This window comes from Pseudomonas sp. BF-B-26, assembly GCF_019956495.1.
Taxonomy (GTDB): domain Bacteria; phylum Pseudomonadota; class Gammaproteobacteria; order Pseudomonadales; family Pseudomonadaceae; genus Aquipseudomonas.
The window spans coordinates 1-91,008 of the sequence record NZ_JAHBDP010000061.1 but is presented as its reverse complement, the minus strand read 5'-3'; the positions used below and the strand labels follow the sequence as shown (position 1 = coordinate 91,008).

Genomic DNA, 91,008 nt, shown 5'->3' with positions numbered 1-91,008 from the left:
GGATAAATCCCCTCGCCACATGGCTCGCTCCCACAGGGATAACTTTTTACCTTTTAGATCCCCTGCGGGGTCTCTTCGCCGCCCAGCGCTTCAACCAGCGCCGGCAGGAAGTCGCCGAAGGTCAGCATCATCAGGGTGAAGCTGGCGTCCAGTTGGCCGAGGGCTTCTTCGCCACCGTCCTGTTCCGCCTGGTCTTGCAGCAGGTCTTCGAACTTCAGGCGCTTGACCACCATCTTGTCGTCAAGAACGAAAGACAGTTTGTCTTGCCAGGCCAGCGACAGCTGAGTGACCACTTTGCCGGTGCTCAGGTGCAGCTGTATTTCTTCGCTGGTCAGGTCTTGGCGCTTGCAACGCACGATGCCGCCGTCTTCGTGGGTGTCGCGCAGCTCGCACTCGTCCAGCACGAAGAAATCGTCCGCGGCTTTCTGGGTGGTGACCCATTCAGTCATGGTCGCGGTAGGGGACATCTTCACGGTCAGCGGACGTACCGGCAGCGTGCCGATGACTTCACGCAGGGTGGACAACAGGTCTTCGGCACGTTTCGGGCTGGCCGAGTTGACCAGGATCAGGCCCTGTTTCGGCGCGATGGCAGCGAAAGTCGACGAACGACGAATAAAGGCGCGCGGCAGGAAGGCCTGGATGATTTCATCCTTGATCTGATCGCGTTCCTTTTTGTAGACCTTGCGCATTTGTTCGGCTTCGATCTCTTCGACCTTTTCCTTCACCGCGTCGCGCACGACGCTGCCCGGCAGAATGCGTTCTTCTTTACGGGCGGCGATCAGCAGGAAGTCGCCACTGACGTGCGCCAGCGGAGCATCTTCGCCCTTGCCGAATGGCGCGACGAAACCGTAGGTGGTCAACTCCTGGCTTGCACATGGACGCGCCAGTTTGGTGGCCAGTGCAGTTTCCAACGCCTCGGCATCAAAAGGCAGATCTTGGGTCAGGCGATAGATAAGCAGGTTTTTGAACCACATGGGGCGAGTCTCTCCTTTATACAAAGGGGGGCATTATTCTCTTCGCAGCGCCATAGGCCAACCCTTCTCTAAGCCTTTGGAAGGCCTGAAAAAATTAATTAAAAAAGTGCTTGCCAGAGGTGTGGTCGCTACGTAGAATGCGCGCCACACCGAAAGTGAAGGGTGATTAGCTCAGCTGGGAGAGCGTCTGCCTTACAAGCAGAATGTCGGCGGTTCGATCCCGTCATCACCCACCATTCGCTTCCAGTGTTACGCGCAGCGGTAGTTCAGTCGGTTAGAATACCGGCCTGTCACGCCGGGGGTCGCGGGTTCGAGTCCCGTCCGCTGCGCCATATTCGGTTATCTGGAACGCTGAACGCCAGGTCACCACGGAAAAGCCCGCTTAACGCGGGTTTTTTTCTGTCCAAAGTTTGCAAGTTGTTCCTGCAGGTCGCGTCGTTTTATGGGTTTTCAGATTTTTTTGAAAAATTATTCAATTAAATCAACACTTTATGAAAATCTGTGGCACAATGCGCCCCGCAACGAAGGTAAAGGGTGATTAGCTCAGCTGGGAGAGCGTCTGCCTTACAAGCAGAATGTCGGCGGTTCGATCCCGTCATCACCCACCATTTACTTTCAACGCTACGCGCAGCGGTAGTTCAGTCGGTTAGAATACCGGCCTGTCACGCCGGGGGTCGCGGGTTCGAGTCCCGTCCGCTGCGCCATATTCGGTAACCTGGAACGCTGAACGCCAGGTCTCCACAGAAAGCCCGCTTAATGCGGGCTTTTTGCTGTCTGGGGTTTGGCTTTTGCCGAGGCTCCACCGAGAAAGCGACCTTTGGGTCGCTTTCTTTCGTTATGCCTTCTTATCGTTCGGCGTTGCGGCTGTGTCGGTAGTCGCTCACGGCTTCGTACACGGCTTTGCGCAACCGGTTGATGCCGCCAATGGGGCGATGGGCCTCAAGGCCAAACCACGGGTTGAACGACTGGTTATCGCATTGCACGTTCAGAGCAGGCGTATCGAAGTCCTGGGCGGGTACTTTGATCCGCGCCACGGTCTCGAACGGAGCATCGTTTTGCTGCCACTCAATGCTCGTGTCTTCGATCGGCATGTACCTGGCCGGGTTCTGGCGCTGAATCTGCAGGACGAAGCAGGCCGGCATCCGGTCGGTCGACAGTTGCTGGTGCAGCGCATTGCGCAGGAAGTTCGGCAACTTCTGGTTTTGCGCAGGCAGGGTGTAAGTCGGGCAGCTTGCCGGATCGGGCATGACGCGGAACTTGGCATTGGCTTCGCCGAATTTGTAGGGCGAAACTGAAAAGTAAGTCGTCTGGGTCGGGCTTTGCGGGGCGGGTGACAGTGTCGCCAGCGCGATAAACAGATGGCGAACCTGCCAGGTCCGCGGGTCCCAACCCGGAAAGAACGCCATCAGCTTCTTGCCGTCAGCCTGTGCGGCTACATTCTGACGGTACTCGGCGACATCGCTGACGAAGAAATTCGGATGGCTGAACATCACGAAGTCCTGTTCACCACGACTCTTTTGGTCATGCAGCAGTTGTTTGCCGGGCACATCGAGCAACTTGATTGCCATGCCCCGTGCGTCGCGGATGCTGTCGAACTGCGGGTAGGCATTGCCGTTGGACAGCCGCATCGTCGCTTGCCAGGTTTTGCCGGGTTCGTTGAACACACCCTGACGCAGTTCGCCCGCCAGATCCGGCAGCACCTGAACCTCGGCCTTCACGCAGCCATGGGCCTTGGCATGAGCGTCGCGCAGATAGCGGGTGCTTTCACGGTGCTGATCGACAATGCGCACGGCCGTCTGGATGATGTCTTGGGTCATCGCTGATTCGCCATCCGGAATCAGTTCTTCAGCCGAAACCGGGCCGCTGTGCTGCCAGGCGAACCACGCCGTGGCCAACGCCCAGGCGAGCAATCCAAGGCCTAGCGACCACATTAGGGTTTTGCCGAGAAAGGCGCCTAAACGCATCCAGAGTCTGCTCATGGCAATTGTGCCTCTAACGGACCGCCCAACACTTTCAGATACTCCAGCAGCGCCCAGCGCTCTTCTGGTTGCAGCAGGCGACCGATGACGCCGTTGCCACGCGTGCCTGCCCGGAACTCGTGGCCGCTGTTGTGATTGCCGGTGATGCGCGTGTCGAACATGAAGCCATTGGCGAAGGCCTCGGTGCGATAGCCGAGGTGCCTCGGGTCGTACTCGAAAGTGCCTTTGTAGAAGGTGGTTGCGCGTTCATCCTGGGGCGAGAGCAACTGATAAATGCTCGGCACCGAACCGTTATGCAGAAACGGTGCAGTGGCCCAGACTCCCGCCAATGGTCGCGCCTTGTAGGCGCGCAATTCGCGCACGCCAATCGGCAGGCCGAAGCCATCCATGTCCGGTCGTTCGGCCGTAGGAATGTTTGCATCACGGTAGGCCCGGTTTCCGACGAAAGCGGTGACGTAGGCCAACCCTTTAGCCGATGAGAGCTTGCTCAAATCCAGCGAATCCGCAGGCGTCGGCTGCAACTGAACATCCAGTTGCGCCAGCTCTGCCGGGTCCCATTGCAGGGCGGTGAGGTCGAAGCGATGGTCGGCGATGTTATCGGCCGCGCCCGGGTCTGTGCCAATGAACTCCACGGGCAGCATTTTCAGATGTTGCACCCAGCGCCCTTCGCTTTGGACCGATCGAGGTACATGGCAGCCAGCGCAGTTCTCGGTGAATAATTCGCGACCTTTTGCGGCTTGGGTTTTGTCGATGGCGCCCAGCAATTCTTCCGGCCAGGCTGGCGGTTTGAGCCGTTGCAGGGTTTGTTCGATCAGGTGCAGATCGCGCAAGCGGACACTGGACGGATAGCGGGCGTCTCCTTTAAGCGGTTGGCCGTTAGCGTCGAAAAAATTCAGCGTGGCGCCCACGCCCAGCGCCTCGCCGATGTTGCGGGCCATCGGTTGCTGCGCTGAACCGTTCCACTGCACCCAATCGAAGGTCCACATGTCCCACAGTTGCGGATAGTCGACCGGGGCGTTGGCCACACGGTAGTTGGCGGGGGAAATCGCATCGCCGAAACTGGCGTTGGCAATGCGCCCGAAAGCGTCGGTGCGGCCGGGGCCTTCTTCAGTGGGATAGAGCCCGCGATGGGTGTCGTTCCAGGCCACCTTCAAGAAAGTGTCGAGAGAGACTTTGAAGTCTTTGCGCAGTTGTTGATGCCGGGCATCGTAGTCCTGGCCCAATACGTTGCGTGCGAAACGTTCGAATTTCCACGGGTTGTAGTAAGTCGACGTCAGACTTGCTACCAGCGCTTGTCCGAAACTGCCTCCGCGCAACGTAGGAACGCTGGAGGGCAGAACGTGCTGTGCCGAACCGCCATCGATGCGCACGGCCTGGCCATTAAAGCGCAGTTCGCCGGTGTGGCAGGCGGCGCAGGTAATGTCCAGAAACTCGTCCTGGCTTCCAGGGTTCTGATGACGGGCAAAACCCACGGGCAGATTGCCGGGGTTGTTCGGGGTGGCTCGCTGGTTGGGGTCGATCAGAAAACCGAAGCGGGCGAGGTATTCGGGCGCGGCGAATCGCTGTTGCGAGAACGGTAATTCGAGGGCTTTGAACCAGTCATAGTGCAAACCTTTGACCTGGGTACCCTGAGGTGTGAAGTAGTAAGTCTCGCGGTCGGCGGTGCTCCATTGCTCCAGGTAATGCACTTGTTGCACGGGTGACCAGGCCGGCAATTTCGGGTTGGCGACGTAATACAGAGCCACGGCGAGGCCCAGCCCCAGCAGGACTGCGAACAGAACCAGCAAGCGAAAGAAGAGGCGCAAGATAAACATCCTTGTCGATTTGAACCTCTCTTATGCCTCAGCACCTGAGGTGCGGCAAGTGGCCATTACGCCATTTGCTGGGGGTTCTGCTATCCGTTTCTGTGAGCGCAAGATGACAGAAGCTTCATCCGCCCATTCCCGAAATGCGTTGAATCCCCTGAACTTATCAGAAGTTTCCTGCTCTCATGCCGGTAGCCATTGGTCGTGGCCGCCTGATAAGCTCGCGGCTTTACTCGATTGCCCTTTAGGCGCATGAACAAGGAAATAGCATGAAACAGCATCGGTTGGCGGCGGCGGTGGCCCTGGTTAGCCTGGTACTTGCGGGTTGTGATTCGCAGACCAGCGTAGAGCTGAAAACCCCGGCGCAAAAAGCTTCCTACGGGATTGGCCTGAACATGGGCAAGAGCCTGGCTCAGGAAGGCATGGATGATCTGGACTCCAAAGCCGTAGCCCAAGGCATCGAAGATGCCGTCGGCAAGAAAGAACAGAAGCTGAAGGATGACGAACTGGTCGAAGCCTTCGCAGCACTGCAAAAGCGTGCTGAAGAGCGTATGGCCAAAATGAGCGAAGAGTCGGCAGCTGCCGGCAAGAAATTCCTCGAAGAAAACGCCAAGAAAGCCGGTGTAACCACTACCGCTTCGGGCCTGCAGTATGAAGTAGTCAAGAAAGCCGATGGCGCACAGCCTAAGCCGACCGACGTAGTGACCGTTCACTACACCGGCACCCTGACCAATGGCACCGTTTTCGACAGTTCCGTCGAGCGTGGCAGCCCGATCGATCTGCCGGTCAGCGGTGTGATTCCGGGTTGGGTCGAAGGCCTGCAACTGATGCACGTTGGCGAGAAGTACAAACTGTACATCCCTAGCGAACTGGCTTACGGCGCCCAAAGCCCAAGCCCGGCGATTCCAGCCAACTCGGTGCTGGTATTCGACCTGGAACTGCTGGCGATCAAGGATCCGGCAAAACAAGACGCTACTGCCAAGTAATCAGCGTCTGCTTTAAAAACAACGCCTCGCTTATGCGGGGCGTTGTTGCATCTGGCGTTTAGCGAAGGTAAACAAAGCGAACGGATGCTGTAGGCTGGAGTCATAGCCATTGAGGACGCCCGCGCTAGCCGCGCCAGAGCGCCAAGTCAATGAATTCTTGGGTTTTTTTATGTGAGTAAAAAACGCCCGATCTGAGTTGGGCCCTTATGAAACGGGGCTTTCAGCCATGAAAAGCAGCTCTGTTCACAAGGTTATCCACAATTTGTGTGGATAACATTTCAGTGGGAGGAAATGATGAAAACACCCTGGAATTTCGCTCGTTTCCTGCCTCTGGCCGGACGCCTGCTCGCGCGTGGACGTTTGCCGACCTTGCTCTTCGCGGTAGCCAGCAAAGGTGCCAGCCAGGGTAATCGGCTGGGCAAGCTCAAGGATGATCTACGCCTGTTGCAGGCACTCTGCCTGGCTTACTGGCGCGGTGAGTATCGGGCTATCAGCCCCACAGCGTTGATATCGGTGGTGGCAGGCCTGATGTATTTCCTCAGTCCCATTGATGCCATTCCGGACTTCATTCCAGTGTTCGGCATGCTCGATGACATCGCAGTGCTGGCCTGGCTGATGAAAGTTCTCGACGATGAACTCAACGCCTTCCGCGCCTGGCGCAAGCGTCAGTTGCCGGAAAAGCTTGCAGTGGTTGAACGCCTGCCCGATACCCCGGAGCAACTTCAACTTCAGGGTCCGAAAAAAAACTGAACTGATTCAATCTCATCCATAGATTGATACCCCCGCGACCTTAGCCGCTGTTAGGATTACACTTCTAGGGAAAAGTGCCGACTCGCTAAGTGTTGTTGTCCTACGGGGTAGTCATGGATATTCAGATAATTACACGCGAAGGAGAGCCCGAGTATGCGGTTCTTCCATGGGCTCAATATCAGGCTCTACTAAAAGCAGCAGGCATCAATGAACAACCGCCGCGGGTCGCCCCAGAGCGTCAGGCGGCAACACCAGACCAGATTCTTCCGGGTCTGGATCAACTACGCAGTTTGCGCGAAGGGAAGGGCATCGCCATCGAGGCGTTGGCCCGCACGGTAGGCATCAGCCCGTCTTATCTGGCCTTGATCGAAAGTGGCGAGCGTCTACCCGACGCTGCGATTCGCCGCAGCCTGGCCTGGGAGTTGACGGTGCCAGGGTGGAGGGATGAATCGTGAGCGTACGCATCAGTCGTCAACACTGGGACGGGTTGCTGGGCGAACTGGATCAGGCACGCCGCCAGCGTCATCTTCTGACATACCGGGCGTTGCTTGAACGTTTGCAACTGCCCACACCGGCCATGCAAACCTTGACCGCCGCCCTTGAACATCTGGCCGCGCTGGACGCCAAGGCCGAGCAGCCATTGCGCAGTTCCCTGGTGATCAGCCAGGGCGCCAGCCGCCTGCCGCGCACAGGATTCTTTGAATGTGTCGAGCGTCTGGGGCGTTTCTCCGGGCCGTCCGATGGGGTCGCCGCAGCGTCCTGGCATGCCTCGGAAGTGGTGCGGGTGTTCGAATATGAGTACCCGGAATCGGCGGAGGCCTGAGTGTTTTTAAAACTCAAGGCGCGGGCCAGCTACTGGCTGGCTCGCCGCTTGTTTCATTGGTCATGGTTTGTGCGTCAGCCGCGTGGCTGGAGCTGGCTCGAAGGCCAGTTCGCACGCATGGCGAACCTGGGTGATGTTGGCGCCCAGAGCTTCTATGGCCACATCCTGACCTTTCGCGGTGTTGGCCTTGGGGCTCGCGAAGAGGGCGTGCGCTTGCTGCGCCTGGCGGCGTTGGCGGGGGATGGCAAAGCGGCGTATCAGGTGGGCGTGATCAGTCTGGCGGGGACGCCGAGCAAGGCGCCAGACGCGGTTGAAGCTGCGCGGTTTTGGGAGATGGCCGCCAAAGCAGGACATCCGTTGGCCGAGATCAAACTGAAAGAGTTGGCGGCTCGCGGTTCCGAGACACCGCCCTCAATCTGAGTTGGCAGAACTGGCGTCTTCGCGAGCAAGCCCGCTCCCACAATTCAACCGAGTTAGTCCAGAAGAAATGGGATTGAATTGTGGGAGCGGGCTTGCTCGCGAAGGCGTCAGATCAATCACCGCTGTCCTACGAGCAAATCCTCACCCGGCACCGCCAGACTATCAATCACATGCACGCTATACCCCGGCACATTCTTCGCGTGATGTTTGGCCTGCGATGCCATCTCCGCCAACTGGCTTGCATCGAGTTGTCCACAGGCCTGTGGATGTAAATGCACCACGCCGATCGACAGTGACAGCAACGCGAACTCCTGACGCACACCCTGACGGTTTGGGGCGATGAAGCAGCCGGCTTCCAGATGTTCGCTGCGATAAAAGCGTCGGCATTGGCTCTGGAAGTCGTCCAGCAACTGGTTCAAGCGCTTGCGCCAGTCTTCCGGGCCGAGCACCAGCAGGAAGTCATCACCGCCGATATGGCCGACAAAGTCGCGGGAAGGGTCGACGCGATCATTCAGGCATTGCGCCAGGCACAGCAGGACTTCGTCCCCACGGCCGTAGCCGTAGATGTCGTTGAAGGGTTTGAAACTGTCGATATCGACGTAGCAGATCACCGACTCCCGTTGCTGTTGCAGCAGTCGCGACAGGCATTGCTGAATCGGCACGTTGCCCGGCAGCAGGGTCAGTGGGTTGGCGTAACGGGCTTGCTGGATCTTCAGTTCGGTAATCAGTTTAAGTACGTCGATCACTCGGCCCAGCCCCAGGTAACCGCCGTTGAGGGTAATGATGAAGTCCTCTTCGATGCGCTGCCGCGCGCGGCTGGTGATCAGGCGACTCACTTGTTGCAACGACTGGCTCATCTCAACGGCGAGGAAGTCATCACTCATTAAACGGCTTATCGGCTTGCGGGCGAACAGGTCGGTAGCAAAAGGCTTGAGCAGTGCATCGGAGAGCGAATGCCGGTGGACGATGCCGCAGGGCTGGCCTTGCTCGTCGAGCACCGCCAGGGAGTTCAGGTTGGCCTGGCGGCGAAAGGCTTCCAGGACGGTGGCGGTCGGGGTATCGCGACCCACTGCCGGTTGGTCGTTGAGCAAAGCGCTAAGGTCGCTGACTTCATCATTCAACGCCACCGCTGTGCTTTCCCGTTTGGGCATCAAGGCTCGGGCATCACGAGGTGGATGTTCCTGGGGGCGGCAGAGCAGATAACCCTGAACCAGATCCACGCCCATCTCGGTCAACACTGCGAGTTCTTCTGGTAGCTCGATACCTTCCGCGATCACTAGCGCCCGTGAGGCCTTGGCAATTTGCAGGATCGAGCCGACGAATTCGCGCTTGAGGGCGTCCTGGTGAATGCCGTCGATGAAGTGTCGATCAATCTTCACGTAGTCGGGACGCAATTCAGACCACAGCCGCAAACTCGAATAGCCTGCGCCCAGATCATCCAGGGCAATGGAAAACCCCATCGCTCGATAGTGATGCAGGGCGGTTTGCAGCAGCTCGAAATCGTCGGTGGGTGTTTGTTCAGTCAGTTCGATCACCACCTGGTTCGGCGGTATACCGAAATCCTGCAGCAGTTGCAGGGTGCGCCCGGGTTGGTGGGCGGCCTCGAGCAGGGATTCAGGGGAAACGTTGAGGAATAGTTTGCCGGGCAGTTGCTGATCATTGAAGCGTCGGCAGGCGCTTTGACGGCAAGCGATTTCCAGCTCGCTCAGGCGGCCGGCCTGACGGGCAACGGCGAACAGTGCGAGGGGGGAGTGCAGCGGACTGTTGGAGGGGCCGCGACTGAGGGCTTCGTAACCGACAATACGTCGTTCAGAGAGGGAAATGATCGGCTGGAACAAGCTGTGCAAACCGCTTTGAGTCAGTATGGAACTCAAGGCACTCAGCTGTTCTGTGGTGGTCATGGCTTTCTCTGGCGATAAAAAAAGGACTGGGAGCACTCTCTTGGGTAAAGAGGAGCTCCCAGTCCTTTATTTCACGACAGAATGATGACTGTATGATGACGCTCCGGAGAGCGTCAGCATTAAATTGCCATCATCTTGCTTGTTACAACTTAGTGCTTGGCTACCGCGGTATTGAGTTTCAGGTAGTCCAATAGAATCCGCCCGGTCTCGCTCAGGTAGGCATCGTCTTCTGGTTTGGTCTTGTCTGGCTCGGCCGCGATCGCGTCTTCGTCTTCTTTCTTCAGCTCTTTGAGCGGCTCTTCACCCTTGGCCTTGCGACGGATGTTTTCCATGGCAAGTTGCTTGGCTTCGATATCGGCGTGTTGTGCACGACGATCGGCTTCATTGAGGCTGACGGTTTTTTCCGTCATCAGTTTCTGCGCCAGGGCCAGTTTGTCGCGGATGAACACGAACTCCGCGTCTTTGGCCGAGCGTACGTCATGCTCGGATTTGAGCTGCGAAATGTACGGTTTGAACGGATCGACCGCAGGCTTGATGGCCGCGCGGATGGTGTCCCACGGCATGGCTTCAGGCAGTGCGCTTTCGCCGATTTCCTTGGTGTCGATGATCGACGGGTAATCGATGTCCGGCAGTACGCCCTGATGCTGGGTGCTCTGGCCGGAAACCCGGTAGAACTTGGCCAGCGTCAGTTTCAGTTCGCCATGGTTCAGCGGCTGAATGGTCTGCACGGTGCCTTTACCGAAGGTCTGGCCACCGATGATCAATGCGCGGTGATAGTCCTGCATGGCGCCGGCAAAAATTTCCGAAGCCGAGGCAGACAAGCGGTTGACCAGCAACGCCATCGGCCCTTTGTAGAAGGCCCCCGGGTTTTCATCTTCCAGTACATCGACCCGACCATCGGCATTACGCACGAGAACGGTCGGACCTTTGTCGATGAACAGACTGGTCAGCTCGGTGGCTTCCTGCAGGGAACCGCCGCCGTTGTTGCGCAGATCGATGACCACGCCGTCGACCTTGTCTTTCTGCAACTCGGTCAGCAGTTTCTTGACGTCGCGAGTGGTGCTCTTGTAATCCGGATCGCCAGCACGGAAAGCCTTGAAGTCCAGGTAGAAGGCGGGGATCTCGATGACGCCGAGCTTGTAGTCCTTGCCGTCCTGTTTCAGGTTGAGGACCGACTTCTTCACCGCCTGGTCTTCAAGCTTCACCGCTTCGCGGGTGATCGGGACGATCTTGCTGGTCTGGTCGTTCGGCGCATTGCTGGCCGGGATCACTTCCAGGCGCACCACGGTGCCTTTGGGCCCACGGATCAACTTGACCACTTCGTCCAGGCGCCAGCCGACCACGTCGACCATTTCCTTGTTGCCCTGGGCAACACCGATGATCTTGTCGGCCGGTGCAACCATTTTGGTCTTGTCGGCCGGGCCGGCAGGTACCAGACGTACGACTTTCACCTGGTCGTTGTCGCTCTGCAACACGGCGCCAATGCCTTCGAGGGACAGGCTCATGTTGATGTCGAAGTTTTCCGCGTTATCCGGCGACAGATAGTTGGTATGCGGGTCGTAGGACATGGCGAAGGTATTGATGTACGCCTGGAAGATATCTTCCGCACGGGTCTGGTCCAGGCGCGTCAACTGATTCTTGTAACGCTTGGTCAGGGTTTCCTGAATCTGCTTGGAGTCCTTGCCCGCGATCTTCTGCCGCAAGACTTCGTCCTTGACGCGTTTGCGCCACAGGTCGTCGAGTTCTGCGGTGGACTTGAGCCAAGGGGCGTCCTTGCGATCGACCAGCAAGGTTTCCTTGGTGGTGAAGTCGATCTTGTCGACGCCTTTGTTCAACTCGGCAAGGGCGAAGTCCAGACGCGCTTTGACGCGGTCCAGGTAGCGCTTGTAGATGGTGAACCCGGCATTCAGGTCGCCGCTTTTGAGGAAATCGTCAAACTGGGTTTTCCACTTGTCGAATTCGGCAATGTCGCTGGCCATGAAGTAGCTGCGCGACGGGTCCAGCAGTTTGAGGTAGCTGTCATAGATGATCGCGGAGCGCGCGTCATCGAGCGGCGGCTTGCTGTAGTGATGGCGCTTCAGCAATTCGACGACGTTCAGGCTGGCGATCACTTCGTCACGATCAGGCTGAAGCTTGTCCCAGCTATTGGCTGCAAACGAACTGGTCGACATCGGCAACAGACCGATACCAATGAATAGGGCTAGGGCGGTGCTGGGGAAAAAATGCTTCATGCTGATTCGACGCGGGGACAATTGATCACGCATATTAGGCCGTCTTTGAAGTCGCCGGTACCACTAGTCTCTGTATGGAAACTGCCTGTTAGCTTTCGTACAGACCCAAGGGCCGGTCGCATAATGCAAGAAAGCCCGGCGCTACAGCTACGGGCTCAGTCCAGACTCACTATGGAGGCACTGTGAAAGCATTGCAAGGCGTTGAAGGTCGAGTGGAGTGGGTTGAAGAGCCCAGTCCTACATGCGATGTAGGACAAGTTCGGATTCGAGTGGCGGCTGCGGGTCTCAATCGCGCCGATTTGTTACAGAAAGCGGGTCTTTATCCGCCACCGCCGGGAGCCAGTCAGGTACTGGGTCTTGAGTGTTCGGGGGTGATCAGCGAGGTGGGCCCGGGCTCGTCCTGGCAGGTCGGGGATCGGGTTTGCGCCTTGCTGGCCGGGGGCGGGATGGCCGAGGAGGTAGTTGTCGACGGACGGCATGTGTTGCCGGTTCCCGAAGGTTTGTCCCTGGCTGAGGCGGCAGCGCTGCCAGAAGTGTATGCGACCGTTTGGCTGAATTTGTTTCAACTGGCTGCGCTCAAGCCGGGTGAGAAAGTTCTGCTGCACGCTGGAGCAAGTGGAATCGGTTCAGCTGCCATTCAGCTGTGCAAGGCGTTTGGTAACCCGTGCTGGGTCAGCGTCGGTTCCGCCGAGCGTTTGGCTTACTGCGAAGCGCTGGGCGCCCAAGGTGGGGTCGTGCGCAACGGGGATCTGGACAGCTTGAGTGACCTGGGGCCGTTCGATGTGATTCTCGACCCGGTGGGCGGCAACTATGCCGCGCTGAATCTGAAACTGATGGCGCTCGATGGTCGTTGGGTGCTGATCGGCCTGATGGGCGGTCGTGAGGCGCAGCTGGATCTGGCGCAGGTATTGGCCAAGCGCGTGCAACTGCTGGGTTCGACCTTGCGCAGTCGCGACGAACAGTTCAAGGCGGATCTGTTCAGCGATCTCAGCCAACATGTCTGGCCGCTGTTTGCCGAAGGGCGTTTGAGCCCGCAATTGGCCAAGACCTTCCCGATCAAGGACGCCGAAGCGGCGTTTGCGGAGTTGGCGACTAATAAGGTGTCGGGAAAGTTGGTGTTGGTGATCGACGAAAGCCTGGTGTAATCACTGTGGGAGCGGGCCCTGTGGTTACTTCCAGGTATGGATCGGCCAGCCGGCTTTTTCAGCGTGCTCAAGCAGTACCGGATCCGGGTTTACCACGTGTGGGAAATCTACTTTCAGCAGCAACGGCAAATCATTGCGTGAGTCGGAATAGAAACTGGCGCCTTCCAGGTTTTCCTCTTCCGCATCCAGCCACTCCAGCAAACGCGTGATCTTGCCTTCGCGGTAGGTCAGCGTGCCAACGGTGTTGCCGCTATACACCCCATGTGCCACTTCCAGCTCGATGCCGAGAATCTCGTCAATGCCCAAACGATCGGCTATCGGCCTGACCAAGTGCGTGCCCGACGCCGAAATCACCAAAATCCGGTCGCCGGCCTTGCGATGGGCCGCAATGGCTTTGGTGGCGTCACTGAAAATGATCGGCTCGATGAAGTCTTCCACCCAAGGCCCTACCAAATGGTCGACCTCTTCGGGGGTGCGCCCGATCATCGGCTCCAGGCTGAAGGTCATGTACTCCTCCATCCGCAGTTTGCCGTGGCTGTAGGCGTCCATCAGTTCATTGTTCTGACGCATGAACGACTCGGGATCGACCCAACCCAGGCGACCCATTTGTTCGCTCCAGAGGGTGGCGCAGTCGCCGTGGATCAGGGTTTCGTCCAAATCAAAAATTGCCAGGGCCATCAGTGCGGTTCTCTCTTCAACATCAGCAAAGTCATCAGGCTACCTCACACAGGGCCGTCGGATCGATGGAAAGCGCCAGACGCTGACCATCGGGATGCAAATCGGCCGCCGAGCGGTTCAGCACATCTACCACCAATTCCACGCCCCTGGCTTCGACCCGGTAGCGAATCACGTTGCCCAACAGGCTGTGGCTGCGGATTTGTGCGTCGAGTTCGCCGTTGAGGCTCAGTTCGATGGCTTCCGGGCGAATCGCGATGCGGTGGGTAATCGGTCGCTGCAGCAGTTTTGTGGCGCTGTCGGCGTCCAGCAGGTTGTAGTTGCCGATGAAACCAGCGGCAAAGATATCGATGGGTGCGGTGTAAAGGGTCTGGGCGTCGCCGCTCTGTACGATCTTTCCCTGATTCATCAAGAAAATCCGGTCGGACATGGTCAGGGCTTCTTCCTGATCGTGAGTGACGAAGATCGTGGTCAAGCCGAGTTCACGCTGGATCTGACGGATCTGTTCACGCAGGTGCTTGCGAATTCGCGCATCGAGGGCCGACAGCGGTTCATCCAGCAACAACAGGCGAGGCCGGGTCACCAACGAGCGGGCGAGGGCGACTCGCTGGCATTGGCCGCCGGACAGTTGATGCGGATAACGCGCGGCGAAGTCATTGAGTTCCACCAGTTTCAGTACTTCGGCAACACGCTTGTGGCTGTCGTCGGCGTTGACCTTCTGCATGCGCAAACCAAAGGCGACGTTCTGCTCGACGGTCATGTTCGGAAACAGCGCATAGCTCTGGAACACCATGCCGATCCCGCGTTTCTGTGGGCTCAACGGAACGAGGTCCTGGCCATCGAGCAGGATTTTGCCGCCGTCCACCGAGGTCAGCCCGGCGATGCAGCGAAGCAGTGTGGACTTGCCGCAACCGGACGGGCCGAGGAGGGTAACGAACTCACCCTTCTGGATTTCACAGTTGATATCGCTGAACACCGTGGTGCCTGCGTAGCTTTTCAGTAGGTGTTGGACGCTGACGAAGCTCATTGGCTTTTGTCCTTGTTCAAAATATTGGCAGCCCAGGTCAGAACCAGCACAAAGAAGAAATAGGAAATCACCAGCGCACTGGTGAAGTGGCCGCTGCTGTTGCGCATGTTGTTGAGGTAGACCTGCAGGGTTTCGTAGCGGGTCCCGACGAGGATGTTGGCGAACACGAACTCACCGAACAGGAACGAGAACGACAGCAGCAACGCCACCATCAAACCTTTGCGCAAGTTTGGCAGCACCACCAGGAACGCCGCTTGCCAGGTGCTGGCACCGAGCAGTTGGGCGGAGTCCATCAGGTCTCGCAGGTTGATCGCCTGCAAGTTGTTGGTGATCGCCCGGTACATGAACGGCAGCGCCACGGTGAAGTAGCAGCCGATCAGAATCCACGGCGTCCCGACCATCGCGAACGGCCCCGAACCGTAGAGCTGCAACAGACCCACCGACGACACCACCGGCGGCACCGCGAAGGGCAGCAGGATCAGGATGTTCATCAGCGCATCGAGTTTCGGAAAATGGTAATGCACCACAAACAGCAACGGCAGAATCAGCACCACGGACAGAATCAGCGAGCCGACGCAGACCAGCAGCGATTGGCCGAACGAATGAAGAAACCGCGGATCGCTCCACAGCTCCACGTACCATTTAACGGTGAAGCCACTGGGCAGAATGGTCGCCGACCAACTGCTGGCGATCGAGTAGATCAGCGTTCCGAGCAACGGTAGCAACAGGATGGCAAACAGCAAATACACCACCACCCGGTGATAGACCCCGACGGGGCTCAGTTCAGCGCGAGACATGGTAGCTCCTCTTCAACAGCAACTGATGCACGATGGTCACCAGGGTCATCAACGCCACCAGCACCACGGCCAGGGCACTGGCCAGGTTCGGGTCCAGGGAAATGTCGCCGGAAACCATCGCTGCGATGCGGATCGGCAGCACGTTGAAGTTGCCGGTGGTCAGGGCGTACACCGTGGCGTAGGCGCCCAGGGCGTTGGCCAGCAGGATGACAAACGTACCGAGCAGCGCCGGGGTCAGCACGGGCAAACCGATGTGCCGCCAGAACTGCCAGCCATTGGCGCCGAGCAGCGCGGCGGATTCACGCCAGTCTTCGCGCAGGGCATCAAAGGCCGGGTAGAGCAGCAGCACGCCCAGCGGAATCTGGAAGTAGGTGTAGAGAATGATCAGCCCGGTTTTCGAATACAGGTTGAAGTCCTGAATGATCCCGGCCTGCTTGAGCATGATGGTGAAGCTACCGTTGAAGCCCAGCAGAATGATGAACGCGAAGGCCAAAGGCACGCCGGCAAAGTTGCTGGTCATGTTGGCGAAGGCGTTGACGAAGTTGCGCAGTTTCGAGTCGACCCGGCGCAGGGAGTAGGCGCCGAGCACCGCGATGATGATCCCGAACACGCTGGACCAGAAACTGATCTCGAGGCTGAACTGGATCGCCTGCAGATAGAACTTCGAATTGAAGATCCTGGTGAAGTTGGCGATGCCCCAGCCGAACTCTTCCGATTGCAGGCTGTTGATCATCACCCAGGACAGCGGCGCGATCTGGAACACGATAAAGAACAGTGCAAAAGGCACCAGGCACAAGGCTGCCAGCCATTTTCCGCGCTTCATGGTGTTCACTTGAGCAGCTCCCGGCATACAGGTTTGTCGTGGGGCACACCCAGCAGTTCACAGACGGTGCCGCAGATTTCAGTCTGTTTCGGTGCGGCGTTGGCATTGAAGCTGAAAGCGTCGCCGAGGACGAACAGCGGTACTTCGCGTTCTTCCGGCAGCAAGCCGTTGTGGGAGCGGTCGTTGTTCATGCCATGGTCGGCGGTCACCAGCACCTGATACCCGGCGTCGAGCCAGGTTTGCAGATAGTCGGCCAGAATAATGTCGGCCGAGCGGGCGCTGTTACGGTACTGCGAGGTGTCGAGACCGTGCTTGTGCCCGGCGTCGTCGATGTTCATGGGGTGGACCAGTAAAAAGTTCGGCGCATGACGCAGGCGCAGGTTTTCGGCGTCGGCGAACAGGTGCGAGTCCGGGTAGTGATCGTTCCAGTAGAAATGTCCGTGCTGGATCGGCAGGTCCGGGTCGTCGGTGTGACGATCCCGCGGCGCACTAAACGGCGAACGGTTATACAGCTCACTGACCCAGTGATAGGCCGCGGCGGCGGTGACAAGGCCGGCATCGCTGGCGTAGTGATAGATGCTGCGCTGGTTGGACAAGCGTGAGACGTTGTTGTGAACGATGCCACTGTCGATCGGCGTGACGCCGGTCAGGATGCACTCGTAAAGCGGTCGGGACAGTGCCGGCAATTCGCACTCCAGTTTGTAGAGCGCCGCGCGTCCTGCGCCGACATAAGCCTGCAGGTGCCCCATGGCGTGACGGGCGACCTCGTAATTAAGGCCGTCGAGCACGACAAGGATGACGTTGTGCTTCATAGGGGCTGGAACTCCGCTAAACAGATATTCAAAACACCTGTAGGAGCAAAGCTTGCTCGCGATGCAGGCACCCCGGTCTGTCTGGTGACCGAGGTGAAGCCATCGCGGGCAAGCCTTGCTCCTACGAGGGTTGCATCATTGCTTCATATTGACGATGACTTCTTCCTGCCACTTCTGCGGAAGGGCTTTGGAGGTCTTTTCCCATGCGTCGGCGTCTTTGATCGGCGTGACCTTTTTGTACTGCTCGTTAGGCAGCAACTGGGCCTGAACCTCGGCCGGCAGCGTCAGATGCTCGGCGCGGATCGGACGGGCGTTACCGCGTGCCAGGTTGATCTGGCCGGCGTCGCTGAAGATGTATTCGCGGGCCAGTTTGGCGGCATTCGGGTGCTTGGCGTATTTGTTGATGATGGTGGTGTAACCGGAGATCACCGAGCCATCGGATGGAATCAGCACGGTGTAGTCATTCGGGTTGACCATTTTGGCCTTGTAGCTCAGACCGTTGAAGTCCCAGACCACGCCGACTTCGATTTCACCCTTTTCCATGGTGGCAATGGTCGGGTTAGCCATCGACAGGCGGCCTTGTTTGGCGATCTCGGAAAACAGATCCAGCGCCGGCTGGAGGTTTTTCTCATTGCCACCATTGGCGAGCGCGGCAGCCAGAACACCGTTGGCGGCTTGGGCTGCGGTGCTCACATCACCGATGGAAACTTTGTATTTGCCGTTCTTGAGGTCAGCCCATTTGGTCGGAGCGTCGGAGCCGTGCAGCAACTTTTTGTTGACGATGAACGCGATGGTGCCGGTGTAGGCGAGCGCCCAGTTGCCGTCCTTATCCTTTGCCCAGCTCGGGATCTGATCCCAGGTGCTTGGCTTGTAAGGTTGAACAACGCCTTGTTTCACCGCGATCGGACCGAACGCTGCACCGACATCACCGATATCGGCAGTGGCGTTGTCTTTTTCAGCGGCGAACTTGGCGATTTCCTGGGCCGAGCTCATGTCGGTGTCGATATGTTTCAGGCCGTAGTTCTTGGCCAGGTCATCCCAGGTGCCTTTCCAGTTGGCCCAGTTGTCGGGCATGCCGACGCTGTTGACCTCTCCTTCCGCTTTCGCCGCGGCTTCCAGGGTTTTCAAATCGCTATCAGCCGCCATCGCGGCGGTACACATGGCAATGGTCGAGCCTAACAGTGAGGCCAGGAAAAGCTGTTTCATCCGAAGCTCCTTTGGGCGTTTTCAACGCTGCGATTGCGGTTATGTTGGTCTAGGTCAGCAATACCTGAGCCAATTTAGGCGTCTCTGATGACATTTTGATGTCGACGACCGGTCGGCCTATATTTCTTGAGCGGCAATGGTCAGGCTTCGGAGTAAGCGTAGACCATGGCTAATAGGCTGATATAAAAGGACTTGGCCGTGAATTTGCAGGTGTCTGGATCAACCGTTCGGCGGCTTTGTCATCTGTCAGTCATGTGCAGTGCCTAGGCTTGTCGGGAGTTGAGGGAACCGATTTGAATCGCGGTTCCGCCCCGAAACAGTGCTGGTCTAGTCCAGATAGGTAACGTTGATGCGCATCGAGACAACCAAAGCGGTGACAGCCATCGGGCAGGTTCTGCAGGAACAGCTCGACCATGGCCTGTTGGCGCCCGGGAGCAAACTGCCGGCCGAGCGCAAGCTCAGTGAGTTGTTCGGGACCACGCGGATTACCGTGCGTGAAGCGTTGTTGCAACTGGAAGCCCAGGGGCAGATTTATCGGGAGGAGCGCCGTGGCTGGTTCGTATCGCCACCGCGCCTGGCCTATAACCTGATGCAGCGCAGTCACTTTCACGCGATGGTCAGTGCACAGGGGCGGGTGCCGTCTACCGAGGTGATTTCCGCGCGGTTGCAACCGGCGTCGGCGGCGGTCTGTGCCTGGTTGCAGTTGCCGGCGTTGTCCAGCGTGATTCAGATTTGCCGGGCACGGCGGATTGATGAGCGGCTGGTGTTGTATGTAGAGCACTATTTGAATCCGCAGTTTTTTCCGGGGATTCTGGATTTCGATCTGAATCAGTCGATTACAGAGCTGTATGCGCGGCATTACGACTTGCACTATGGGCGGGTGCGTTTCGAGATTGTGCCGACGGCGTTGTCGGTGGATGCGGCGGCGGCTTTACGGGTGTCGGTGGGGAGTCCGGGGTTGCGCATCGCTCGGGTCAATTACGATCAACATGAGCGGTTGATCGATTGTGATCTGGAGTTTTGGCGGCACGATGCGATTCACGTCGGGGTTGATGTGGTCTGAGCCTGGCCGCCACAGGCCTCGGTTCTGTCATTACCCGAATCGGTAAATGTCCATGCCCAGGGCGCCCATGGTGAATCCCTTGTGGGTCACGCTGAATGTCCCTCCCGCGCCGCGCGCAAAGTACAACGGCAACAGGTGTTCATCACTGGGATGGTTGCGCACTGCATTCGGTGCTTGCTGGCGGTAATCGTGTAACGCGGTTTCGTCGTTGGCAGCGAGTTTTTCGATCATCCAGTCACGAAAGGCCTGGGCCCAGGGTTCGACGCTTTCTGTGCCGGCGTGCCAGTCCAGTTCGCGCAGGTTGTGGGTGATGCTCCCGGAGCCGATCAACAGCACGCCGTGTTCGCGCAGACTGGCCAGGGCATGACCGACGCGGGTCTGCAAGGCCGGACCGCCGCGGGTGGGTAGCGAGACTTGCACCACGGGGATGTCGGCTTGTGGATACATCAATGACAAGGGCACCCAGACACCATGGTCGAATGGCCGTTCGGCGTCGATGCGTGCGGGCAGGCCATCGCTTTTCAGCAGTTCGACAACCTCTGCGGCCAATTGTGGATTGCCGGGCGCCGGGTATTGCACGTCGAACAATGCCTGCGGAAAGCCGCCGAAGTCATGCCAGGTTTCAGGCTGGGGGTTGCCGCTGACCAGCAATTCATTGCTTTCCCAATGCGCAGAAACAATTACGATGGCTTTGGGTTTCGGCAATTCTGCGGCCAGGCGAGCGAGGGCGGGCCCGCTGGCACCTGGTTCCAGTGCCAACATGGGCGAGCCATGGGATATGTAGAGGCTGGGGAACATGAAAGAGCTCCTGAGGGGTAAGATGGCATCATCTTCAGTCAGATCATTGATCTAAATCTAATATAAGTTTTAGGGTCTTTTGATCGAATTTTCGGGATTAATTATGCAGCCGGAGTTTTGGCACAAGCGGTGGACGTCGAATCAGATCGGCTTTCACCTGCCGGAAGTGAATCCATATCTGCAACGGTACTGGCCGCAGCTGGGCCTGGAAGAGGGCGCGCGCGTACTGGTGCCGTTATGTGGGAAAAGCCTGGATTTGCTGTGGCTGGCGAAATGCGGTCACGAGGTGCTGGGCGTCGAGTTGTCGGAAAAAGCGGTGGAAGACTTTTTCCACGAGCATCAATTTGACCCGGACGTCAGCGATCAAGGCCCCTTCACGGTCTATCGGGCGGGCTCGATCGAGATCTGGTGTGGTGATTTCTTCGCGTTGACGGCCGGCGATGTCGCCGATTGCAGTGCGCTGTACGACCGCGCTGCGTTGATCGCCTTGCCACCGAAGATGCGCGAGCAATACGCTGAGCATCTGAAGCGGATTGTGCCGAAGGATTCGCTGGGGCTGCTGATTACCCTGGATTACGACCAGGCACAAATGGAAGGGCCGCCCTTTGCCGTGCTGGATGACGAAGTGCAGCGGTTGTTCGGTACTTCGTGGGAGCTGAAGATTCTGGAGGACCAGGACGTTCTGGGCGAAAGCTGGAAGTTCCTGGAAAGCGGCGTTACGCGGCTTGAAGAGCGGGTTTATCGGGTTTCCAGCCGGTAATTGATGTTGTTTGTGCTGGCCTCTTCGCGAGCAAGCCCGCTCCCACACTCGATCTCTGTGCACCGAAGATCCAATGTGGGAGCGGGCTTGCTCGCGAAGAGGCCCTGAAGCACACTGCAAAAATCAGCAGACAAAAAAAGGCCCGCATTCACTGCGGGCCTTTTCTTTTAGTGCGGAACCTCTCAGCCCCGACGACGCAACGCGTCGATACGCTCTTCCAGCGGCGGGTGGCTCATGAACATGCGGGCGAACCCCTGTTTGATGCCACCGTTGATGCCGAAAGCCGTCAGGGTGTCCGGCATGTGCACCGGCAGCCCCTGTTCGGCACGCAGGCGTTGCAGGGCGCCGATCATTGCGGCGGTGCCGGCCAGACGTGCACCGGCTTCGTCTGCACGGAATTCGCGTTTACGCGAGAACCACATGACGATGGCGCTGGCCAGAATGCCCAGGACCAGTTCGGCGAAGATGGTCGCCACGTAGTAGGCGATGCCCTGGCCTTCTTCGTTCTTGAAGATCACCTTGTCGACAAAGTTGCCGATGATCCGTGCGAAGAACATCACGAAGGTGTTCACCACGCCCTGGACCAATGCCAGGGTGACCATGTCGCCATTGGCGACGTGGCCGATTTCGTGGGCCAGAACGGCCTTCACTTCATCAGGCGAGAAACGCTCGAGCAGCCCTTGGCTGACCGCGACCAACGCGTCGTTCTTGTTCCAGCCGGTGGCAAAGGCGTTCGCCTCGTAGGCCGGAAAAATACCGACTTCGGGCATCTTGATCCCGGCTTCCCGGGACAATTGCTCGACGGTTTGCAGCAGCCATTGCTCGTGACGTGTGCGCGGCTGGCTGATGATTTGGGTGCTGGTGCTCATCTTCGCCATCCACTTGGAGATGAACAGCGAGAACAGCGAGCCGGCGAAACCAAAGACCGCACAGAAAATCAGCAGCTGATTGAGGTTGAGATCAACCCCGTTGGCCGCCATGAACCCGTTGAAGCCGAAAAGGCTCAGGGTGATGCTGGCAATCAGCACGACCGCCAGGTTAGTGGCCAAAAACAGCAGGATGCGCATCATGGTTGTAGAAATCTCCTCATGCTAAAGATGTAGCGTACTGCGGGGTATATAAGGTGCTGACTCGGGCTATTCAACCGGGTGACTATTTCAAACTGTGTCCTACGGCAACAGTCTAGCTGTTTGAAGGGCATTTCCGACGTCGATGCAGGAAGTGTTTGTCAGCCAATTTACGTCGTAAACCCCGCCGTTGTTAGACGCGAGCACACAACGAGTCATCAGTCAGCGATTGAAGAAGCGATGTTCGGCAGGGTGCAAAGAAATGTTGCTGAATCAATCACCGTGCGACTTGCGCAAGCGTCGCACGGTGACAGGCAGGTTATTGGCGATAGGACTTGAGGAAGTTGCCGATACGTCCGATGGCCATGTCCAGGTCGTCCACGCGCGGCAGGGTCACCACACGGAAGTGGTCCGGCCATGGCCAGTTGAAGGCGGTGCCTTGAACCACCAGCAGCTTTTCCGACAGCAGCAGGTCGAGCACGAATTTCTCGTCGTTATGGATCGGGCAGACTTTCGGGTCGATCCGTGGGAATGCATATAGCGCGCCCATTGGCTTGACGCAGCTCACGCCGGGAATGTCGTTGAGCAGTTCCCAGGTACGGTTGCGCTGTTCCAACAGGCGTCCGTTGGGCAATATCAGATCATTGATGCTCTGGTAGCCGCCGAGGGCGGTCTGGATCGCATGCTGGCTCGGCACGTTGGCACACAGGCGCATGTTCGCCAGCATGTCGATGCCTTCGATGTAGCTCTGGGCGTGGTGTTTCGGGCCGGAAATGGCGATCCAGCCGGAACGGAAGCCGGCTACGCGATAGGACTTGGACAAACCGTTGAACGTCAGGCACAGCAGGTCTGGCGCCAGGGAAGCCGTGCAAATGTGCACGGCATCGTCGTACAGAATCTTGTCGTAGATCTCGTCGGAAAAAACCACCAGGTTGTGCTGACGGGCCAGTTCCAGCATGCCCAGCAGGACTTCTTTCGAATACACCGCGCCCGTCGGGTTGTTCGGGTTGATGATCACCAGTGCTTTGGTGTTCGGGGTGATCTTGGCCTTGATGTCGGCCAGATCCGGCCACCAGTTGGCCTGCTCGTCGCACAGGTAATGCACCGGGTTGCCGCCCGACAGGCTCACCGCGGCAGTCCACAGCGGGTAGTCCGGGGCCGGCACCAGCACTTCGTCGCCGTTGTTGAGCAGGGCCTGCATCGACATCACGATCAGCTCGGAAACGCCGTTGCCCAAATAGATGTCTTCAATGCCGACGCCTTCTACCTGCTTTTGCTGGTAGTACTGCATCACGGCCTTGCGGGCGCTGAACAGACCTTTGGAATCGCTGTAGCCCTGAGCAGTCGGCAGGTTGCGGATGACGTCCTGGAGGATTTCATCCGGCGCTTCGAAACCAAAAGGCGCCGGGTTGCCGATGTTCAGCTTGAGGATGCGATGGCCTTCCTCTTCCAGGCGTTTGGCGTGCTTGAGCACTGGGCCGCGAATGTCGTAGCAGACGTTGGCGAGCTTGTTCGATTTGCTGACCTGCATGGCGATGTGTTCCCGAAAATGAACGATCCAGGCGGCGTATGAACAACCGTACTGGGAATCCTGCGTATTCACACAGGCCTGACGCCTTGAGAAGCAGCACCCATAAATCCGTTTGAATGCGCGTGGTCTGGCTGCCAGACTGGCGTTTGACGAGGCGCAATCATACGTGCCGCCCGATCCGTGGAAAAGGTACAGATCGGGCTTTTTCAGCTGCTGAGGTGTGACGATGGAAAAGTTGGAAAAAACCCAGGAAGAATGGAAGGCGATGCTCGACCCGGAGCAGTACAACGTTTGCCGCCTCAAGGGCACCGAGCGACCGTTCTCCGGCAAGTACAACGACACCAAAACTGACGGTGTCTACCACTGCATCTGCTGCAACGAGCCGCTGTTCGACTCCAAAACCAAATTCGACTCCGGCTGCGGCTGGCCGAGCTTTTATGCGCCGATTGGCGACAGCGCCATGGTCGAGATCCGTGACGTCAGCCACGGCATGATCCGCACCGAAGTGGTCTGCGCCAAATGCGATGCGCACCTGGGGCACGTGTTCCCGGACGGTCCGCCGCCGACCGGCCTGCGTTATTGCATCAACTCGGTGTGCCTGGACCTGGTACCGCGCTCGTAATGCGAGCCCTGTAGGAGCCGAGCTTGCTCCGGGCGGCGATCCGACGATGGCGATCTCAAGAACGCCATCGCCGGCAAGCCATGCTCCTACGGTTGTTCTGCAATCGATTTATTAAATTGCACACAATTCAATTGCTCGCTATGTTCGTCTCATCTTCCCTCATTTAGAGTCCGAGCCATGAGCGACAACCTGCTGAGCATCCCTTGCACCACCATCAAGGGTGAGCAAAAGACCCTGGCCGATTTCGCCGGCAAGGCCGTGCTGGTGGTCAACACCGCGAGCAAATGCGGCTTCACCCCGCAGTACAAAGGCCTTGAAGAGTTGTGGCAGACCTACAAGGATCAAGGTTTGGTGGTGCTGGGTTTTCCGTGTAACCAGTTCGGCAAGCAAGAGCCAGGCAACGAAGGGGCGATTTCCGAGTTCTGCGAGTTGAACTTCGGCGTCAGTTTTCCGCTGTTCAAAAAGATTGAAGTCAATGGCGCAGGTGCCCATCCGCTGTTCGTTCAATTGAAAAAGCGCGCGCCGGGTGTGCTGGGTTCCCAAGGCATCAAGTGGAACTTCACCAAGTTTCTGATTGGCAAGGACGGCCAATTGGTCAAGCGCTTCGCCCCCGCGACCAAGCCGCAGGACCTGACCCGCGAGATCGAAGCCCTGCTCAAATGAACACCTTGTCAGTCGATTCCCTGAAGCTTGACAGTCAACTGTGCTTCAAGCTGTACGCCGCTTCCCGGGCGGTGATCCGCGCCTACAAGCCGATGCTCGATCAGCTTGGCCTGACCTACCCGCAATACCTGGCGATGCTGGTGTTGTGGGAATGGCAGGAGGCGGCCCCTGAGCAACCGACGGTCAAGGCGTTGGGCGAACGCCTGGCGCTGGATTCCGGCACGCTGACGCCGTTGCTCAAGCGTCTTGAGCAACTGCAACTGGTTCAGCGTCAGCGCTCGGCGCGGGACGAGCGGGAAGTGCACTTGAGCCTGTCGCCAACCGGCAAGGCTTTGCGCGATCAGGTCGGGCCGCTCAAGGCCCGTCTGTTATGCGACAGCGGTGTGGATCTGGATCGCCTGAATGATCTGCGCGATGGCCTTGATCACCTTTTGGGGCAAATCAAAGCGCTGTCGTAGTAGGAACCCACAAGTCCAGCAGGGCCGCCAACTCTTCCCGGCGGAAGGGTTTTGCCAGGTAATCGCTCATGCCTGCCGCACGGCAGCGTTCGCGCTCTTCGGACATGGCGTTGGCGGTCAGGGCGACAATGGGCAGCTGTGGCCAGCGTCCGCTGCGACGGATTTGCCGACTGGCCTCGTAGCCGTCCATCACCGGCATGTTGCAGTCCATCAGCACCAGATCGAATTCGCTCTGCTCCAGCTGATCCAGCGCCTCCCCACCGTGACCGGCGACAATCACCTCGCAACCGAGTTTTCCGAGCATCCCCTTGGCCACCAGTTGGTTGACCGGATTGTCCTCCACCAGCAGCACGCGTCCGCGTCGTTGTGGGGAAAGGGCGTCAAGCCGGGCACCGTTGATCGTGTTGAGTTCCGGCTGCAGGGTTCGCCGCAGCGTCTGGTACAGCGCGTTGCGTGCCAGAGGCCGCGCCTGTTGCTGTAAGGGAGCGAGGGCGAGGGCTTGTTCGCTGGGCATGAAATTGCCGTAAGCGGTGACCAGCAAAATGGGGGCTGTACACGAAGGACGCAGGCCAAACAGGCATTCGGGGCAATCGGTAATCAGTACGTCGGGATTCAGGCCCAGTAACGAGTCATCGATGGAACGCTGCTCATAGTCGAGCCCCCAGCCGGGTAATACACTTTTCAACAGTTCTGCCAGACCGCTGCTGGCGGCGGTGATGGCGATGACCTTGCCCTGTAAAGAGGCCGGGGGAAGGGCGCGGGTGTGGCTGGGCAGCGGCAGGTCTGCACAGAACTGGCTGCCGAAGCCTGCTTCCGAGCTGATGGTGAGACGCCCTTGCATGGCTTCGCAGAGGTTGTAGGTCAATGCCAGGCCCAACCCGGTTCCGCCGAATTGCCGGGTAATGCCGGCACCCGCCTGTGTGAAGGGTTGGAAGATCTTGACCTGGGCATCCTGGGCGATACCGATGCCGGTGTCGCAGACTTCGATTCTGACGCCGTCCCCGAACGTCGACAGGCGCACATCGACGCGACCGAAACGGGTGAACTTGAGGGCGTTGGACAAGAGGTTGCTGACGATCTGTCGGACCCGGGTCGGATCCCCAAGCACCAGGGCCGGGAACTGTGGGTCGATCAGGCAGCTCAGCTCGACACTCGGCGCGGCGTTTTGCGATAGCAGGTTGGCGGTGTCTTCAATCAGCGAACCGAGGTCGAACGGAATATGTTCGAGCTCCAGTTGGCCGGCATCGAACTTCGACAAATCGAGAATATCGTTGAGCAGTTCCACCAGTACTTTGCCCGAGTCATGGGCGATGGACAGCTGTTGCTGTTGCTCGGCATTGAGCGGGCCGTCCAGGGAAAGCGCGATCATCCCCAGCAGGCCATTGAGCGGCGTGCGGATCTCGTGGCTCATGTTGGCCAGGAACACCGAGCGCGCTTCGGCCATGTCCAGGGCGGTCCTGCGGGCGACTTCCAGCTCCTCGTTGGATTGGCTGAGCCGCGAGTTGATCGCCTTGAGTTCCGCGGTGCGGGCCGAGACGATGTTCTCCAGTTGCCCGAGGTAGTCGGTCAGGCGGTTTTCGGCGTTGCGCCGCTGCTGGATTTCGGTGGCGATGTTTTCGAATTGTTGATTGGCAACTTTGACCAGTACACCGATTTCATCATTTTCATGGTCCGTCGGACACTCCAGCGACGTCGACTCCGTACTGCGCGGGTCGCGACTGCTGAGTTCACGGATGACCCGCACCAAAGGCTTGGTCAGCATCACGTAGAACAACGCCAGCAGGATGCCGGTCAGCAGCAGGCTGCGAGCGAAGCCATTGAGCAGGGTCACCTCGGCCCGACGCAGGAACCGGTTACCGAATGAATAGGTGTCGACGTCCAGACGCAGGGTGCCGAGGGATTCGGTCGGCAAGTGATCCAGGTAGAGACGGTCTTCGAACTGCCGGTTGGCGCCGAACAGGAAGTCGCTGATCACTCGATAGCTGCTTTGCACGCCTGGGCGTTTGACGTTGGCCAGCACGTTATTGTTGTTGTCGATCAATTGCGCGCCGATGATCGCCGGCGAGTGCAACAGGCCCAGGGTCAGTTCCTGAGCGAGTTCGGCGTCGATGTTGTAGGCGATGCGGGACGCGGGGTTATGGCTGATTTCCAGCAAAGACAGGATTTCGCGGTTGATGGAGGCGTCTTCACTGGCATAATCGATGCCTATTTGCAGCAGGCTGAGCAGCGTGCCCAGAATGAAACCGACCAGCACAGTAAGCCTGGCTTGCTTGTAGGACAGCCGGTTGGTGAACTTGATATCCATGGGGTGTTGAACCACTTCCGTTTCCCTTCGCTGCTCAAGCATAGCCGATGATGCATGGATACCGATGTTCTCGCGAGCCCTTGTGCAAAGGGCTGAACCTGACACCGAACGCTGTGTTTCGTCGCTGTATCGCCATCATTACTGTGAACGAGCCCGAGGAGAAGACGTGGATTCCCGATTAAATGCTTTTCTTGAACGCGCCGATGCCGTTTTGGCCCGTATCGAACCGCTGCTGCCCGCCCCTCGGCAAGCGATCGACTGGAATCATTGCCTTGCCGCGCGCTGGCAGCGCGAGGGTCGCAGCGGATTTCTATTGCCGCTGGAAGTCAGCCTCGACATGCGTTTGTCCGACCTGATCGGTGTCGACCGGCAACGGGAGCAACTGGGGCGAAATACTCAGCAGTTCCTCGATGGCATGCCGGCCAACCACGCGTTGCTCTGGGGCTCGCGCGGCACCGGTAAATCATCGCTGATTCGCGCCTTGCTGGCCGAACACGCGAAGGCCGGTCTGCGGCTGATCGAGATCGAGCGCGATCACCTGGCGGACTTGCCGCGAGTGGTCGAACAGATCGCCAAGCTGCCCCAGCGTTTTGTGCTGTTCTGCGATGACCTGTCGTTCGAGTCGGGCGAGGGCGATTATCGCGTGCTCAAAAGCGTGCTCGACGGCTCTCTCGAACAGGCACCGGATAACGTCTTGCTGTACGCCACGTCCAACCGTCGCCATCTGGTGCCGGAAAAGGAAAGCGATAACGAAAACTGGAAACGCGTTGACGGCGAACTCCATCCCAGCGAGGCGGTGGAAGACAAGATTGCGCTGTCGGATCGTTTTGGATTGTGGCTGTCGTTCTATCCGTTTACCCAGGAGCACTTCCTTAACGTCGTCGAACACTGGATCGGTCAACTGGCCGACAAGGCGGGCCTCAAGTGGCAGCGAGACGAAGAACTGGACATCCTCGCAGTTCGCTGGGCCACGGGCCGCGGTAATCGCAACGGACGTTGCGCGTATCAATTTGCCCGCTATTGGGTCGGGCTGAAGCTGTTGGAGCACAAGGCATGATCGATTTACAAAAGAGCGGCCAGGGCCTCGAAGGCTACGGCATGCTGTGGGCGCAATTGGAGTCATTGCTGGCGCACGAGCGGGATTTCATTGCCAACGCCGCGCAGTTTTCTGCGTTCCTGTTCAACCAGCTCGATGACCTGAACTGGGCCGGGTTCTACCTCAATCGCAACGAAGAACTGGTACTTGGCCCGTTTCAGGGACAAATCGCCTGCGTACGGATTCCGTTCGGCCGAGGCGTGTGCGGAGCGGCGGCGGCCACCTTGCAGACCCAGTTGGTCGAGGACGTGCACGCGTTCCCCGGGCACATCGCTTGCGACAGCGCATCGAACAGCGAACTGGTGGTGCCACTGGTCAAGGACGGTCGATTGATTGGCGTGCTGGACCTCGACAGCCCGAAACTGGCGCGTTTCAGCGCTGAAGATCAGGCCGGTATTGAGCAATTGGCGGCGATTTTCCTGCGCCTGACCGACTGCTGATCATGTCAGGCCTGCCTTGACCAGCAGGCTTGTCGGATCAACCGCATCGATCTGTTGGGGATCGAGGAATCGATTGGCGTACTGTAAGTAGATTTGCGCGTTGACGAACAGCCCGAACAACTCGGGATCGATGTGAGCATCCCGGCACATCGTGGCCATGATGCCCAGCGCTTCGCTCAAGGACTTGGCTTTTTTGTAGGGTCGATCGGCGGCGGTCAGGGCTTCGAAAATATCGGCAATCGCCATCATCCGCGCCGGCAGACTCATTTCTTCGCGCTTCAACTGTTTGGGATACCCGGTGCCGTCCATTTTCTCGTGGTGGCCGCCGGCGATCTCCGCGACGTTGGCGAGGTGGCCGGGGAAGGGCAGGTGGCTGAGCATCAGAATCGTCTGCACCATGTGGTGATTGATGATGTAACGCTCCTCGCGGGTCAGGGTGCCTCGGGCAATGCTCAGGTTGTACAGCTCGCCCCGGTTGTACTTGTAGCGCGGCACATCGAGCTTGAACCCCCAGGGATTGTCCTGCGGAATCAGTTCGGCTTCGGGCCGTTCGACCAGGTGCTCGGGTTTGTCCGCCAGCAATGGCTCGCTGACCGGCAGTGTCGGTGCCGGGGTCCGCGCCTGACGCCGGTTCTCTTCCCAGGAAACGCCCAGCCGGTCATCCAGGGTTCGGGTCCAGGTGCGTTGGGCGATGCTGCGCAGGCGTTGCTGGTCTGATTCGGCCATCGCCTCGCCACCCAGGTTGCAGCGGGCAACGAACGCGAAATCATCGTCCAGCCCCGCCAGCGTGGTGTTACGCAGTTCGGCCAGGTGCTGCTCGTTACCGCCCAGGGCCATTGCTTGCCAATAGTTGATCCAGGCATCGCGCTTGAGTACTTCGAAGCGGGTGCGGATTTCATGAATACGGTCGTTAAGGGTTTCCAGCTTCGTGGCTTTATCGACTACATATTCCGGCGTGGTGACCTTGCCGCAGTCGTGCAGCCAGGCGGCGATGTGCAGCGCTTCCCATTCATCTTCGTTGGGTTGATAGCCACTGAAGGCCGGGTCCTGGCTGGCAGCGGCGGCTTGGGCGAGCATCAGGGTCAGCGCCGGTACTCGCTGGCAGTGACCGCCGGTGTAGGGGCTTTTGGCGTCAATCGCACCCGCCAGCAGTTGAATGAAGGAATCCAGCAGTTGTTTTTGTTTGGCTTGCAGACGCTGACTTTCAATACTCACGGCGGCCGCGCCGGACACGGCCTGGAGGAACGCGATGCGGTCCGGACGAAGTTTCTCCAGATCGCTCTGCTGGCCGGTATCGGCCAACAGCAGGACCAGCAGGCCCACGGTTTCGTTATGACGATTGTGTAACCGAATACCGATCAGATGGACGCGGGGACACTCCAGTGCAAGCAATACCTTTTGCAAATCCCCGGCCTGTTCAAAACCAAACGTGGTGACGACGTTGTCGGCATTCGACAGCTGTTGTAGCCATGCAGGGCTTTGCGGAGCCTGGAGTTCATGTCCTTGAAGATCAAATGACGACAATGCCCGTGACGTGCCGTTGAGGACCAGACCATGGGGTTCCATGCGATCGCCATCACTTTCACGCAGGTAGATCAGACCGGCCTGGGCCTGGCCGATTTTCACGGTTTCAAACAAAACGCGTTCCAGCAAGGGGGCGAAGCGAGTCTCGGCGCTCAGGCTGTCGGTGATCTGGAAAAAACTCGCCAGGGTGTCTTTCATGCGCGTCATCGACACGCTCAGTTGGTCGACTTCGAGCACGGGAGAGCGACGCGAGGCCGGGAAGTTGAAGTCGAAACTGCGAACCGCATCGGCCTCCCGCACCAGCGCGCGCAGGGGTTTGACCAGAACCCGCGAGGTCAGCCAGCCCACCGGCAGGCACAGCAACAGCGTGGCCAGGGTAATCAGCGCGCCTTGCCAGCGCATGCGGTAGGCATCGACGAGTAACTCATCTTCCGGCACCAGCAGCGCCAGTTGCAGCCCTTGGGGGCCGCCTTCCTGCATGCTGCTGCGGGCAACGATCCATTGACGACCGGCGACATTCAGGCGATTGCCTGCGAGGGGGTTGTTGAGCAATGCGCCAAGACTGGGGCTCAGGTCGGCGGCTTTGATCAGGCGGGCAGTCTGATCGTCGATGATCAGTTTGCGGCTGTCGGGATACGCGATGGCATCCCCTTCAGCATCGAACAGCACTATTTCGGTATTGGGGGTCACGACATGTTTGGCCAGGGTCGCGGAGAGTTCCGCCAGGGTCAGATCGGCACCCATGACAGCCTGTTCGCCACTGCGCCGGGCCAGGGTAGTGCCGACATTGTGGGTGGAGAAAAAGATGTAGGGTTCGGTAGTGATCTGATCGCTGTCGCTATGGGCGTTGGCATACCAGGCGCGGGTTCGCGGATCGTAGGTTTCGTCGGGGTTGTCCTGGTGGCTGATGAGGGCCAGATCCTGATCGAAAAACAATGATTGGGAGTGGACCTGACCGCTGTTGCCTGTTCGCTCAATGCTCCACACCTGATAAGCCGCAGTATCCGGTGCCTTGAGGAGCGTTTTCAGCTCGGGGGTTCGCAAGGGCCGAACCATGAAGAAATCACCGTTGCCATAGCCCAGATACAACGAAGCCAGGTCGGGGTTGTCCTTGAGCGACTGGCTGAAGGGTTTGAGCAGCGCCAGGCGTTGCGCCAGGTCAGGTGCCTGGGTCGCCGGGTATTCCGCCAGCAGGGTCAGCAGATGGCGAATCGGTTCATAAGTGGCGTGCAGGTCGAGACGGACGTCCTGCTCGATGCGGTTGAAGAGCTTTTCACTGCTGGAAAGAATGATCTGCGTGGTTTGCTGGTAGTTGAAAAGGCCCAGCACCACGCCTGTCAGCAACAGCAGGAAAGTGAACATCACGCTGATATGGACGTGCAGGGGAAACCGACGTTGATCCGGGCGCAGTGGGCTGGGCATTGCAGGTCTCTCCATGATGGTTAACGCACTGCTCAGCGTCCAAGCATAGTTAAGGCTCGGTCATTCTGCTTTTGTCGTTTTGACCGATCTGTTGCTGTAATGCTTGCTCCAGTTCGAGCAGGGCGCGCTCTATAGCCTTGCTGCAATCGGCCACTTCGTCGTGACGGAACACTTCATGGCAGGCCTTTTCCATCGCCTCGCAGCTGTCGATCACCCGGGACGCCTGGACGATTCGGGCGGCGCCCTTGATTTTGTGGGCGACGTCGAGAAATGGCTGAGGTTCTTTGGAGGGAGACAGCGCCAGCAGTTCTTGTCGGTCCAGACGGTTGCTGTTCAACAGTTCGGTCAACAATCGCTGGTCCAATACCGGATCTCCGCCGGTCAAAAGACGCAATCCTTGCAGGCTGAACGCGGGGTCGCGGACGGTTGGCCTGATACCTTCAAACCACTGACTCAAGGCTGTCAGGGTCAGGGGCTTGAACAGGCAGTCGTCCATCCCGGCTTGTTTGCAGCGTTGTATTTCTTCCGGTTGTGCGTTGGCGGTAAAACCCAGCACGGTACAGGGCGGGCGGTGTGTTTTTTGTTCATGTCGGCGAATGGCGCGGGCCAGTTCGTATCCGTTCATGATCGGCATGTTGCAATCGGCAATCACCAGGTCGAACGGCTCGGCTTCCCATGCCTGAAATCCCGCCTGGCCATCTGGCGCGACGCTGAATCGGTGGCCCAGAAACTCCAGTTGCTGGCACATGAGCAAGCGATTGGCAGGGTGATCGTCGACCACCAGAACATTCAAGGGGATCGTCGTGGTGCGGATTTGCGCTTCAGCCGTCTCCGGCCTCCGTACGAATGGCAGCGTGGCCAGGTGCAATGACACCTCGACGTGAGTGCCGACACCCGGCTGGCTGCTCAATTGCAGGCTGCCGCCCATCATTTCGCACAGGCTGCGGCTGATCACCAGCCCAAGCCCCGCACCACCTCTGGCTGACTGCCCGGCGTGATCGGCCTGAGCAAAAGGTTCGAACAACCGCCGCTGATCCTGTTCACTGATCCCTATGCCGCTGTCGTGAACCTGCAACAGCATCCGGACCCGTTCAGGCTCGGCGGTCGGCTGCAGGTCGACGATGATCCTGATTTGGCCGTGCTCGGTAAACTTGATGGCGTTGCTCACCAGGTTGGACAGCACCTGTTTGAAGCGCATCGGGTCCAACAGGACATCAAACCCCGGATTGGCAGGGTGAAATTCCAGCAGCAGCCGCAGACTTTTCTGGCGCGCCAGTCCATCGAAGACCCGCACCACCGAGGCCACGATTTCACTTGGATTGACCCGTTCCGGGCTCAGGCTCAGCTGTCCGGATTCAATCCGTGCAATGTCGAGAATGTCTCCGATCAGCTCCAGCAGGTCCTTCGCCGAGTTGTACGCCACATCGATGGCCGGGCGATCCGGGTGCTTATGATCAATGCGCTTGAGCGTGAGTTCGAGCATGCCGATGACCGCATTCATCGGGGTGCGGATCTCATGGCTCATGGTCGCCAGAAATGTGGTTTTGGCACGGTTGGCTTCATCGGCGCGCTCTTTGGCATAACGCAGATCATCGAACAGTTGCCGCCGTTCGCTGATGTCGATCCAGCCGCCAATGATGCCTTGTACTTCACCGCTCGAATCACGGTAGGGAAGTATCCAGTGGTAAATCGTCAGCCTGCGGTCGCCGATGTGCAGTGGGCGATCGAGAATCAGCGGTTTGCCCTCGGCCATGACGCGCTGGTAATCGGCCTGATATTCCCGGGCTTCGAATGCATTGCTCATGTTGGCTTGCATGACGCCTTTGCCGATCACGTCTTCACGTCTGGCGCAGAAGGCTTCCAGATAACTGTCGTTGCAGCTTTGCAGCAGTCCCTGGCGATCGCGGACGTAGATGGGATGAGGCGTCCCGTTGACCAGTGACCGCATGAATTCGAGTTGATCGTTCAATGCACGCTCGGCTGCCTGACGCTGCTTTATCTGGCGACGCATGTAAGCGTTCCAGGCAACGGAAATCAGCAGCAGCACCCCGGCACCGATAACGATTTGGTAGAACAGCCGGTGATAATTGCGCCAAGTACTTTGCGAAGACGCCGAATAGCCGCGCCAGCGGCTGTTGATGATGCCCAGTTCTTCCGGGGCAATGCTCAGCAGCGCCTTGTCGAGGATGGTGTTCAGTTCTTTGGCTTCCCGGCCTGTGGCCAGGGAAAACGCGGCCTGCCGGGTGCCGATGGTGGTACTGATTTGTAGGGTCTGCTCAAAGAGCTGCGATGAGATGAAGTAGTTGGCAATCACCAGTGAGTTCACCGCACCTTCTGCCTTGCCCTCGGCCAGCAACTCCACGGCACTGAACGTGTCCGGGGTTTCAATCAGCTTTATCCGCGGGAACTCGCTGCGCAGGTAATCCACCAGGGGATTGCCTTGGGCGATTGCCAGGCGTTTGTCCTGCAACTGCGCAAGGCTTGCCGGGCTGTCGGCGGCTTTGCGAGTCAGCAGGACAAAGGAGTTTTGCAGATAGGGGCGGGTGAAGTTCAACGTCGTTTCACGTTGGGCACTGGGGAGCAGGGCGGCGATCACGTCGGCCTTGTTGTCCCTGATCTGCTCGATCATCTCCTCGTCACTGCGGCTGCGACGGACGTCGAAGCGCAAGCCGGTGCGCAATCTGATCAGCTCTAGCAAGTCCGCGGTAACCCCACGAAAGTTGCCATCACTGTCGAAAAACGTCAGCGGTGCAAAAGCCTCATTGACCACCACACGTACTGCCGGGTTTTGCGCCAGCCAGCGTTCCTCGTTGTGGGTGAGCTGCAGTTTTTGATCGGTGAGCAGCATGTCACTGCCGGCACTCCAGCGTTTGGCAATGTTGTCTCGTTCGCTGGTGGGGATGGCCATGAGCATTGCGTTGATGATCGCGAGCAGCTGCGGGTTGTCCTTGTGCACCGCAAAGCTGAAGCCGTGGGCTTCGTGTTTGCCGAAGTTGGCCATGCGGATATTGTTCAGATACCCCTTGTTGATCATGTAATGGGTGGAAATGGTGTCACCCAGAAAAACGTCAGCCTGGTCGAAGGCAACGGCATTGATCGCATTCTGGTAGGACGGAAAGGACGTGATGATCGCCCCCGGATACATCGCCTTGACCTCCTCCAGCGGCAAATAGTGATACACCATGCTCAGCCGTAGACCGGCCAGGCCATCGGTCAAGGATCTGGTTTCACCTTCGCGTGTCACCAGAACCGGCTGGTCTACGGCGTAGGGGTTGGAAAGTACGATGTCAGCATTGTGAGCTTCGAATCCATTGGCGGTCCCCAGCAAATCGATCTTGCCGTTTTCGAGTGCCTCGATCGCGGCCTCCCGGGACGCAAAGCGCAGAACCTTGATGGGCAAACCGGTTGTTTTACCAAGGATACCTGCGTAATCGGCGGTAAAACCTTCGTAGTCGTGCCCACTGATGGTCAGGTCGAAAGGGGGGTAGTCCGGGGCTGACGTGCCAAGGATCAGTTCCCGTTTATGCTCAATCCATTGTCGTTGTGATGGATCCAGTTGGAGTTCCTGGTGCCCGGCCATCGAGCGACTCATCAGGGTGTAGTTCTCGCTGACGGTCTGCGCAGCGGCCACTGCGGTGTTCAGGCATAAACCTGCCGCCATGAGTGTCAGATAATCCTTTATACGACTGGGCATCCTGTCTCTCACACTAACGCGTTACGTTTTGCCATATCGATGAGTTCAACCAGGGATTTGGCTTTGAGTTTTTGCATGAGGCGTTTTTTATAAGTGCTGACAGTCTTGTTGCTCAGAAACATGCCTTTGGCAATTTCCTTGTTGGTGCGTCCTTGGGCAAAGAGTTGCAAGACCATCAGTTCCCGGTCATTGACTGACTTGAACAGTTCCAGGTCGGCGAAACGTGCGTCATCGCTGCGAACTGGATTCAAGGCCTGGCTTGGAAAATAGTTGTAACCTGACAATACTGCCTTTATAGCACTGACCAGTTCACTCAGGTCTTCCTGTTTGCACACATATCCCGATGCACCGGACTGCATGCAGCGAATACCGAAAAGTGTGGGGCACTGTGCTGTTAATACCAATGTTTTCAGGCGGGTACTCATTGCGTTGAAACGGGCGAGAACTTCCAACCCGTCCAGTTTGGGAATGCTGATGTCGAGAATGACCAGATCAGGCATGCATTCGCGAACCATCTGCATGGCGTCGACCCCATTATCAGTTTCGCCGACGACTTTGTAACCTTCATGTTCAAGCAACATTCTGACGGCTAGGCGGATGACAGGGTGATCGTCGACAATAAAAACGGAGTTCATAATCAAATCCCATACGAGCTCTAATAAAGCGCGCACCTTAGCTCAGATAGTTGAGACGACGCATGAGCTGACGGACCTGCAGCGGCAATATAGGAACAATCCTACAACTGAAGAAGAATAGGACTACGTATCAACTAGGTTTTTTATGAAGAAGGGTAAAGGTTGTTGATAGTTAGTCGAGAGGTTGGAAGTCTTTAAATGTAAGTTTTGAGTTGTGTTTTGGCTGGATTTTTAGTGTGTTTGTTATGCGATTTTTTACAATGAGGCCAAGGTCAACAGATTTCTAAATTCGGATTGTTTCAGCGGTTTTATCAAGTATCCCAATAATGGCAGTCCGTGTTCGTTGGCCTTTTTTTCAAGTTCATCCAGTTCGGCGGATGTCAGGCTACTTAACAGTATGGCCTGTCTAATCATCCCCCGGTGGCTGGCGAATTCGACCAGATCAAGCCCGCAGAGATCGGGCAGACATTGATCGCACAAAAGAATATCAAACGGTTGCACAGCCTTGAGCATTTGTTTCAAGGCACCATCGGCACTGTCGGTGGTGGTCAGTTGGGTGAAACCATAACTCTCAAGCAGGTATTGAGTTGCCCGGAGTTGGAAGGGGTGATCTTCTACCAGCAAGATGCGTAGATCGTCTTTGAACATAGGAGTATTCACGCTTCTTCTGTCGAACTGAAAGAAGCGAGATTATTTCGCGAAGTTACCGAATAATCGATCAGTTAGCTCAGCGTATGTTGTAGGGGGATTCGGCGAACGTTGAGTGCACTAGGGGGTTGAGAGGCAAATCAACCATTGCAGGCGGCGTAATGGCTGATCACCCGGGTCTCTTCAGCGGCTCGAACGACCGGTCATCTCCAGCGCCATTTCGCTGGCATAGCTGTCGGTCATGCCGGCGATGAAGTCAATCATCCGTAGAAACGAGGCGTGCAATGGGCCGTGAGGATCGGGCGCATTGTTACCCAACAAGTCGAGGACTCGGCGACTCTTGAAGGAGGGCGTTCGACCGTTATGCTGTTCCAGTGCCGCGCCGCAGAAGGCATTGAGCAGGATTTCCAGCGTGGTGTAGGCGCCGATTTCATGCAGGGTCTTGCGCTTGTCCTGGAAGATTTTTTTCCGCGCCATGTCCTTCGCATTCAAGACGCAACGCTTGGCAGGGCCGTGCATGTGCTCCACCAGATCACCGGGCAACGTGCCGGCCAGCAACGCGTCCTGTTGCTCGACAAAGGCCCGTGCTGCAGCGTTGGTCAGGTGTTCAATGGCTTTGCCTCGCAGGATCGCCAGTTTGCGCCGACGCGAATCCTGTGGACCAAGCTGGCGATAGGTTTCCGGCAGATCGTCACCCACAAGGTCCAGCAACAGGGACTCGACTTCGGCGTATTCCAGCAACTCCATTTCCAGACCGTCTTCCAGATCGATCAGCGCGTAGCAGATGTCATCGGCAGCCTCCATCAGATACACGAGCGGATGGCGCGCCCAACGCTGTTCCTCGAGTTGCGGCAGGCCGAGTTTATGGGCGATTTGTTCCAGAAGCGGAAGTTCGCTCTGATAGCAGCCGAACTTGTGCTTCTTGTAGCCCAGTGAGTCCGCGTGTTTTGCCGTCCATGGGTACTTCAGATAAGTGCCCAGTGTGGCGTAGGTCAGCCGGGTGCCGCCGTCGAACTGGTGATATTCCAGCTGGGTGAGTACCCGGAAGCCTTGGGCATTGCCTTCGAAATTGAGGAAGTCATTGCGTTCGACTTCGCTCATCGCATCCAGCCAGCCACGGCCGGCGGCTTGCTGGAACCAGTGGCGAATCGCGTCTTCGCCGGAGTGGCCGAAGGGCGGATTGCCGATGTCATGGGCCAGACAGGCCGATTGCACCACCATGCCCAGGTCGCTGGGCTCGCACCAGTCGGGCAGGGCGCTGCGGATGGTTTCGCCAACGCGCATGCCCAGCGAACGACCGACGCAGCTGACTTCCAGCGAGTGGGTCAGGCGCGTGTGGATATGATCGTTGCTGCTGACCGGGTGGACCTGGGTCTTGCGCCCGAGGCGGCGAAACGCGCCCGAGAAAATGATCCGGTCGTGGTCTTTATGGAAAGGGCTGCGGCCGAGTTCTTCCGGGCTGTGCAGAGGCTTTCCGAGGCGTTCGCGAGTAAGCAGGGTTTGCCAATCCAAGGCGGGTTCTCTCCGTCAGGTGTTTGATTGCTTAAGCTTCCGGGTTCGCGTCCGGACCTGCAAGCGAAAAACAAGCACACACCTGTAGGAGCACGGCTTGCCGGCGCTGGCGGTGTATCAGGCGCTGCAATATTGAGTGAACTGCCGTCATCGCGAGCAAGCTCGGCTCCTACAGCCCGGCGGCGTCGATATCGATGAGCAGCAGTCGTTCGCCGTGGTCGAAAAATTGCCCGGCGGTGAGGCAATACTGATTGCTGGTGGCATCGCGGTAAGTATTGGAGAGCGTCAGTCTTCGCTCATCCCAACCCTCTGCCAGCAGGTGATAGAAGTAGGGGCGCCATGACCAGTTGTGGCCCACGTAGCGATTGTCGGCCTCCCAGCCGTTGTTGCGCCATTCAAGGTTGGGCGTCAGCTGCGTGCCGTGGCGGTCGCATTGGTAGAAGCGCAGCAGCCAGGGAAATGCATCCAGTTGTGGCAAGGCGCTGAGCGGCGCCTCGGCCTGAGCCCATGCTTGCAGGATAGTCATCAGCTCGCTGAGTTGCTGGCGCATGATCATCAGGCGACCGCGCTCAGCCAGCTTCTGCTGAACATAGCGCAGACGCAGTTGCGCGAAGCGCTCGACAAAGGCGTGCGTGGCAAAGAAACCAGCTTGCGCCCGGGCAAACAGAAAACCCTGGACGTAGCGCGAACCGCACTCCAGGGCAAAACTCAGTTGAGCCTCGGTTTCCACCCCTTCGGCGATGATCCAGCAACCGGTTTTCTCCGCCATTTGCGCCAGAGCCTTGACCACGTCGCTGCTCGGTCCACCCAACGCAGCAGCCTGGAACAGGCGCATGTCGAGTTTGAGAATGTCCGGTTGCAGCGCGAGTACGCGATCAAGCTGAGAGTAGCCGGCACCAAAATCATCGATGGCGATCCGCGCGCCGGCCTGTCGGTAGCGTGCCACGACGTCGGCCAGGCGCTGAATATCGCCCCCCAGTTCGGTGATCTCGAAGACAATGCGTTGCGGGTCGACGTTGTGCCTGCTCAGTTGCGTGAGGCTCGGTAGCGCCTGGTCCTGTCGCAAGCGGTTGATCCAGCGTGGCGATATGTTCAGGCTCAGAAACCAGTCCGAGGGCGCTTCATGCAGACGGCTCAGCGCGTTATCGCGGATCTGGCGATCCAGACGACGCAGCGCGATGGCGGGCGTTCGCGGGTCGGCGAACAGCGGCCCCACCGAGGCCAGTTGACCGTCAGCCTGGCGCAATCGACCCAGGGCCTCGACGCCAGCGATACGGCCGGTGGCGGTATCGATGAAGGGTTGAAAGCAGGCGAGCGGTTGCCCGTCGATCACGAGGCCTCCTTGGTCAGGTCTTGTTATTGGATAAAACCTGTTCACCGGGTAGGCACGCAGGATTGAACCCCTCGATAAAGAGGTTCAATCCCAGTGTTGCAAGAATGCAGCCAGATAGTGGCCTAGTGGTGACGCGAAGAGCCTTGCATGACCAGCTTGATCAATGGCCCCAGCGTGGCGCCCAGACGAACCAGTCGAGTGAGGCTGCTGACGCCACCGCCCTTGGCGCCCTTGCCCGTCAGAAAGCCCAGCAAGGTGACGGCTGCCACGCCCCAGAGTGGAGCGTGCTTGATGCCGAAGCCATCCTGCAGGTTTTGCGTTATCCCGCGCACGCGCTGCAAGGGTTGCAGCAGTTGCGCGGATTCATGGCGGATTTCCTGACGATGCATTTCCATGCGCAGGCGAATCAGCGCCTTGCGCATTTCGGTGCGCGAGCTGTTGTGAGGCAGTTCAGGCAGGCTCATGGCAGCAGACGCTCCCGATCGTTGGCCAACTCTTCCAGGGTGCCGTGGAAGGGCGAGGACTCATCGAAAATCGCCGCTCTCAAGCGCATCGCACAGAAAATCGCCGCAAGGGTATAGAAAACGCAAAGCCCGATGATGGCCGCCAGGCGATAGGTGTCCCAAAACAGGATCAACACCAGCGTCGACAAGCCCACCAGCAACAACAAGGCAAAAACCAGCGCCAGGCCTGCGAACAGCAACAGGCTTACCGTGCGGGCTTTTTGTTCCTGCAATTCGATGCCGAACAGTTCGACATGGCTGTGCAGTAGTCCAAGAAACGCAGCACCCAGGCGCCGCGGTGAGGAGCTTGGGCCCGTCGCGGACGAGCCGGATTCGCCGATCGCCATATCAGCGCCGAGTGGCCAGCAAGCCAAGCAGGAAACCAACCCCGGCCGCGATCCCGACCGATTGCCATGGGTTGGCCTGGACATAGTCTTCGGTGGCGGTAACGGCGGCCTTGCTGCGTTCGCGCAGGGAGTCTTCGGTCAATTTCAAGGTTTCGCGGGCACGCAGCAGACTGTCGTGGATTTGCTCTCGCAGCTCATCAGCCTGATCACCGGCCAAGGTTGCGGTGTGTTCCAGCAACCGTTCGGTGTCGCTGACCAGAGTCTGAAAATCATTCATCAGGATTTCTTGAGCAGTCTTTGCCTTGATGCTGGCCATGGGTGGATCTCCGTAAGTGGCTTCTGAAACGTTCGAGTATGAGCCTTGGGCGAAGGTTCAGTACAAATGACTGGTACAACTTTTGCTACGTCGTGGTGCGTGTGCCTGCGCCGTTGCGCTGTTGCTGGGCAGGATTCGAGCAAAACCTTATCTCAAATAATCAAAACTCGCGCAAAGGTTCCAACCTTGTGCGCCAAAGTGGCTCGTCGGGATCAATCTGCTGATCCCGACAAGGTGCAACTTGGTGCATGAATTGTCTGCGCGAACTGCTTTGGTGCTTTTTTAGCCTTCAGGTCTGCCAACCCTATGGAAAATCTGCAAAGCGCTGTGGACAGTCTGGTCCATAGCTCCAATACGTTGTTCATTCTGATCGGCGCGGTCATGGTGCTGGCGATGCACGCCGGTTTCGCCTTTCTTGAAGTCGGCACGGTTCGACAAAAGAACCAGGTCAATGCCTTGTCGAAGATCCTCAGCGATTTCGCCATTTCGACCCTGGCCTACTTCTTTATAGGCTATTGGATTTCTTATGGGGTGACCTTCATGCAACCGGCGGCGGTGATCAATGCGGATCATGGCTATGGGCTGGTGAAGTTTTTCTTCCTGCTGACCTTTGCTGCGGCGATACCCGCGATCATTTCCGGGGGCATCGCCGAGCGTGCCCGGTTTGTCCCGCAGTTGTGCGCGACGGCACTGATCGTGGCGTTCATCTATCCGTTCTTCGAGGGCATGATCTGGAACGGCAACTTTGGCCTGCAAGCCTGGTTGCTGGAGCACTTTGGCGCCAGCTTCCATGATTTCGCGGGCTCGGTGGTGGTCCATGCCATGGGCGGTTGGCTGGCGCTGGCGGCGGTGCTGTTGCTCGGGCCACGCAATGGTCGTTATCGCGAAGGGCGACTGGTGGCGTTCGCGCCCTCGAGCATTCCCTTTTTGGCGCTGGGGTCGTGGATCCTGATCGTTGGCTGGTTCGGTTTCAACGTGATGAGCGCGCAAACCTTGCAAGGTGTCAGCGGACTGGTGGCGGTGAACTCGCTGATGGCCATGGTCGGCGGTACCGTGGCGGCGCTGATCGTCGGGCGCAATGACCCGGGCTTTCTGCATAACGGCCCGCTGGCCGGGCTGGTGGCGATTTGTGCCGGTTCCGATCTGATGCACCCGGTGGGCGCGCTGATCACGGGTGTTATCGCCGGCGCATTGTTTGTCTGGTGCTTCACTGCGGCTCAAGTCAAATGGCGCATCGACGATGTGCTGGGGGTTTGGCCGTTGCATGGTTTGTGTGGCGTCTGGGGCGGAATCGCTTGCGGCATTTTCGGCCAGAGCGCGTTGGGTGGGCTGGGCGGCGTGAGTCTGATCAGCCAGTTGATCGGCACTGCGTTGGGGGTGGTTGTGGCGCTGGCGGGTGGCTTTGCCGTGTATGGCACGATCAAGGCGTTCCATGGTCTGCGTCTGAGTCAGGAAGAAGAGTATTACGGCGCTGACTTGTCGGTGCACAAGATTGGCGCTGTGAGCCAGGACTAGGTCTCTTCGTCGTCAGAGCCAGGATAGAAACCGTGCAGCAGACGATAGCGGTCGTGCCGTATCTGGTCGGCCCGCTCCTGTACCTGATGCGCGGGTAATCCCAGCATGATCAGCGCGTGGGAGGCGAGCATCAGGCTCGACTCCAGCAGTTCAGGCACGACTTCGCTGGCGCCGGCTGCTTTCAACTCGGCCAGTTGGCTGTCGTCGCGCGTGCGCACCAGAATCGGCACGGTCGTGTTGAGTCGCCGCGCTTCCTTGAGGATCAGCAACGCAATGTCGGCCTGATCCACGGCGATCACCAACAGCCTGGCGCGCTCCAGCCCTATCGCGACCAGCAGTTCACCGCGACGTGAGTCGCCATAATGCACGCAGGTTTCACCCACGGCGGCTTCGTGGACACGCACTGGATCACTATCCAGTGCGATGTAGCGTTGTTGCGCGTTGCGTAGTGCGCGTCCGATTGACTGACCTACACGACCATAGCCGCATATAACGACATGGTTGTGTAACCCGGCATTGAGCGCGTTGATTTCTTCAAGTTTTGCTTCTTCGTTGGGTTTGCGGTGCAGGCGTGTGGCGATGTGGGGGGCGGCGCGCAGCAACAACGGCGTGACGAGCATCGAACAAAAGGTCGCCGCCAGCAGCAGGCCGCCAAAATCCGCGGGCATCAGTTTGTTCTGCTGCATCTGTGCCATCAGCGCAAAGCAGAACTCGCCGCCCTGGGCCAATGCCAGGCCGCTGCGCCAGGCGGTTTCGCCATCGCTGCCACGCCATTTGACCAGCAGCGCAACGACGCAGCCCTTGAGCAGCAACAGCCCGAGGGTCAGGCCGAGAATAAGCAGGCCGTGGCTGGCGAACAACTGCAAGTCGATAAGCATGCCGATACTGACGAAGAAGAGCCCGAGCAGGATGTCGCGGAACGGGCGGATGTCGGCCTCGATCTGGTGCCGGTAATGGCTTTCCCCCAGTAGCATGCCGGCGAGAAACGCACCCAGGGCAGGGGAGAGACCGAGCAGGTGCGTCAACCACGCCGTCAGCAGAACAATGACTAGCGCCAGTAGTACGAACAGTTCCGGGGAACGGGCAGCTGCCACTTCATGGAACAGCCGCGGCAGCAACCAGCGACTGACCAGGAGCAGGCCAACGAATAGTACGATGGTTTTACCCAGCGTCAGTGGCAGCGCCCAATACCAGGCCTGGTCGCTGCTGCCAGCGAACACCGGCACCAGGGTCAGCAGCAATACCGCGACGACGTCCTGGAACAACAATACGGCGATGGCATTCTGGCCGTGACTGCTGAAAATCTCGCCGAGACTGCTCAGCTCTTTACTGACAATGGCCGTGGAAGACAGCGACAGGCCGGCGCCGAGTAACAGCGCAGGTGTGATCGGCATGCCGAGCAGCATCAACAACCCCCCTAACAGCATCCCGGAGCACAGCACCTGCAGACTGCCAAGCCCGAATACCACTCGGCGTAACGCGAGCATTTTCGACAGGGAAAACTCCAGCCCAAGGGAGAACAGCAGAAACACCACGCCCAACTCGGCGAGGTCCGGCAGCTCTTCGCTTTCATTCACCCAGTTGAATGCGCTCGGCCCGATCATCAGTCCCACGCACAGGTAACCCAGCACCGGTGGTAATCGCAGGCGCTGGAACAGTGCAATCACCACCAGAGAGGAGGCGAGGATGATCAACAGGTTGGCGAACACAAAAAAACTCCGGTGACGGGACGCTGGCCATTCAAGCGTAGAGGCAATTAATCCGAGAGCATCGCGCAAAGGATATTGAAGACGACTGATGTGCGTCAGCGTATTGCCGCGATCCGTTGTCGTTATGGCTCAAGGGTAGAGCATTCAATGGCTCGACGGCTTTTCGGGGCCGGCCTAGAATGATGACTTAAATTTTTCGGTTGAGCGCTCATGCTTCCTGAATGTCAGCTGTTCGGCACCCTTGGGTGTCATCTCTGTGAAGTCGCCGAAGCCATGCTGATGGAATTTGTCGAGCGCGGTCTGCTGGTGGAACTGGTGGATATCGCCGACGACGAAACATGGTTCGAAGCTTACAGTCTGCGTATTCCGGTATTACGACGGGTCGATACGGGCGCGGAGCTGGGCTGGCCGTTCAGTGCCGATCAGGTGGTGGCGTTCCTGCGTTAAGCGGTTGTTGCGGTGGTGGTGTTCCCGTCTGTCGAACTTTGCGATGGATCCCTTGGCTTTACCGGTACTGATCGGATACTGTATGCGCATACAGTAATTCGTAAAGCCTGCCTTGCCGTTTTTGGTGTTCGGGTTTAAGCAGGCGGTCCGGGCGTGAGAGGGATGAATCGTGGTCAATGTCGAACAATTGAAGAACAGCGTGAACCGGATGTCGGCGGACGTGGTGCGCGAGGCTGTCCTAGAATTGCGTCTGGATGGCCTGGTCACAGAAGGAAAAACGCCCTTCAATAAACTGCATTTCAATACCTGTTTCGCCGAAATCGAAGCCTTGTTCCAGCGCGCGGGCTATCACCGGCAGCTGGATGTCGTGGGTTATCAGGGCTTGTTGTATGCGCTTTATGACCCTGGTCGCTGGGAGGCAGTCGATGTGCTGCGCTGGCTCAAGGAGTTCACCGAAGCGGCAGCGCGCACGCAGATACCGGCATGAGGATTCTCTTCTAGGTTCGTTCCGGCCGCTGTTGGATAATGCCGCCCTGTATTGAGGGTTAGAACTTTCGTATGTCCACTTCATCTTTTTCTGCTGCACACAATCAGGCCAGCACGCTCTACTTGCCGCCTGGTCCGTGGCAGACCGTACTCGATTGTCTGTGCGAACATTTCAGCGCCATCGGTCGTGAACAATGGCTGGACAGAATCGCTCGCGGTCGTGTCCTCGACGGTCACGGCATGCCGATCGCCCTTGATCTGCCTTACAAGGAAGGCTTGCGGATTCATTATTTTCGTGAGGTGCCGGACGAAAAGCCGATCCCGGTGGTTGAGTCGATTCTGTACGCGGATGAGCATCTGGTCGTGGCGGACAAGCCGCATTTTCTGCCGGTGACTCCGGCGGGTGAATACGTGGAACAGACCCTGTTGCGACGGCTGATCCGTCGACTCGACAACCCGCATCTGGTGCCTTTGCATCGCATTGACCGGCACACCGCGGGGCTGGTGCTGTTTTCCGCCAACCCTCAGAGCCGTTCTGTCTATCAGTCGTTGTTTCCTGCGCGGCAGATCGAAAAGCGCTACGAGGCCATTGCCCGAGCGTTGCCTGAACTCTCTTTTCCATTGGTCCATAAGAGTCGCCTCATCGATGGCGAGCCTTTCTTCCGCATGCAGGAAGGTCCGGGCGTCAGCAATACCGAAACGGCTGTCGACGTCAGGGAGAAGAACGGTGACCTCTGGCGTTATGCGCTTTACCCGGTGACGGGCAAGAAGCATCAGTTGCGGGTGCACATGACAGCCTTGGGCGCCAGCATCTGCAACGACCCGTTTTATCCGCAAGTACTCAAGGATGTTGAGGATGACTATGCCAATCCTTTGAAACTGCTCGCTCAGGGATTACGGTTTGTGGACCCGGTCACCGGCCAGGAAAGAGCATTCGAAAGCACCATCACCCTGCAGTGGTGATCACTGAAGTTCAGTGAGTCTGCCGATCTTCAGCCACGAAAAAGCCCGCATATAGCGGGCTTTTCCATATCCGGTTGTCACCGCAAAAATTACAGCTCTTTAACGGTACGAACCTGATCCTTGTTGATGCGGGTATGCTTGCCATCCAGTTGTTCGAATTCGTAGAAACCCGAATCCTTATCGAACTTTGGCGCGTCGACAGCCTGGATTTCTCGACCGTCATTCAAGGTGATCACTGTAGGCGATGCGCAACCGGCAAGGGTAGCGAGGCCCAGTGCGAGCATGAAAGTGGCGAGGGTCCGTTGAGTCATGGGTGTGTCTCCGAATATGAATTCTTTTGGTTGCTGAGCTTGAGACGTGTACAACGCGCGCAAGTTCCTTCTCCTGTCAGTCTGACACAGTGTAGTTGGCACTTAACAGTTCTGGTGTGTTGAGGTTGGCCAGGCGTGGATCATTGTCGGGGCATTGCAGGGCGGTGGCGCCCAGTTTGCGCATGAGGCGACCCGGGCTGCGTTCGCCGTCGTTCCAGGCACTGTCGAAATCGGTCGAGAGTGCCACGGGGATAATGCACAGCAGAGGTTCCCAATGTTCGCCATGGCGCAGCATCAGCGGTTGGTTCGGGTGCTGACTGGCGGAGTCGCGCATGCTATTGAGCAGCGCGGCATCGATGCGTGGTACGTCACACGGCAGCACCAGCAAATGCGCATGGCGGGCGGCCTTCAGGCCTGCGCGAATACCGGCCAGGGGGCCAGGAAAGTCGCCTTCATCGTCATGAACCAGTTGGTCGGCGTAGGGCGCGTACTTTTCCAGGTTTCTGTTGCAGGAGATGATCAGGTCATCGCTCAGTGAACGGGTCTTGCGGTGCAAGTGGGCAATCAATGGCTCGCCGTGCCATTCCAGCAGCCCTTTGTCCTGACCGCCCATGCGTTGGCCACGACCACCTGCCAGGAGCAGAATGGAGCAGGGCAGCAAATGTGTATTCGAGGTCATGGCAGGTCTCCATGGGGGCGGCGAAAAAATGAGGCGCTGTGATATAACACCGGGCTGTTTCTCCTACAACTGGATGAGCCTATGAAAGCCAAGGCTGATGTACCTTTCGCACCGCTCAACATCGCGGTGCTGACGGTCAGCGATACCCGCACCCTGGAAACCGATACTTCTGGCCAGCTCTTCGTCGATCGTTTGAGCGCTGCCGGCCATAACCTGGCGGCCCGGGTTCTACTCAAAGATGATCTCTACAAAATTCGCGCGCAAGTCGCCAACTGGATTGCCGACGATGTCGTGCAGGTGGTGCTGATCACTGGCGGTACCGGTTTCACGGGACGCGACAGCACTCCGGAAGCGGTGAGTTGCCTGCTGGATAAACAGGTCGACGGTTTTGGTGAGCTGTTCAGGCAGATATCGGTGGCGGATATTGGCACCTCTACTGTTCAGTCCCGTGCCCTGGCTGGCTTGGCCAATAGCACGCTGGTCTGCTGTTTGCCGGGTTCGACCAATGCCGTGCGCACCGGTTGGGATGGCATTCTTGCCGAGCAGCTGGATTCGCGGCACCGCCCGTGCAACTTCGTCGCTCATCTCAAACAGGCGGCACCCTGTGAATCCCGCGGGTAAGCCAGGCAAGACTGGCAGTCTGATGGCTGTCGAGGTGGCACTGGCACGCTTGCTGGCAATGGCCGAGGCCTCACCGATTCGTGAGCGTGAACGCTTGCCATTGGCGCAGGTCGAGGGTCGGGTGCTGGCCGATGACCTGGTCTCGACGCTGGATCTGCCACCGTGGCCCAACAGTGCCATGGACGGCTATGCCTTGCGCGTGGCCGACTGGGCCGGAGAGCCACTGGTGGTCAGCCAGAAGATTTTTGCCGGTCAGGCTCCGGAGCCCTTGAAGCCTGGCACCTGTGCACGAATCTTCACCGGTGCGCCAGTGCCCGCGGGTGCAGATTGCGTCGAGATGCAGGAAAACACCGAGGTTCAGGTGGATGAGCGAGTACGTTTCACCGAAACCATGGCCCCAGGACAAAACATTCGTCCTCAAGGCCAGGAAGCTACTGTTGGTGAATTGATTCTGCCAGCCGGCACGCGCCTCGGGTCGATCGAACAGGGGTTGGCTGCATCGCTGGGATGCGCAGAGCTGGATGTGATTCGCAAGGTTCGCGTTGCCGTTCTATCCACCGGCGATGAACTGATTGAACCGGGCCAGGCTCTAGGGCCGGGGCAGATCTACAACAGCAATCGAGTGTTGCTGTGCAGTTGGTTGCAGCGCCTGGGCTGTGAGGTGATCGATGCCGGAATTCTTCCGGATGATTTAGCGACCACCCGCACTCGCCTCGGTGAATTGAAAGATGTCGATCTGATCCTTTCCACCGGTGGTGTTTCGGTGGGAGAGGCTGACTTTCTGGGCATTGCCTTGCGTGAAGAGGGCGAGTTGACATTGTGGAAACTCGCCATCAAACCCGGCAAACCGCTGACATTCGGGCATTTTCGCGGCGTACCTGTGATTGGTTTGCCTGGCAATCCGGCTTCAACGCTGGTGACCTTTGCTTTGTTGGCAAGGCCCTATCTCTTGCGCCGACAGGGTGTAAAAGAGGTTGAGCCCCTGAAGTTTCAGGTGTCTGCAGGGTTTGCATGGCCAAAAGCAGGCAATCGACGCGAGTACTTGCGCGGACGTCTGGAGAATGGCCGGGCGATTATCTACAGAAATCAGAGTTCTGGTGTACTGCGTAGTGCTGCCTGGGCTGATGGTCTGGTCGAGGTGCTGGAGGATCGCACGCTGATCGAGGGTGACTATGTGAGCTTCATCCCGCTGAGCGAAGTCCTGAGCTGACTCCTGTCGCTGGCTTACTGCGCAAACCCGGTTGATCGAACCGGGTTTTGCGTTCATGGCTTACCCTTGGTGAGCCAGGAGTGTCACGAGCTGGTCGAAACGGCTATTGGCGATCCAGGCCAGAACCCCGATGACGACGGCTGTTCCAATAGCCGAGTAGGCAAGCCTGTGTTTTATGGATTTGACGTCACTACGGACTTCATCCATGTCTCGTCGGATGTATTTGAGGTGGGTCTCCAATTCAACGACGCGAGATTCCATAGCAGCTTCTCCAATGGGCTTTGCGCTGTTTTTGAATTCAGCTTGATGATTGGCGCGTTTTTCTGCGAACGGTGCAACCGGAATAACCGGTGACCTGATCTCTTGGCTTTGCATGGCACGTCCCTGTGTAGTTCCTGCTGATGTTTGATAACGGCAGGCGCCAAGGTGTACCAATCGCTTGGGGCGGTCAATTGAGCCAATTCCTCACGTCTTGTAAGAAAAAGTACCGCCTTGTAGGACGCCATACGGCTCGACTTCAAATAATTCAAATTCTTGCGACTTTTATGTGGCGAGATGAGGTCAACATCTCCCATACGGAATTCAATCATGGGAGTGACAACTGATGAGCGAACGCAAGGCGCTGTTGATTCTGCATGGCAAGCAAGCACTCAACGAGGCGGTTCGTTCTGCCGTTGCGGACAAGCGCGAGCAGGGTTGGGAGCTGGCCGTTCGAGTGACCTGGGAAGCGGGCGACGCGCAGCGCCTGGTAGATGAAGCACTGGCGGCAGGCTACACGCAAATCATTGCCGGCGGCGGTGACGGTACCTTGCGTGATATTGCCGAAGCCTTGGCGGCGCATTCGACAAAGGCCAGTCTGGTCCTGATGCCGTTGGGGACCGCCAATGATTTCGCGCGTGCCGCCGGGGTGCCTCTGGAGCCCGTGCAGGCACTGGAACTTCTCGACATCGCACCGAGTGCCATTGATCTGGGGGAGGTCGGCGGGCAGGTGTTCCTGAATATGGCCACGGGCGGTTTTGGCAGCCAGGTCACGGCAAACACCTCGGAGGACTTGAAAAAAATCCTCGGGGGCGCGGCTTACCTGTTCACCGGTTTATCGCGCTTCAGTGAGTTGCACGCAGCCTATGGCGAGTTGCAGGGGCCTGATTTTCAGTGGAGTGGCGAGCTGTTGGCATTGGGCATCGGCAATGGCCGGCAGGCCGGCGGTGGGCATGTGTTGTGTCCGGAAGCGCTGGCCGACGACGGTCTGCTGGACATCAGTATTCTGCCTGCGCCGCAAGAAGTCGTCGGCACTTTGAAAACCCTGCTCGCCGATGGCTTCGGCATCGACAACATGTTTGTGCGAGTCCGGTTGCCATGGGTGGAAATCAAGGTCTCGGAAGGCCTCTACATCAACCTCGATGGCGAACCTCTGGAAGGTGACAACTTGCGTTTCTCGACGCGTCCAGCGGCACTGCGCGTGCATTTACCTGAAAACTCGCCGCTGCTGGGGTCATCGCAATTGATCAATCATCCAGGCTGATGATCTGCTCGCGCACGGCGAACAGCACCAGTCCCGCCACATCGTAGATCTGCAAACGCTTCATGATCTGCGAGCGGTGGGTTTCAACGGTCTTGATGCTGAGGCCCAGGCCATTGGCAATTTCCCGGGTGGATTTTCCGCGAACGATCAGCCGAAGGATTTCCAGCTGACGCGCCGTCAGGTTGTGCGAGTCGGCAGGTTCCGGCTGGTTTTTCTGAGTTCGAGTCAGCGCCTGGTTGATGACGGTGTGGGCGATGGCCGGGCTCAGGTAGCGTTCGTTGTTCCGCAAGGCATCCAGGGCATGTTCGAGCTCGTTAGCCGTGGTGTCCTTGAGCAGGTAGCCATGTGCACCGGATTCCAGTGCCTGCATGATGATTGCGGGATCGGTGTGCATCGACAGGATCAGCACCTTGCTCTGCGGGCGTACTCGCTTGAGTCGCTGCAATGCGTCAAGGCCACTGGTTTCCTTCATGGAAATATCCAGCAGGATAATGTCGGGGGACAACTGCTCGACCATCTCGAGCAACTGCGAGCCGTCATTGGCCTCACCGATTACCGCGTAGCCGGGAATATCCAGCACCAGAGCGCGCACGCCTGCCCTGATAAGCGAGTGGTCATCCACCAGAAGTAAGTTACAAGTCAACGCATAACCTTATTCGTACTGGCCCGTTCGAGCGCACGAGGCGCCCAGGGAAAGAGGGCTTCGATTTGAGTGCCTTTGCCCGGCTCGCTGGTCACGCTCAGTGTGCCTCCCAGCTGATTGATCCGTTCCGACATCCCTGCCATTCCACGTTGCCCCTCACGACCTGGATCGGTCGCGGGTGCGAATCCCAGGCCATCGTCACTGATCAACAGTGTCAGGCCCTGAGGCAGACGTTGCAGGCGGACCAACAGGTTTTTCGCTTCGGCATGGCGCAATATATTGGTCACCGCTTCCTGGGTGATTCGAAAGGCGGCCAGCGTCATTTCCTCCGGTATGCCGGCCAAACGCTGATGGCATTCCAGGCTCCAGTGCACCGGCGTGTTGGCCAGCGTCTTGAGTAAATGCGCCCGCAGACTGGCTTCCAGCCCGAGACTGGTCAGCTGCCTCGGATTGAGAATGGCCGATACGTCTCGCACTTTGGCCAGGGTTTCTTCCAGCGTGTCGCAGAGCACCGAACACTGGCCCTGAAGTTCTTCGGGCATTCGGCGTTTGAGCCAGTCGCTTTGAAGTTTTGCCGCGGTCAGCAATTGGCCGATGTCGTCATGCAGTTCCCGACTGAGCCTGTGACGTTCGTTTTCCTGAACCTCCAACAGCCGGTCAGCCAACTCCTGGGGTTGAAACTTTATCGACTTGCGCGAAAGACAATGCTGTACCCAGACGCAGGCCAATGCGGCGATATTGAGTACCAGCAGACTCAGCGGCAGGCGAGTGGACAGGCTATAAATCAGCAGGCAGCCAAGCGCCGAACAGGTACACAACACAAGCGTGACCAGGCGCGCGTTTTTTGGGGTGGGTAGCCTTAGGGTGATCGACTTGAGGCTGGCGTACATAGCGGATGGAGCCAATGGATGTTCGCTGCGGGAAGACCGGGCATCGTGGATGACGGGTCTCTGTCTGGAGTCACTCTGCCATTAATTGACGTCAACTAATGGGCGGCATAATACCACTTAAGATACCGTTGGTCGCGTTTGGTATATATGTCCGCAGAGTCAGGAAACAAGCATTTATGGACAGCAGTTCCATAATGGAAAAAGTTGGCTGGCAAGAGTGGTTTATTTGTTTCGAGTTGTCGTAAGCAGGTAGGGAATATTCAAATGCGACATGATCCCGCCAAAGTTGGAAGGGCAGTCATGGCAATAAAAATTCACAACACGGCATAGGGCCCGATAATTCAGGCTTGCCGACCTGCAAAGGAAACGAGTGTGAACGGCTTGGAATTAGCGGGGGGCTGAAACTGACTGTGTCCGACCTGAAAGGCGAAGGCTTCGATCAGGGAGGTCTGTTCGCTGTCATCAAGGCTGAGTTGGCCGGTCTTCTGATCGATTAGCTCGAGTTGCCAGGCGATCAACGTCAGGCAGTCTTTCAGCGCACTCAGGGCCTGGTCGTGTAAATCCATGTGATTCTGGGCATGGCTCAGCAAACCATGAATGTGCAGCGAAAACTCCGAAACGGCTGCCAGAGCGAGGGCATCAGCCTTGTTGGCCAATTTGAGCAGGGTGCTCAGCATGCAGTCGATGGCGTCCTTGTCATTACTGATCAGTTGCAAATGACTCAGGCATTCCTCGGTTTTAACCAGCAGTGTCTCAGCTTCGACGAGAAACTCAGGGAGCCGGTGAGCCCATTCTTTACGATCGTTCGGCATGTTTATCTCCACAACGTCATGTCAAATGCGGGAATGTCGTGTGTGTCGACGGGGACGATCAGCGTCCCCGTATTACCATGCCGTCGTGAGATCGCGCGCCAGCCTGTCTGGCTGCAGGCTGGGGAACTCGATAGGGTGGATGGCCACTTACCTGCGATCGCACACAAAAGCCTGACTCCATTCATGCAATGAGAATGGCGTCACATTAATGGCTATTGGATATTGCGAATATCAGGTTGGGCCTGATTGTTACTAGGGGAATCCCTTACACAGGGGAACCAACCGAACGAAACGAGGTCTCGCGGCAGGCAGTGGGGCAGATGAAATTGCCTGGCCAGTAAAGCATGATGTTAATGTGATATCAATGTTTGGTCGTGGCATTTTACACGGGGGTCAAGGTCTAGCAAAAACAGCCGATAACCCCCTTTAGTGAATTCATCAGAACAAGCCCAGGAGTCATTGATGGCCGGCATTCTCGACACGGTAGACCAACGCACGCAACTGGTGGGTGAGAATCGCCTGGAAATTCTCATGTTCCGGCTGGCCGGACGTCAATTGTTCGCGATCAACGTCTTCAAAGTGCAGGAAGTGCTGCAGCTGCCGAAACTGACCCTGATGCCCCAGCGTCATCCGTTTGTCTGCGGCGTGGTTAATCTGCGTGGCCAGACCCTGCCAGTGATCGACCTGTCCCAGGCCATCGGTATGCGTCCGCTGGTGCCAAGCCCGACCAGTACGATCATCGTTACCGAGTACAACCGTTCAGTGCAGGCGTTCCTGGTCGGTGGTGTGGACCGTATCGTCAACATGAACTGGGAAGCCATTCTGCCGCCGCCGGCCAGCGCCGGCCGTCAGCATTATTTGACCGCTATCAGCAAGGTCGACGATCAGTTGGTGGAAATCATCGACGTCGAAAAAGTCCTCGCGGAAATCGTCCCGTACAACGCCAAGGTATCGCGCGACAAACTCGACGATCCGGTTCTGGAACGTGCCCGTGGCCGTGAAGTGCTGCTGGTGGACGACTCGAACGTGGCCCTGTCGCAATTGCGCGACACCCTGGGTCAATTGGGCGTGAAGATGCACATCGCCAGCGATGGCCTGAAGGCTCTGAACATGCTCAAGGCCTGGGCCGATACCGGTGTGAACATGACCGACAAACTGCTGATGGTCTTCACCGACGCGGAAATGCCGGAAATGGACGGTTATCGCCTGACCACGGAAATCCGCAACGACCCGCGCCTGCGTGGCCTTTATGTGGTTCTGCATACCTCATTGTCCGGCAGCTTCAACGACTCGATGGTGAAGAAGGTCGGCTGCGACAACTTCCTCTCCAAATTCCAGCCGGACAAACTCGTCGATGTGGTGCGCCAGCGTCTGATGCTCGACGAAGTGCCTGCCTGACCAAAACACGGTCCATGTGGGAGCGGGCTTGGTCCGGGCGGCGTTCCGACGAAGGCGGTGTAACAGTCAACGAAGATGTTGAATGTTATGGCCCCTTCGCGAGCAAGCCCGCTCCCACAGTTTTTGGCCTTTGATTCGGCGATCAAGCTCGTATAGGGTGGCGTTTTTATCCACCAGGGAGCTGGCCATGTTGCGTCTGAGCGCGCTGTATCGTTATCCGTTGAAATCCGGCAAGGGCGAGATCCTGCAGCAGGTCAGCCTCGACAAGCTGGGCCTGGACGGTGATCGACGCTGGATGCTGGTGGACGAGGCCAGCGGGCGCTTTCTGACTCAACGTGCAGTGGCGCAGATGAGTCAGTTGTCGGCGTTGTGGAATGCCGATGGTGGCTTGACCCTCAGCGCGCCGGGCCGCTCTCCGATCGATATCGCCTTGCCTGCCAGCGAAGCGCAACTGCGTGGCGTAACCATTTGGCGCGATACGTTGCGTGTACCGGATGCCGGTGACGATGCAGGTGCCTGGGTCAGTGAATTCATTGGCAAACCGACTCGCCTGGTACAAGTCCCTCTTGATCGCGCACGGACCACCCAGGCCGGCTACGGCAAGGACGATGATCAGGTGGCCTTCGCCGATGGCTTTCCGCTGTTGCTGATCGGACAGGCCTCACTGGAGGACTTGTCGCAAAAAGTCGGCCGCCCGCTGGAAATGCTGCGCTTTCGGCCCAACCTGGTAATCGAGGGCAGTGAGGCGCATGCCGAAGATCGCTGGAAGCGCATTCGCATCGGCGACGTCGAGTTCCGCGTGGTCAAGTCGTGTTCACGCTGCATTCTGACCACCATCGATCCGCAAACCGGCGAGCGCAGCGAAGATCGTGAACCGCTGGCGACGTTGCAGAAATACCGTGCCGAAGCCGACGGCGCGATGTTCGGACAGAACCTGGTCAACGACAGCAATGGCCAACTTGAAGTCGGTATGCCGGTGACAGTTCTGGAATAAGACAAGCTGAATAAAAAAATGCCCAAGTCCAAGGACGCGGGCATTTTTTTTGTCGCTGTGAAACCCAGGGTTTTAGCCGCGGTATTCGCACAGGTAAGCGGTGTCGACGGCCACTTTCAGTTGGAACTTGCTGTTGGCGGGCACGTTGAACTGGCTGCCAGCGGCGAAGGTTTCCCAGTCGCTGCTGTCCGGCAGTTTGACGGTCAGGGCGCCGGACACCACGTGCATGATTTCACGCTGGCTGGTGCCGAATTCGTATTCGCCCGGTGCCATGACGCCGATGGTCGCAGGACCTTCAGCGGTGCCAAAGGCGATCGACTTGACGGTGCCGTCGAAGTACTCGTTGACTTTAAACATGGGCGATTCCTCGAAAAGGGCTGAAAAGGGCCGGCCAGTATGCACAAGGCCCATGCCGGCGTCACCTCTCTAAGACGGAAGAACCAGCGGCAATAAGCGTGCGGTATTGCGCGCATCTTCCAGCGCCCGATGTTGTTGGCCATTGAACTGCATGCCCGCCAGTTGCAGCGCACCGTTAAGTCCCAGCGGGCGCTCCAGCCGACGAGCCTTGGCAAAGCGCTGTTTGAGGTTCATGTGCGGCACCCGGCTCAGGGCGCTGTCGAGTTGCAGGCGCTCCCACTCCTGAACCAACTGTTTGCGATCGTAATCGCCCCAACTGACCCAGCCTTCGAGGCGCGAGTGATGCTGGCCGAGCCAGTGTTCGAACGACGCCCAAACCTCGCTCAGAGGCTGCGCGGCGTCGATATTGGCCTGGGTGATGTGGGTCAGTTGCCGGCAAAACGGCGTCAGCAAAGGCCGACGTGTCGGGCGCACGAAACACTGAAAACTATCCAGTTCTCGGCCTTTTCGGTCCACCAGGGTGGCGCCGATTTCGATGATTTCCATTTCTGTTACTGGCCAACCACCCTCATCGGTGGTGGCTTCCAGATCAATGACCAGCCAGTGAGGCATCGCAGGGTTCCTGGTATCCGCGTCCTGATAGGGCTTGAGCGTAGCCAAACCCGGCGGATCCGCCTAGCGGCTTATTCGACCTCCAACAAAATCTGACGATTTTTCACCTGGTCACCGACCCTGACCTGCAAGCGTTTGAGCACGCCGTCGATGCCCGACTTGAGCGGATGCTCCATTTTCATGGCCTCCAGCACTACCAATAACTGGCCTTTACTGACCGGGCTGCCCTCAGCCACCAGCACGTCGACGATCGCCCCATCCATCGGGGCCTTGAGGGTGCCGGAGCTGACGCTGGCCTGGCTGCTGACCAAGGCCTGCGTCCGGTCCACCAGTCGCACACTGCCGGGGCGGGTGAACAGCCAGAGTTGCCCGGCCTCAAGACGGTAGGCATGGCGTTGCCGGATACCGTTGATGTCCAGGCTGGCCCAGCGTCCGTCGCACTGGATGATCTTTAATTCAAAAGGCGTTGTGGCGACTTGAAGCCGATACGGTTCACCCGGCACAGCGTTCAATTCCACCGGCCAATCCTGATCCTCAAGGCCGATTCGATAGAGCAACGGCACGCTGGCATTGTTGCGCCAACCGGCCGGTGGCGCGTGATGAGCCTGCGCCGAGGCCTGATAGAACAATGCAGCAGCGATGGCCAGTTCTTCGGCGCTCGGCACATGCGCATGCAGGTAAGGATGCTCGGCAAAGTGAGTCTGGATGAACCCGGTACTGAATTCGCCACTGATGAACTGCGGGTGTTCGAGCAGGCCGGCAAGCAAGCGCTGATTGCTCTGCACGCCGAGCAGCACGCTGTCCTGCACCGCCCGCAGTAATTTGCGCCGGGCTTCTTCGCGGGTGGCGCCGTGGGCGATGATCTTGCCCAGCATCGGGTCATAAAACGGGCTGACTGTCTGGCCTTCAATCAAGCCATGATCGATCCGCACGCCGCTCTGCAACGCTGGCTCCCAAGCGGTGATGCGACCGGTCTGTGGCAGAAAACCGTGTGCTGGATCTTCGGCGTACAAACGGACTTCCATGGCATGGCCGCTGAGCTGGACCTGCTCCTGTCGCAAGGGCAGCGGCAGTCCTTCGGCGACGTGCAACTGCCAGGCCACCAGATCGAGGCCGGTGATCAATTCGGTCACCGGGTGCTCCACCTGGAGTCGGGTGTTCATCTCCAGAAAGTAAAACTGCCCGCGCGCATCCAGCAGGAACTCGACGGTGCCAGCGCCGACGTAATTCACTGCGCGACCTGCCTTGAGCGCCGCTTCGCCCATGGCCTGACGCAACTCGGCGGTCATCACCGGGCAGGGCGCTTCTTCGATGACTTTTTGATGGCGACGCTGGATCGAGCAGTCGCGCTCGCCAAGGTAGATCAGGTTACCGTGCTGGTCGCCGAACAGTTGAACTTCGACGTGACGCGGGTCGATCAGCGCTTGCTCGAGAATCAGTTCCTCACTGCCAAACCCATGCAGCGCTTCGGAGCGGGCGGTGCGCAGTTGTTCGAGCAAATCATTGGCCTTGTGCACCAGGCGCATGCCACGTCCGCCACCGCCGGCACTGGCCTTGATCATCAGCGGATAGCCGATGCGTGCGGCTTCGCGGCTCAGGGTGGCGTCGTCCTGTTCTTCGCCCTGATAACCCTTGATGCACGGCACACCGGCCTCGAGCATGGCGAGTTTCGACAGGCGTTTGCTACCCATCAGTTCGATGGCGTCGGGACTGGGGCCGATGAAGGTGATGCCGGCATCCTGGCAGGCGCGGGCGAACCCGGCGTTTTCCGAGAGGAAGCCGTAGCCTGGATGGATGGCGTCAGCGCCCGTGCGCCGGGCGGCGTCGAGAATGGCCGGGATATTCAGATAGGACTGCTGCACCGGGGCCGGGCCGATGTTCACGGCTTCGTCGGCCAGTTGCACGTGCAGGGCATCGGCGTCGGCATCGCTGAACACCGCGACCGTGCGATAGCCCAGGGCCTGGGCGGTGCGCTGGATGCGGCAGGCGATTTCACCGCGGTTGGCGATCAGGATTTTTCTGAGTCCGGGCATGGGGTATTCCATTGGGGTTTGCGGTGGATGTGATGGCCTCTTCGCGAGCAAGCCCGCTCCCACATTTGAAATGCATTTCCCTGTGGGAGCGGGCTTGCTCCGGGCGGCGTTCCGACGATGCTCTTAAGGCGCCCAGCCCGGCTTACGCTTTTGCACGAAGGCCATGGTCCCCTCAATACCTTCAGCCCCGGTCACCGCCTCGCTGAACCAGTCGGCCGCTTCATCCAGCAACGCATTCGATGGCTGTCCGGCACTCGCGAGCAACAGCTTTTTGGTCGTCGCATTGGCCTCCGGCGCACAGCACAACACATGGGCCAGAATTTCATCGAGACGCTCGGCCAACGCTTGCGCGTCATGCTCGACAAAATGCACCAAGCCCATGCGCCGTGCGTGTGTGCCATCGAAACGTGCCGCGGTCAGCGCCAGTCGGCGAGTCTGGGTCAGGCCGATGCGCTGTACTACGAACGGCGCGATTTGCGCGGGTAGCAGACCGAGGCTGGTTTCCGGCAGACCAAATTGCGCCTGGTGATCGGCCAAGGCGACGTCGCTGACGCAGACCAGACCCAAACCACCGCCGAGCACCGCGCCTTGCAGCACCGTGATCACCACTTGCGGCGCGTGTTGCACCTCTTGCAGCAGCGCACCGAACGCGCGATTCAAATCGCGATAGGCACTCGGGCCTTGAGCGCGTGCGTTGGCCATGTCCTTGATGTCGCCACCGGCGCAAAAATGCCCGCCCGCGCCACCGATCACCAAGGCCCGAATCTCACGGTCATCGCGCACGGCCAACAGCACGGCACGCAGTTCCGCGACCATCAACAGGCTCATGGCATTGCGGCTTTCGGGGCGGTTGAGGGTGATGTGCAGGACGCCGTTGTGCGACTCCAGCAACAAGGTTTGGCAAACCGGCAGGGCGCTCATTTGTTTTTCCCCGGCAGGATGCCCATCAGTTTGCAGATGATCCCCAGCATGATTTCGTCGGCACCGCCGCCGATTGACACCAGCCGCACGTCACGGTAAGCGCGGGCCACCGGGTTATCCCACATGAAGCCCATGCCGCCCCAATATTGCAGGCAGCTGTCGCTGACTTCCCGGCCCAGACGCCCGGCCTTGAGTTTGGCCATCGACGCCAGACGGGTAACGTCCTGGCCTTTGATGTACTGCTCGGTGGCCTGATAGACCAATGCCCGCAGGCATTCGATTTCGGTTTGCAGTTCGGCCAGGCGGAAATGGATGACCTGATTGTCGATCAGCGCACTGCCGAAGGTTTTACGTTCCTTGCAGTACTCGATGGTGCTGTCGACGCAGTACTCCAGGCCCTTGATCATGTTTGCCGCGCCGAACAGCCGTTCCTCCTGGAACTGCAGCATCTGCATCATGAACCCCGCGCCTTCATGGCCGATGCGGTTGCGTTGCGGCACGCGCACGTTGTCGAAAAACACCTGAGCGGTTTCCGAACTGCGCATGCCGAGCTTGTCCAGGTGCGAACTGAGGCTGATGCCGGGGGTGTTCATCGGCACCATGATCAGCGACTTGTTGATGTGCGGTTTGTCGTCTGAGGTGTTGGCCAGCAGGCAGATGAAGTCCGCGCTCGGCGAGTTGGTAATCCACATCTTGCTGCCGTTGATCACATAGTCGTCGCCGTCTTTACGGGCGGTGGTTTTCAAACCGGCCACGTCGGAACCGGCGCCGACTTCGGAAACACCGATGCAGCCGACCTGCTCGCCAGTGATCGCCGGCCGCAGGAACTCTTCACGCAGTTCATCGGAGCCGAAGCGGGCGAGGGCCGGGGTGCACATGTCGGTCTGCACGCCGATGGACATCGGAATGCCGCCGCAGTGGATGGTGCCGAACTCTTCAGCCGCGACAATCGAATAGCTGTAATCGAGCCCCATGCCGCCAAACTTTTCCGGTTTGGAAATCCCCAGCAGGCCGAGGTCGCCGGCCTTGCGGAAGACCTCGTGGATCGGAAAGCGCCCGGCCTTTTCCCATGCCTCGACGTGAGGATTGATCTCGTGATCGACGAATTGGCGGACAGTGCGGCGCAGTGCTTCGTGTTCCTGGGTGAAGATCATTCTTATTGTTCTCCTGAATAACGGATCGTTGCCGTGTCTTCCCGATCGTTCCCACGCTCTGCGTGGGAATGCCTCAATGGACGCTCTGCGTCCGCTCTTGGGACGCGGAGCGTCCCTGGCTGCATTCCCACGCAGAGCGTGGGAACGATCTAATCAAAAGCGGGCTACACCAAAACTGTTGGATTGCAGCGGCCGCACTTCAGCCTCATGACAGATATCCAGCAAGTACCCGAGCAAGGTCCGAGTATCGCGAGGATCGATCAACCCGTCGTCCCACAGGCTGGCGCTGCCGTACAGTGCGGTGGACTGGCTGTCGAGTTTCTGCGCGGTGACCTGTTCCAGCATGTCGAGCATTTTCGGGTCGGGCACCAGACCGTCCTTGGCCTGCTTGGCCTCGGTGACGATCCTCAGCACTTTGCCGGCCTGGGCGCCGCCCATCACCGCTGTGCGGCTGTTGGGCCAGGCGAAGATGAAGCGTGGGTCGAGGCCGCGGCCGCACATCGCGTAGTTGCCGGCGCCGTAGGAACCACCGACGACGATGGTCAGTTTAGGCACCCGGGCGTTGGCCACCGCTTGAATCATTTTCGCGCCGTGTTTGATCACGCCTTGCTGCTCCGACTCGGTGCCGACCATGAACCCGGTGGTGTTGTGGAAGAACAACAACGGGGTCCTGCTCTGGTCGCAGAGCTGAATGAACTGCGCGGCCTTGCTCGCACCCTTGGGCGTGATCGGCCCATTGTTGCCAATGAACCCGCAGGAGCGGCCTTGAATCTGCAAATGGCCGCAGACGGTTTGCTGATCGAACTCGCCCTTGAATTCGAGAAAGTTCGAGCCGTCGGCTATCCGCGCGATGATTTCGCGCACGTCGTAAGGTTTTTTCGCATCGTCGGGAATCAGCCCGAGCAACTCATCGATGGGGTAGAGCGGTTCTTCCCAGTGACGTTCGGGTAGCCATTGCAGCTGATCGTTCCACCGCAGCAGGCCGACAATCTCGCGCACCAAGCGCACACCATCGGCATCGTTCTCGGCCAGGTATTCCGCGGTGCCGGCGATTTGCGCATGCATCTCGGCGCCCCCCAGTGCTTCATCGGTGGCGACTTCGCCGGTGGCAGCCTTGAGCAGCGGCGGGCCGGCCAGAAACAGCTTGGCCTTGCCACGCACCACCACCACATAATCCGACAACCCTGGCTGATAGGCGCCACCCGCCGTGGCCGAGCCATGGACCACGGTGATTTGCGGCAGGCCCATGGCCGACATCCGCGCTTGATTGGCAAAGCTGCGGGCGCCTTCGACGAAAATCTCCGCCGCGTAATTGAGGTTGGCGCCACCGCTTTCGGCCAGGGTAATGACCGGCAGTTTGTTCTCCATGGCGATCTGTTGCAGGCGCAGGGATTTTTTCAAACCGCTGGGGGAAATGGTCCCGCCCTTGATTGCGCTGTTGTTTGCCACCACCAACACGCGCACGCCGGACACGTAGCCGATCCCGGCGATCAACCCGCCGCCAGCCGAACTGCCGTCCTTGTCGTCATGCAGCTTGTAGCCCGCCAGGCTCGCCAGTTCGAGGAACGGTGCGCCAGGGTCCAGCAGCAGATTGAGGCGTTCGCGGGGCAATAATTGGCCGCGTTTGTCGAACCTGGGTTTGGCTTCGGCCGCCTTGTTCAGCAAGTTCTGTTCGAGCTGGCGGACGTGCTCGATGCCGACCAGCATCGCCGCGCGATTGCGGGCGAACTGTTCGCTGAACGGGTCCACTTGCGACTGAATCACCGGCATGAATTATTCCTTGTCCTTGAGCACGTCAGGCAGGTAGGCACGGTGGAAACCGTTATACGACTCGCTGATCTGCGCCTTGTGTATCGGCCAGGCGCGCCCGCCCAGGCTGGCGGCGCCGTCGATGCGCAAGGTGCTGCCGCTGATAAACGCCGCGGCCGGGCTGAGCAGGAAAACGATCGCCGCGCTGACTTCCGATTCGGTGCCGATGCGTTTCAATGGAACGTGCTCGCGCAAGGTCGGGATCACCGCTTTGAACGCGCCTTCGTAGGTGTCCATGCCACTGGACGCGATCCAGCCCGGCGCCACGGCGTTGACCCGCACCCCGGCATAACCCCATTCGAACGCGGCAGTCTTGGTGAGGTTGTCCATGCCTGAACGCGCCGCGCCCGAGTGGCCCATGCCGGGCATGCCGCCCCACATGTCGGCGAGCATGTTGACGATGGCGCCGCCATGTTTGCTCATGGACTGGTTGAACACTTCCCGGGCCATCAGGAAGCCGCCCATCAGGTTGGTGCGCAACACCGTATCGAAGCCTTTTTGATTGATCGACGCCAGCGGCGACGGGTACTGCCCGCCGGCATTGTTGACCAGGCCGTGAATCGGTCCGTGCTTGCGGATCAACTCGCTGATCATATGCTTGACTGTTTCTTCCTCACGAATATCGCAGACCATCCAGTCAGCCTTGCCGCCATCTTCGGTAATCTCGGCCGTGACGTTTTTCAGCTTGTCAGCCTTGCGCCCGAGCAGCAGCACATGGGCGCCGAGGGCCGCCAGTTCGTGAGCGGTGCAACGGCCGATGCCGCTGCCGCCACCGGTGACGATGATGTTTTGGCCTGCAAACAAACCGGCTTTGAAAATCGAATCGTAAGCCATGGCGACAGTCCTCTAGTTGACCTGGTCGGCGATGCGCTGAGGCACCGGGATCTGGATTTCCAGCAGTTGCTGGGCGAAGGCTTTGCCTTGCGGATCGATCCGCAGGCTGGCCACGCCACCGCCTCCCAGGGCGTTTTCCAGCAGAAAATTAAGGCTGTGGGTGCCCGGCAGGTACCAGCGTTCGACACGTCCGTGGATCGGGTCGAGGACATGACTCATCCAGTCGACGATCACTGCCGGCGTCAAGGCTTCGGCAATCCACGGCAGGTACTCCGGCTCGCGGGCCATGACGCCGATGTTGCTGTGGTTACCCTTGTCACCGGAGCGCGCCACGGCGAGTTTGACCAGGGCCACGCTGGCATCGGCCCGGCCAGAGGGTTTCGGTGGGGCGCACGCCACGGGCAGGTCGGCGGTGTCGAGCACATCAACGGCGGGCAAGGCGCAGGGGTGGCGCTGGCCCTTGATATCAATGTCCAGCGTGCAGGCGGTTTTGTCGATAAGGAACGAGAACAGCCGGATCAGCGGATACACCGTCGGCCGTCCACCGACAATCCCGGTCAGCCCTGGCGCCATGCCGGTGGCGGCCTGGGCGATCTCCCGGGAGAACACAATCAACGCCTGTTTCCCCGGATGGCGCACCGCGAGTTTGATCACCACTTCACGGCTGTCCTGACGCTGACCGTGGGGGCCGTAAGTGGCCTCGCTGCCGAGCAGTTCGATGTTCACTTCGCTGTAGGGTGGCCAACCGCGCTGACTGAAGATTTCCGAGGTCTTGTTGATGATGGCTTCGCTGACTCGACGCGCCTTGTCGACCGCATCGATCCCGGCGATCAGGCAACTGGCGGTGCAGCGGAAACCGTCCGGGTACGTCGCGCTGACCTTGTACTGATCGGTCGGTGGCAAGCCTTTTGCGCCGTGCACCTGGACCGCGTTTTTGCCTTGTTGCACGAGTTTGACTTCAGTGAAATCGCAGACCACGTCCGGCAGCAGATACGCCTGCGGGTTACCGATTTCATACAGCATCTGCTCGCCGACCGTCAGGGGTGTGACCAGTCCGCCGGAGCCTTCGGGTTTGCTGACGATGAACTGGCTGTCGGCGTTGACTTCGACGATGGGGAAGCCGATGTGTTCGTAGTCGGGCACCTCGCGCCAATCGGTAAAGTTGCCGCCGGTGCACTGGGCGCCGCATTCGATCAGGTGCCCGGCCAATGCGGCCTGGGCGAGTTTGTCGTAGTCGTGCCAGGACCAGCCGAATTCATGCACCAGCGCGGCGCTGACCACGGCGCTGTCGACCACGCGTCCGGTGATGACGATGTCGGCGCCCAGCCGCAGGGCTTCGACGATGCCCGGTGCGCCGAGGTAGGCGTTGGTCGAGACACACATCGGCGGCAGAGGGGCGCCGCTGAACATTTCATGGATACCGCGGCGGCTCAGCTGTTTGAGTTGCGGCTGCAAGTCATCGCCCAGCAGCACGGCGATTTTCAGCGCCACTCCGGCCTTGTCGCAGGCCGCTTGGAGGGCGGCGGCGCAGGCTTGCGGATTGACCCCGCCGGCGTTGCTGATGACGCGGATTTTCTGTTCGGCCAGTTGAGCCAACAGCGGGCTGAGGACTTCGATGAAGTCGCTGGCGTAACCGGCCAGAGGGTCTTTCATCCGCGCACCGGCCATGATCGACATCGTAACCTCGGCCAGATAATCGAAGACCAGATAATCCAGACGCCCACCTTCTACCAATTGCGCGGCGGCGGTCGAGGTGTCGCCCCAAAAGGCGCTGGCGCAACCGATGCGGATTGTTTTGGGCACAGTCAACTCCATACTCACCTGCGATAGAAGTGCATCGAGACTACCAAGCAAGCGCTTGGTTTGTAAACGGCATAAATATCTTCTGCCCGAGCGCTTGCTTGGTCGCGCCGGCCAGCTTAAATTGCCCGCGCAACCCCGCAGGTTTAGCGGCGAGCGGCGTACTTGATTGATCGACTGTAGGAGAGAACGGGTGGACGAGCAAAAAGCCCTGAGGGTGATGCGCGAATTGGTCGACAGCGGCCAATTGACCGACCCGGACAGCGCCCGCGGCAAACTGCTGCAAGTGGCGGCTCACCTGTTCCGCAACAAAGGTTACGAACGCACCACCGTGCGCGATCTGGCCGGCGCCGTGGGGATTCAGTCCGGCAGCATTTTTCATCACTTCAAGAGCAAGGACGAGATCCTGCGGGCGGTGATGGAAGAAACCATTCGCTATAACACTGCGTTGATGCGTGCAGCCCTGGCCGAAGCCGGCAGCGTGCGCGAGCGGGTACTGGCGCTGATTCGTTGTGAATTGCAGTCGATCATGGGCGGCAGCGGCGAGGCCATGGCGGTGTTGGTGTATGAATGGCGTTCGCTGTCCGCAGACGGGCAGGCGCAGGTGTTGGCGCTGCGCGACATTTATGAAGAACTCTGGCTTCAGGTGCTGGGTGAGGCCAAAGAGGCCGGTTTTATCCGCGGGGATGTGTTCATCACCCGCCGTTTTCTGACCGGTGCATTGTCCTGGACCACCACCTGGTTTCGCGCAGGCGGCAGCATGAGCCTCGATCAATTGGCCGATGAGGCGTTGATTCTGGTGCTGGAAGAGAAGCAATAGTTTGTTCAGGTCAAAGGAAACTGGCTAAGTCGCGGAAACCGCCTAGCTTGAATGCATTGAAGCGTATTTTTTTGGGGAGTGGATTGTTTTGATGTCTTCGCCAATTCGGACGGCTTCGCGGCTTTTGCTGGCGACGCTTGCGGTGTGCTTCGTGTTGCCGTCTCAGGCTGCACAACAGGTGCGGGTCGGTGCCGCGCATTTTCCACCCTATACCGTGCGCCCGGAGTCCGGTGCCGACACCGGTCTGTTGCCGCAACTGGTGGAAGCGCTGAATCAGTTGCAAACCGATTATCAGTTTGTATTGGTGCCCACCTCCATTCCTCGACGTTTCAACGACTTCAAGGAAGGCCGGGTCGATATGGCGATTTTCGAGAACCCGGACTGGGGCTGGAAGGATATTCCGCATACCGACGTCGACATGGGCCTGGAAGATGCAGAAATCTTTGTCGCGCAGAAGAAACCCGATCGCGACGAGAATTACTTCAAGGACCTGGCGGGCAAGCGCTTGGCGCTGTACAGCGGCTATCACTACGAGTTTGCCAATTTCAATGCCGATCCCAAGTATCTGGCCGACTCCTACAACGCCACGCTGACCTATTCCCACGACAGCAACTTGCTGATGGTGCTGCGTGGACGAGCGGATATTGCCTTGGTGACTCGCTCCTATCTGAGCGATTATCTGCTGCGTAACGAGAAAGTCGGCGAGCAGTTGCTGGTGTCGCAACGCATCGATCAGGTCTATCACCACTACGCCATCCTCCGCCCGATGGCACCGATCAGCGGCGAGACGTTTGCCAAATTGCTGCAGGGGTTGAGGGATAACGGCCAAATGCTGAAGATTTTCGATCCCTACAAAATTGCCCTGGTACCGGTGGGTAAGCCCTGATTCGAGGGTGAGGAAAATCACCGCAACGCAAATTTCAGATATTAACGACGAGCAAAAGCATCCACACGACTCCCCGACACCTTGCGGCAATGAACCAGCGCATCGCGAATCATGAAGTTCACCAGGGTCGGCGAGACGCCAAGCTCCTTGGCGATGTCCTTTTGCGGCACGCCGTGCAGGCGATACATCTCGAAAGCGTAGCGGGTGCGGCTGGGCAGCTCGGTCAGCGCGTCGGCGATGTGTTGCAGCGTCGAGAAGTTGATGTGCGAGGTTTCCGGCGAAGCACCTTGAATCACCACGTTCAGGCCTTCCTCTTCAGGGCCCGAGTACTTCTGCTCCAGCGCCTGTTTGCGGTAGTGATCGATCGCCAGATTGCGCACGATCTGAAACAGGTAGCTGAGCTGAGCCTTGAACGAGGACGTGATCTGCGGCGCTGATTGCAGCCGGAAGAACGCATCCTGCACCACGTCTTCTGCACGCGACCGGCAGCCGGTAATGCGGGCTGCGATCGTGACCAGAATCAGTCGATTGTCGACGAATGCCTGAAGTAGCGGTGAATCGCACGTGCTTGTGGACACTTGTTCCGTCATTGGAAATCACCTTGCTGCAAATAGGTTGGCAGGACGGCAAGCGGGGGCTGGGCCGTCCAACACATCGAGCGACAAATTATTATTAATGATAATTATTGTCAAATGAGAAATTGAACTAATACGACGCTGTTCGTGGCCGGCAGCCCTCGCGGTCAGAGCATTGGCCACCTGTGCGTGGACGATCAAGCCCTGGCACAAACGCCACAAGGTTGACTGTAGAGCCACCGCAGCCCAGTCTGCCTGCTCCATTTTTGGTGAGGAGACAGCTGATGCCCTTCGCAACAATAGACGGACAACCCCTTCACTACATTGATCAAGGCACCGGCCCTGCAGTTCTGCTGGCCGGCAGTTATCTGTGGGACCAGGCCATGTGGGCGCCGCAGATCGCCGCTCTGTCGCAGCATTACCGGGTAATTGCTCTGGACCTCTGGGGCCACGGTGAATCCGGGCCGCTACCCCAAGGTACGCACTCGCTGGATGACATTGCGCGCCAGGCACTGGCGTTGCTCGATCACCTGGACATCGACCGTGTCACGCTGGTCGGTCTTTCAGTCGGTGGCATGTGGGGCGTGCGTCTGGCGCTGTCGGCGCCGCAGCGCATCAACGGTCTGGTGCTGATGGACACCTACGTCGGCGTCGAGCCGGAACCGACTCGCCAATACTATTTCTCGCTGTTCAAACAGATCGAAGACACCGGCGTGATCGCGCCACAGTTACTCGATATCGTCGTGCCGATCTTCTTCCGCCCGGGCATCGATCCGCAGTCGGCGCTGTATCAGGACTTCCGCGCCAAACTGGCCGCGCTGCCGCCAGAGCGTCTGCGTGAGAGCATCGTGCCGATGGGGCGAATTACGTTTGGGCGCGATGATCTGTTGCCGCGACTGGGCGAGTTGAATCCTGACACCACGCTGCTGATGTGCGGTGATCAGGACAAACCGCGACCGCCATCGGAGACAAGGGAGATGGCCGGGTTGATCGGTTGCCCATTTTTGCTGGTGCCGGAAGCGGGGCATATCTCCAATCTGGAGAATCCGCAGTTTGTCACCGAGACGCTGCTTGAGTTTCTAGCGCAGAGAAATTAGTTGGTCACATAGACGCAATCGCGAGCAGGCTCGCTCCCACATGGGAATGCATTCCAATGTGGGAGCGAGCCTGCTCGCGATGGGGCCGGTGGGGTCACTTAGGCCCGAGAATTTGCACCAACTTGTCCGGCGACGGCGCGCCTTGCTGTTGTTGCAGCTCGCCCTTGCCGTCCATGTAGAAAATTGCCGGGGTGGCCTGCAGCTCCAGGTCTTCCATCAACTGCATGTTGGCCGCCAGCTTCGCCTGAATCGCCGGGGGCACGTTTTTCAGGGCTTTTAGCGAGCTGTCCTTGCCTGATTTCTCATGGTCTTCCAGCGCTTTCTGCGGATCCTTGGCGGCCAGCAGTGCAGCCGATTTCCCCGGACTGTCTTCGCGGATGATGCCGACCATGATGTGCCGCAACTGCACCTTGCCCGCGTTGACCCATGGCCGCGCCTGTTCCCAGAACATGTTGCAATAAGGGCAGTTCGGATCGCTGAACAGGTACACGATCCGCGGGGCATCTTTCTTCCCGTCGCCGATCCAGTTGCTGGCTTCCATCTTGCCCCAGATTTCCTTGGCCAGCGGCGCGTAAACCAGCTTCTGCAACGGCGCGCTGCTCAGGTCGTTGCCGTCGGCGTCGTACAGATTGCCGAGCAGCACGTGCTTGCCATCCGGTGTCAGGTACAACGCCATGCCCCGGTTCTGGTACTGCGCTGCATAGCCGCGCAAGCCGTCGGGTGCGTCGAATTGGCCGACGATTTTCGCGCCCTTGGCTTCGATTTTCTTGATCGCTTCGGGCAATTCTTCGGCGGCCTGCACTGACGGTAAATGCAGCAGGGCGGCGCCCAGGGTCAACGTCAGCAGGTGGCGGAGGCGGGGCATGGCAGTTTCCTTGAAGAGGTGGCCGGTACGGCAGGATTCGGGGTGTCGAAGTTTTCCAGGGCGCGGGCCAGGCTGGCTTCCGACAGCTCGCCCAGATGGCTGCCCAGCAGGCGACCGTCGGGGCTATAGAACAGCGTAGTCGGCAACGCCATGGAGCCGACGGCCTGGCCCAATCGGCCACTGCCGTCGAACAGCACGTTGGACAGGCTCAGGCCCTGGGTTTCCAGAAACGTACTGACGCTTTGCATGCTTTCAGCCTGATTGACGAACAGGAACGTCAGGTCCGGGCGGTGTTGCTGGGCGTTTTCCAGCACCGGCATTTCCCGACGGCACGGCGGACACCAGGTAGCCCAGAGATTGATCACCAACGGGCCGCCCTTGTAGTCCGCCAGTTGCACGGTTTCACCGGCGGCATTGCGCAGGGTGATTTCCGGCAGGCGCGTGCCTTGTTCGTAAATAGTCAGGGAGAAGGTCGCCAGCAACCAGAACGCCAGGCCACTGGCCACGCCAAAGCCCAACGGCCGGCGCAAGCCCGGGCGACGCCAGCCTCGATACAACGCGGCCAGCAGCAGCACGATCACACCGGGCCAGGCGAGGAAACCGCCGTCGCGCAGGTCGATAATCTGCCACGGATCATCACGATAATGGGCCCAGTAAACGGCCACGAAACCGACCCGGGCAGCCAGCAAGCCCAGCAGGAACAGGCTGAACAGCACCGACTCCGGATTCTCGCCGCCGCGCTTGGCCACCCGCCAGCCGACGAAGGTCGCCAGCGCCAGGGCACTGATCAGCAGCAGGTGATTAAGCGCGATGGCAAAAGTGCCGAGGGTAAAGGTCAGCATTAACGGGCGTCTCGGGTAGTGGTCCAGCGTTGCAGAAAGGTGCCGGCATCGACCTCACCGGTGATGCGCTGGCTGCGACGCTCGATGCCGTCGGCGCCGATCCACAGCAGGCTCGGTGGCCCCGGCACTTTATAACGGCCGAGCAGTTCGCGGCTGGCGGCATTGTCGGCGGTGACGTCCAGCCGTAGCAAGCGCACTTCGCTCAAGGCCTCCAGTACGTGGGCTTTGCCGAACACCTGTTTTTCCATGACCTTGCACGACACGCACCAGTCGGCGTAGTAGTCCAGCAGTACCCACTGGCCTTGAGCCTGTGCCGCATCGAGCTCCCGTTGCAGAGCTGCCGGATCCTTGATCGTGGTGAATGCGTCGTGGCCGACCGGGTTGACGGCGCTGCTGGAATTTGCAGCGCTGTAGACCTGCAATGGCTTCACCAAGTCATCGCTGCCGCCGGCGGCGCCGATCATCAGCAGGCTGCCCCACATACCCAGCAAGAGTGAGCTGGCGCCGAACACATGGGCGACGCGACCGAAACCTTCCGACTGCTTCCAGGCGCTGTACGCGGCAATCAACAGCAACGCACCGCACAGACCAATCCACAGTGATTCGTCCAGCACGGGGCGCAGCATCAGCAACGCGGTGGCGAGGAACAGGAAACCAAATACGCCCTTGAGCAGGTTCATCCACGCGCCGGGTTTGGGCAGGAAGCGATTGCCGACGGTGACCAACAACAGCAGCGGTACACCGATACCGATGCCCATGGTGAACAGAATCAGCCCGCCATGCAGCGCATTGCCGCTTTGCGCGATGTAGAGCAAGGCGCCCGCCAGCGGGGCGGTCATGCACGGACCCACCAGCAAACCGGACAAAGCGCCCAACACACCGGCACCGAACAGGCTGCCGCCGCGTTGATTGCGCGAGACATTTTCCAATCGATCACGCACGGCCACCGGCAGTTGCAACTCGAAGAAGCCGAACATCGGCAACGCCAGCAACACAAATACAGTCGCGAAACTGCCCAGCAACCAAGGGTTTTGCAACAACGCCTGCAAATTTGCCCCGAGCATTGCGGCCAGCACGCCCATCACCGCATACACCAGCGCCATGCTCACGACGTAGCTGGTGGCCAAGGCGAAACCGCGCTTGGGTGTGGCGCCACTGCCGACGATCAAACCGGCCAGAATCGGCAGCATCGGCAACGAGCAAGGCGTGAAGGCCAGCAACAGTCCCAGACCGAAGAACACCAGCAAACTCCAGCCCAGCGCCCGTTGTTGCAGGCCGCTGGCCAGGGCTTGGTCCGGTGCTTCGTTTGTTGCAGCGATAGCGGATGTGCCGCCCAGATCCACGACCTGAGTGTGCGGCGGATAACACAAACCGGCGTCGGCACAGCCCTGGAAGCCCACTTTGACTTGCCCGGCGGCACCGGCCGGAATCTTCAGTTCCAGACCCTGACGATAGACCTGCTGTTCGCCGAAGAACTCATCGCTGTGCGCTTCGCCTTCAGGTAATGCGGGATGGTGCTCAGCGGGCAAGCCATCGAATTTCAGGCGTTTCTGATACAGGTAATAGCCGTCGGCGATCTGCCAATAGAGCTGGGTTTCGCCCGACTCAAGTCGCTCGGACGTGAAGACGAACGCTTTTTCCACCGGCAAAAATTCAGGTTTGGTCTCGAACGGTTTGGTCCCTGCCTGGGCCACACCCGAGATCAAGAGAACAAAAAACAAAAACAGTCGACGCATGGGTAAGCCTTATCCCTGTGCAAGTGAGGTGCACAATGGGAGGCGGCGATTAACCGATGATTAACCACAGTGGCCTTGTGGCAATGGCGCTTGCGGCATAATGTCCGCTTAATCGGCCCCCGGCCTAATCACCTTTTTTTCAACAGGTCTCACCATGCACGTACTGGTTTGCGAAGACGACGAGTTGATCGCCAGCGGCATTGTCGCCGGCCTCACCGCTCAAGGCCTGACGGTAGAGCATGTCGCCACCGCATCGTCTGCCCGGGCGATGCTCAAGGTCGCCGAGTTCGATGTGATGGTGCTCGACCTCGGTCTGCCCGATGAAGACGGTTTGAAGCTGTTGCAGCAATTGCGTCACAGCGGTCTGGAAATCCCGGTGCTGATCCTCACCGCCCGGGATTCAGTCACCGACCGCGTTGACGGCTTGCAAGCCGGTGCCGACGATTACTTGCTCAAGCCTTTCGACCTGCGCGAACTCGCCGCGCGCCTGCACACCCTGCTGCGACGGGTGGCGGGGCGTAGCGTCAACCTGATCGAGCACGGTCGTCTGACCTACGACCCAAGCAGCCGCGAAACCATGCTTGGCGGCCAGCCGGTGGACCTTTCCCGTCGTGAGCAGTCGCTGTTGCAGGCTTTGTTGCATAACCGGGGCCGCGTGCTGTCGACCGAGCAACTGAAAGACAGCGTTTATGGTTTTAACGATGAGCTGGAAAGCAACGCTCTCAATGTGCATATCCATCACCTGCGGCGCAAACTCGGCAATGGCATTGTCGAGACGGTGCGCGGCCTGGGCTATCGCCTGGGGCCGGCCGATGGCGCAGAGGAATTGAAAAAGTGATGAGCCTGCGTTTGCGCCTGAGCCTGACACTCGGCGCCGCTTTTGCCCTGATCTGGGCGTTGGCGGCGGCCTGGATGCTCAGCGACCTGCGCAATCAGATGATGTTTTCCCTCGACCAGCGGCTGGTGGCTTCGGCGCGGATGGTCGCCGGCCTGATGGAGCAATTGCCGCCATTGCCGAGCAAGGGCGAAGGCACCCACTTCAGCGCTGAACAGCTGAATATCCCCGGTGGCATGGCCTGTCAGGTCAGTTCGCTACGTGGCGAAATCCTCGCTCGCAGTCACACCGATCCGCAACAAACCCTGGAAGCCGAGAAGATGGGCTTCCACGACCAGATGATCGACGGTGCGCCGTGGCGCAGTTTCACCCTGGCCCGCGGCGACGTGCGCATCACCACCGCCGACCGGCAGATCGAGCGTGAGGCGCTGAACATGTCGATCCTGCTGGCCGCTTCGGTACCGGTGGGCGTGGCCTTGCTCGGCTGCCTGTGCCTGCTCTGGCTGGGGATCGGCCAGGGGCTGGCGCCGCTGAATCGCATGCGTGATGCCTTGATGCGCCGCAGCGCCGATTCTCTCGAACCCTTGCAAATCCAGCCGCTGCCCAGCGAACTGCAACCGTTGCTGGACACCCAGAATCAGCTGTTCCAGCGCATCGGCAAGACCATCGAACGGGAACGCCGTCTGACCGGTGACGCCGCCCATGAATTGCGCAGCCCGCTGACGGCGATCAAGACCCACCTGCAAGTGGCGCGCATGACCGATGGCGCGGCCCGGGATCAATCCCTGGCCCGGGCCGAAGAGGGCGCCGATCGCCTGCACCGGACCCTGGAGCAATTGCTGTTGCTGGCGCGGGTCGAGGGCAGTCTGTCGTTCGATGATGGTGTGCAATGCAGCGCCGAGCAGGTGGCAAAACTGGCGATTCAGGACGCCGCCAGCGGTGATCGTCAGCGGATCAAATTTCAGCTGCCGCCGAAAATCTCCCACGCCCCGGTGCAAATGCCCGCCGTGCTGTCGATTGCCGCACTGCGCAACCTGCTGGACAACGCGCTGCGGCATACCCCGGGTGACGGCGCGGTGGAGCTGAGCCTGGAAACCACCGGCAACCGTGTACAGTTTGTGGTTCGCGACCACGGCCCCGGCATTGCCGAAGACGATCTGCAGCATTTGACCCAACGCTTCTGGCGCAACGGCCAGAGCACCGGCTGCGGTCTGGGCCTGGCGATTGTTCAGGCGATTGTCCAGCGCTGCGGTTGTACGCTGCATTTCGACAGCCGGCCGGACGGATTGCGAGTCGAACTGACCATGCCGTTGCAACCGGTTTGAGCGATCCCTGTAGGAGCTGAGCTTGCTCGCGATGGCGTCCGTACAGTCAACATCAACGTTGAATGTGAGGACGCCATCGCGAGCAAGCTCGGCTCCTACAAGGATCGGCGATGCACATCAAATGTAACTTCTCTCCATTAGTCGGGCGGTTCGAACGGCGCTATCGTCCCCGGCAGCAGCTTTGACTCAATGGATTGAGGTAACAGCGCCATGGATGCTCCCCTACACATTTGCAAGGCAACCCCCGCCGACGCCGGCATCATCAGCCGGATCGTCGAGCGATCCATCCGCGTGGGTTGCGCGCTCGACCATCGCAACGATCCGCTCACCGTCGCCACCTGGACCCACAACAAGACCATCGAACACGTGCAGCCTTGGCTGGCCGACGAGCGGTTGTACCTGAACATCGCCCTGTTGCAGGACAAACCGGTCGGCGTCGCGATGGCTGCGATCAGCGGCAAAGTGGCGTTTTGTTACGTGCAACCGGAATGGTTTCGTCGCGGGGCCGGACAAGCGCTGGTGTACGACCTCGAAGGCTGGTTGACCGATCAGGGTTTGCGCCAGGCACGACTCAACAGCACCCGCACCAGTGAAGCGTTTTACCGTCATCTGGGTTACCAGCCTTGCGCTGAAACCTTCGCCGTAGCCGGGCTCCACGCCATTCCCATGCACAAAGCGCTGACACCACCTTCATAGAAAGCTGATCGAGGGTCTAAATCCTCGGCGTCCTGCTCACTGAGTCACCGCGCAAAAAGAAACCCGCTGAACCAAGAAGGTCAGCGGGCTTTTTCATATCTGGAATGTGTGTTGTTTGTGAGACCGCCTTCGCGAGCAAGCCCGTTCCCACAGTGGATCGGTGTTGAACGTTAATTCTGTGTACACAGCCAATCCCCTGTGGAAACTATCATTGGATCAACCCTGGCTGAACATCTCCTTCGCCCGCTGCTCGATCTGTTGCTGAGTCAGATCCTCCTTGCGCGTGGCCAGAAACCACAGATGCCCATAGGGATCCTTCAAAGTCCCCGAGCGGTCGCCATAAAACTGATCCTTGACCTCGGACACCACGGTGCCGCCAGCCGCAATCGCCTGTTTATAAGACTTGTCCACATCGTTCACATACAGATGCAGACCTACGGACGGCGACTTGTCCGGATTGCTCAGCGGACCCTGATCGCATGGCGTGCCAAGCATGATCGGGCAATCGCCGATACGCAGTTCGGCGTGGCCGATGCCGCCATCGGGCATGGACAGGCGCATGACTTCGGTGGCGCCAAAGGCTTTCTTGTAGAACTCGATGGCTTCGGCCGCTTTTTGAATGCCCAGATACGGGGTGATGCTGTGATAACCCTCTGGAATAGGTTTGACGCTCATGATCGTTCTCCCTGATTTTTTTGTAGATGGAAGATTTCACTTCGCCGCTTTTCAGCAGGACCAATAAGTGTAGGTGCTGCCAAAAATGGCGATGTCTTGATTTTGATCCTCGGCATTCACCAAGTTCACAAAAAAAGATCACCGCCCGCGGCTGCATTCCCACCAGAGCGTGGGAACGATCATTACAACAGCTGCGGCCCCGGTCCCTGTTCCCCAAGCACATCGCCAAAGTTGCGCAACGGACACGCCTCCATCGACAGACACCCACAGCCAATGCAGCCATTGAGCTTGTCCCGCAGCAAGGTCAGCTGATTGATCCGCTCATCCAGATCCCGACTCCACTGCGCCGACAACACCTTCCAGTCCGCCGCCGTCGGGGCGCGGTTATCCGGCAGGGACTTGAGTGCCTCGCCAATCTCCGACAACGGAATGCCCAATCGCTGAGCCACTTTGATCAACGCCACCCGTCGCAACACCTCCCGTGGATAACGCCGCTGGTTGCCCAGGTTGCGATTACTTTTGATCAAACCCTTGGATTCGTAAAAGTGCAGCGCCGTGACCGCGACACCGCTGCGCGCAGCCACTTGGCCGACGGTGAGTTCCTTGTGCAGATTTTCCGAGGTGATCATTTAAAAAATGCCCCTTGACCTCAAGTTAACTCGAGGTTTTACCCTGCAGGCCTTCGGATCGCAAGATCCGGCTTACACGTCAGTGGGGACTTTTCATGCAAGCGTCAGAGAAAAATCGCAGCTTCACCCAATTGATCGAATTCGAGATCGAACCCCATCAACAGCCCGCACTGGTGTCGGCTCTGTCGAAGCAGACCGAGCGTCTCGCCCAGGGTTACAGCGGTTTTCTGAGTGCCAGCATCCAGGCCAGCGACGATGGCCGGCGGGTGCTCAACTACCTGCAATGGCAAACACGCGAGGCGGGAGAGGCCGCGTTTCAAAGCTTTGAAAGCGGCGAGCAGGATTTCTGGCAGCTGATCCGTGCCCATCAGGCGAAAACCGTGACCTTCGGCTCGTTTCAGGTGCTGCATAGCCTGGAACGCAGCCACGACAACGCGCTGCACTGCAATCTGGTGGGTTAGATCGACAGCTGCATAACACGCTCGCCCTGAAGGTTTTCCGTGGGCCGGCGCTTGTTCACTGCCAGTTCGCCGATCTTGATCAGTCGCGTGCGCGTTACGTTGCGGCTCAAGCCCAGCAGTGCGGCGGTGTGCACCTGGTTGTAATGGCTGAAGCGATAGGCGGCTCGCAGCAACGCGTCTTCGACTTTCTCGTGCAGCGCTCCGGCCTGTTCTTCGAAGAGCTTTTGAAAGGCCCGATTGAGCAGGGCTTCCGGTGAATCGTCGACGGTGCTGTGGTAATCGTCCTGACGCTCGATGCGCATGTTCGACAGGCGCAGGTCGTCGCGTTCGATCACGCCGTTTCGGCAGATCAACAGGGTGTGGTGAATGACGTTTTCCAGTTCGCGAATATTGCCCGGCCAGCTGTAGCCGCGCAGTTTCAATTCGGCCTCTTTGCTGATGCTGATGGTGCCGTAGCCGAGGCGCTGACTGTAGGCTTCGACGAAATGTCGGGTCAGCGGCAGGATGTCGCCGGGGCGGTCGCGCAGCGGGCTCAATTCCAGGCTGACCACGTCGAGGCGGTAGTACAAATCCTCGCGGAAATGCCCGGCGTTGATGGCTTTCTCCAATTGCACGTTGGTCGCCGCCAGCACACGGACATTGATGGGAATGCTCTTGCGCGAACCCAGTCGCACCACTTCGCGCTCCTGCAATACCCGCAACAACTTGACCTGAATCGCCATCGGCAAATCGCCGATTTCATCGAGGAACAAGGTGCCGCCATCGGCCTCCTCGAACCAGCCGGCCTTGGCGCTCAACGCACCGGTGAAGGCACCTTTTTCATGGCCGAACAACTCGGCTTCCACCAAAGATTCGGAGAACGCGCCGCAGTTCACTGCCACGAAAGGCCGGTTACGGCGGGCGCTGAGGTTGTGGATATGCCGCGCCACCAGCTCCTTGCCGGTGCCGGTTTCGCCGATGATCAGCACACTGGCTTCACTCGGTGCGACTTGTTGAATGTGGGCGAGCAAGGCCTGGGATTTCGGGTCTTCGAACACCTGCGCCGTGGCGCGGATCGAGGTGGCCAGAGCGGGCGAGGGCGGTAAAGTCAGCAGTTGCATGGGCAGGCTCCATGAAGAGAAGGCTATGAATAGAAAGTCGGGATCGGCAGGGACTGGTTCAGCGCCCAGTCACCCAGCTCATGGAGTTTGTAATCCACCGGGTCGTGCAGGGTTTGCGTGCGCAGGTTGCGCCAGTGGCGATCCAGTCGCAGTGAGGCATGAGTTGAACGGGCGCCGGTCACTTCGAACAACCGGCTACAGAGTTCCAGACCGTTGCGAGTGGCAGCGACCTTGGCCGTGGCGATGGCGGTAGCGAGATGCCCACGTTCTTCGGCACTGAGGTTCGGGCCTTTGGCCCACGCCTTGTCGAGCAATCCGGCAGCGCGCTCCACCAGCAGTCGAACACTTTCGAGGGCGACCCAGAATTCGCCGTAGTGGCCGAGGACATAAGGGTCCTGACGCACATCCTGAGCACTGGATTTGTGCCACGGACGGCTTTCGGTGAGGGTGTATTGCCGCGCTTCTTCGAAGGCCCCTTCGGCAATGCCGAGGAACATGTGGGTGAAGGTCAACTGGGCAATCAACGGCCGCAGGCAGGCGAATGGCGTACTCAGCGGACCCGGATCGAGCAGCAATTCCGACTCTTCGACCCGCACCCGTTCGAATGTTGCGCTGCCGCTGTCGGTCTGGCGCTGGCCCATGTTGTTCCAGTCGTTATGCAAGGTGATGCCGCTGCGACCGCTGGGAATCGCGGCGATCAACAGCTTGCCGCCAGCGTTTTCGTCGACGGCCGAGGCGATCAGCATTTGCGAATCGCTGGCGCCGGAGCAGAAGCTTTTCTTGCCGGAAAACTCACGCCAGCCGCCGAGATTTTTCACCACAGTACGGGTGTCCAGCGGGTTGAGGGCGTTGCCCCAGAACCAGTTTTTGCGCGCGGTCTGTTCGAACCATGGCTGCCACTGCTCGGGCCGGGCGAACAGGCGCACGGTGGCGAGCATCAAGTGATGGAAGCCGAAGACATGGGCAATCGAACTGTCGACCTTGGCGAACTCGCGCACGATGGTCAGGGTGTCACTCCAGCTGGCGCCGAGGCCGCCGTACTGCACAGGAATGCTTAACGCGAGCAGACCGCTGTGGCGCAAGGCGTCGCGTTCGGCTTTGGGCGTACCGCCTCGTTCATCGCGCTCGACAGCGGTCAGGGCAAACTCGGCCGCCAACAGACGGGCGGTTTGCAAGGGGGATATCAGGGCGCTGTGTGGTTTGGCCGTCACACGGGGGTTCCTTTTTAAAATCGAAGCAGTTCCCTGTGGGAGCGAGCCTGCTCGCGATGAGGCCGGAACAGTCAACATCAGTGTCGACTGTACGGACGCCTTCGCGAGCAGGCTCGCTCCCACAGGGGGGCTGAGTCAGGCCGTGGCTTTGGTGGGCAGCACATCATTGGCGATCATTTCGCCAAACGGCCCGGTCAGATTAGTGACGCCGCGCCCCGCAAGGCTGGCGTACGGCTCAGGCAACAGCGGGAACACCAACTCGGCAAAACGATAAGCCTCTTCGAGGTGCGGATAGCCGGAGAAGATAAAACTCTCGATCCCCAGGTCCGCGTACTCCTTGATTCGCGCCGCCACTTGCTGCGGATCGCCCACCAACGCCGTCCCGGCACCGCCACGCACCAGACCGACACCCGCCCAAAGGTTGGGGGATATTTCCAGGTTGTCACGACGCCCGTCATGCAACGCCGCCATGCGCCGCTGACCTTCGGAATCGAAACGCGAGAACGACTTCTGCGCGGCCGCGATGGTCTCGTCGCTGATGTGCTCGATCAGTTTGTCTGCGGCTTTCCAGGCCTCTTCGGCGGTCTCGCGAACGATCACGTGCAAGCGAATCCCGAACTTCACCGTGCGACCGTTTCGCGCGGCACGCTCACGCACATCGGCCAGTTTTTCTGCCACGGCGGCCGGTGGTTCACCCCAGGTCAGGTAGACATCAACCTGCTCGGCGGCCAGTTCATGGGCGGCTTCGGAAGAACCGCCGAAGTACAGCGGCGGATAAGGTTTTTGCACCGGCGGATACAGCGCCTTGGCGTTCTGCACTTGCAGGTGTTTGCCTTCGAAATCCACCGATTCGCCTTGCAGCACACGGCGCCAGATTTTCAGGAATTCGTCGGTCACTTCGTAGCGTTCGCTGTGATCGAGGAAGATGCCGTCGCCACGGTTTTCATCCGGGTCACCGCCCGTGACCACGTTGATCAGCAAGCGGCCATTGGACAGTCGATCCAGTGTCGCGGCCATGCGCGCCGAGACCGTCGGCGAGATGATCCCCGGCCGGATCGCTACCAGATAACGCAGGCGTTCGGTCAGCGGCACCAGCGCCGAAGCAATCACCCACGAATCCTCGCAGGAGCGCCCGGTGGGAATCAGTACACCGTGGTAGCCGAGGCTGTCGGCCGCCTGGGCCACTTGTTTCAGGTAGTTGAGTGTCACCGGGCGAGCGCCGTGAGTGGTGCCCAAGTAATGGCCGTCGCCGTGAGTCGGCAGAAACCAGAAAACATCCATGAAGAAATCCTTAAGCGATTTTCAGCAGATTTTTGGGGTGCACGCCAAACAACGGCGCGGCGCGTTCTGCAGCAAGACGTATGCGGGCCTTCAAGGGCTCACTGGTTATTTGGTAATGGGAGAAATCGGCTTCGGTGGCGTAGACGCCAATCGGCAAGGTCAAGGCCTGGAAGAAACTGAACAGCGGGCGCAACTGGTGATCGAGAACCAGGGCATGGCGTTCGCTGCCACCGGTGGCGGCCAGCAATACCGGCGTGTCGATCAATGCATTGAGGTCGATCAGGTCGAATAGATGCTTGAGCAGTCCAGGGTAGGAACCGCGATAAACCGGCGCGGCGACGATCAGCAGGTCGGCATTCTCGATCGCTTGCAGCTCGGCTTCGATCTCGGCGCTCAACTCCTGACGGGACAGCGCGGCACCCAACGGTCGGGCGATGTCACCCAGTTCAATCAGCTTGCTTTCAATCGGCAATTGTTCGGCCAGTTGCGCCAACAGCGCCTGGGTCAGCACCAACGTGCGGGATGGACGCCAGGTACCGCCGGAGAGGGCAACGACTTTCAATGGACGCGACATGATCAGTTCCTTTTTAAACAGTTGCTCAGGGAGCAGTGAGTAGTCACTGACAGAGAGCAAGAGCTGTACCAATCCCTCGGAGCCCCTGTTTACGGGGCTTTCAACGCGTTGGCCGGTAGACACTGTGCGAATGGCAGAGCTGTTTGTTGAATGACTGTTGCCTGGCAAACAGTTGCTTGAGCAACAGTGCGTGAAGCGATGACCGTTGTTATAAAGGTTCGGTGTTATTCCGTAAAAGACATTAAATTAATATTTATAGATCGTTTGGAGATATAAGGCGTTCTGCCTGAGCGGCATTAGTCAAAGTCGATAGCCACTATCGAGAGCGTTGATTTCTGCAGATCGGATACCCGGCGTAGCCTGTGTTCATTGCCTCGAACCAGATGTCAGGACGCTCACAATGAAACCTCTAATCGCTACTTTCTTACTGCTTGCGGTCTCCGTTCTCGCCGGGTGTGCCAGCCATGTTTCCCCGGAATTACGGCCGTACACCGCAGAAGAAACCAGAGAATTGGCGCTGGAGGCGTTGAATCGTCGCGGTTTGTCCTTCGACGAATACCACGCGAAAAAAGCCGAATTGCTCGGCCAACCGCAAAAATCGTTCAGCTTCGACAAACAAGGCGAGATGAACGCCGAACGTGCTGTACAGCTTCACGGTCGTCCTAGCTGATCGAAAACTGTACCGCTTGAAGTTTCGCGCAACTGTCCATGGGTTTCCCTGAAGGCCTGCGATAGGGTCAACACCTGACTGATCCAATGGACTGCCACCCATGACGCTCTCGCTCGATTTGCTGCTGGGCTTCGCCCTGTTTGCCCTTGTCACTTCGATTACGCCCGGCCCCAACAACACGATGTTGCTGGCATCAGGTGTGAACTTCGGCTTTAACCGCACCATTCCCCACATGCTTGGCATTACCTGCGGCTTCTTCGTGCTTGTGGTGGCGGTAGGTTTTGGCTTGGGCGCGGTGTTTCAAACCTATCCTTTGCTCTACAGCGTGCTGCGTTACATCGGCGCGGCGTATTTGCTGTACCTGGCGTGGAAAATCGCCCATTCGGGACCAGTTTCCGAGCGTGAAAAGGGCGAGAGCAAGCCGATCAGCTATTTGGGCGCCGCCGCATTTCAGTGGGTCAATCCCAAGGCGTGGATCATGGCCATCGGTGCCATCAGCACCTACACGCCAATGCAGGGTTATTTCACCAACGTGATCGTGATTGCGGCGGTGTTCGCCTTGATCAACCTGCCGAGCGTCAGTGTCTGGGCAGGCTGCGGCACGTTGTTGCGCAATGTGCTGAAGGATCGCCGCTGGTTGCGGCTGTTCAACTGGGGCATGGCCTTGCTGCTGGTGGCTTCGCTGTATCCGTTGTTGCTCGAAAGCTTTAAGTGACGCATTGCTTCAACCGGTTGCCTGATGCCTGTTAAGCTCGACTTCAGGAGCGTTCCTACGCACTTTTAAATGAAGTTGTTCTTCTTTAACGGCCTCCGATCAGGTATTTCTAACGCTCTGAACGATCGGCGCAGCTCACGAGGCTGCGCTTTGACGTTTCAGTGACGAGCCTCCTGATCCCGGAACATGCTCTGCGAGTCTTCTATGAATAAACGTCCTCTGTATTTCGACTACGCCGCCACCACGCCGGTGGATGAGCGGGTCATCAAGGTCATGGTCGAGTGTCTGGGTTTTACCGGCAACTTCGGCAATCCGGCGTCCAGCTCCCATGCGTTCGGTCAACAGGCCCGGCAATCGGTCGAGCAGGCGCGGCGCCAGGTCGCCGATCTGGTCGGCGCTCAGGCGGACCAGATCGTCTGGACCTCCGGCGCCACCGAATCGAATAACCTTGCCCTCAAGGGCGTGGCCCAGGCTCGCGGCATTTCTGGCGGCCACATCATCACCAGCCAGATCGAACACAAAGCGATTCTCGACACGGCAAAGCAGTTGCAGGATGCCGGCGTCGCGGTGACTTATCTGGTGCCTGACGCCGAAGGGCTGATTACCCCGCAAGCGGTCAGCGAAGCAATGCGCGAAGACACCTTTCTGGTGTCGCTGATGCTGGTCAACAACGAACTGGGCACGGTCAACGACATCGCGGCCATCGGCGAAGTCGTGCGTGCTCGCGACGCGTTGTTCCATGTCGACGCGGCTCAAGGTGCAGGCAAAGTGGTGATCGACCTGGCCCGGTTGCCAGTGGATCTGATGTCATTTTCCGCCCACAAGATTTATGGCCCCAAAGGCATCGGCGCGCTGTACGTCGGGCCGCGCGCGCAGCAGCGTTTGCAGGCGCAGATCCATGGCGGTGGTCACGAGGGCGGTTTGCGTTCCGGCACCCTGGCGACTCACCAGATCGCTGGCATGGGTGTGGCGTTCGCCTTGGCGGCCTCTTCATTCGATGAAGAGAAAGCCACGATCGTCCGGTTGCGTGAACGCTTGCTTGAGCAATTGCTGAGTATTCCCGGCGTTCGCCTCAATGGCAGTCCGAACCAGCGCATCCCTCATACCTTGAGCCTGACCTTCAACGAAGGCGAGTTCAATTCAGCGGCGTTGAGCACCTCGATCGCGTTTTCCGCGACCTCGGCCTGCAATTCCGCGAGCAATGCGCCCTCCCATGTGCTGCTGGCCCTGGGGCATGACGCCCGTTCGGCGAGTCGCACCATTCGCTTGAGTCTCGGCCGGTTCACCACCGAGCAGGACATCGACCAAGCGGTACACCTGATCAAAGCGGCCTGTGCCAGTGCTCCGGCATTTTGGCAATAGGTCTGAAAGTGCCGGCGTTGATCGACACTCAACAATAATGATGAAGTGATTAGCAGGAGACACGATGAGTACGCAGCCTTCGATCAATGGATCGGTGCCCCAACGCCTGGCGCAAACCCGCGAACTGATGAGCCGGGAGGGTATTCACGCTCTGCTGGTGCCGTCGGCCGATCCGCATCTTTCGGAATACCTGCCGGGTTACTGGCAAGGGCGGCAATGGTTGTCGGGGTTCCATGGCTCGGTTGGCACGCTGATCGTTACGCCGGATTTTGCCGGCGTCTGGGCCGACAGCCGTTATTGGGAACAAGCGACCAAGGAACTCAAGGGCAGCGGCATCGAACTGGTCAAGCTGCAACCGGGTCAACCCGGCCCGCTGGACTGGCTGGCCGAGCAAACCCCTGAAGGCGGCGTCGTCGCGGTAGATGGTGCGGTAATGGCCGTGGCTTCGGCGCGTACGTTGGGTGGCAAGCTCGAAGAGCGCGGCGCACGTCTGCGCACCGACATCGATGTGTTGAGCGAAGTCTGGAGCGACCGTCCGACGCTGCCCAATGAACCGATCTATCAACACCTGCCGCCTCAGGCGACGGTCAGCCGTGGCGAGAAACTGGCCAGGCTGCGTGAGGTTTTGAAAGATCGCGGTGCCGACTGGCATTTCATCGCCACCCTTGATGACATCGCCTGGCTATTCAACTTGCGCGGCGGTGACGTGTCGTTCAACCCGGTGTTTGTTTCCTTTGCCTTGATCAGCCAGCAGCAGGCCACCCTGTTCGTGGCGCTGAGCAAGGTCGACACCAAGTTGCGCGCGATTCTCGAACAGGACGGCGTGACCCTGCGCGATTACAGCGAAGTGGCCGCCGCCTTACGCGCCGTTCCGAGCGGGGCGAGCCTGCAAGTCGATCCGGCGCGCGTCACCGCCGGCTTGCTGGATAACCTGGATAGCGGCGTGAAGCTGATCGAAGGCCTGAACCCGACGACGTTGGCCAAGTCGCAGAAAAGCCTGGCCGATGCCGAGCACATTCGTCAGGCCATGGAGCAGGACGGCGCGGCGCTGTGCGAATTCTTCACCTGGCTGGACACTGCGTTGGGTCGTGAGCGCATTACCGAACTAACCATCGACGAACACCTGACGGCGGCGCGTACCCGGCGCCCGGGCTATGTATCGCTGAGCTTCAACACCATTGCCGCGTTCAACGCCAATGGCGCAATGCCGCACTACCACGCCACCGAAGAAGAACACGCGGTGATCGAAGGCGACGGTCTGTTGTTGATCGACTCCGGTGGCCAGTACCTGGGCGGTACTACTGACATCACGCGGATGGTGCCGGTCGGTACACCAACCGATGAGCAGAAGCGCGATTGCACGCGGGTGCTCAAAGGCGTGATTGCGTTGTCCCGCGCGCAATTTCCTCGTGGCATTCTCTCGCCGTTGCTCGATTCGATTGCCCGCGCGCCGATCTGGGCTGAAAGCGTTGATTACGGTCACGGCACCGGTCACGGCGTCGGCTACTTCCTCAACGTGCACGAAGGCCCGCAGGTCATCGCCTATCAGGCCGCCGCGGCACCGCAAACCGCGATGCAGCCGGGCATGATCACGTCCATCGAACCGGGCACTTACCGTCCGGGCCGCTGGGGTGTGCGGATCGAGAACCTGGTGTTGAACCGCGAGGCGGGCAAAAGCGAATTCGGTGAATTCCTGAAATTCGAAACCCTGACCTTGTGCCCGATCGACACTCGCTGCCTGGAACCGTCGCTGCTGACTGACGACGAAAAGCAGTGGTTCAACGCCTACCACGCCGAGGTGCGCCAGCGCTTGAGCCCGTTGCTCGATGGCGCAGCCCTTGAGTGGTTGAACACCCGGACGGCGGCTATTTGATCGGTTGGAGTTCAGGCGCTTCTTCGAGCGCCTGGCTCATGTAGTCGACAAAGGCTTTGACCCTGGCGGATTGGCGACGATTCGCCGGGGACACGGCATGAATCGGCAGTGACTGGGCGCTGTATTCCAGCAAAATCGCGGTCACGCGTCCCGCCTTCAAGTCCTCGCTGAACAGCCAGACCGGTGACAGCGAAATCCCCAATCCCCCCAGTACCATCTCGCGGATGGCCTCGGAGTTGTTGCTTTGTGCGTTGCCCTTGATTCGCACTGCGTGACGTTGCGCCTCTCTCTCGTAAACCCATAGGTTCTGACTGTTCAGCAGGTTGAACTGCAGGCAGTTGTGTCCGCTCAATTCTTCGGGCGTTTGCGGGTGGCCGTGTTGCGCAAGGTAGTTGGGGGCTGCGACGGTCACTCGGTGGGTGGTGCCGATGCGGCGGGCAATCAAACCGCTGTCGTTCAACTCGCCGATCCTGAAGGTGACGTCCAGTCCTTCACTGACCAGGTCCTGATTTTGATCGCTCAGTTGCAGATCAATCTGTACGTGAGGATATTTTTTGAGGAATGCCGGCAGTCGCGGAGCAATCTGCAAGCGCCCGAAACTCACGGACGATCCGATTTTCAGGTTTCCGGCAACAGCTTCGCGGCCGGAGTGAAAACTGTGTTCTGCGGCGTCTACGGCCGCCAAAATTTGTCGACATTCGCTGTAGTACCGCTGACCTTCGTCAGTCAGGGACAGTTGTCGGGTGCTGCGGGAAATCAGCTTTCCACCCAGTTCAGTTTCCAGTGCTCGCAGCACTTTGCTGATGGTCGGCTGGCTGGTCTGCAATTCCCGGGCGACGGCAGAAAAGCTGCCACGTTCGACAACGCGAACGAAGATCGCCATTGCATTGAGTTTGTCCATGGGGTTTCTCATTGATGCCAAATGGGCATGGTCACTATAGCTATATAGCGCCTTATCGGCATGAGTGAGGGGGAGGAAGATTAATCCCACAGCCACCTCTGACGGGAAATTGCGAAATGACTGACTCACTTGAAATGCGCGCTCTGATTGTTGATTCGGCCAACGGGCCTTTACGCTTGGCTTCCGTTCAACGGCCCGTACCTGAGACCGGTCAGGTATTGGTCAGGATCAAGGCCAGTGGGGTGAACCCTCTGGATGGAAAGATTCGCTCGGGTCAGGCTGCTCATGCGCGCCAGCCATTGCCGGCGGTATTGGGTATTGATCTCGCGGGAACAGTGGAGGCGTTGGGGGAGGGTGTCAGCGGATGGCTGCCGGGTGATGAGGTCTATGCAATGGCCACCGGCATTGGCGGTGCGCAGGGCTCACTGGCTGAATACGCCGCCGTCGATGCACGACTGCTGGCGCGCAAGCCAGGCAATCTAAGCATGCGCGAGGCGGCAGGGTTGCCGTTGATACTGATCACGGCGTGGGAAGGATTGGTGGATCGTGCGCGGGTGCGGGCGGGACAGAAAGTGCTGATTCATGGCGGTGCGGGTGGTGTCGGGCATGTGGCTGTGCAAATTGCCCGGGCTTTCGGTGCTGACGTGTTTGCCACCGGATCGGCCGGGAAGCAGGCGATCATCGAAGGGTTCGGTGCGACGTTTATTGATTATCGTAAATCTTCGGTTGAGGAGTACGTGGTTGAGCACACGGCGGGGGAGGGCTTCGACATTGTCTACGATACGGTGGGTGGTGAGACGCTGGACGCTTCATTCAAGGCTGCTCGGGTTTACGAGGGGCATGTCGTGAGTTGTCTCGGATGGGGGCAGCACAGTCTTGCGCCGCTCTCGTTTCGTGGGGCGACTTATTCTGGAGTGTTTACTTTGTTGCCGTTGCTGACTGGCAAGGGGCGCGAGCACCATGGGGAGATACTTCGGGAGGCTGCGCGGTTGATCGAGGCGGGGCAGTTGAAACCGCTGCTCGACCCTCGGCAGTTCACGCTACAAACCGCCGAGGCCGCCCATGAGCTGCTCGTCTCGGGAGCTGCGCAGGGGCGGTTGGTTATCGAGATCTAACTCAGGGCTTCAAGGACGAAGTCCAGGCGATCCTGGCCGAAGAACAGCTGATGATCGACAAACATGCTTGGAGCACCGAATACACCCCGTTGCACTGCTTTCTCTGTGTTGTCCTTGAGAGTGGCTTTGACTTCCTCGTCGGCGGTCAAGGCCAGCACCTCATTTGGATCGAAACCGTTCTGTGTCAGTACTGACGCGACGGTCGCCAGGTCATCAAGGCTGCGGCCTTCAACCCAGAGGGCGTGGAACAGGCAATCGATGAACGCCTGAACGCGTTCGGGATGGCGCAACTGCATGCCGGTGACGGCGCGCATCAGCATCAGGGTGTTGATAGGGAAGTGGGGATTGAACTTCAGTGGCACGCCATAGCGTTTGGCATAGCGGTCCAGATCTTGAAACATGTAGCGGCCCTTGGCGGGGATAGCTGCGGGGGAGGCGTTACCTGTGGCTTTGAAGACGCCACCCAGCAAGATGGGTATGAAGATCAACTGGCTGTCGGTCTGCTCGCAGATCTTCGGTAGTTGGGTATAGGCCAGGTAGGTGGCGGGGCTGCCGAGGTCGAAGTAGAACTCCACGGTTTTGCTCATGGTCGATGCGCTCTGTTTTTTATTGTGGGGGAGGGCTTACCAGCGTTCGCTCCAGGGGCGAAGGTCCAGCTCGAAGGTCCATGCATCACGGGGCTGGCTGTGGAGGTACCAATAGTTCTCGGCAATGTGCTCTGGATTGAGAATGCCGTCCTGATCCTTGGTCGCATACTTTTCGGGGAAACTCTCGCGGATGAAATCGGTATCGATGGCACCGTCGACTACCACATGGGCGACGTGAATATTCATCGGCCCCAGTTCACGCGCCATGCTTTGCGCCAGGGCACGAATCCCGTGCTTGGCGCCGGCGAACGCCGCAAATCCTGAGGCTCCACGCAGGCCAGCGGTAGCACCGGTGAACAGGATAGTCCCGCGTTGACGCTTGGCCATGCGCTTGGCCACTTCACGAGCGTTGAGAAATCCTGAGAAGCAGGCCATTTCCCAGATCTTGAAATATTTGCGCGCGGTTTCTTCGAGAATGCTGCAAGGCACATTGGCGCCGATGTTGAAGACGAACGCTTCGATTGGGCCAATCTGGCTTTCGATCTGCTCAACTAACGCAATCACGTCCTCTTCCTTACGCGCATCGCAGGCAAATCCGTGGGCTTCACCGCCATCGGCCTTGATGGCATCCACCAGCGGCTGGAGTTTGTCCGCGCTGCGGCGGGTGACACACGCCACAAATCCTTCCTGCGCAAAGCGTTTTGCAATTGCGCCGCCGGTGGCATCCCCAGCACCTACAACCAGTACGACCTTCTTGTTCTTCATGGGTAGATCCCTTTGCTAAACGATCGTTAACTAAACGAACGTTATGCTACGATTCGGAAAGCGTCAAGGCGATCAATCCTGAGGGCAAGGCAATGCGTTACTCGGCCAATCACAAACTGGAAACCAAAGAGAAACTACTTGAAAGCAGTGCGGTGTCGGCCAAGAAGTCTGGTTTTTCAACGGTGGGTGTCGACGGGTTGATGAAGGCAATCGGCTTGAGTGGCGGGGCTTTCTACAGTCATTTTTCATCGAAGGATGAGCTGTTCGCTTCAATCGTCGAGCGTGAGTTGTCTCAAAGTCTGGAGCGTTTAGAGGCGGACCGGAGTCGCGAGAAGCTCCAGCGCTGCCTGAAACACTACCTGAGCATGGCTCATGTCGAGCACCCGGAATCCGGCTGTGCTTTGCCAGCATTGGGGGCTGAGATTGCACGTTCAGACGTGATGATTCGTCAGCAGGCGGAGAACTGGATTTGTCGGCTTCAGAAGAGTTGGGCGCAAGTTCTGGACAGCGACAGCCTGGCCTGGGCGATTCTGTCGCAATGTATCGGTGCGTTGGTCATTGCGCGAATGCTGGCCACGCCGGACATTCAGCGCGCGGTACTGAAGTCCAGTTACGATGAGATTGGCCGCCAGATCGCAGGTTCACGAACCTGACAAGGCGGCATCAATCTACTTGCAGATGACGATCATGCTGCGGCTGGTATAGCCGGCAGGGTTGAGGCCGAACGGGTAATCGCCTGGTTCTTCTACGGCGTCCCCTGACTTGGCGATGACCTTGTAACCTTTGGGAGCGCACGAGTTGGCAGCGCTGGTGTAGCACTTGTCCCAGGATGACGAGAGCCCGGAACAGTTGATATGCAGCCCTCTCTTGCCGTGTTTTACCTGGGTTTTCGATGTCGCCGCGCAGCCCGCAACCGCAAGTACGGCGATCATTATCAAAATTCGTTTCATTACTGTCCTTATAGCGTCCCCGGATCTTTGCGCCCGGGTCTGGCTGCATTCGCTTTTGCTTGAAGCGTTCTGATATCCCTATCTGAAAAATCCATGTCTGACACTGGGTTGCGGGCCTAAACATGGCCTAATTGCGCGGCAAATACCAGACCCTTGTCAAATCCTGTTTCAATCTGCAGCGACAGCAGGCTTGGCCGCGCTCCCCATCGTCATGGTCGCGCCTATGGAAGCCAGAATGATGCACATGATGGCCATCCATTGAGACAGTGAAAGGTACTCATGGAGAAACAACAGGCCTGACAGTGCGCCGATCGCAGGTTCAATGCTCATCAACGTGCCGAATGTCCGGGTCGGGATTCGGGTGAGGGCGACCATCTCCAGCGTGTAGGGCACGGCGGTGGACAGAATGGCGACAGCGATGGCCACGGGGATCAGTGAGGGAGTGAGCAGCGCGGTACCAGCATGGACGATGCCGATAGGGGCTACAAAAAATGCCGCAATCATCACCCCCAGTGCCGCGGTCTGCACGCCATTGTCGGCGCCGGCCTTTTGGCCGAACAGAATGTAAAGCGCCCAGCAGACACCTGCGCCCAATGCATAACCGGCGCCTACCAGATCGATCCCCGCGGTCGTTTCTCCCATAGGTATTAACAGCAGCAAGCCGACGGCGGCCAGGGCGATCCACAAAAAGTCGATCGCGCGACGTGAGGCGTAGATGGCTACCGCCAGTGGGCCGGTGAACTCCAGCGCAACTGCAATACCGAGGGGGACGGTTTGCAATGACATGTAGAAGAGGAAGTTCATACCGCCCAACGCCATTCCGTAGACGATGACGGTGCGCAGGGATTTTGCGGTGAGCTTCGCTCGCCAGGGGCGCAGTATCAACATCATGATCACGCTGGCGAAGATCAGCCGCAGGGTGGTAGTCCCTTGCGCGCCGATAATGGGGAACATGCTTTTAGCGAGAGAGGCCCCCGACTGGATTGATGCCATGGCTATCAATAGCAGGCCAACCGAAAACAGGGTCGAGGCAAGGCTGCGAGGTTGGTCATTCATGGTGCGGCATCGTCCGAAGTAGGAAACGAGAGTGATATTGGGCAATATACTGCGCCTCATGGCGGGCGCGTCTATATATAAGCAGCGATTTTGAGCGTCCGTAGAGAAAAGCGTAATTAACGGTTGACGGCAGATTCTGGAAGTCTATAATTCGCCCCACTTCCGGCGCAGTCGAAACGGAAAACTCCTTGGTAAACAATGGGTTACGCAGTTTTCGGCAGCGAGTTGCTTCAGGTCATCGAAGCCCAGAAGGAGTTGATCAGGCAGTCTGTTTTTGCCTAATTGACGATTCGATCTTCTCGGTCGAAAGCGGTGTAAAAGAGGTGTTGACAGCAGCGAGTAACGCTGTAGAATTCGCCTCCCGCTAACGAGAGATCGCAAGCGCAAGTGGTTGAAGTTGCAAAGGAAACTTTGAAAACTTCGAAAAATAACCGCTTGACAGCAACAGAGGCTGCTGTAGAATGCGCGCCTCGGTTGAGACGAAAGATCTTAACCAACCGCTCTTTAACAACTGAATCAAGCAATTCGTGTGGGTGCTTGTGGAGTCAGACTGATAGTCAACAAGATTATCAGCATCACAAGTTACTCCGCGAGA

89 protein-coding genes and 4 tRNA genes are annotated in these 91,008 nt (G+C 58.7%); 39 read left to right on the top strand and 54 right to left on the bottom strand.

From position 1 onward, the window contains the following. Positions 1–53 precede the first annotated feature (53 nt). The gene (rdgC, locus tag KGB03_RS09455) at positions 54–974 is read right to left on the bottom strand and encodes a recombination-associated protein RdgC (protein ID WP_008151195.1); all 921 of its coding nucleotides are present in this window, start codon (positions 972–974) and stop codon (positions 54–56) included. A gap of 160 nt (positions 975–1,134) precedes the next feature. On the opposite strand from rdgC, the gene KGB03_RS09450 reads away from it, so the two are divergent. The 4 genes from KGB03_RS09450 to KGB03_RS09435 all read left to right on the top strand — a co-directional run bounded on the left by KGB03_RS09450 (position 1,135) and on the right by KGB03_RS09435 (position 1,678). After that, positions 1,135–1,210 (top strand) — tRNA-Val (locus KGB03_RS09450). Between the two features lie 19 nt (positions 1,211–1,229). Then, positions 1,230–1,306: transfer RNA gene (locus KGB03_RS09445), tRNA-Asp, on the top strand. Positions 1,307–1,506: 200 nt separating this feature from the next. Beyond that, positions 1,507–1,582, top strand: a tRNA-Val gene (locus tag KGB03_RS09440). 19 nt (positions 1,583–1,601) lie between these two features. Then, positions 1,602–1,678 (top strand) — tRNA-Asp (locus KGB03_RS09435). A 141-nt stretch (positions 1,679–1,819) separates the two neighbouring features. Here the strand turns inward: KGB03_RS09435 and KGB03_RS09430 are convergent. Together KGB03_RS09430 and KGB03_RS09425 are read right to left on the bottom strand one after the other, a co-directional pair. Then, the gene (locus tag KGB03_RS09430) at positions 1,820–2,953 is read right to left on the bottom strand and encodes a catalase family protein (RefSeq protein ID WP_218537706.1); all 1,134 of its coding nucleotides are present in this window, start codon (positions 2,951–2,953) and stop codon (positions 1,820–1,822) included. Next, entirely contained in the window at positions 2,950–4,758 is a 1,809-nt protein-coding gene (locus KGB03_RS09425; RefSeq protein WP_218537707.1) for a di-heme-cytochrome C peroxidase, read from the bottom strand. Before KGB03_RS09425 ends, KGB03_RS09430 begins: the two co-directional genes overlap by 4 nt. A 269-nt stretch (positions 4,759–5,027) precedes the next feature. Here KGB03_RS09425 and KGB03_RS09420 point away from each other — a divergent pair, with 269 nt between their 5' ends. The 5 genes from KGB03_RS09420 (at position 5,028) to KGB03_RS09400 (ending at position 7,737) form a co-directional block, all read left to right on the top strand. Then, on the top strand, positions 5,028–5,744 hold the full coding sequence (locus KGB03_RS09420; RefSeq protein WP_111452385.1) for an FKBP-type peptidyl-prolyl cis-trans isomerase: 717 nt from the start codon (positions 5,028–5,030) through the stop codon (positions 5,742–5,744). 294 nt (positions 5,745–6,038) lie between these two features. Beyond that, on the top strand, positions 6,039–6,494 hold the full coding sequence (locus KGB03_RS09415; RefSeq protein WP_111452384.1) for a YkvA family protein: 456 nt from the start codon (positions 6,039–6,041) through the stop codon (positions 6,492–6,494). A 113-nt stretch (positions 6,495–6,607) separates the two neighbouring features. Next, positions 6,608–6,949: a helix-turn-helix domain-containing protein gene (locus KGB03_RS09410; protein ID WP_024164567.1), complete on the top strand. Its 342-nt coding sequence runs from the start codon at positions 6,608–6,610 to the stop codon at positions 6,947–6,949. Then, positions 6,946–7,317, top strand: a complete 372-nt coding sequence (locus KGB03_RS09405; RefSeq protein WP_003223109.1) for a hypothetical protein — start codon at positions 6,946–6,948, stop codon at positions 7,315–7,317. The genes KGB03_RS09410 and KGB03_RS09405 overlap by 4 nt, the downstream gene beginning before the upstream one ends. Then, entirely contained in the window at positions 7,318–7,737 is a 420-nt protein-coding gene (locus tag KGB03_RS09400; protein WP_111452383.1) for a sel1 repeat family protein, read from the top strand. 116 nt (positions 7,738–7,853) lie between these two features. Here KGB03_RS09400 and KGB03_RS09395 read toward each other — a convergent pair whose 3' ends face one another. Both KGB03_RS09395 and KGB03_RS09390 read right to left on the bottom strand, forming a co-directional pair. Next, a complete protein-coding gene (locus KGB03_RS09395; protein WP_223526891.1) occupies positions 7,854–9,638 on the bottom strand; it encodes a bifunctional diguanylate cyclase/phosphodiesterase in 1,785 nt (594 codons plus the stop codon). Between the two features lie 149 nt (positions 9,639–9,787). Then, positions 9,788–11,869 carry a carboxy terminal-processing peptidase gene (locus KGB03_RS09390; protein ID WP_165934026.1) on the bottom strand — a complete coding sequence of 694 codons (2,082 nt, stop codon included), beginning with the start codon at positions 11,867–11,869 and terminating at the stop codon, positions 9,788–9,790. A 182-nt stretch (positions 11,870–12,051) separates the two neighbouring features. Between KGB03_RS09390 and KGB03_RS09385 the strand changes: the two genes are divergently transcribed. Continuing rightward, positions 12,052–13,014, top strand: coding sequence for a zinc-binding dehydrogenase (locus tag KGB03_RS09385; protein WP_111452380.1), 963 nt, complete (start codon positions 12,052–12,054; stop codon positions 13,012–13,014). A 24-nt stretch (positions 13,015–13,038) separates the two neighbouring features. Here the strand turns inward: KGB03_RS09385 and KGB03_RS09380 are convergent, their stop codons facing one another. The 6 genes from KGB03_RS09380 to KGB03_RS09355 all read right to left on the bottom strand — a co-directional run bounded on the left by KGB03_RS09380 (position 13,039) and on the right by KGB03_RS09355 (position 18,354). After that, a complete protein-coding gene (locus KGB03_RS09380) occupies positions 13,039–13,692 on the bottom strand; it encodes an HAD family hydrolase (RefSeq protein WP_218537710.1) in 654 nt (217 codons plus the stop codon). Between the two features lie 34 nt (positions 13,693–13,726). Further along, complete coding sequence (locus tag KGB03_RS09375) at positions 13,727–14,716, bottom strand: ABC transporter ATP-binding protein (RefSeq protein WP_008145851.1); 990 nt, start codon at positions 14,714–14,716, stop codon at positions 13,727–13,729. Next, the gene (locus KGB03_RS09370; protein ID WP_134102889.1) at positions 14,713–15,513 is read right to left on the bottom strand and encodes an ABC transporter permease; all 801 of its coding nucleotides are present in this window, start codon (positions 15,511–15,513) and stop codon (positions 14,713–14,715) included. Before KGB03_RS09370 ends, KGB03_RS09375 begins: the two co-directional genes overlap by 4 nt. Next, positions 15,500–16,336, bottom strand: coding sequence for an ABC transporter permease (locus KGB03_RS09365; protein ID WP_165934027.1), 837 nt, complete (start codon positions 16,334–16,336; stop codon positions 15,500–15,502). Before KGB03_RS09365 ends, KGB03_RS09370 begins: the two co-directional genes overlap by 14 nt. 5 nt (positions 16,337–16,341) lie before the next feature. After that, a complete protein-coding gene (locus KGB03_RS09360) occupies positions 16,342–17,148 on the bottom strand; it encodes an alkaline phosphatase family protein (protein WP_111452378.1) in 807 nt (268 codons plus the stop codon). Between the two features lie 135 nt (positions 17,149–17,283). Further along, positions 17,284–18,354 carry an ABC transporter substrate-binding protein gene (locus tag KGB03_RS09355; protein WP_111452377.1) on the bottom strand — a complete coding sequence of 357 codons (1,071 nt, stop codon included), beginning with the start codon at positions 18,352–18,354 and terminating at the stop codon, positions 17,284–17,286. Positions 18,355–18,703: 349 nt separating this feature from the next. On the opposite strand from KGB03_RS09355, the gene KGB03_RS09350 reads away from it, so the two are divergent. Further along, on the top strand, positions 18,704–19,417 hold the full coding sequence (locus KGB03_RS09350; protein ID WP_008145862.1) for a UTRA domain-containing protein: 714 nt from the start codon (positions 18,704–18,706) through the stop codon (positions 19,415–19,417). Positions 19,418–19,447: 30 nt separating this feature from the next. On the opposite strand, the gene KGB03_RS09345 is transcribed toward KGB03_RS09350, so the two are convergent. Then, positions 19,448–20,215 (bottom strand): DODA-type extradiol aromatic ring-opening family dioxygenase, encoded by a 768-nt coding sequence (locus tag KGB03_RS09345; RefSeq protein WP_111452376.1) that lies wholly within the window; start codon positions 20,213–20,215, stop codon positions 19,448–19,450. Positions 20,216–20,318: 103 nt separating this feature from the next. On the opposite strand from KGB03_RS09345, the gene KGB03_RS09340 reads away from it, so the two are divergent. Further along, positions 20,319–20,975, top strand: coding sequence for a thiopurine S-methyltransferase (locus tag KGB03_RS09340; protein ID WP_223526890.1), 657 nt, complete (start codon positions 20,319–20,321; stop codon positions 20,973–20,975). A 182-nt stretch (positions 20,976–21,157) separates the two neighbouring features. Here the strand turns inward: KGB03_RS09340 and htpX are convergent, their stop codons facing one another. Together htpX and KGB03_RS09330 are read right to left on the bottom strand one after the other, a co-directional pair. Continuing rightward, positions 21,158–22,045: a protease HtpX gene (gene htpX, locus KGB03_RS09335; protein WP_008145865.1), complete on the bottom strand. Its 888-nt coding sequence runs from the start codon at positions 22,043–22,045 to the stop codon at positions 21,158–21,160. A gap of 316 nt (positions 22,046–22,361) precedes the next feature. Further along, positions 22,362–23,573: a pyridoxal phosphate-dependent aminotransferase gene (locus KGB03_RS09330; protein ID WP_111452405.1), complete on the bottom strand. Its 1,212-nt coding sequence runs from the start codon at positions 23,571–23,573 to the stop codon at positions 22,362–22,364. 226 nt (positions 23,574–23,799) lie between these two features. On the opposite strand from KGB03_RS09330, the gene msrB reads away from it, so the two are divergent. The 3 genes from msrB to KGB03_RS09315 all read left to right on the top strand — a co-directional run bounded on the left by msrB (position 23,800) and on the right by KGB03_RS09315 (position 25,316). Next, entirely contained in the window at positions 23,800–24,195 is a 396-nt protein-coding gene (gene msrB, locus KGB03_RS09325) for a peptide-methionine (R)-S-oxide reductase MsrB (RefSeq protein ID WP_111452373.1), read from the top strand. A gap of 177 nt (positions 24,196–24,372) precedes the next feature. Then, entirely contained in the window at positions 24,373–24,858 is a 486-nt protein-coding gene (locus tag KGB03_RS09320) for a glutathione peroxidase (RefSeq protein ID WP_008002671.1), read from the top strand. Then, on the top strand, positions 24,855–25,316 hold the full coding sequence (locus KGB03_RS09315) for a MarR family winged helix-turn-helix transcriptional regulator (RefSeq protein WP_008145868.1): 462 nt from the start codon (positions 24,855–24,857) through the stop codon (positions 25,314–25,316). The genes KGB03_RS09320 and KGB03_RS09315 overlap by 4 nt, the downstream gene beginning before the upstream one ends. On the opposite strand, the gene KGB03_RS09310 is transcribed toward KGB03_RS09315, so the two are convergent. Beyond that, a complete protein-coding gene (locus tag KGB03_RS09310; protein ID WP_305729602.1) occupies positions 25,300–27,621 on the bottom strand; it encodes a response regulator in 2,322 nt (773 codons plus the stop codon). The genes KGB03_RS09315 and KGB03_RS09310 overlap by 17 nt on opposite strands. Positions 27,622–27,787: 166 nt before the next feature. Between KGB03_RS09310 and KGB03_RS09305 the strand changes: the two genes are divergently transcribed. Together KGB03_RS09305 and KGB03_RS09300 are read left to right on the top strand one after the other, a co-directional pair. Then, on the top strand, positions 27,788–28,678 hold the full coding sequence (locus KGB03_RS09305; protein WP_111452371.1) for an ATP-binding protein: 891 nt from the start codon (positions 27,788–27,790) through the stop codon (positions 28,676–28,678). Further along, positions 28,675–29,157, top strand: coding sequence for a GAF domain-containing protein (locus KGB03_RS09300; RefSeq protein ID WP_218537712.1), 483 nt, complete (start codon positions 28,675–28,677; stop codon positions 29,155–29,157). Before KGB03_RS09305 ends, KGB03_RS09300 begins: the two co-directional genes overlap by 4 nt. On the opposite strand, the gene KGB03_RS09295 is transcribed toward KGB03_RS09300, so the two are convergent. From KGB03_RS09295 to KGB03_RS09255, 9 genes are all read right to left on the bottom strand, one after another. After that, complete coding sequence (locus tag KGB03_RS09295; protein ID WP_223526889.1) at positions 29,158–32,103, bottom strand: HD domain-containing phosphohydrolase; 2,946 nt, start codon at positions 32,101–32,103, stop codon at positions 29,158–29,160. It lies immediately after the preceding gene. A gap of 49 nt (positions 32,104–32,152) precedes the next feature. Continuing rightward, the gene (locus KGB03_RS09290) at positions 32,153–35,797 is read right to left on the bottom strand and encodes a transporter substrate-binding domain-containing protein (RefSeq protein WP_223526888.1); all 3,645 of its coding nucleotides are present in this window, start codon (positions 35,795–35,797) and stop codon (positions 32,153–32,155) included. An 8-nt stretch (positions 35,798–35,805) separates the two neighbouring features. Next, positions 35,806–36,432, bottom strand: coding sequence for a response regulator transcription factor (locus KGB03_RS09285; protein ID WP_111452367.1), 627 nt, complete (start codon positions 36,430–36,432; stop codon positions 35,806–35,808). A gap of 255 nt (positions 36,433–36,687) precedes the next feature. Then, positions 36,688–37,080: a response regulator gene (locus KGB03_RS09280; RefSeq protein WP_149629247.1), complete on the bottom strand. Its 393-nt coding sequence runs from the start codon at positions 37,078–37,080 to the stop codon at positions 36,688–36,690. Positions 37,081–37,263: 183 nt separating this feature from the next. Continuing rightward, entirely contained in the window at positions 37,264–38,592 is a 1,329-nt protein-coding gene (locus KGB03_RS09275; protein WP_223526887.1) for a deoxyguanosinetriphosphate triphosphohydrolase, read from the bottom strand. A gap of 169 nt (positions 38,593–38,761) precedes the next feature. Next, a complete protein-coding gene (locus KGB03_RS09270) occupies positions 38,762–39,925 on the bottom strand; it encodes an EAL domain-containing protein (RefSeq protein ID WP_192410945.1) in 1,164 nt (387 codons plus the stop codon). A 122-nt stretch (positions 39,926–40,047) separates the two neighbouring features. Further along, positions 40,048–40,389 carry a hypothetical protein gene (locus KGB03_RS09265; protein WP_223526886.1) on the bottom strand — a complete coding sequence of 114 codons (342 nt, stop codon included), beginning with the start codon at positions 40,387–40,389 and terminating at the stop codon, positions 40,048–40,050. Then, a complete protein-coding gene (locus tag KGB03_RS09260) occupies positions 40,386–40,775 on the bottom strand; it encodes a phage holin family protein (RefSeq protein WP_008145878.1) in 390 nt (129 codons plus the stop codon). The genes KGB03_RS09265 and KGB03_RS09260 overlap by 4 nt, the downstream gene beginning before the upstream one ends. A 1-nt stretch (position 40,776) precedes the next feature. Next, positions 40,777–41,091 carry a YqjD family protein gene (locus KGB03_RS09255; protein WP_046049174.1) on the bottom strand — a complete coding sequence of 105 codons (315 nt, stop codon included), beginning with the start codon at positions 41,089–41,091 and terminating at the stop codon, positions 40,777–40,779. A gap of 306 nt (positions 41,092–41,397) precedes the next feature. Here KGB03_RS09255 and KGB03_RS09250 point away from each other — a divergent pair, with 306 nt between their 5' ends. Continuing rightward, a complete protein-coding gene (locus tag KGB03_RS09250) occupies positions 41,398–42,606 on the top strand; it encodes an ammonium transporter (RefSeq protein ID WP_140683445.1) in 1,209 nt (402 codons plus the stop codon). Here KGB03_RS09250 and KGB03_RS09245 read toward each other — a convergent pair. After that, on the bottom strand, positions 42,603–44,315 hold the full coding sequence (locus tag KGB03_RS09245) for a cation:proton antiporter (RefSeq protein ID WP_223526885.1): 1,713 nt from the start codon (positions 44,313–44,315) through the stop codon (positions 42,603–42,605). The genes KGB03_RS09250 and KGB03_RS09245 overlap by 4 nt on opposite strands. 210 nt (positions 44,316–44,525) lie before the next feature. Between KGB03_RS09245 and KGB03_RS09240 the strand changes: the two genes are divergently transcribed. From KGB03_RS09240 to KGB03_RS09230, 3 genes are all read left to right on the top strand, one after another. After that, positions 44,526–44,762 carry a glutaredoxin family protein gene (locus KGB03_RS09240; protein ID WP_111452360.1) on the top strand — a complete coding sequence of 79 codons (237 nt, stop codon included), beginning with the start codon at positions 44,526–44,528 and terminating at the stop codon, positions 44,760–44,762. 169 nt (positions 44,763–44,931) lie between these two features. Next, positions 44,932–45,249 (top strand): hypothetical protein, encoded by a 318-nt coding sequence (locus tag KGB03_RS09235; protein ID WP_008145883.1) that lies wholly within the window; start codon positions 44,932–44,934, stop codon positions 45,247–45,249. 71 nt (positions 45,250–45,320) lie between these two features. Further along, complete coding sequence (locus tag KGB03_RS09230) at positions 45,321–46,211, top strand: pseudouridine synthase (RefSeq protein WP_223526884.1); 891 nt, start codon at positions 45,321–45,323, stop codon at positions 46,209–46,211. Positions 46,212–46,300: 89 nt separating this feature from the next. Here KGB03_RS09230 and KGB03_RS09225 read toward each other — a convergent pair whose 3' ends face one another. Next, positions 46,301–46,522 (bottom strand): YgdI/YgdR family lipoprotein, encoded by a 222-nt coding sequence (locus tag KGB03_RS09225; protein WP_218537721.1) that lies wholly within the window; start codon positions 46,520–46,522, stop codon positions 46,301–46,303. A 76-nt stretch (positions 46,523–46,598) separates the two neighbouring features. Continuing rightward, positions 46,599–47,201: a molybdenum cofactor guanylyltransferase MobA gene (gene mobA, locus KGB03_RS09220; RefSeq protein ID WP_223526883.1), complete on the bottom strand. Its 603-nt coding sequence runs from the start codon at positions 47,199–47,201 to the stop codon at positions 46,599–46,601. Between the two features lie 81 nt (positions 47,202–47,282). Between mobA and moaB the strand changes: the two genes are divergently transcribed. Then, a complete protein-coding gene (gene moaB / locus KGB03_RS09215; protein ID WP_008145887.1) occupies positions 47,283–47,822 on the top strand; it encodes a molybdenum cofactor biosynthesis protein B in 540 nt (179 codons plus the stop codon). Continuing rightward, on the top strand, positions 47,806–49,032 hold the full coding sequence (gene glp, locus KGB03_RS09210) for a gephyrin-like molybdotransferase Glp (RefSeq protein WP_223526882.1): 1,227 nt from the start codon (positions 47,806–47,808) through the stop codon (positions 49,030–49,032). The genes moaB and glp overlap by 17 nt, the downstream gene beginning before the upstream one ends. A gap of 60 nt (positions 49,033–49,092) precedes the next feature. On the opposite strand, the gene KGB03_RS09205 is transcribed toward glp, so the two are convergent. Then, entirely contained in the window at positions 49,093–49,407 is a 315-nt protein-coding gene (locus tag KGB03_RS09205) for a hypothetical protein (protein WP_192410939.1), read from the bottom strand. 229 nt (positions 49,408–49,636) lie between these two features. Here KGB03_RS09205 and yegS point away from each other — a divergent pair, with 229 nt between their 5' ends. Beyond that, positions 49,637–50,554 (top strand): lipid kinase YegS, encoded by a 918-nt coding sequence (gene yegS / locus KGB03_RS09200; protein ID WP_223526881.1) that lies wholly within the window; start codon positions 49,637–49,639, stop codon positions 50,552–50,554. Here yegS and KGB03_RS09195 read toward each other — a convergent pair. The 3 genes from KGB03_RS09195 to KGB03_RS09185 all read right to left on the bottom strand — a co-directional run bounded on the left by KGB03_RS09195 (position 50,538) and on the right by KGB03_RS09185 (position 52,899). Continuing rightward, positions 50,538–51,197 carry a response regulator transcription factor gene (locus KGB03_RS09195; RefSeq protein WP_218537725.1) on the bottom strand — a complete coding sequence of 220 codons (660 nt, stop codon included), beginning with the start codon at positions 51,195–51,197 and terminating at the stop codon, positions 50,538–50,540. The genes yegS and KGB03_RS09195 overlap by 17 nt on opposite strands. Then, a complete protein-coding gene (locus KGB03_RS09190) occupies positions 51,194–52,087 on the bottom strand; it encodes a sensor histidine kinase (protein WP_223526892.1) in 894 nt (297 codons plus the stop codon). Before KGB03_RS09190 ends, KGB03_RS09195 begins: the two co-directional genes overlap by 4 nt. 341 nt (positions 52,088–52,428) lie before the next feature. Further along, a complete protein-coding gene (locus KGB03_RS09185; RefSeq protein WP_150656970.1) occupies positions 52,429–52,899 on the bottom strand; it encodes a hypothetical protein in 471 nt (156 codons plus the stop codon). Between the two features lie 462 nt (positions 52,900–53,361). Here KGB03_RS09185 and KGB03_RS09180 point away from each other — a divergent pair, with 462 nt between their 5' ends. Together KGB03_RS09180 and KGB03_RS09175 are read left to right on the top strand one after the other, a co-directional pair. Next, positions 53,362–54,297, top strand: a complete 936-nt coding sequence (locus KGB03_RS09180; RefSeq protein WP_008145901.1) for a chemotaxis protein CheV — start codon at positions 53,362–53,364, stop codon at positions 54,295–54,297. A gap of 187 nt (positions 54,298–54,484) precedes the next feature. Continuing rightward, a complete protein-coding gene (locus tag KGB03_RS09175) occupies positions 54,485–55,291 on the top strand; it encodes an MOSC domain-containing protein (protein WP_223526880.1) in 807 nt (268 codons plus the stop codon). Positions 55,292–55,363: 72 nt separating this feature from the next. Here KGB03_RS09175 and KGB03_RS09170 read toward each other — a convergent pair whose 3' ends face one another. The 8 genes from KGB03_RS09170 to KGB03_RS09135 all read right to left on the bottom strand — a co-directional run bounded on the left by KGB03_RS09170 (position 55,364) and on the right by KGB03_RS09135 (position 64,814). Continuing rightward, positions 55,364–55,648, bottom strand: coding sequence for a pyrimidine/purine nucleoside phosphorylase (locus tag KGB03_RS09170; RefSeq protein WP_007940055.1), 285 nt, complete (start codon positions 55,646–55,648; stop codon positions 55,364–55,366). Between the two features lie 69 nt (positions 55,649–55,717). Further along, entirely contained in the window at positions 55,718–56,260 is a 543-nt protein-coding gene (locus KGB03_RS09165; RefSeq protein WP_223526879.1) for an exonuclease domain-containing protein, read from the bottom strand. 71 nt (positions 56,261–56,331) lie between these two features. Continuing rightward, entirely contained in the window at positions 56,332–58,293 is a 1,962-nt protein-coding gene (locus KGB03_RS09160; RefSeq protein WP_223526878.1) for an acetyl/propionyl/methylcrotonyl-CoA carboxylase subunit alpha, read from the bottom strand. A gap of 123 nt (positions 58,294–58,416) precedes the next feature. After that, positions 58,417–59,214, bottom strand: coding sequence for an enoyl-CoA hydratase/isomerase family protein (locus KGB03_RS09155; protein ID WP_218537729.1), 798 nt, complete (start codon positions 59,212–59,214; stop codon positions 58,417–58,419). After that, on the bottom strand, positions 59,211–60,368 hold the full coding sequence (gene atuD / locus KGB03_RS09150; protein WP_223526877.1) for a citronellyl-CoA dehydrogenase: 1,158 nt from the start codon (positions 60,366–60,368) through the stop codon (positions 59,211–59,213). Before atuD ends, KGB03_RS09155 begins: the two co-directional genes overlap by 4 nt. Before the next feature lie 153 nt (positions 60,369–60,521). Further along, on the bottom strand, positions 60,522–62,138 hold the full coding sequence (atuC, locus tag KGB03_RS09145) for a geranyl-CoA carboxylase subunit beta (protein ID WP_223526876.1): 1,617 nt from the start codon (positions 62,136–62,138) through the stop codon (positions 60,522–60,524). Between the two features lie 3 nt (positions 62,139–62,141). Beyond that, a complete protein-coding gene (locus tag KGB03_RS09140; protein ID WP_223526875.1) occupies positions 62,142–63,011 on the bottom strand; it encodes an SDR family oxidoreductase in 870 nt (289 codons plus the stop codon). 12 nt (positions 63,012–63,023) lie between these two features. Next, complete coding sequence (locus tag KGB03_RS09135; RefSeq protein WP_223526874.1) at positions 63,024–64,814, bottom strand: acyclic terpene utilization AtuA family protein; 1,791 nt, start codon at positions 64,812–64,814, stop codon at positions 63,024–63,026. Between the two features lie 190 nt (positions 64,815–65,004). On the opposite strand from KGB03_RS09135, the gene KGB03_RS09130 reads away from it, so the two are divergent. Then, a complete protein-coding gene (locus tag KGB03_RS09130) occupies positions 65,005–65,631 on the top strand; it encodes a TetR/AcrR family transcriptional regulator (protein ID WP_008145910.1) in 627 nt (208 codons plus the stop codon). 91 nt (positions 65,632–65,722) lie between these two features. Continuing rightward, positions 65,723–66,517, top strand: a complete 795-nt coding sequence (locus tag KGB03_RS09125) for a substrate-binding periplasmic protein (RefSeq protein ID WP_111452343.1) — start codon at positions 65,723–65,725, stop codon at positions 66,515–66,517. 41 nt (positions 66,518–66,558) lie between these two features. Here the strand turns inward: KGB03_RS09125 and KGB03_RS09120 are convergent, their stop codons facing one another. Beyond that, the gene (locus KGB03_RS09120) at positions 66,559–67,107 is read right to left on the bottom strand and encodes an RNA polymerase factor sigma-70 (protein WP_192410930.1); all 549 of its coding nucleotides are present in this window, start codon (positions 67,105–67,107) and stop codon (positions 66,559–66,561) included. A 269-nt stretch (positions 67,108–67,376) separates the two neighbouring features. Between KGB03_RS09120 and KGB03_RS09115 the strand changes: the two genes are divergently transcribed. Continuing rightward, positions 67,377–68,189, top strand: coding sequence for an alpha/beta fold hydrolase (locus tag KGB03_RS09115; RefSeq protein WP_223526873.1), 813 nt, complete (start codon positions 67,377–67,379; stop codon positions 68,187–68,189). A gap of 94 nt (positions 68,190–68,283) precedes the next feature. Here the strand turns inward: KGB03_RS09115 and dsbG are convergent, their stop codons facing one another. The 3 genes from dsbG to dsbD are packed head-to-tail and all read right to left on the bottom strand — an operon-like array spanning position 68,284 to position 71,632. Beyond that, complete coding sequence (gene dsbG, locus KGB03_RS09110; protein ID WP_223526872.1) at positions 68,284–69,054, bottom strand: thiol:disulfide interchange protein DsbG; 771 nt, start codon at positions 69,052–69,054, stop codon at positions 68,284–68,286. Beyond that, positions 69,030–69,896 (bottom strand): TlpA disulfide reductase family protein, encoded by an 867-nt coding sequence (locus KGB03_RS09105; RefSeq protein WP_223526871.1) that lies wholly within the window; start codon positions 69,894–69,896, stop codon positions 69,030–69,032. Before KGB03_RS09105 ends, dsbG begins: the two co-directional genes overlap by 25 nt. After that, complete coding sequence (gene dsbD, locus KGB03_RS09100) at positions 69,896–71,632, bottom strand: protein-disulfide reductase DsbD (RefSeq protein ID WP_223526870.1); 1,737 nt, start codon at positions 71,630–71,632, stop codon at positions 69,896–69,898. Before dsbD ends, KGB03_RS09105 begins: the two co-directional genes overlap by 1 nt. Positions 71,633–71,786: 154 nt before the next feature. Between dsbD and KGB03_RS09095 the strand changes: the two genes are divergently transcribed. The 3 genes from KGB03_RS09095 to KGB03_RS09085 all read left to right on the top strand — a co-directional run bounded on the left by KGB03_RS09095 (position 71,787) and on the right by KGB03_RS09085 (position 74,488). Beyond that, a complete protein-coding gene (locus tag KGB03_RS09095) occupies positions 71,787–72,470 on the top strand; it encodes a response regulator (protein ID WP_074878741.1) in 684 nt (227 codons plus the stop codon). Then, positions 72,467–73,792 carry an ATP-binding protein gene (locus KGB03_RS09090; RefSeq protein ID WP_192410925.1) on the top strand — a complete coding sequence of 442 codons (1,326 nt, stop codon included), beginning with the start codon at positions 72,467–72,469 and terminating at the stop codon, positions 73,790–73,792. The genes KGB03_RS09095 and KGB03_RS09090 overlap by 4 nt, the downstream gene beginning before the upstream one ends. Before the next feature lie 210 nt (positions 73,793–74,002). Beyond that, entirely contained in the window at positions 74,003–74,488 is a 486-nt protein-coding gene (locus KGB03_RS09085) for a GNAT family N-acetyltransferase (protein ID WP_223526869.1), read from the top strand. 216 nt (positions 74,489–74,704) lie between these two features. On the opposite strand, the gene KGB03_RS09080 is transcribed toward KGB03_RS09085, so the two are convergent. Together KGB03_RS09080 and soxR are read right to left on the bottom strand one after the other, a co-directional pair. Then, positions 74,705–75,163, bottom strand: coding sequence for a VOC family protein (locus KGB03_RS09080; protein WP_192410923.1), 459 nt, complete (start codon positions 75,161–75,163; stop codon positions 74,705–74,707). 182 nt (positions 75,164–75,345) lie between these two features. Continuing rightward, a complete protein-coding gene (gene soxR / locus KGB03_RS09075) occupies positions 75,346–75,792 on the bottom strand; it encodes a redox-sensitive transcriptional activator SoxR (RefSeq protein WP_218537740.1) in 447 nt (148 codons plus the stop codon). A gap of 95 nt (positions 75,793–75,887) precedes the next feature. Between soxR and KGB03_RS09070 the strand changes: the two genes are divergently transcribed. After that, positions 75,888–76,253 (top strand): antibiotic biosynthesis monooxygenase, encoded by a 366-nt coding sequence (locus tag KGB03_RS09070; protein ID WP_192410921.1) that lies wholly within the window; start codon positions 75,888–75,890, stop codon positions 76,251–76,253. Here the strand turns inward: KGB03_RS09070 and KGB03_RS09065 are convergent. The 4 genes from KGB03_RS09065 to msuE form a co-directional block, all read right to left on the bottom strand. Further along, on the bottom strand, positions 76,250–77,353 hold the full coding sequence (locus tag KGB03_RS09065; RefSeq protein WP_111452327.1) for a sigma-54 interaction domain-containing protein: 1,104 nt from the start codon (positions 77,351–77,353) through the stop codon (positions 76,250–76,252). The genes KGB03_RS09070 and KGB03_RS09065 overlap by 4 nt on opposite strands. 23 nt (positions 77,354–77,376) lie before the next feature. Next, positions 77,377–78,564 carry an acyl-CoA dehydrogenase family protein gene (locus KGB03_RS09060; protein WP_218537742.1) on the bottom strand — a complete coding sequence of 396 codons (1,188 nt, stop codon included), beginning with the start codon at positions 78,562–78,564 and terminating at the stop codon, positions 77,377–77,379. 135 nt (positions 78,565–78,699) lie between these two features. Further along, on the bottom strand, positions 78,700–79,845 hold the full coding sequence (ssuD, locus tag KGB03_RS09055; RefSeq protein WP_223526868.1) for an FMNH2-dependent alkanesulfonate monooxygenase: 1,146 nt from the start codon (positions 79,843–79,845) through the stop codon (positions 78,700–78,702). 10 nt (positions 79,846–79,855) lie between these two features. Continuing rightward, positions 79,856–80,419: an FMN reductase gene (gene msuE / locus KGB03_RS09050; RefSeq protein ID WP_111452324.1), complete on the bottom strand. Its 564-nt coding sequence runs from the start codon at positions 80,417–80,419 to the stop codon at positions 79,856–79,858. Between the two features lie 400 nt (positions 80,420–80,819). On the opposite strand from msuE, the gene KGB03_RS09045 reads away from it, so the two are divergent. The 4 genes from KGB03_RS09045 to KGB03_RS09030 all read left to right on the top strand — a co-directional run bounded on the left by KGB03_RS09045 (position 80,820) and on the right by KGB03_RS09030 (position 85,039). Continuing rightward, positions 80,820–81,089, top strand: a complete 270-nt coding sequence (locus KGB03_RS09045; RefSeq protein ID WP_056742349.1) for a hypothetical protein — start codon at positions 80,820–80,822, stop codon at positions 81,087–81,089. Between the two features lie 100 nt (positions 81,090–81,189). Then, positions 81,190–81,804 (top strand): LysE family translocator, encoded by a 615-nt coding sequence (locus tag KGB03_RS09040; protein ID WP_218537744.1) that lies wholly within the window; start codon positions 81,190–81,192, stop codon positions 81,802–81,804. Between the two features lie 204 nt (positions 81,805–82,008). After that, positions 82,009–83,166 (top strand): cysteine desulfurase family protein, encoded by a 1,158-nt coding sequence (locus tag KGB03_RS09035; RefSeq protein WP_218537745.1) that lies wholly within the window; start codon positions 82,009–82,011, stop codon positions 83,164–83,166. Positions 83,167–83,230: 64 nt separating this feature from the next. Beyond that, positions 83,231–85,039, top strand: a complete 1,809-nt coding sequence (locus KGB03_RS09030; RefSeq protein WP_218537746.1) for an aminopeptidase P family protein — start codon at positions 83,231–83,233, stop codon at positions 85,037–85,039. On the opposite strand, the gene KGB03_RS09025 is transcribed toward KGB03_RS09030, so the two are convergent. After that, on the bottom strand, positions 85,032–85,940 hold the full coding sequence (locus KGB03_RS09025; protein WP_111452319.1) for a LysR family transcriptional regulator: 909 nt from the start codon (positions 85,938–85,940) through the stop codon (positions 85,032–85,034). The two genes, KGB03_RS09030 and KGB03_RS09025, sit on opposite strands and share 8 nt — an antisense overlap. A gap of 116 nt (positions 85,941–86,056) precedes the next feature. Between KGB03_RS09025 and KGB03_RS09020 the strand changes: the two genes are divergently transcribed. Next, on the top strand, positions 86,057–87,055 hold the full coding sequence (locus KGB03_RS09020) for a zinc-dependent alcohol dehydrogenase family protein (RefSeq protein WP_223526867.1): 999 nt from the start codon (positions 86,057–86,059) through the stop codon (positions 87,053–87,055). Here the strand turns inward: KGB03_RS09020 and KGB03_RS09015 are convergent. Both KGB03_RS09015 and KGB03_RS09010 read right to left on the bottom strand, forming a co-directional pair. Next, positions 87,052–87,642, bottom strand: coding sequence for a 2-hydroxychromene-2-carboxylate isomerase (locus tag KGB03_RS09015; RefSeq protein WP_223526866.1), 591 nt, complete (start codon positions 87,640–87,642; stop codon positions 87,052–87,054). The two genes, KGB03_RS09020 and KGB03_RS09015, sit on opposite strands and share 4 nt — an antisense overlap. A 36-nt stretch (positions 87,643–87,678) precedes the next feature. Then, positions 87,679–88,407 carry an SDR family oxidoreductase gene (locus KGB03_RS09010; RefSeq protein ID WP_223526865.1) on the bottom strand — a complete coding sequence of 243 codons (729 nt, stop codon included), beginning with the start codon at positions 88,405–88,407 and terminating at the stop codon, positions 87,679–87,681. 92 nt (positions 88,408–88,499) lie between these two features. Between KGB03_RS09010 and KGB03_RS09005 the strand changes: the two genes are divergently transcribed. Beyond that, complete coding sequence (locus KGB03_RS09005; RefSeq protein WP_223526864.1) at positions 88,500–89,060, top strand: TetR/AcrR family transcriptional regulator; 561 nt, start codon at positions 88,500–88,502, stop codon at positions 89,058–89,060. Positions 89,061–89,075: 15 nt separating this feature from the next. Here KGB03_RS09005 and KGB03_RS09000 read toward each other — a convergent pair whose 3' ends face one another. Next, positions 89,076–89,357, bottom strand: coding sequence for a hypothetical protein (locus KGB03_RS09000; RefSeq protein WP_218537751.1), 282 nt, complete (start codon positions 89,355–89,357; stop codon positions 89,076–89,078). Positions 89,358–89,525: 168 nt separating this feature from the next. Beyond that, positions 89,526–90,413: a threonine/homoserine exporter RhtA gene (gene rhtA, locus KGB03_RS08995; protein WP_111452315.1), complete on the bottom strand. Its 888-nt coding sequence runs from the start codon at positions 90,411–90,413 to the stop codon at positions 89,526–89,528. Positions 90,414–91,008 lie beyond the last annotated feature (595 nt).

Excerpts from the sequence above, each read along its gene's own strand:
- KGB03_RS09420 (WP_111452385.1), top strand. The coding sequence starts at position 5,028 with ATGAAACAGCATCGGTTGGCGGCGGCGGTGGCCCTGGTTAGCCTGGTA.
- KGB03_RS09005 (WP_223526864.1), top strand. The coding sequence starts at position 88,500 with ATGCGTTACTCGGCCAATCACAAACTGGAAACCAAAGAGAAACTACTT.
- KGB03_RS09320 (WP_008002671.1), top strand. The coding sequence starts at position 24,373 with ATGAGCGACAACCTGCTGAGCATCCCTTGCACCACCATCAAGGGTGAG.
- dsbG (WP_223526872.1), bottom strand. The coding sequence starts at position 69,054 with ATGCCCCGCCTCCGCCACCTGCTGACGTTGACCCTGGGCGCCGCCCTG.
- KGB03_RS09030 (WP_218537746.1), top strand. The coding sequence starts at position 83,231 with ATGAGTACGCAGCCTTCGATCAATGGATCGGTGCCCCAACGCCTGGCG.
- KGB03_RS09080 (WP_192410923.1), bottom strand. The coding sequence starts at position 75,163 with ATGAGCGTCAAACCTATTCCAGAGGGTTATCACAGCATCACCCCGTAT.
- atuC (WP_223526876.1), bottom strand. The coding sequence starts at position 62,138 with ATGCCGGTGATTCAGTCGCAAGTGGACCCGTTCAGCGAACAGTTCGCC.
- KGB03_RS09340 (WP_223526890.1), top strand. The coding sequence starts at position 20,319 with ATGCAGCCGGAGTTTTGGCACAAGCGGTGGACGTCGAATCAGATCGGC.
- moaB (WP_008145887.1), top strand. The coding sequence starts at position 47,283 with ATGAAAGCCAAGGCTGATGTACCTTTCGCACCGCTCAACATCGCGGTG.
- KGB03_RS09025 (WP_111452319.1), bottom strand. The coding sequence starts at position 85,940 with ATGGACAAACTCAATGCAATGGCGATCTTCGTTCGCGTTGTCGAACGT.
- KGB03_RS09295 (WP_223526889.1), bottom strand. The coding sequence starts at position 32,103 with ATGCCCAGCCCACTGCGCCCGGATCAACGTCGGTTTCCCCTGCACGTC.
- KGB03_RS09360 (WP_111452378.1), bottom strand. The coding sequence starts at position 17,148 with ATGAAGCACAACGTCATCCTTGTCGTGCTCGACGGCCTTAATTACGAG.
- atuD (WP_223526877.1), bottom strand. The coding sequence starts at position 60,368 with ATGATCTTCACCCAGGAACACGAAGCACTGCGCCGCACTGTCCGCCAA.
- KGB03_RS09265 (WP_223526886.1), bottom strand. The coding sequence starts at position 40,389 with ATGAGCCTGCCTGAACTGCCTCACAACAGCTCGCGCACCGAAATGCGC.
- msrB (WP_111452373.1), top strand. The coding sequence starts at position 23,800 with ATGGAAAAGTTGGAAAAAACCCAGGAAGAATGGAAGGCGATGCTCGAC.
- KGB03_RS09160 (WP_223526878.1), bottom strand. The coding sequence starts at position 58,293 with ATGCCCGGACTCAGAAAAATCCTGATCGCCAACCGCGGTGAAATCGCC.
- ssuD (WP_223526868.1), bottom strand. The coding sequence starts at position 79,845 with ATGGATGTTTTCTGGTTTCTGCCGACTCACGGCGACGGCCATTACTTG.
- soxR (WP_218537740.1), bottom strand. The coding sequence starts at position 75,792 with ATGATCACCTCGGAAAATCTGCACAAGGAACTCACCGTCGGCCAAGTG.
- KGB03_RS09280 (WP_149629247.1), bottom strand. The coding sequence starts at position 37,080 with ATGTTCAAAGACGATCTACGCATCTTGCTGGTAGAAGATCACCCCTTC.
- KGB03_RS09165 (WP_223526879.1), bottom strand. The coding sequence starts at position 56,260 with ATGCCTCACTGGCTGGTCATTGATCTGGAAGCCACCACCGATGAGGGT.
- KGB03_RS09120 (WP_192410930.1), bottom strand. The coding sequence starts at position 67,107 with ATGACGGAACAAGTGTCCACAAGCACGTGCGATTCACCGCTACTTCAG.
- KGB03_RS09240 (WP_111452360.1), top strand. The coding sequence starts at position 44,526 with ATGCTTCCTGAATGTCAGCTGTTCGGCACCCTTGGGTGTCATCTCTGT.
- KGB03_RS09300 (WP_218537712.1), top strand. The coding sequence starts at position 28,675 with ATGATCGATTTACAAAAGAGCGGCCAGGGCCTCGAAGGCTACGGCATG.
- msuE (WP_111452324.1), bottom strand. The coding sequence starts at position 80,419 with ATGTCGCGTCCATTGAAAGTCGTTGCCCTCTCCGGCGGTACCTGGCGT.
- KGB03_RS09380 (WP_218537710.1), bottom strand. The coding sequence starts at position 13,692 with ATGGCCCTGGCAATTTTTGATTTGGACGAAACCCTGATCCACGGCGAC.
- KGB03_RS09230 (WP_223526884.1), top strand. The coding sequence starts at position 45,321 with ATGTCCACTTCATCTTTTTCTGCTGCACACAATCAGGCCAGCACGCTC.
- KGB03_RS09125 (WP_111452343.1), top strand. The coding sequence starts at position 65,723 with ATGTCTTCGCCAATTCGGACGGCTTCGCGGCTTTTGCTGGCGACGCTT.
- KGB03_RS09065 (WP_111452327.1), bottom strand. The coding sequence starts at position 77,353 with ATGCAACTGCTGACTTTACCGCCCTCGCCCGCTCTGGCCACCTCGATC.
- mobA (WP_223526883.1), bottom strand. The coding sequence starts at position 47,201 with ATGACCTCGAATACACATTTGCTGCCCTGCTCCATTCTGCTCCTGGCA.
- KGB03_RS09365 (WP_165934027.1), bottom strand. The coding sequence starts at position 16,336 with ATGAAGCGCGGAAAATGGCTGGCAGCCTTGTGCCTGGTGCCTTTTGCA.
- KGB03_RS09085 (WP_223526869.1), top strand. The coding sequence starts at position 74,003 with ATGGATGCTCCCCTACACATTTGCAAGGCAACCCCCGCCGACGCCGGC.
- KGB03_RS09390 (WP_165934026.1), bottom strand. The coding sequence starts at position 11,869 with ATGAAGCATTTTTTCCCCAGCACCGCCCTAGCCCTATTCATTGGTATC.
- KGB03_RS09290 (WP_223526888.1), bottom strand. The coding sequence starts at position 35,797 with ATGCCCAGTCGTATAAAGGATTATCTGACACTCATGGCGGCAGGTTTA.
- KGB03_RS09175 (WP_223526880.1), top strand. The coding sequence starts at position 54,485 with ATGTTGCGTCTGAGCGCGCTGTATCGTTATCCGTTGAAATCCGGCAAG.
- KGB03_RS09185 (WP_150656970.1), bottom strand. The coding sequence starts at position 52,899 with ATGCCGAACGATCGTAAAGAATGGGCTCACCGGCTCCCTGAGTTTCTC.
- KGB03_RS09395 (WP_223526891.1), bottom strand. The coding sequence starts at position 9,638 with ATGACCACCACAGAACAGCTGAGTGCCTTGAGTTCCATACTGACTCAA.
- KGB03_RS09350 (WP_008145862.1), top strand. The coding sequence starts at position 18,704 with ATGCGCATCGAGACAACCAAAGCGGTGACAGCCATCGGGCAGGTTCTG.
- KGB03_RS09355 (WP_111452377.1), bottom strand. The coding sequence starts at position 18,354 with ATGAAACAGCTTTTCCTGGCCTCACTGTTAGGCTCGACCATTGCCATG.
- KGB03_RS09015 (WP_223526866.1), bottom strand. The coding sequence starts at position 87,642 with ATGAGCAAAACCGTGGAGTTCTACTTCGACCTCGGCAGCCCCGCCACC.
- KGB03_RS09285 (WP_111452367.1), bottom strand. The coding sequence starts at position 36,432 with ATGAACTCCGTTTTTATTGTCGACGATCACCCTGTCATCCGCCTAGCC.
- KGB03_RS09000 (WP_218537751.1), bottom strand. The coding sequence starts at position 89,357 with ATGAAACGAATTTTGATAATGATCGCCGTACTTGCGGTTGCGGGCTGC.
- KGB03_RS09155 (WP_218537729.1), bottom strand. The coding sequence starts at position 59,214 with ATGAGCGCCCTGCCGGTTTGCCAAACCTTGTTGCTGGAGTCGCACAAC.
- KGB03_RS09225 (WP_218537721.1), bottom strand. The coding sequence starts at position 46,522 with ATGACTCAACGGACCCTCGCCACTTTCATGCTCGCACTGGGCCTCGCT.
- KGB03_RS09115 (WP_223526873.1), top strand. The coding sequence starts at position 67,377 with ATGCCCTTCGCAACAATAGACGGACAACCCCTTCACTACATTGATCAA.
- KGB03_RS09345 (WP_111452376.1), bottom strand. The coding sequence starts at position 20,215 with ATGTTCCCCAGCCTCTACATATCCCATGGCTCGCCCATGTTGGCACTG.
- KGB03_RS09070 (WP_192410921.1), top strand. The coding sequence starts at position 75,888 with ATGCAAGCGTCAGAGAAAAATCGCAGCTTCACCCAATTGATCGAATTC.
- KGB03_RS09410 (WP_024164567.1), top strand. The coding sequence starts at position 6,608 with ATGGATATTCAGATAATTACACGCGAAGGAGAGCCCGAGTATGCGGTT.
- KGB03_RS09205 (WP_192410939.1), bottom strand. The coding sequence starts at position 49,407 with ATGCAAAGCCAAGAGATCAGGTCACCGGTTATTCCGGTTGCACCGTTC.
- KGB03_RS09310 (WP_305729602.1), bottom strand. The coding sequence starts at position 27,621 with ATGGATATCAAGTTCACCAACCGGCTGTCCTACAAGCAAGCCAGGCTT.
- KGB03_RS09190 (WP_223526892.1), bottom strand. The coding sequence starts at position 52,087 with ATGTACGCCAGCCTCAAGTCGATCACCCTAAGGCTACCCACCCCAAAA.
- KGB03_RS09255 (WP_046049174.1), bottom strand. The coding sequence starts at position 41,091 with ATGGCCAGCATCAAGGCAAAGACTGCTCAAGAAATCCTGATGAATGAT.
- KGB03_RS09040 (WP_218537744.1), top strand. The coding sequence starts at position 81,190 with ATGACGCTCTCGCTCGATTTGCTGCTGGGCTTCGCCCTGTTTGCCCTT.
- KGB03_RS09430 (WP_218537706.1), bottom strand. The coding sequence starts at position 2,953 with ATGAGCAGACTCTGGATGCGTTTAGGCGCCTTTCTCGGCAAAACCCTA.
- htpX (WP_008145865.1), bottom strand. The coding sequence starts at position 22,045 with ATGATGCGCATCCTGCTGTTTTTGGCCACTAACCTGGCGGTCGTGCTG.
- dsbD (WP_223526870.1), bottom strand. The coding sequence starts at position 71,632 with ATGCGTCGACTGTTTTTGTTTTTTGTTCTCTTGATCTCGGGTGTGGCC.
- KGB03_RS09370 (WP_134102889.1), bottom strand. The coding sequence starts at position 15,513 with ATGTCTCGCGCTGAACTGAGCCCCGTCGGGGTCTATCACCGGGTGGTG.
- KGB03_RS09260 (WP_008145878.1), bottom strand. The coding sequence starts at position 40,775 with ATGGCGATCGGCGAATCCGGCTCGTCCGCGACGGGCCCAAGCTCCTCA.
- KGB03_RS09010 (WP_223526865.1), bottom strand. The coding sequence starts at position 88,407 with ATGAAGAACAAGAAGGTCGTACTGGTTGTAGGTGCTGGGGATGCCACC.
- KGB03_RS09140 (WP_223526875.1), bottom strand. The coding sequence starts at position 63,011 with ATGGCTTACGATTCGATTTTCAAAGCCGGTTTGTTTGCAGGCCAAAAC.
- KGB03_RS09095 (WP_074878741.1), top strand. The coding sequence starts at position 71,787 with ATGCACGTACTGGTTTGCGAAGACGACGAGTTGATCGCCAGCGGCATT.
- KGB03_RS09045 (WP_056742349.1), top strand. The coding sequence starts at position 80,820 with ATGAAACCTCTAATCGCTACTTTCTTACTGCTTGCGGTCTCCGTTCTC.
- KGB03_RS09375 (WP_008145851.1), bottom strand. The coding sequence starts at position 14,716 with ATGAGCTTCGTCAGCGTCCAACACCTACTGAAAAGCTACGCAGGCACC.
- KGB03_RS09105 (WP_223526871.1), bottom strand. The coding sequence starts at position 69,896 with ATGCTGACCTTTACCCTCGGCACTTTTGCCATCGCGCTTAATCACCTG.
- rdgC (WP_008151195.1), bottom strand. The coding sequence starts at position 974 with ATGTGGTTCAAAAACCTGCTTATCTATCGCCTGACCCAAGATCTGCCT.
- KGB03_RS09415 (WP_111452384.1), top strand. The coding sequence starts at position 6,039 with ATGAAAACACCCTGGAATTTCGCTCGTTTCCTGCCTCTGGCCGGACGC.
- KGB03_RS09170 (WP_007940055.1), bottom strand. The coding sequence starts at position 55,648 with ATGTTTAAAGTCAACGAGTACTTCGACGGCACCGTCAAGTCGATCGCC.
- KGB03_RS09250 (WP_140683445.1), top strand. The coding sequence starts at position 41,398 with ATGGAAAATCTGCAAAGCGCTGTGGACAGTCTGGTCCATAGCTCCAAT.
- rhtA (WP_111452315.1), bottom strand. The coding sequence starts at position 90,413 with ATGAATGACCAACCTCGCAGCCTTGCCTCGACCCTGTTTTCGGTTGGC.
- KGB03_RS09315 (WP_008145868.1), top strand. The coding sequence starts at position 24,855 with ATGAACACCTTGTCAGTCGATTCCCTGAAGCTTGACAGTCAACTGTGC.
- KGB03_RS09020 (WP_223526867.1), top strand. The coding sequence starts at position 86,057 with ATGACTGACTCACTTGAAATGCGCGCTCTGATTGTTGATTCGGCCAAC.
- yegS (WP_223526881.1), top strand. The coding sequence starts at position 49,637 with ATGAGCGAACGCAAGGCGCTGTTGATTCTGCATGGCAAGCAAGCACTC.
- KGB03_RS09330 (WP_111452405.1), bottom strand. The coding sequence starts at position 23,573 with ATGCAGGTCAGCAAATCGAACAAGCTCGCCAACGTCTGCTACGACATT.
- KGB03_RS09180 (WP_008145901.1), top strand. The coding sequence starts at position 53,362 with ATGGCCGGCATTCTCGACACGGTAGACCAACGCACGCAACTGGTGGGT.
- KGB03_RS09035 (WP_218537745.1), top strand. The coding sequence starts at position 82,009 with ATGAATAAACGTCCTCTGTATTTCGACTACGCCGCCACCACGCCGGTG.